Source organism: Ignavibacteriales bacterium (assembly GCA_015709675.1).
Taxonomy (GTDB): domain Bacteria; phylum Bacteroidota; class Ignavibacteria; order Ignavibacteriales; family Ignavibacteriaceae; genus H2-BAC3.
Map to the genome: position 1 here is coordinate 1,441,787 of CP054182.1, position 115,343 is coordinate 1,557,129.

Genomic DNA, 115,343 nt, shown 5'->3' on the forward strand with positions numbered 1-115,343 from the left:
AGAATTTTGAATTCAAGAAATATGACAAGTTTGAATTTAAGCTGAACATGACCCAGCTGAGCGGTCAGAATGGCGATTTTGTTGTTATAGTCGGCGGATTTGTAAAAGTTAATGAGACCGGTTTTGCAGCAGCCGGCAAACTTGCAAAATGGCAGGGTAAATTCTCAGCAGGAATTTTCCTCGCTGCGACAGAAGGTCTGAATATTAAAATCGGGCCGGTTGAAATTACCGGCGTGGGTGGTGGATTCTTCTATAATCCCACGGACGCCGATATTACTTTAGTAAGAAATCTTTGTGACTTTGATGATGAATATACCGCTCCGATACGGTCTAAAGTTGCCGGAGCACCTGTAACACAACCGCCATTATTTGCGGCATTTGTTTACGGCGCTGTGGCGATTGGAGACAAGGGCTTGCTTGCCGGACGCGCGATGCTGACAGTATCAAACACAAAACTGATTGTTGACGCACGGGTTGACGTTCTTGAGCGGAAGGAAGAGATATATGGTCTTCTTAATATAGAAATTGGCTTTACGCAATTTTATGCTGAAGGCACCCTTGCTGTTACCCTTAAAATGGCGGAAGGTTATTTGCTTGCAGCAAACGGCCAGACCAGTTTCTTCTTCTATTCAACATCGAACTGGGGAATGATCGGTTCGTTTGAGTTTCAGGTTCTTAAAGGAGTACTCAGAGGTACCGGCGAATTCTACGCGGGCAATAAAGGATTTTATGCAGGAGTTGCATTCAGCGGCGGATTCGATGTATGGGTCGTAAGTGTAAGCGGCGGAATGCAGCTTAAGGCATGGTATAAGCCTAATATATCATGGGGCGGATATTTCTCTATATATCTGAGGGCATCAGTACTCGGAGGTATAGCAAGCGCATCAGGCGAGGTAAAAGGAGTAATGCTTGGTAAACCGGAGTTTGCTCTTGCCGGCGGTGTATCTCTCAGAATACGCCTGCTCTTTATTTCCTGGAGCGGTGATGTATGGATACGTCTTAAGAGAGACGGCATAAGAGCCGGTTTTGGTAAAGATGATGCAGTGCAGCGCCTTATAGCAGAAGCAGAACGAACCAGCAATGATATGCTTGCCGCAGTTCAGGCAGCAAAAGCTGATATGGTAAATAATAAGCCGATTCCTACGCTTGGTGTTACTCCTGAAGTAATCAATCAGGCATCTGCTCAATTGCTCAAACTGCTGCAAAAATCACGCAGTATTCCCGAGAATAACCGTATGACGGCTGCAGAAAAAGACAGCCTGCGCCAGTGGCGGCTTTCAGAGTCAATTGAAAGCAACGGAGTGGTTACAAACTATATATCCAGACTTGAAGCAGCGATGCTGGATGAAGGGCGTGACGCAAGAAGAACCGAACTTGTAAACCTCATAAACGAAGTGAACACTGCAATCAATGAATATAAAACGGCAGTGTCAAATATGTCCACCGCCCTAAGCCAGTATACACTCACGGTTGAGGTTCCGGCTGCGGGAGCACCTGAGGGTGTTGAAGATCCGGTATCAGGCACTTCATTTGTATATCCGACCGTACGCTCGGTTGAGCCGCAGCCGAATGCACCTACATTTAATCTGAATGAAGCCACCTTTATTCAGAATAATACTTTGGTAAATGGTTACATGGCTTCAGCCGAAAATTTCCATGATATTCTTAAACGGAACATGGAAAAAATTGAAACTGCTATTACCAAATTTGATGAAATCTTCAAGCAGCAGAACAATACCTATCTGGCAATAGGAGATAAGTTTGTTGCGGTTGAACAGAAGGTGCAGAATTATTTCCGCAGATTAGCAGAGTATTATTTTGAGGATGTTAAGGGCTCACAGGATATACGGACGATGATATCGGACTCAACCAGTTTCCTGAATGCAATTGATCAGACATATCCTCCTAATAACAATCTGACAGAACTGAAGAAGAAGGTTTACCGGAGATGGGGAAGAATCCGCACGCTGAGCGGAAGTTTCTCAACACCGTGGGATCACAGCATGTTTGACAATGCATGGAACTCATGGGGAAATGACAGAAGAAGACAGGAAAGCAAGTCACAGGCAGGCAATCTTTACGTGAGCATTCCCGCTAACGCTTTCACGCAGTTTAAGCAAAACCGGCTTGATCTGCTGAGGGGCGTGCATACAGAGTTCAGGAATAAGGTTGCCAATATCAATGAGATGGCAGCGGCATATACACGCCTGCTTGACGAGCTTTTTGCAAAACGCAGAAAGATGTCTGAAAATCTTTTTGAAGTGACAGAACGCTTTATATACTGGAAGAACGGCGCCACAACCAATAATTATGACAGATCGGTTGATTACAGAACCATGGCGCCTACAATTACTACTCTTAATCAGAAGCGGACGGCACTGATTGCAAGCAACACAGCGCCTCAGCTCAGTATTTCCGGCGTGACAGTTGAAAACAAACGCTCACATGGCGTCTATACCGTAAACTGGTCTGGCAGCCATCCTGACGGAATTGCTGAGTACTCAGTAGAGTATAGTAAGCCGAGTGTTAATAATCCGGACTATGGCATGTATGCTCCGTTCCGTTCTATCAATAAAAGAACAACGATAAGCGGTTTTGAAGTGCCTCAGTATGGCGGAGAATACAACGACGGAAGAATTACCTTAAAAATCCGTGCACGCGCCGGCTCCGGCTTTACATTAGTCAAGCCGGTAAATGTGAGTGTACCCCTAGGCTTTACCGATACAAATATGGGCTCACTACCCGGGCCGCAAAATAACACGATTCCTGTAGATAATACAGGGCCTTATGTTATAGCTGTTACGGCACATAATATCTATGATACTCAAAGATCCAGAATGCTCTTCAGGAGACAACCTTATAATGAAAACTATATAAGGCACTACGTATCAAGCGAAACAGATAAAATAAAGATTTCTTTCTCCGCCTCTGACAATGAATCAGGCATTAACAGCTATGAATACCGGATCGTAAAAAGAAACAATCTCGATTCACTTGAAACAATAAGAGACTGGACGAATATCGGTGCAGTGAATGAGTACCTGATTCAGGGTCTCAATCTTAAGCATCTGCAAAATGTTATGAGCGCCTCGACTATCCAGTCGAGAGTTACAAGCCAAAATTATGATATGGAGAGGTATGTAATCTCCATCCGTGCAAAAAATGGTGCCGGTCTATACAGCTATAAAGAAAACGGCGTTGCGATTATCATTGATACAACCAAGGCTCCGCCAATAACCTTTATTAATCAGACTGTCAGTCATACTCTGTCTATAAGGCAATCCTGGCAGCTGGTCCTCGGCCGTCAGGTTACGGTACCGCTTGAAGCGCCGTCAACATTTAATTTGGGAGACTTCAAAATATGGTTCCCGATGAATTTTCCGACGAATGTTGGAGAATATATTTATAAAGTGTATGCAATGCCTGGTGATATACCGGTGTATGATGACTGGGTACGGGATACAAGGACATACTATGAACGGAGAAACAATATCTGGTATCAGATGAAAGAAGTGCTCATACCTTACAGGTTTATTAACTTCAAGAAATTCCGTCTGGAGATTGCCTATAAGACCATTACCGGGGCATATTCGGATCTGGCAGTAAGCGAAAATCATCTGGCACTTCCGTTTACCAATAGTGGCAATGATATATATGATGCGGGTCCAAGACGATTTAATGTTGACTGGTTTACCGGAATTCCTCCGGGACATACCGGATCTCTGCCAAACGGAAATATTAATCTCTATTTCAAAATTCTTTCCTGGCATGAAACCGGTATAGAGAGGTATGAATACACTATTAACTTCCCCGCAGCAAACGGTCTTCCTGCTGTTTGGACGACTAGCTGGCGTGATATAGGCCCGATTCCTGATGACAGAATAGTGCGTATGGGGCCGGATTTCTTTAGCGGTATTCCGGAAAGCGCACTGGTGCCAGGAAGAAGTTTTGAAGTGAGGATGAGAGCGGTCAGCCGTAATTTGAGAAGCTGGGAAATGGCTGAGTGCCAGAACATGATTCTGCCGCCGAAGCCGCCTATTGTACCGAACTTCAGCATTTCTCCGGTCAAAAAAGTAAATGGCCCATATGTATGGTTTGAGGCACGGGTTTCATTTAATATGAATGCAATTGTACCCCAGGGGCAGCAAATGAAGTATTACATGAAAGCTGAGGTATTCAGAAACGGCAGATGGGAGACTGATCCGGGCGGAGTTGAAAAGCTGGTCTGGACCCAGGTTCCGGGACAAACAGGCAATCTGCTTATATATGATACCTGGACCGGATATTTCACCAAACAAATGATACCGTTCCGGAACGCAAATTCCTCAGGTAATGCCCCTGTGAGCGGAGCTGAACTCTGGCGGGTATCAATAAAAATGGTAAATCAAGATGGTCTTGAGAGTCCTGTTGCAACCAAGGAGTTTGTATGGTAAGAATAATCCTGTTCGTTTTTGTAGCAAATCTTTTTTCAATCACTCTGTTTGCCCAGGAGGGGGAGCGTGATCTCCTTTACCTGTTTGACGGAAAAAAGGCGGGGCTTTACCTGACCTCGGCCCCGGAATACGATGAGCAGATATATATACTCCGCAAAAGATCAGGAAGTGCCAGCTATGACACGCTTAACCTGAATAACCCGCTGCAGCGGCTGAAGACAGATGCTGAAGTGCAGGAAGCTCTTGGCGGTGATAAAGAAATGCTGATGAATTATCTTGACGCTGATGATGAGAGTTCACTGGCCCGCGGCATCATGGGAAACAGCATACGGGCATCATTTGCTACTCTGATCTTTCCGAGTGCCGCGATTGCAGCTGGCCGGCTGTTTTATGACAGCACGGTTACAGCAGGTGCAGGTTATGACTATCAAATCATTTATATGAATGAGAGTGGTGACGTTACCGGTGAGTTCAGCAAATCCGTTACGGCAGTAAGCTCTCAGCCGGCTTCACCCTCCGGCCTCACGGGAAAGGTTAAAGGAACTTTGGTAAACCTCCAGTGGCAGTATCCGAAGTGGGAATCAGACCGCACCAATTTTGCCGTCAGATTCTTTGTCTATAAGAAAGTGCAGGGGCAGTTCCAGCGTCTGGAGCATCCTCTTATTGCGCGCAATGATGAAGCCCCGGGGTCTTTTCAGGAAGCGATAACCGGAAATGATGCCGAGGCAGAATATTATGTAACAGCGGCTGACCCCCTCGGCATTGAAAGCAGACCTTCACCGGCAGTTAAAGTGAAGCTGCTTTCTGATGAGCTTCCTTCTCCGCCAACCGGACTGACAGCAACGGTGCAGATCACAACTATTCAGTTAGTCTGGAATATCTCCGCTGAACCAAATGTGCAGGGATATAATGTATACCGCAGAGACTCTCCCCGTTCGGAGGCAGTGAAGATAAACAGACAGCTTCTTGGTATTGAATCACCGTTCTTTACGGATTCAACAATGCAGGCGGGTATTTCGTATAACTATTTTGTTACAGCAGTATCAAAAGCGAATAAAGAAAGCAAGTACAGCGGAATGGCAACAGCCGAACTGGTTGACCTTACACCCCCTGAACCGCCCACGGCACTCAAGACTTCCTTCAGCGGGGACTTTGTCCGTATTGATTGGAAAGCTTCCCGTTCGGGTGATACAAAAGTGTATAATATATACAGAAGCGAAGACCGCCAGGCATTCGCAAAAGTAGGAAGCAGCACGGGCACTTCGTTTATTGACAGCGGATACGGCGGAAAGCCCCTTACTCCTGGATTTTATTATCATTACACCATAACCGCAACCGATAAATTTGAGCTTGAAGGAAAAGGAAGCGATACGGTACTGGTGCGTTATGTTGACCGTGTTCCGCCTCCGGCACCAAGCCCTATGAAAGCGCTGCTGCTTGAAAACAAGAAGATTGAGGTGCGCGTCGGAATGACTCCGGTGAAAGATCTTGCAAAAGTTACCATTTTCCGCAGAACTGTAAACGGAAAGGATGAAGTAGTTGCAACAAACAATACGCTTCCTTTTACCTTCATTGATGAAAAAGGTAAACTGCTTGAAACCTATATCTATACAGCTCAGTCGGCTGACTCTTCCGGAAATGTAAGCCCGAAAAGCGAAACAGAACCGGTAACACTGCGCGATATGTATGCCCCCGGTGCGGTACCTTTCGTTTCTGCTGTAGTGCTTAAGACCGGCGGAACTGAACTCGCCTGGGTTGCAGTGGTTGAAGCTGACCTGGCGGGATATAATATATACCGCTCAGACCTCCCCAGCGGCACCTATGAAAAGATTAATGCATCTCCGGTTAAAACTGCCGGTTACAAGGATGCATCAGGCAACGCAAATCATTTTTATAAAATTAAAGCCGTAGATACATCCGGCAATGAGAGTGAATTCAGCCCCTATGCAGCAGCAGAGGTTCCGCCCGAGAAGGCACCAGAGCCAAAATCGCCGGATGAACCATTTCAGGACGGAGGCAATGAATGAGAACTTCATTGCTTGTACTCTTCTTTCTGGTTTTAGCTTCAGGAGTTTTGGTCGCCCAGAATAATGAAAACCCTGATACCAATACACAGACAGCCGATACTTCGCTGAGTGATAAGATTATTGATAATGTTCAGGAGAATATTAAATTCAGCGGTGAGATGGGGGCTTTCGGAGAATTATACAGTATCTCCGGCAGGGAAAGCAGAAGACCCGGCAGCTCAGGCCGTCTTTTCTTCCGTCCTTCAATGAGTATATATGACCGCATTACGTTAAGTCTGGATCTGTTCGTTTCCTCCGAAGGAAGTGCCGCACGGCAGGAAATTAACACGGTCGGCTTCAGCCCTGAGTGGAGCTGGGGTAAGCTTTACTACGGTGACTTCAATATGGAAGTTTCAAAGTTTACCATGGCGGATGTGAAGGTTAACGGATATGGAATTGATTTGTTCCCTGGTATATTCAAAGTGATGGCTTTCAGCGGAACAAGCCAGAAAGCGCTTGTTCTTGAAAGTTCGACATCCATGTTTCAGCGGACGATTTACGGAGGAAAGATAGGACTTGGAGAGCTTGAAGGTTCACATTTTCATATTAACTTCGTAAGAAGCTACGATGATAAAAAGTCACTCTCGCGCAGTATTTTCCTGCAGGTTGATACGGTGATAACCGGACAAGGTCCAAGGATTGACAGCTCCTATACAGGAGTTAAACCGCAGGAGAATATGATACTTGGTACTAATCTGGGGCTGCATATGTTTGACGATGCGTTTAAAATCAGAACAGAAGCAGCGCTGAGTTTGTTTACCGGTGATACCTATGCCGATGGCATTAACAATAAAGATGTTCCCGAAGAATTGGCAAAATATTTTTCCCCGAACATTACTACCAGTGCTGATGCAGCGGTTGCTACAGAGATGTCCATTACCACAAAAGTAATTTCTCTTAAGAGCGGATATACACTTGTAGGTCCTGGCTACACATCACATGGCTTAGGGTCATTGATTAACGACCGCCAGATAATAACCGGCGGAGTAGGAATGAATCTTTTTTCCGGAGGATTATCCATTCAGACTAACTTCCAGCAGCATACTGATAATACCGCAAATCAGAAGAAGTTTACTTCAGCGCGGAATACACTCGGCGTGGTGGTTGCAATGCGGCCATGGAAATCACTTACACTTACGGTACTCTCCAATACCAACACAATGGGTAACAGCGCTACCAACGATACGCTTAAAATTGATAACACAAACTCCACCTTCGGCGTTAACAGCAGCTATAATTTTTCAGCGTTTGACCTGAGACATATTTTAACGGTAAGTTATATGGGGGTAAACAATGTTTCCAAGAGCAAACTTCGCGGCGATAATGAAATTATCTCTACAAATATCAATGCCGGTTTAAGCACCATATTCAGTAAAGAGATTTCAGCAACCATCAGCGGCGCGGTGAGTGAGGTTGATCTTGGTCCTATTGGATCCAACAGCACAACCACCTTTAACGGAAAAGTAAATCATAAGGCGTTTGACGGAAAACTTACGAACAGTCTGACCCTTTCTGCTGTCTCATCTAACTCACACGCAACAAATGTGCTGGGTTTCCAGTCTTCCTATCAGCTGTTTCAGCAGAGCTCTGTTGCGCTGCTTTTCAGAGGAACATTCTTTGAAGGGAAAGGAACCAATAAGCAGAAGTTCAATGAGTTTACCACGACACTCAACTGGAGCTACCGCATTTAGTATTGTTTATTGCTGCATAATACGGGAGGCATCACTATGCCTCCCTGCAGCATGAAGCGCCTCGATTAAAAACTCCCGCAGCATCGAATTTTCCTTGTCAGTCTGATAGACATTCATCCAGTAATCACACACCGCGTTCATCTTATCTGCCTTGTAGGCTAAATCAATAACTTTCCTGAAAAGCAAGGGATTCTTGCGATTGATAGACCAGGCATTCAGATATGCTGTATAGGCTTTTGCTGAGCTGCCAGAAGCTTCATAAAACAGACCTGCCTCATACTGCATTTCCTCAGAATTCGGAGAAAGTGAAAGAGCCGTAGTGAAATCCTGTTCGGCCTGAGTAGTATTACCGAGCTGATGATAGATTTTCCCTCTTTGAAGATAGAGTATTGCTGCATTTGGTGTCTCGAGTATGAGAGCCGATATATCTCTGACTAATGCCTCTTGACCCATCAGCTCTTTCAGATAAACAAAACTTTGTTTCAGTACTGAGGAGACCGTATCAAGCGCGCTTGAAGTTTCCTTCAGCATATCCAATGAATCGGGATTCATGATATTGCTTCCGGAGGACTGTGAGGCAAGCTGCGACTGAAGCAGCTGTGAACTCTGAATGGCATATTTAACCGCGCGGATGAAATTAAACACTGCCCGTGAGGTATCCTGCTTTTGGATATATGCACGCCCGGAAAGAAAGGGAATTTCAGGATATGATTTCATTTCCTCTCTGACCGGATCCAGCAGTGCAATGGCATCATCAGCCCTGCTCTGTCCTATATATAAATCCGCCAGAAGAATGCGGAACTGCACCTTGTTATCGCTCCGCTCAATGGCAAGGGTGAGCAGGTCAGAGGCCTCCTTGATTTCATTCCTGCTGAGCCGGAGGCGGTAGAGTTCAAGGAATCCGTCACTGTTTTTCCCCCCTGAAGATATATAGCGGTTCAGCAGTTCAAACGCAATTTCCGGGTTTCCTTCCGCGAGCCAGGTTTTTGCGGTTAATACTGGTGCATCCCGGTACAGATCCTTTGCTTCAAGCCCGGCATACACCGTGCGGGCTGAGTCATAGAGCTTTTTGCGTTCGTACTGCTTCGCGAGACGCAGCATAAAGTCGGTATCGTCAGGATTATTCGCAAGGAACTCCCTATAGCGGCGGATGATGGTATCACCCGCTCCGGCAAGCTGCAGATAACTGATTTCGGCGGTATATACCTCCTTTGCTGCGGGATATTTGGAGCGGAGCTGAGCATACACTTTTAGGGCTTCATCTGCTCTCCTGCTGTACCGGTACAGAAGCGCAAGGTTAAGCTGTGTCTGCAGGTTATCAGGATCCTCTTTCGCCATTACCTGAATGACCTTGAGTGCATCCTCATACCGTTCAGCATAAATGAGAGTTTCAAGGTATATCTGCCGGAACTCTTTGTCTTTAGCGTGAAATTTATAGCCGGTCTCGGCAGTTTCGGCTGCTTTGTCAGGCTTGCCGAGAACCAGATACGCTGAGATGAGATTGCGCCGGATATCCTTATTGCGTGAATTGTATTTGAGCGAGGATATATATGCCGTTACCGCATCACTGAAACGGGACTCCTGATAGTGCTTGTTTCCAATAAGTCCAAAAACATCCGAGAGAAGTAAAGCCGGTTCGGAGGAATCAGGATATGACGAGGTAAGTTTCTGGAGAACGGATGCAGATTTGCTCAGATTCTCCGTCTGGGCGTAAAGCTGCCCCAGGGTAAGCTGATAACCGTAATTAGGACCAAATCTCTGCATCGTTTTTTCGATCAGAGAAATGGCCTTAGTAAAGCTGCTGGTCTTAAGGGCGCAGTCAACCGCACCTTCATACACTTCCTGTCCTGCATTTCCTTTCTGTATGAGCTGTTCAAAAATTGCTCCTGCCTCAGCGAATTTACCCTGCTGATAAAGCTGTACACCCCGCTGAAACTCACTCTGCTGGGCAAGCAACAGAGGTGAAGTAAAAATGAAAAGAAACAGCCAAAAAAGGAGATTTTTCAACCAAAATCCTGGATTTTTAAGGAAAAATGAAGCTATTTCGCAAGATACGGAAAGAGAAAAACCCTGCCGAAGGGAAAATTTGGCCCGGTCCGGTTTTTGATTTTTAGCCCCCAAAATGGTATATTTAAAATCTGTTTTGTAAAAATTGCTGGGATAGCTCAGTTGGTACCCCGACGTGTCGGGGCCGACAGGTCGGGATAATCAGCAGGCGGGAAAAAAGTTTTTATAAGCTGGGATAGCTCAGTTGGTAGAGCAGCTGACTTGTAATCAGCAGGTCGAGAGTTCAAGTCTCTTTCCCAGCTCCATAAAGGCCCGTCAGAAATGGCGGGCTTTTTCGTTTTAAATCTGACAGTTGACTTGTAATCAGTCCCGACGGGTCGTGATAATCAGCAGGCGGGAAAAAGTTTTTATAAGCTGGGATAGCTCAGTTGGTGAGCAGTCCCGACGAGTCGGGATAATCAGCAGGTCGAGAGTTCAAGTCTCTTTCCCAGCTCCAATAAACCCCTAATTTTCAATAAGTTAGGGGTTTTTTTATTTTCTGCATTGAACCTAAAAATGCGAGGGGACAAAAAGGGGACAAAAATCCCTTAAAACTACTCCCAAAAAGTGAAAAGGAACCGCGAAAACACGCACATTTTAAGCCCTTTAATCAGATTTGTAATCAGTCCCGACGAGTCGGGAAGAGTTTCCCGCAGGCGGGATCTCGCAAGCTCAACAATCTCTTTCCCAACTCAATAATGCCCGTCAAAAAAGGCGGGCTTTTTCGTTTTAAAGCAAGAGGTTCTTTAGCTATTTTACTGCAAATCAAATAAGGGATTTTCATGAAAATCAATTTTATCCGTTCGATTCTTTATACTATAGCCAGAATTCTGGGTGATGTTAATGCCGCCCAAAAAGGAAAACTGCCCCAGCGCATCCTCCGCAGAGCAGCAGGTAAAGCCGCAGGCAGGATTCTTAATAAACTGCCAAAGTAAAGGACGGGATTTTAGAAGAATCCCGGAACCTCACCCTAAATCCCTCTCCTTAAAAAGTAGAGGGACTTTAAGAGAATTGAAACCAATGTAGGGACAGGTCGCGACCTGTCCTGATGTGTGCTGTGTTTGGTAATCCATGTACACGATAGGACAACTCTCGAGTTGTCCCTACGGTTGATCGCTCCTGAAAAACGCGCTCAAAAAGAATTGAAACCAACGTAGGGACAGGTCGCGACCTGTCCTAATATGTGCTGTGTTGGGGAATCCATGTACGCGATATGACAACTCGCGAGTTGTTTCTACGATTGTTTACTGATGTTATTTAAAGCAACAAAGCCCTGAATTTCTTCAGGGCTTTGCTGTTTATAAGAAAAAGAGAAATGAATTACTTGAGAAGATTCATCTTCTTTGTGAGAGTAACATTTCCTGCAGTCATTCTGTAGATATATACGCCGCTTGAAAGCTTTGAAGCATCAAATACCGCGTTATAACTTCCTGCATCGCGGACTTCGTTCACCAGAAGCTCAACCAGTTCACCGGTAACTGCATAGATAGCAAGGCGCACGTGCGACTGTACCGGCAGTGTGAAGTTAATGGTTGTTGAAGGGTTGAAAGGATTCGGGTAGTTCTGGCTCAGGGTGAACTCAGCCGGAACGGTTACATCAGCTTCAACTTCGCCTGAATAACTGAACGTTCCGTCGTAATCAATCTGTTTCAGACGATAGGTATATACGCCTGCGTTCAGATTGCGGTCAGTATAGCTGTATGATTCAGGAGAGGTGGTTGTTCCTTTACCCTGGATGAATGCAACTGCACTCCAGCTGCCGTCAGCCGATTTTCTTTCAACGGAGAATCCGCTGTTATTGGTTTCGGTAGCGGTGGTCCATCCAAGCTGAACACTGTTGCCGCTCACATTTCCCGTGAAGGAAGTGAGTTCAACAGGAACAAGGTAGTCCCAGGTGGTGGAAACCCTGATACCGTCAATGGTGCCGGTAGGAGTGTTTGTACCCTGTCTGATTGCAATTGAGCCGATGCTGTTAAGGCCGTCAGCAACGCCTGCGCCAACTGGTCCGACGGTAAGCAGCGGAGTTCCCGGTTCAGTGCCGGGGGTAGCGGTATCATAGACGTACATGGTAACCAGGTCATCATTGGCTGCATCAAGATTAAGGTTATACTTCACGATAATCAGATACGTCTGGTTGAAGTTCAGTACGGTCGGGTCTTCAACAATCGGTGAACCGGTTTTGCTGAGGCCCATAACGAACCCTGCTCCGCTGCTCTTTGCATATACTCTTGCGCGGAATGTAGTTCCGAGAGTCTTAGGTCCGATATGGAAGAAGTAGTCTGCAGTGGCTCTTGCTGAAGTAAGATTTACCAGGAAGCTGGTATATACATTACCTGCTGTAGCAACGGAATCAAACGCGCGGTTTATATCACCATCGTTAACTGCTGATCCGCCATTGGTGAACGCAACAGAACCGCCGACACCTGAAGAAGGATAGCCAGGGAATGAAAGACTGGAAGCACTGTAAGCAGGTCCCATTGATCCGCTGTGGCGGACCCAGTTGGTTGTTATGGTAACAAGACTGGTATCGTTATTCGGACCATACTCAAAGTTTTCGGTAAAAGGAACGCCAAAGCTCTGAGTGAAGAGAGGAATTGAAGCTTCATCAGCGCCTTTGTAGGTCATAACTTCATTGCGGTCATCACCGTCAATATCAACAGTTATGTCTCCTACAGGAGGTGCACCAAGATCAGCATCACCGTTTGATGAGCCGGTTAAATGTAAATCTGTTCCTGAAACAAAGTTAACTGCTTTTGAAACTGAATTCACATCCTTGCCGGTTGCCTGCCACAGAGGCAGTGTTGCATAGGTGGTTCCCTGGAAGTTAACCAGATTCTGATTTGCCTGAAGAACATTATAATCAGAGGTCAGGACTGAGGTTGCCGGAACAAGTCCAAGTGCGGAAGACACAGTGCTGCCTGAGTGATTATTAATAACGATATTGTTTTTCAGGTCAATATTTACCGGACCGGTACCGTTGGTGTGGTTGCCGATAGCATGGCTCTGAAGGGTTGATGCATTATTATTAACGATCACGGTGTTGTGATATATCTTCATGTTGCCCATGTTGCCTGCTGAACGGAGACCGATTCCATAGGTGAATCTGGTTTCGTTTGCGGCACCGACATTAATGAAGTTGTTAACGATGCGTATAACATCCGTGCTGTCAAACGAATTGCCCGCGAATGCAAGTCCGATAAGATATGAGCTTGCGTTAACGGTCTTTTCGAGACAGTTAATGGTATTGCCTTCGATGTTAAGAGAACCGGTGTTTCCGGTAATATATATGCCGTGGTTATAGGCATCAGTTGCAGCAGCGGTGGTCGGAAGAATGTTTATTTCATTGCCGATGATTTCGCTGTTAAGCAGATAAATGGTTGCAACACCTCTTGTGCCAGCATACATTACATTGTTCACAAAGCTGAACTGGTTGCCGCCTGAAGCAGCAGCGCCCCATGGGGCAAGTGCATCACGGCGCACCGGACGTTCAGGCGTTCCGATCTGGCAGTTTTCAACTCTGAAATTGGTAACACCGCCCAGATCATTAATAACCGCGCCATAGCGGAAATTTGTCTGACCGGTTATAATGTTTTTAATCTCCAGATTCTTCAACGTAACATTATCTGCATCTGCATGATTAAGGGTGAAGGGGAGGTCAACAACAGGAGCAATCTGCTCGGTGGTTACAATCAGGTTTCTGCTGTCTGTGCCATTATTACTGCCGTCAAAGGTTACATTTCCTCTGCGGAAGCCGATCATATAAGGACCATTTCCGACAGAAGCAGCAGAACTCACCATAAGTACAGTGTTTCTTCCGGCTGCCGGTTTTACGGTAACCTTGCTGCTGTTATAAAACGGATTGTCAAAAATCATGCTTGCGGCACGCACGGTATCAGCATCAAGGATGAAATTTACATCAGCCGCGGCTCCGTTTGAATTGAGTGCTGCTACTGCATCATTCAGTGTGGCAAAACCCTGAGGATTTACACCCTGAGGGATATAATAATCACCTGCAAGCTGCTGAGCGTATATCATACCGGCCCAGAGGTCAATCTGCAGCGTCCAGCTTGATGGTGTGCCGTACTGAACAAAAGTTCCGTCGCTCCACTTTTCCCAAACGCGGGAAGGGTTTGCGCCGTTTGGAGACTGATTGGAAAGGAGGCCGAATTTATCATCTACGGTTGTGCCCCATTCAAATCCGATAAAGAAAGAGGAATCCGTATCCATATTGCCTTTTGCAAAGCTGATGACGGTCGGGGCTCCGGATGTGTCCAGGTCGGTGGTCAGTTTTGGGAAAGAAGCAACCAGATCACCGGGAGCTCCTGTTGCACTGACTCTTCTGATGACGAAATGAATGGTATCAGGTGTGCCGATTACTTCTTTTGCTCCGAAGTAGAAAAACATCCCATGCCCCATGACGTTGCTATAAGGGAAATCAAGGCGCTGGTATTTGCCAAGGTCGCCATAGCCGTTGGTGCCGTTTACATAGCCGCCCGGATTTCCGCCGATGGTGGCTGTGTAAAGCACTGATGGGGGTACAATATAGTGCAGAGTGTCAAATGCCTCTGTCTGCTGTACCGGTGTATATTTGTGTGTTCCGATGGCTGAAGCCTGCCAGCTGCGCTGCTGCGCATTGGTAAAATTCAGACACAGGAACAGACTGAGAAAAATGAAAAATAATTTTTTCATGTCAGCTCCGTTTAGTTATAGATATATATATGAGGAAATCTCTTGAGAGGGGATGTATTTTGAATAGTTCGCTTACGCCGTTTTTCTTCGGCATGAGTGACTCCGTAAATTGTGAATGATTATCCGCCTAAAAAAAGCGAATCAATACCTTAAATTCCAAAAGTTTTGCCAAATAATCAAACAAAACCGGAATAAAAAGGGCACTGCAATTTACCCGGCAGGCGATAAATGTGCTGAAACCAGACATTATTTCATTAAATTGAGCCAAAATGACAGGTACGACGCTTTTTTTTTGACGGATAGTTGTTGTGAGAAAGGACGCGGCAGTATTCTGCCGGAAAGAAGGAGGAGCATAGTCCGTAGTTCTGAGCATAGCAGATAACAGCCCGGGCAGCGTTATCGGGGGCAGCGCGGGTTAACAGTACTGTGTGATCTGCCTTCTCATTATATATACAATCTACTCCCTATAGGGAATGATTTCCACCTGTTCGCGTGTGATAAGCCCGTGGGAGCCGGCCTGCTTCATCATCTCTTTTACATTAGGGATGAAACGGTCAATTTTATCTTCCGTGTCTGCTATTTCAATCAGAATGGGAAGGTCTTCGCTGAGGCGCAGGATCTTTGCCGTGTGGATGATGCTTGCGTGACCATATCCCATGAATCCCTTGAAAACGGTGGCGCCGGCAAGTCTGGTTTCCCGCGCTTTGAGCAGCAGTGTCTCATACAGGGGTTTGCCGTGCATCATGTCGCTTTCACCGATATATATACGCAGGAGTGAATGTTTCATGGTTTATTTATACCGTTAACTTGGATATATATAAAGCCGCGATGATGGCTAAGAGACTAAGCACCACATTTCCGGTGATATTCAGCAGCGCGTAGAGGTATTCTGAACTTCGCAGCAGATTGATGGTCTCAAGGGAGAATGTTGAAAATGTGGTGAACCCTCCGCAGAATCCGGTGGTCAGGAGATTTTTAATGTGGGGCGGTGAGGCAGTCTTTTCAAATCCGATGAAGATAATCAGCCCGAGCAAAAAGCTTCCGATGACATTTACCAGAAGCGTGCCCCACGGAAACACCTCCGGCAGAAAGCGGAAGGAAACCCCTGACACATAGTACCTCAGCCCTCCGCCTATCCCCGCCCCGATGACCACAAAGAGGAGGTTCATCATTATATATTGCGGATAAACTCCAGCCTGATGGCGCGGTCAGCAGCACCCGGATACCACTTCTTGTTGCTGAGCAGATCGCGAAGGTCAAAGCCGAGCGTAAAGCCCTCGCTTACAGACCAGCGCACGCCCAGATTCATATATCCGGAACCGGAACCGAAATTCACAGACTGGTTATCATTAAAGGCAAAATCATATTCAGCCACGAGAGAAACCTTTGGACCAATCGTCTTTTCAGCACCGACCTGAAGATTTACAAAGTTATCACCGTCATAACGCTCAAGCGAATAGTTCAGGGTTGCGTGAAAAGAGAGAAAGCCGAGAAATGCAAAATTCTTCATTGAGGCAAGAAAGAGCCCTGGTGACTTGATAGCGTAGCGGTCATCATCATTAAAATACTCACCTTTGCCCTGTGTATCAAAGCCGAGCGTAAATGCCGGGAAGGTGACGCTCTCCCCAATGATCCGGTAGCGGATGGATGCAGCGGGGAGCTTATACCACTTGGGGCTTCCTGTTCCGATGAGGTTGCTGCCGCCATAGGAGATGCCGAAAGAGAGATCTTCGAACACGCCGACCTCAAGCCTTGCGATAAGCACTCCAAGCGGCTGAACATCGGAAGAAACCGAGAAGAATCCTTTCTTCAGGACTCCGGCTGTTGGCATATCTATCAGACTGCGGTACTCATAGCTGGCTGCGTCACCGGCAGTCCCCTGCGCAAATGACGGAGCAGTAAAGAGGCATAACAGAAAAAAAATCACAGACTTTTTCATATCCGGTACAGTTTTTATGGAAAAATGACTTCGGCAACTCTGTCTCAGAATTTACTTCAGGTTACCTGCGCTAAATTACCAATTTTAAGGGAGAAAGAAAAATTTACAATTATGAAGTATGAATTATGAAGTATGAACCGGGGAACTAAAGAATGTATTTATTAATGAAGAATGAACAATGAAAAATGAAAAATGCGTGAGGGGACTAAACTTTTAGGGGTGATCAATTCCGGGATGGGTTTTTTCGGTATACTTTAGATTGACAAAGGTACCAACTTCGCTTTTTCCGAATTTTTGGCAGAATTCAGGTTCCGAACCAGAATCCAGGATGATTTTGCTAAGTTGTTGTAAAATAAGGAGTTATGAAGGGAAATTAGTTGAGAATATCGATAAGCATAAAGTGCAGAAAAGCCCTAAATCTCTTTGGAAAGACAGGTTAATTATAACCCCCACGGCATAAATAAACTCTGTATTTTGTATATTTCTATATGGAAGATCAATAGTTAGACGTTACCAAACTCATTGAATTCTGGACAGATTCAGCGGGGAGTTATTTTCTCACGATGATAAATCTGTTTAATTCAAAAGATTATCACTGGTCTCTTTTTATGGGGCATCTGGTTATAGAAAAATTGCTTAAGGCGCTTTATGTAAAGGTCAAACGGGCACATGCTCCTTTGACACACGATCTTAAGCGAATTGCACAGATTATCCCCTTAGAATTGACCGATGAGTATTCTGACTGGTTGGATATTATTTCATCGTTTAATATAAACGCCAGGTATGATTCGATTAAAAGAGACTTTTACAAGAGATGCACACCTGAGTATTCGGCTGAGTGGATCGAAAGAATAAAACTGCTGAAAGAATGGATAAAGAAAGAGCTTTAGCTGTTGTTAAAGATTACTTACATGTAGTCATGACGAAGTACCCTGTAAAAAGGGCTTTGTTGTTTGGTTCGTACGCAGCCGGTAACCCGCATCCGGATAGTGATATAGATTTAGCAATCATACTTGATGATGCAGAAAATCTTTTTGATACTCAGGGGCAAATGATGATCCTCCGGAAAAATGAGGCGGTATATATTGAACCGCATCCGTTCCGTGAATCTGATTTTGTAATGGATGATCCGTTTGCGGCAGAAATAATTTGTACCGGAGTTGAACTCGAAGTGCCTGAGCGGTAGTTGAAAATGATGAAAGAAATCCTATCTGTACTTACCATTTTACAGAAACAATTTCCGAACCACGTGAACTGGTTGTTTTGCTAACTTATTATTAATCAATAACTTAAACGGCGGGTATGGTTAGGAAAGTTCGGAAATGTGGATTTTCGTAAAAAACGCCTCCGCATTTCCATTGAAAATCAATTCACTTAAAGACCAATCCAGAAAAAACATTTCCCCCTCTCCCAATAAAGAATCATTCAGCCGGATTATCGGGAGGGATATTCATTTCTGGATAAAATCACTTCAATAAAATCATCGTCTTTGTTTCAGAAAAAGCTCCTGCTCTCAGGCGGTAAACATACACTCCAGCGCTTAGGGAGGCGTTATTTGCGGTAAAATCAACCTCATACGTACCCGATGGTTTCTCTTCATTTACGAGTACTGCAATTTCATTTCCAAGGATATCATATACGGTCAGGGTAACCAACTGTGGCTTATTACCGTTTTGCTGCGGTATGGAGAATTTTATCCTGGTTGTTGGATTAAAGGGGTTAGGAAAGTTCTGTTCGAGTATATACTCTTGTATGTTTCCGGTGAATTCTGAAGTGACCACATCGCTGTATTTATACGATCCGTCAAGATCAGTCTGCTTTAGTCGGTAGTGATAGGTGCCGGGTTTATCAGGGGAATCGGTATATATATACTCCTGCGGCTCCTGAGTTGAGCCCGCTCCTTTTACAAAACCGATGCTGTAAAACGGGTTGTTGTCAGTGCTCCGTTCAATTTCAAACCCATGGTTATTGGTCTCTGTTGCGGTGCTCCATTTGAGCTGCAACGTGCTGCCGGTTTGTGATGCGGTGAATGATGTGATTTCAACCGGAAGCTGCAGGTTGTGGTTATAAAGCACCAGTCCGTTGCTTACACCCATACCGCCCACAAGCCCATCCTGATAGGTATAGAGATCAGCATCATCAAGAAAAATCACACTGCTATCAGAGAAGTATTTATCAGTCATCCAGCCGTAAACATCGGGTGTATTTTTTATAATCAGTGGTTTAAAGCCGGTGGCGGTTAGTGTGTCAGCAAGGATTATAGACATTGCAGACCAGGGGTAGAAATAATATTTTATCCGGTTAATAACTTTGCCTGCGCCGTTAAAGTTTACGGGTACCCACCTAATGGAATCAGGACTATTATAGTTATTACGATATATAACCGCGTTCGGAATATTCGGGTTCCTGTCCTGTCCGCCTGCTATTACATATCCAAACTCGGTAGAAGCCACGGTTGAAAAGGTCGAGATCTCTGCAAAGTAATACGTTTTCCAGATACCATTTTCATCTCTGTTGAGCACCACCCCGGTTGATGAGGATGAATCAGAAATATGCCCGGCCGCAAAGACGATTCCCCATCCGGTCATGGTAACATCATTTAGAATTAATCCGGGAATAAAAGGACTGCTTATCTGCCAGGTTCTGCCGGTATCTGCTGAGGAAATGATACGGTCTCCGCCGTTCATAGAGGCACATACATAGATTATGTTGTTGCTAATGTCAGTTCCTGTCACCATTTTTTTGAGGTAGATAACGGAGTCCGGCAACTCCCCGAAAAAATTCCAAGTTGCGCCGAAATCGGTACTTTTAAAAATCGCACCTTCGTATTGTTCATTTTCCCGAGGAAATTTGCCGATTTTAAGCTCCTGCATTGCGTGATAATCACCTCTGCTCTGAGCTTCTTTTAACTCGTGGAAAACATCAATTGCGGGGTTCTTAGAAGTAGTAAGGTTACGTGCCCCGGAAGCAATTAACCCGCCCCAGGGATAAATTCTTCCGATATCAACAATAACACGGGAAGAGTCAGGAAGTACGGAAACATTCCAGAGCGCACCGCCATTTGCAGTATAATATCCCCTTGCTGAAATATCGCTGAATGGGCCAAACCCCCAGCCACCCACTGCAGCTAAATTATAATTAAGCATACTCACCCCCAGAATCACTTTGCCTTGAGTCGGCAATTGCTGGGTAACCCATTGCCCAAACAAAACCTGAACAAGAACCAAAACCAAAAGTAGCTGTTTCATACTCTAACCCGCTGGAAACAATTGTTGAAGGAATGGGGAAAAATACGAAAAGTACCTTTATCATGATTACGGATGCATTTGCCTTTCGGTGATAAATTGTTTAATTTTAATCAAATAAAATTATTGGGGTGAACTTACGCCCGCCGGTAAAACAGTCCCCAGGAAAGAAAATCATCATGCGTTTACATTTTTCTGCTAATTCAAATTCCATAACTCCCGAAGGATGGACAAGAGCTATTTCTTTGGACCATGCTGCTGAATTATTAAACTCACCTTTAACAGAATTACGGGTAAAACTAACCTGCAACAATGAATCTGAATTTCTGGCATGCAGGGGATTGCTGAATCTGATAAAAACAAAAGTAAAAGAGGGGGGATTCGTATATCCTGAAATCGAAATTGATACTGCTGATAATGAACTTCGGGAAAACTTTGCAAAACCAGTCAAGCGCATTAAATTCTTTTTCAATAACCCTGCTCTGCTCGCCTCTGACAACCCTCTGAAAGTATATCTTGATGATGAGCGGCTTCCCGATGATGAAACCTGGTATCTGACCGAAACCCCGGAAGAAACCATTGAGCTCCTTAAAACGGGAAGGGTAAACGAACTTTCATTAGATAATGATTTGGGACTGCCCAATGATGAGGGTAAAGCAGAACGAGATGGCTACTCTGTATGCGTTTGGCTGGAGGAGCAGGTGTTTGTAAATAGGTTTACTCCACCTCAAGAAATGAAAGTGCACTCCGCGAATGCCGTGGCGAGTGAGAGGATGCGGGTGGTGATAATGAATCTTAAAAAAATATTATAAAATAACAATAAAGAATCATTCAGCCGGATTATCAGGAGGGGAGGTTTCCTCCATAATAAAATCACTTCAGCAGTATCATCGTCTTTGTATGAGAAAAAGCTCCGGCTCGCAGCTGGTAAACATAAACTCCCGCACTGAGGGATGTGTTATCAGCAGTGAAATCAACCTCATAGCTGCCGGGTGCTTTCTCTTCATTGACGAGTACTGCAATTTCATTGCCAAGGATATCATATACGGTCAGGGTAACCAACTGCGGCGCATTATCGTTCTGCTGCGGTATGGAGAATTTTATCCTGGTTGAAGGATTAAAGGGATTTGGATAGTTCTGCTCAAGTATATACTCTTGAATGTTTTCAGAGAATGCTGCGGTAATCACATCGCTGTATTTATACGTTCCGTTAAAGTCAGTCTGCTTTAAGCGATAGTAATAAGTGCCAGGTTCATCAGGGGAATCGGTGTATATATACTCCTGCGGCTCCTGAGTTGAGCCCGCTCCTTTTGCAAAACCAATGCTGTAAAACTGCTGGTTATCAGTGCTTCGTTCAATTTCAAATCCGTGGTTATTGGTTTCTGTTGCGGTGCTCCACCTGAGCTGCAGCGTGCTGCCTGATTGTGATGGGGTGAATGATGTGAGTTCAACCGGAAGCTGAAAATTGTTGTTGTAAAATATGATACCGCCTTCTGTTGAAGAGCCACTTACGAAAATTTTTTGGAGATGTAATAATTCGGCTTCATAGAGCCGGAGCGTATTTCCTTCTAAAAAGTAGTGAGATGTTACCCAATTGCCAAAGTAGGGAGTGTTTTTCATAACAAGAGGTATAAAGCCGGAGGAGGTCAGGGTATCAGCAAGGATAATTGACATTGCTGTGTAGGGCTCAAAGAAACATTTAATACGGTTAATAACAAGTCCGTTGCCATTGAAATCCGCTTTCTTCCATTGTGCCCCCCAACCCGGTGAATAATATACAACAGAGTTTGGGACATCAGTGGAAGATGTTAATCCGCCCGCAACAGCCAGTCCATCAAAATTACAATCAACAGTAGTGAAAGTGGTTGTCCCCTCAATTTGAGAAACCCTCCAGTCGGGATTTAGAAATGGTTTAACAAGCAATACACCTATTGGGCCTGAGGTGTCACTACTGATTTGCCCCGCTGCAAAAACATTACGACCCGCATCAACTGCCACATCATTCAGAGTCAAGCCAGGAATAAAAGGTGTGCTGAATTGCCAGGTTTTTCCGGTATCTAATGAAACAATCAACCTGTCACCACCTGGCATTGAAGCACAAATGTAGAAAGAAACAAAAGCAAAATGAGCAGCCATCCTTTTAAGATAAGTAATAGAGTCAGGTATTGTGCCAAAGTAGTTCCAGGTGGCGCCATAATCGGTACTCTTGAAAAAGGCACCCCTGAATTGCTCCGTGCTTAAGGAGGATTTTCCTAATCTCAGATCATGAAGTTTCTGAAAATCCCTGTCTGATTCTGCATTCTTAATTTCCTCCTGCAGATCGAAAAAAGAATTCTGTTTTACCGTAAGATTTCTGGCTCCTGATGCGAAAAGAATATCTTCATCCAGTGTCTTTTGAAGATCAATGATGCTGCGGGCAGAGTCAGGCAGGGATGCAGAGTTCCAGATGGTGCCAAAATTAGTGGAATAGAATGCCCTTGCTGAAACACTGCCTGATGGACCAAAGCCCCACCCCGAGGCAGCGGCGTCACCATTATAAAACAGACTTAGACCAAGAATTACTTCACTTTGAGCTGGAAGCTGCTGGTTAACCCATTGCGCAAAAGAGACCTGAACAAGAACCAAAAACAAAAGAAGCTGTTTCATACTCTAACCCATAGAAACAATTGTTGAATGAATGAGGAAAAATACGAAGAAATTCCTTTACCGTGGCTCCTGATGTATTTGCGTTTCGGTGGAAAACTGTTTAATTTTTACCATATAAAATTATTGGGGTGAACTTACGCCCGCCGGTAAAACACTTCCCCAAAATGATAAATCTGCTGCGGGATATTGGTGTGAAATATCTTTGCATAAAAAGAATTTTATTTGAATTTATATTAAATGGAGATTTTAAATGTTATTTGAAGAACTGCTAAGTCAAGCGATAATAAATGGAGAAGTGTTAGAGATAGTTTATTTGGGTGGAAGTCTTTCTGGTAAACCAAGAGAGATTATTCCTTTAAAAATTGAGAAGGATAAACTACATGCAAAATGCTTGCTTTCAGATGAAGTAAAAACTTTTTTTAAAAACAAAATAGTCTCTGCACGACTTGGTGAAGAAACCACAATTAATAATCAACTGGTAGAAAATGAGATAATATACGATTATGATAATATCAAGACATTTGTTGATAAGAATAAAGAGATTATCGAATCATACGGTTGGTTTATAGGCGAAATAGATGATGCTTGCATTTCTCTACATTCCTTTTTCAAGAATGGGAAACCAAAGAGGACAAAGGATATAGTGCTGTCATATTCAGAGTTTACTTATACTAGTGTATATGACCCCGAAAAAGGTGAATTTGAACGGGTTGAAGAAAAAATGCAAAAACCCTGGTGCCTTTATGCAAAGTCGCAGCCAACAATCAATTTTAAGTACTTAAAAAGTGCATTGGAGAAATTTATGTTTTTCGCTGAAAAATATTCGCCGAAGAAAGAATTATAATTACGGTTAAACATAGGTCCGCGATAACAAAAATTATCAGTGTAATTAAAAGTCAACTCTGAATGTGCCCATCTACTTGGAATAGATGTCTACCCCACCCCTCCCAAAAACTTATCTGATGAAATAATGCGGATGCCGTCCCGCAAGATATCAACGCCGCTCTTTCTGATGACCTGGTAGGTATAGGGGGTTTGCAGCCGTTCTTTAAAATAGCGCAGTTGTGGCGAGGGAGCAGTTTCGGTGAGTTTTGCTTCGACGGCGAACCAGGGCTTGCCGTCGTGGGTTATTAGGAAATTAACTTCTTTGCCGTCTGTGCCGCGCAGATAGAAGAGCTCGGTTTTATATCCTTCACTTTCTCTCAGGAAATCTATGGTCTTAAGCAGGTGTGAGGCGATAAGGTTTTCAAAACGGGCTCCTTCATCCTCAATCTCAGACCAGTCAACCAGATAGAGCTTGGGAGCTTTTTTTATTGAGCGCACCTTTGAGCCGGCAAAAGGATAAATGCGAAAATGATAATAAAACTGTTCAAGGATATTCAGCCAGTTGGTTACAGCTTTATGGCTCACCTCAAGATCTTCACGTATGGCATTCACTGAAAGAGGCGCACCTGCTTTCTGAGGAAGCATATCACCAAGCAGTTTCAGGTTTGAAAAATCGCGTATATCCTCAGTCTCCCGTATATCCTCCCTGAAGAGCCGTTCCAGTTTTTCAGCGTGCCATCTGCGGAGCGTGCGTCTGCTTTGGCTGAGGAATGGCTCTGGGAATCCGCCGAATTGCAGCAGGGAGTTGAGTGTATCGGCGGAATTGTTTCCGGTGAATTGTAGTTCCTGCCCTGGTTCAATAACCGGAGTGTGATTCATCAGTTCGCTGAATGAAAAAGGGTGGAGAGTGTAATAGTGATACCTGCCCTGGAGTGAGTCCCCGCCTCTTCTGAATATATTCAGCCGGGCACTGCCGGTCACCAGAAAACGGTAACGGTCTTTTTGTGTATCATAGATACCTTTCAGGAACCGCTTCCAGCCGCGGAGTTTATGAATTTCATCAAGGATAAGAAGCGAAGGTTCACCGGGGAATTCAAGTTTTTTTAATCTATTCCGGTCAGGGGCAAAATCCCAGTTGTAGTATTCCGAATTGCCGAAGAGGGGAGCAATAATTTCCTTTGCCAGGGTTGTTTTACCCACCTGGCGTGCACCTCCAATAAAAACCATCTTGGTCTTCAGGTTAGAGTCAATTACTTTTGAGAGGTATCTGTTTTTGTTCATAAATCAGGATAAATTGACAGAGCAATCTTACGTAAAATTTTGCCTATAAGCAAAATTTTACGTGTAATTTTTCGACTATAGGCAAAATTTTACAAGCCCGGTTTGGTCAGTAATTTTCAAATTCCTGCTGAAATTTGACCCTGTTAAACAATGGGATTATCAAAAATATTCTGAACATTGATAATTGTATAGAGATAGGTGGGGGAGAAATACGTGCACAAAGGAACAAATTATACCCGGCAATTAAAATGATTTACTATTTTAAGCCATTTAGACAATTGATCCTAATTAAACCCTCCGATTTAACTTGACAAATAAAGGAAAATACACTAAATTTGTGCCGAATCTGAAATGGTGCTAGTCGCTAAAGTAGGATTCCTCCGGGACTGGCAACAGTCCCTTTTTACTTTAAAGCTCAACGATACCAAATGGATTATAGCGGGAAGCATATTTGCACAAAACCGGTTCCAACCTGTAAAAGAAATTCTTTGCTCCTTTCTTTTTTATGTAGCTATTCGGATCGTAAAGTTGCTTTAAAAAATATGATGTGATATCAACCATTTGAGAGAAAAGAGAGTCTGCGGAGTCCTTGAAAAGTGGATCTTCAACAATGCATTTTAGTGTCAGATTTCTTGTTCCACCCGAATAGAGGGATTGTGTGTTTGGAATGGGGTTGTATCTTCTCATTTTGCGAATAATTTGCCGCAATTTCTTGTCATCTGTTCGATCAGGTAATAGCAGTCCTTTGTCATCAGCATTTTGAGGACCAGGAAAATTTCTGCTACGTATAGTATTCTCAAATCTTTGAGTTAACGCTGTCCATGCAATCTCAAATATATCTGTAGTTTTGCCTTGTTTGTCCACTATAATGCTTATTAAATTACAGTCTCTTTGCAGGGCAATCCAATCTAGGCATTTCTTAAGAATATCTAATCTGATATTACGAGGAATTCTAATTAAGTCCCCGGGAGAATTAATCATTTCAGCGGCATGTATTTCTTCACGCAATTTCAATCCAGTACTATTCCTTAACTGTCTCCTGAAAACAATCAATTCATCAAGTAGTGCTTGCCAGCGAAGTTCGTGGATTATAAGGCCAGTTAATACAAAATAACGTGTTGGACTATTTGAGATGCCAGTATCGCCACTTTCATCGACGTACATCAGGTACATAACTTTATCTTAAACCTTTTTTAATTCTTATTCTGTTTGTCTGTCTAATAACCTATGAGTAAAAAGTTCTAATCGTGAAAATGCAAATTAAATACTATATGTTTTTTAATAATATTAAGTCTTGAATATATAAAAATCATTCAAATTAAAGATTTTGATAAGTTCGTTTAATTGAACAAAATTTCCCCCCCCCTATGCCGCATTTGGATAAATAAATATCACCACTTCAGAAGGGAGGATTGCCATCCCGGGAATCACCCGGATGACCACTCGCCCGGTGGCGGATTTTGAGCGGAGGCGGAGGATTCCTTTTTCGTTATCCTGTGAGATGACTTCGATCAGTTCTGCACCCTCTTTTATTTCAAATTGTGCATTCAATGAACGGAACGGGGTCCGGCTGCCGAATGAGTTGAGGGGAATGACTTCTATGACCGCTTCAGACTGTCCGTCGGCAAAAAGACTCCGCCTGCTTACCGATATATCCGCTTCATATATATTAAGCAGGTAGCCAAAAAGAAAAAACAGCACAAGGGCTGCAACTACTATTCCTATAAACCACACTTCAGGCCTCCGCTTCATGATTGGTTCCGGTTAAGTTTCTTTTGTTTGATGATATAATCCCGCATCAGCCGGATGATGGTCTGGGCGGTGTTGTCCGGTATGCCGTCATAGTGTCCTGAACGGAACCGCATATCGCACTGGTCGTTGATGTAGTCAATGGCGAGGAATTTCTGCTGGTCACTGAGTACGATTTCCGTTGAGAAAAAATCAAGCCCGGTCAGGTTTGCGATCTTTTTTGTTATGGTAAGCAGCGGGCGCAGTTTATACAGGTCAAACTGATAGGGGAAAAGTTCTTCATACAGATGGGTCTGGTCATCCCACCAGGTTATAACCGGCTGGCTGAATGCCCAGAAACACCGGAACCAGGCACGGCGTCCGTCCAGGTAAAGAGGAGTAATTTTTTCCTGGATGAGGTATTTATCCTCACTCTGGTTCATCCGCTCTGTAAGAATATCGCTGAGTGACTCCGCCCCGGTCACCACCCCGATGCCTCCGCCGGTATTATTGCACGGTTTGATGATAAAGGGACGGCCAAGCAATGCAAGATCCTTGAGGGAGATATAAAGCTCCTCCTTCTCATCAAACGGCGGGATTATGATGGAATAGGGGACGTGAATGCCCGATGTGATAAACTCAAGGTGCATGGTAGCCTTGTCAATGGCGTGGGTAACGTTTTTGTACGGATTAAAAATACGGGTCCTGCGCCGGTGCAGCATATTGCCCAGCTCGGTAAAACGGTCATCCACATCCCATGCCCGGTCAAGATAGAACCTGAAACCAAGCTCACGGTTTGCTACTGCTTCTTTGACCTCGCCTATATTATGCTCACTGATAATATAGGTGGTCAGACCTGCTGACTGAAGCATGGCCTCGGCGGCGCGGAGAAAATCTCTGTCGTATTCCCACACGTAGGCCAGTCCAAGGTCAAATTTTTCCATATTTTTTCCTTATTTTTACAAAAATATATTTTGATCTGAACTCTACCAAGTTTTACCGGAATTAATGAAAATCTTTCCAATTATTGTCCTGATTTCCGCCGGACTTTTCCTCGCTGGATGCTCCGGAGGGGGGACGATGGAACAACATACGTCCAAACCTGCTGATACCAAAAAGCGTGACCAGAAGAAAGCGCTCAGTTATTTCCTTAAGGGGGTTGCCCTTGAGCAGAGGGGGGATCTGGCTGCCGCAATCCTGGAATATCAGGAGGCGCTGGAAGCCGATGAGCAGGCGGGCATTTATTACTCAATAGCCAAAAACTATTACCTGCTCAGCAAGTTAAGTTTTGCCAAACAGAATGCCATGAAAGCGCTGGAGATTGACTCCGCGGTGGCGGACTATTACTTTCTGCTGAGTGATATATACAGCTCGTCACGGAAGCATGATTCTTCGGCCATAGTTCTGGAAAACTTGCTCCGGCGGGACTCCTTGCAGCTTAATGCTTATTATAAACTTGCCCGGCAGTATGAGCAGAGCCGCCCCAAAAAAGCAGCGGAAATTTATGAAGCGCTTTTAAGGAAGACCGGAAAAGAGTGGACGGTGCTGCTGCGGCTGGCCGAGCTCTATGAGAAAACCGGAGACGCGGAAAAAACCATCTCCTCAATGGAGGCATTGCTGAGCATTGACCGCGATAACACGCAGATTGTGAAGCTGCTGGCGGATTATTATATACGGTTTAACCGGAGCGATGACGCTCTGAGGCTGGCTGAGGAATATCTGCTCAGCTATCCCGATGATATCGGGTTTCAGGAAATACGGGGGAGGGTATATATAGCACAGAAGGATTACCGCTCCGCAATTGCGGCCTACGCGGAGATTATCGGTAATAACACGCTCCCTTTTGGCACGCGGATTACAATCGCGAATGATTTTTATGTTGCTGCTTTGCGGGATTCCTCGCTTCTTGAACCGGTAAAAAAACTGTTTTATCAGCTTGACCGTGATACAACTGCCTGGGAGGTTAAGATGTATCTGGGGGCAATTGCCATCGAACAGCGTGATGACAGTTCGGCCATTAAGTATTTTGGTCAGGTAACCAAACTTGATCCTTCCAATAAAGAGGCATGGATTCGCCTTGGAGGTCTGCTCTTTGATAACAGAAAGTATAAGGAAGCAGCAGAACTGCTTCAGAGCGGCATAGCATCTTTTCCTGAAGATTTTACCATCAATCTTATACTGGGGCTTTCTTACGCCCAAAGTGATAAGGACAGCACCGGGCTCCCTTATCTGGAAAAAGCGGTAAAACTGAACCCGATGGATGTGACTGCTTTGTCGGCTTACGGATATTCACTCAGCAAGCTGAAACGTAATGAAGAAGCGGCAGAGTTTATTAAAGCTGCACTGAATAATGATCCTGATAATCTGAATCTGCTTGGCACGCTCGGGCTTATTTATGATGCACTGGGGAATTTTACCGCATCAGACTCAGCATATGGCGCTGTGCTTAAAAAAGATCCGGATAACGCGCTGGTTAATAATAACTTTGCATATGCCCTTTCCAAGCGGAATGAACGGCTCTCCGAAGCACTTGAAATGGTGACCAAAGCTCTTGAAACTGAACCGGCCAACTCAGCGTATCTGGATACCAAAGGGTGGATATTATATAAAATGGGGGACTATAAAGCAGCAAAAGGATATATTGAAAAAGCCATTGAAATAGGAGGTGCGCGTCCGGTTATAATAGACCACCTCGGCGATGTACTTTACCGGCTGGGTGAAAAGGATGCCGCGGTTTCTGAGTGGAAAAAAGCATTTGAAATTGACCCCACACTTCAGGGTTTAAGAGAAAAAATAGAAAGAGAATCACTTGATTAAGAAACATATATATACAGGAGCGCTGCTCCTGATGCTGCTTGGGCTTCAGCCGGGCTGCGTTCCCTCAAAACCTGTGGATGAGGTTGAAATCCTTGCTGCCGACCGTCTCGTGGTAAAACTGGAAGCAAACCGGAGAAAGATTAAATCATTCGAAGGAAACGGAACAATTTCGGTGGAGTCCCCTCAGTTCAGCAATAGTGCATCATTCCGTGTGATTGTCGCAAAGCCGGACTCTGTCTTCCTGGCGATAAATGGTCCTTTTGGCATTGAACTGGCCACAGCATTAATTACTAAAAAGAATTTTCAGTTTTATAACGCCATGGGTAACACGCTTTACCGCGGTGAGACAAATAATGATATACTCAGAGAGATTTTTCGTGTCAATATCAGTTTTACTGATCTGATGGATGCGCTTGTCGGCTCGGTCAATCTTACAGAGCGGTTATACAAAACTCCTGATGATTACCACTATAATCAGAATCAGTATGAAATTTCCTATAATGATGCTGAAAGTGAAAGCCGGATTTCATATGTAGTAGATATGAGAGATCTTGGAATACGCGAATTTGTTATCAATAGCAGAGACGGCAATGAACTCCTGAAAGGGATTTACAGCAGTTTTAAACTTTTCGAGCAGGTTCCTGTTCCTGAAAAGATCAGGGTGATAAATAAAAAAGACCGGCAGGAAATTACCATCGAATATGATGAGATGAAGGTTAACCAGCCCGGCGCGGGAATACAGTTCAGCTATCCGGAAGATGCTGATATAGTTGATCTGTGATAAGAATGGTATTCTTCTTTCTCATTCTTCTGCTGGCGGGGGGAAGTACTTCTGCTCAGTCAGTTGATGCCAAAAAGCAGGAACTTGACTCTCTCCGGTCACTTATCAAAGTAACTGAGACGGAGCTCCGTCAGAAGCAGAAGCAGGAAAAAGAGACGCTCAGTACCATTGAACTCTATACAAAGCAAGGTTATTTGCTGAATAAACTGGTTGCTGAGCTCGGCGGGGAAATAAAGAATAAAACCCAGGCGATTGAACTCCTTTCGCAGCAAAGTGTAAGAATAGCTGCCCGGATTGACTCCCTCAGAGACCGTTACCGCAGCTATGTGGTCACAGTTTATAAAGGTATTCCGGATAACAAGTGGGTGTATATATTTTCATCCTCTTCCCTTACGGAGGCCGCATACCGTTACCATGTTCTTAGGCGGGTTACACGTTCAGGAAAACTGCTGCTCGCCGGGCTTGAGCAGGAGCAGAAAAATCTGAGTTCAATTTCCTCCCGTCTGGCTGATGAAGTGAAGCTGAAAGAGACTTTTCTCACTGACAGGAGCAATGAAGAGAAGGAGCTGAAAGAAAAAATAAAAGAACGGAAAACACTTCTCGCGAAGATAAAAAAGGATAATGCCGCCCTTAAGAAAGATCTTGAGACCAGGAAGCAGAATGAAAAACTGATTGCGCAGCTTATTGACAAACTGATCGCCGCGGAAGCAAAACGGAAAAGGGAGCGTGAAGAGGAACTTGCACGGAAAAAGAAGGAAGAAGAGTTAGCGGCTAAAAAGAATACTGAGAAAAAACCGGATACCAAACCAAAGGAAACCATTACCCAAAAGCCGGTTCCGGAAGAAAAACCTGACTATTACAATCTGCCGGGGAACACGGAATTCACAAAACTCAAAGGGAAGATGATGTGGCCGGTGAAGCAGGGGACAATTATCAGAAAGTTTGGCGAGAACAGAAACGAAAAGCTGAAAACCGTTACGCTTAATTATGGTATTGATATACAAAGCAGAGCCGCTGCCGATGTGATGTCAGTGCATGACGGAGTGGTTTCCGTGATTGACTGGCTTCCGGGTTACGGAAGCGTGGTTATCATCTCCCACTCGCAGGACTACCGCACGGTTTACGGGCATATGAATAATATAAGCGTAAAAGAAGGAGAGAAAGTAAAAAAGGGTACAGTTCTGGGCAACGTGGGAGAAAGCGCGGAGGGTTATATACTTCACTTTCAGGTGTGGAATGACCGCAGCAACCAGAATCCCGAGCTCTGGCTGGCAAAAAGGTAATTTTTCTCCATGGCCCGCATGAACAAAGCTTTTTCTGATTCATTTTATGTACTGCTTTCGAATATCATTGAGAAGATAGTATTCTTCCTCCTGTTCGCTGTTATGGCCCGGGGTTTTGAAAAAGAAGTATATGGTTTTGTGGTCTCTGCTTTTGCTCTGGGGAATATAGCCAGTTCATTCTTTGACTTCGGATTTGTATTTTATTTTCAGCGTGAGGCGGCGGCCGGCAGCAGGGAGTTTTACAGCCGTCTTTACAGTGCAGTTGTGTTCCGTCTTCTTGCCTGGATGCCCTTTACCCTTATTGTAACAGGATACGGCTATTCATTAAACGGCAGCATGATATCACTTCTGCTGATAACCTCATCAGTTTTTCTCTTTGGAGTTAATAATGATCTGAGCGCGGTGCTTTACGGACGGAAGGAATATAAAAAATCAGTAATCTTTCTTGCCAAAGCCAGGGCTCTCCTGCTGATATTTTTTACCGGAGCATATCTCTTTTCTGCAGATCCTGATCTGCTTGTAAGCAGTTTTTTTGTTTCCGGTGCGGCACATTTTCTTCTCCTGGCATCGTATGTAAGAGCGATAAGAGAGACGCCGGCTAAATTTTCTTTTGGTGACGCCAAAACAATAATACTTCTTGCACTGCCGATGAGTCTGGGCTTTATTGCAAACTGGGTGTATGATAAAATTGACGTCCTGGTCATAGGAAAACTCCTTGATCTTGAAAGTGTGGCTGTATATGCCACGGCCTATTCGGTTTATAAGTTACCGCAGTCGCTCGGCAACAGTATCGTAAACCCGCTCTACTCCGCTTTTTCGTCCGATTTTGCTCTTCATGGAAGGATTAACTTCAGGAAGTATAAATGGCAGATTTATCTTTTGCTGATTTTCTCGGCGGTGATGGCGGGAGCATTTTTCTTTCTGAGTGAACTGATTATAACCTTAATATACTCTGTTAAATATATTTCCGCGGGCGGGATACTGAGTATACTGGCATTGGGAGTCCCTTTCTTGCTGCTGAACAATGTAACAGGAATAGCACTCAATGCTATGAGAAAGGATTTACATGTTACATCCGTGGTTATGCTTGCGGGGCTGCTTAATATCGGGTTGAATCTGTATTTTCTGCCTCAATGGGGTATTATGGCAGCGGTATATGCAACTATCTTTACTGAGGGGATGATTCTGCTATTACAGGCAGTGATTATCTTTACCGTACTCAGGAAACATCCATGAGAGTTGTCTTAACCGGAATATATAATGCATCTGATATCCGCACAGGACCTGAAGAGGTTGCTGTCTCCGTATTCCGCGAGATGCAGAAGATGGCAGAAACTTTCTTTTTAACAAAGTTTTCAATGCTCAAGCCCCATTCATTCTGGCAGAAATTGTTTGGACTTAAACAGGAGGGGAACCTTTATTACTGCGGATTTTTGCGGATGCCCTTTCTGGTGAAAAAGTTAAATCCGGATATCATTCATGGAATAAATTACCATCCGTTTGTGGGGTTGTTTTTCCTATTGTTTTCCGGAAGTAAAACCAGATTATGTTATACCGTTCATGGTGTGGTTGCCTATGAAAACAGCCGTAAGAAATATTTGACGGCATATTTCAGATTTTCACGGAGAGTTACTGAATACCTTGTTTTCAGATATGCCAAAACGGTATATCTGCTTACAGAATATACCAAGAAGCAAATTCTGGACTACTATCGGAAATCGGAAGCAGAGTATATTTATACCATTAACGGAATAGATCCTGAAACCAGGAACGCGGGTACCCCGATGAGATTCCAGGAAAAAAAAATGCGTATAGCTGCTGTGGCCGGACTAATGGACAGAATTTACGGAATTGAAATTTTGTTTGACGCCCTGATTGGGACAGGGATCGAATTTGAACTGAAAATCTTCGGAGAGACCGAGCACCTGATCGTTCCAGCACCGTTAAGGGGTAAAGTAAAAATAATTGCAAAAGTATCTCATAAGGATTTTATTGAAGAACTCAGATCAACAGATTTATATGTCTGCTTATCTTTGTTTGAAACGTTTTCGATTTCGACCGCGGAGGCAATGGCCTGCGGATGTGCTGTACTGGTATCAGACAAGGCGGGTATAAGTAATTACATAACGCATAATGAAAATGGTTTGATTGCTTCTCCGGAGAATCCTTCTGAAATTAGAAAACTGATACTGCATTATTACGAAAACCAGGAAGAACTCATGAAGATAGGAGCAGCTGCAAGGTCTCTGTCTGAAATGTTCACCTGGGGTAAAGTGGTTCGGGATTATATATCCGGATATAAAATGGTTTAAGATATGCCGGATAAAAAATTATTCATTCTGGTGAACAGGTTAAATATAACCTGCGGGGTATCATCACATCTCTTTTATTTCCTTCAGGCAATGGGTGATTTTGCCAAAGATAATATCATCCTAATCACGGGGGGCGGGAATGCTGTGATGAAATATGAAGTTCTTGTCCGGCAGGTAATTGTATTGCCGGAACTACAGCATGAAACCAGAAGTGGTGCAGGGTTTTTAAAAGGAATTGTCAGACTACGAAAGTTCATCAAAACATATAAACCTGCAATTATTCACTCGCATCATTTTTATTCGGCAAATATGGCTGCGTATGCATCAGTTGGATTGGGTATTTATCGTATTCAGACGGTGCACGCTCTGATACCTCCGGAAGGATGGCTGAAGCATTATAATGCGGATACTTATATCGCCGTAAACGAGCATATCCTTGGGGGAATGATGAATTCACAAATTAATCCTTCTTCAGTAGAGTTAATAAGATGCGGTTATCATTTTAAGAGGGTAACCCGCAGAACTTCTGCGGAGGGACTTAAAGTAATAACTGCCTCACGCCTTATCCGGGATAAAGGAATTGATGTATTGATAGCTGCTGTGAGACTGCTTGGCAAAGACGCGGACCTGTTTTCGTTTACTGTTGCTGGTTCCGGCAGGGATGAAAAAGAATTCAGGAAACAGGCTGAGGGTTTGCCTGTTACGTTTATTGGTGAAGTATCAGATTTGCCCGGTAGACTGGAGGAGTATGATATTCTGGTAAATCCAACCCGTTCTAAGATGGAAGGCTTTCCCACAATAATCATTCAGGCAGCAGCGCAAATGCTGGCTGTTATTTCTACAAGATTTTTTGGTTACCAGAGCCGGCTGAATGACGACAATTCTCTGCTTACAGATATTGATGATGCTGCCGGGGTAGCTTCAGCTCTCATGATACTGCACGAAGACAGGGAATATCTTCAGCAGAAACAGCATCGGATCTTTGAAGAATTTCAAAAAGATTTTGAATTATCAGGTACTTTAGAACAGACGAAGAAGCTTTACATTAAATGCGGAGGCATTACATGGTAACTGTTCTGTTGCCAACATATAATGCTGAAAAGTATATCGCGCAGTGTATAAAAAGCATACTTAATCAAACGTACCGGGATTTTGAATTACTCATTATTGACTCTGCCTCGGATGATAATACCGTAAAGATTATAAAATCCTTTGAAGATCCCCGGATTAATCTGCATCAGATTGAGCGCTGCCCGCTTGGAAGGTCGCTAAACTACGGACTTAAAAATGCAAAGTTCGACCTTATAGCAAGAATGGATGCAGATGACCTGATGGTACCAGAACGGCTTGAAGTACAGTTAGCCTATCTGAAAGTGCATCCTGAAGTTGATGTGCTGTCGTGCAACTCAGCATATTTTTATAATAGTCGGATTCTCCATTTAATAAAATTGCCACTAAAAGATAAAGAAATTAAGGAACTAATGCTACTCCACAATCCGATGTGTCACCCGGGAATTATTTTTAAGAGAGACTTTATTCGGCAACATGGTGGCTTTTCGACAGATTATCAGATTTGTCAGGACTATGAATTATGGATGCGATTGAAGAATTTTGCTAAATTCTCTAATGTGGAGAGAATTTTAGTTTTTTTAAGATTCAACAAATTGTCTCTTTCAAGAAAATCCAGGGAAATCACAAAATCTGAGGTCTATAAGTTGCATAATGATTATTCCTCACATAAGAACGTGGAAGAATTAAGCAATTCAATCAAGATTAATCTTCAAGGCTGGAGAGAATTGTTTTATGGTGACAGAATTCAAGCAAGAAAACACTTTGTCACCAACTTAAATTCAGCTAAAGTATGTATCGCTTTCCTTCTAACATTTCTCTCTCAGAGTAAGATTGATTTGCTGTTGGAGCGGAATTTATTTGCGCGCTTAAAGTATGTTATACATTATTTTGATCCCGAGATGGTAGGGATCCGTCACACTTTAAAGCAGCTTCTGAAATGACTTCAGGTAAAGTAACCAAGGTTTTGCATTTGCAGACATCCTTGAATTTAACTTGCGGAATTACGCGTTATCTCCAAAGTTTGCACAATAATCACGTGGATGAATTTCATATGACTGTTCTCTGTTATGATGGTGATGCAGTTGAGAATCTGCGTGAAAACGGAGTTGATGTTAAGTTATTCAATTCCTCTTTAACCTGGTACTATCTTTTATCGAATCTTCTTCAAATTATTAGAATTGTTAAAAATTCGAACATTTCTATTATCCATAGTCATCATAGATGGCTTGATGTTCTTGGTTCAATTTCTGCGAAACTATGCGGTATTAGTTCTATTATGACCTGCCACAGTATAGTTTCAGGCAAGAAATTTCTGAGTTATAGGTCGGATAGAATTATTGCCGTAAGCTCTGCGGTTTATACCAACCTTACAGAATACTTTGGAGTTAATTCTTCACGAATTATATTGCTTCGGAATGGTATTGATCCCTCAGTTTATAAAAAGGATAATCTTTCTTATACGGGAATAAAGAATAACGCTATAGGATTTGTTGGACGATTAACCAGAGATAAAGGATTCGACATTTTTCTTTCTATCGGTGAAAGAATCTTAGAAATTAACTCCGAAATTAAATTAATTATTGCTGGTGATGGTGAACTCAAAGAAGCTATATCCAGTTTGTCAAGAAGGTATCCTTCGCAAGTTATTTACAAAGGGGTGGTTAAGAATATTGAGTCAGTATACAGTGAGATAAGTTTTTTGATCATGCCTTCTGAACTTGACTCATTTCCTTATGTAGTTTTGGAGGCTGGACTTTTCTCGCTGGTTGTGATCGCATCTTCGACAGGGGGGATACCTGAAATAATTGAAGATGGTATTGATGGCCGGTTAATAGGTACCCGAACTCCGGATGACTTCTTTAAGGAAGTGTTGTATGTGTTAAATAATCGTGCGGTTGCTGAAAGATGGTCTGTTAATCTATTTAAGAAAGTTTCGCAGAATTTTTCTTTCTCGTCCCATGCAAGAAAATTAGAATCTATTTATAAGAAGCTAAATGTTTTTAAATGACGTTTTAGGATTTTCCGTATACGGGGTTGACAATAGAATATTGATGAAAACAATTTGTAATGCAATTGATACTTATGAGAAGACCTGTATTACATACGTAACCGCTGCCAACTGCATCATCTACAAAAGAGATTTAAGCTACAGTGTTGCCCTCAGGAAATTTTCGATAATCCACCCAGATGGAATAGGCATTTATCTGGCGCAGAGGTTTTTGTATCCTGATGAGAGATGGAACCGAATGACCGGTTCGGATTTTTACCCGATTTTGGCTGAAAAAGCCATTGAAAAGCAATGGTCTCTATTTATTTTTGGAGATAAAAAAGAGACATTAGAGAGTATTCCCAAAAGATATCCAAAATTAAAGATTGCCGGAATGCACTCCGGTTTCGGTTTTCCCGATAATCTTTCGGAGGATATTTCCGCCTCAAAACCGGATTTGGTACTGGTCGGACTGGGGGTGCCAATGCAGGAAAAGTGGATCTCAGATAATTGGGAGAGACTCCCCTCAGCTGTTTACTTAGCCGTAGGCGATGGACTCAAGGTACTTTCGGGTACGAAAAGAAGGGGAGGAAAATTTATCCAAAAAGCCGGTCTTGAATGGGTGGTTCGGCTTTTGTCAGAACCTTTCCGGCTCTGGAAGCGTTACCTGATATGGATGCCCGTTTTTATTATTTTGGTGGTATTGCAAAAATTTCAGAGGAAAAAGTGAATAAATTCTATAACATACTTTTAGTTTTTCTAATTTGTCCGTTGATGTATGCAGCGGAGAATGATCCGGTTAAGATTTCTTTGCATGAAGGTGGTTTTGCGCTTACCTTTAGTAAAATGTCTTATGCAGTAACAGTTTCCGCAGAAGGGAAATATTCTATACGGGAATACACTGAGACAAACGATTATTCAAAACCGGGCAGTCCGTGCCTTCCCAAATTATCATACACTATAGCTTTGCCATCGGATAAAAAACCGCTTGTCAGTTTTTTGCCGGGAACTTCTTCTGAATATACAAATACCATCCCTGCTTTTTATCCAAATCTTAAAGCTTTGGGCGACACGGCATATACCTCAGAAAAAATTTTTATGCCGGAATCAGCTTCTTTTTCTATTGAACCCAGAGTAATTATTTCGAATGTATACCGTTTCCGCGATTATTATTGTGCAGATATAACAGTTTTTCCTGTTGAATACTTCCCTCACGAAAACAGGATAGTTGAGCACCATGATTTTCAGATTAACATAGCAGTTGAGGGACTACTTAATCATCCGATACAGCGCATTGAATCTGTCTCCGGGTTCGATGAGTTTGCCTCTTCAGTAATAGCCAACAGTGAATTTGCCGGCGGATTCCGGATTACTTCGCCCCGGGTCTTGACTGATACAACCGGCAGCTGGATAAATTTTGGCGGCACATACCTTAAGTTTAAGGTTGGTAAGGATGGCGTCTATCGCATTACACCGGCCGATTTATCATCCCTTGGGGTAAGCACTTCAGGCATCAATCCAAATACTTTTCAGCTTTATACATCAGGGAGGGAGTATCCCGTATATGTAAAAGGAGAAGCGGATAATTCGTTTGATGCAGCTGATTATATAGAATTTACCGCGACACGAAATTATAACAAGGATTATCGTAAACCCAATACTCAGAATGATATGTATGTTGATTATCTGAACAAATATTCAGACTCAACAGTATTCTTCCTTACCTGGGGAGGGAGCAACGGCAAAAGAATAATCGAGAAATCAACCGAACCGGGATTATCTGATACGGTTTTGCACTATACGTATTTTGAGCATCGTGAAACAAACTCATTTTTTCAGCAGCTTGGTGTAAATGTAGTTGATAATCAGAATCCTGAGTTTATGCCTTTTAAGTCTTTTGTGTGGGGATGGATATTTCCAGGTACGCTGCAGCAAACATTTACCACAGCCGATTTGATTCCCGGAAAACTTGCCTCGGTTTTTTTTAAGGCAGTATCTGTTGGATCTCCGGTGACTACCAATTCTCATAATATAGCTGTTAAAATCAACGGTATTAGTATAGACACACAGGTGGTCAACAGGAACGATGTTGTGGTGGCAGGGGGATATTTTAACTCATCATTGCTGAGCAGCGGAACGAATAATTTCGGTTTCACTAATTATGCCAACGGTCTGAACCCGAATTTTTTCTCTTATGACTGGACAGAATTCGAGTATCCGCGTGCGTTAAAAGCAATAAATGATTCACTTACTTTCAGAATCCGCGATACATTTGCTCTTCAGTCACGCCTGCTGAAAATTGAAAATGTTACTTCATCAGATATTGTTCTTTACAGACACGGGACATCCCCAAAGAGATTTTCGGGATTTCAGTATACGGGGGGAGCAATCCTTATATCCGACACCGTATCATATTCAGATGAATACTACCTTGTAAGGAGTGACAACACGCTGAAGCCAAAATTTGAGTATGTGAAGCAATTCAGAAATCTCAGGTCAGATTTGGTTAATTACCAGTATATTGCAGTCACTCATCCGTCCCTGCTCTCATCCGCAACGGAATACACCTCATTTATCAGAGAGGAATACAATACGGAAGCCGGGTTATTCCTGACAACAGATATTTTTGATGAATTCAGTTACGGTTATCCTGATCCAGAAGGTTTAAAGAGTTTTCTTAACCATCACGCGCGTAAGTCAGTTCCACAGGCACTTGATTACGTAACCCTTATCGGTTCGGCAAGTTACGATTTCAACCGGTATGTATATAATATCAGAGGTATAGAAGTAAACGCAAATCTGGTTCCGTCTTATGGTGAACCTGTCAGTGATACGTGGTACGCAATGCTGGATTCAGGGTCCTATATGCAGCATTTTTATATCGGAAGACTGCCCGCCAAATCAAATGATGATGTTGTTAATTATCTGAACAAACACAGGAACTATATTAACCAGAGGTATGATCAGTGGAACAAACGGGCATTGTTCTTCTCATCCGGAGACGGGAATAACGAACCGGAACTCCTTGAAATAAGGCGTTCTAATCAGTTTATCATAGATAATTATACAAATATCAATCCGTTCAATCTGGCGTATGATCATTTTTACAAGACAGTAACACCCCCTACGGATTTCGGACCTTATCCTCCGTCCTATATCAGAAGTTCAATAGCCGAGGGCGGGTTATTTATTTCCTATCTCGGACATTCGGGAACCAGAACATGGGATAATTCAATTTCTGACCCGGACCATTTGCGGAATAAGTATAGCAAAAGCCCGCTTGTTACTGACTTTGGATGTTCCACAAATAAATTTGCTGAACCTGATGTTGAGGCCTTTGGTGCGCTCTTTATTAATGAGGGGCAGTCAATTGGGTATATAGGCAATTCGTCCCTTGGTTTTTCATCAACAACGCTGAACGTGTCTAAATATTTTTACGAATCAATATTAAAAGACAGTATAACCAATCTGGGAAGAATGCACGCTGAGTCAAAACGGAAAATGTTTAACCGGCTTGGCTCCACAGGAGTATATAAGGTATTCGCGCTTACCAATCTTCTTTCAGGTGACCCGATTGTAAAGCTGGCTTTGCCGACAAAACCCAATCTGTTTCAGAGCAGCAGTCAGATGTATCAGATTACACAGTTTCCCGATGAGCAGGGTGATTCAGTTTCTTTTCTCCTTGTCTATAATAATCTGGGAACCGTTCCGGCAGATACTTTTTCGGTTCGTATCTCGTACTTTTATAACGATACACTTGCAGGGCAATTTTTGTATAAGAAGAGTGTTCCTGTACTCAATGATTCTATAACTTTTGCGGTTGTATCCAAAAACCGGCCAGGAGAGCACAGGATCGAATCTGTACTTGATATCTATGGCAGTGTGGATGAAATTTATGAAGATGATAATGTGCTTACGTTTAATTATTTTGTGGCATCCCGGTCAGTAAAACCGCTAAGTTCAGGTGAGTTTTTAGGATTCACGAGTCCCGCTGTCCGGACACTAAATACTACTTTTTCATCAGGGGCTTCCTCAATGCTCTTGCAGTATGATACTGTTCCGGCTTTTACCTCTTCCAGTTTCTGTCAGTCACCATTGGATACTTTTTTCACATCATTCAATCTTGCAGAACTTTTATCCGGAAAACGGTATTGGCACCGCAGCGGTATTGTGACAGATGATACCCTCTGGAGTTCGGCAGCATCATTTTATATCGGAGATAAGAATGCAGATTTTCTCCTGGAAGACGCTTATAGTTATAGCCAGCAGTCTCTCTCGGGGCTGAATTTTAGCAGCGGACTCAGGCTTAATATTGATACGCTGAAGTATGAAATAATTTCAGGAGGTGGGAATTTCAGTAAATTCGGAAGTATTACTTTAAATGGAGTGAACCTGCTGAGCAATACTTTTGGATGGGGAATGGGGTTTGCGGTAATTGATTCAATTACGCTAGCGGTTGATACTGCTAAAACTTTTAATTATGGATTTGATGTCAATGAAGCAAATGCAATGGCTCAGTTGATTGAGAATCTCCCTAATGGAAAATATGTTGCATTATGTGTCATTGATGACGGAAGCAGTAATCTTGTTTCTCGTTTGAGAACTGCCATAAGAACGCTTGGTTCAGTAAAGATAAACAATCTGGCATTCCGCACACCTTTTGTTTTATTCGGACGCAAGGGAGCGGAACCGGGAACGGTTTTTGAGCGAATTGAATCTGCCAACTTTACGAATTTGCTGTCATTTGACACTACTTTCTACAAGGGGCAGGAAAGCGGATCAATTACAACACAGAAGATTTCATCAGGCAGAAAGTGGATTAATGTAGTCAACAATTCAAGTTTAGCCCCCGGTTCCTCACTCATGTTTACCGGATATGGGATTAAAGTTGACGGCACTAAGGATTCTCTGTTTAGTTTTACGGGAGCGGTTACGGATTTTCCGTTGAGCGGTATTAATCCGGATGTATATCCGCAACTGCAGATAAGGGCTGACTTCACCGCCGCACCGGATGGTTCTTCTCCTGTTCTTGAGTATCTCGGTGTGAACTGGGATGATCTGCCCGAAGTTGGTTTGAATTATCAGACCGTCTCTCTGGCCAAAGATACACTGCGCATCGGAGAACCGGCACCAATCAATATAACTGTTGCCAATGCCGGCGGGGCTGTGAGTGATACTTTTTATGTGGCTGTTGTTATCCGCTTTCAGGATAATTCAACCGATACGGTTTCTCATTTCCCGGTTTATGGTATCGGGGATGGAGAAAGAAAAAAGTTCGTTATCAATTATTCCGGTTCAATAGGTCCACAAAACAGAGTGCTTCAGGTAACGGTTGATTCAAAGAATTCTCTTAAAGAAGTTTATGAGGATAACAACGTCTTCAGTATCCCGTTTTATATAGAGCCGGATACCACTCAGCCGTATATAACAATCAGGCAGGACGGCAGGGATTTCTTCGAAGGGGAACTGCTCCCGGCAAATCCTGAGTTCGAAATCGGACTTTATGATGCGTCCCTGCTGCCGGTAACTGACCCGGCATCTATTAAGCTTTATCTTAATGATGAACCAGTCGCTTATGAAGCAGGGGTGCTCGAAGCGGTTTACAGTACTGCAAATCCGAAGATGAAACTCGTGTATACGCCATCCCTTTCCTCCGGAGCGTATTCGCTGAAGATTGAGGCAAAAGATGCTATCGGAAATCCGGTTGTTCAGGGCTCTGAGACGAGATCTTTTGTCATTTCTGATGAACTGCGGATTGCCGATCTTTATGCATATCCAAATCCCTCATCCGGCGATTTGCATTTTACCTTTATGCTCGGACGTATTCCCGAAGAAGCCGAAATTCAGGTATTTACTGTTGCCGGAAGACTGGTAAGAACGATAAAACTGACGGCAGTAGATTTAAAGTACGATTTTAACCGGATTTATTTTGACGGACGCGATCAGGATGGCGACCCGCTGGCAAGCGGCACGTATCTTTACACCATGAAAATAAAATCTGGCGGTAAGACGGAGCGCACAACCAAAAAACTGGCCATCGTCAGATAGCCGCTTCTATCACTATAAATGTTAAGTTTGCAGTAGCAAATTCTTTATTGTCTGTTTAAGGAGAATTATATGAAATCCAAAATAGTTATTCTGGCGCTGCTTTTCTCAGCCGGCGTCTTTGCTCAGAAAACCAGCAGCGGTAATTTTACCGGCGGCGTGGGACTTAATTTTATAGACGGAAATGCATTTTACTCATTCCGTCTGGCACCGGATCTATCAATAGGAAAGTTCGGTGTCGGGCTTGATCTCCGGCTGGATCTTGATTCCACAGGAAGCATCAGGAAGGAAAACTTTAACGAAACCTCGGACTTTCTTTCAATCATCCGGTATATACGCTACGGACAGAAAAAAGATCCTGTTTACGTAAGCGCCGGAACGCTGGATAACTATTCACTGGGTCACGGTACTATTGTAAATCAGTACAATAACAGCCCTTCTCTTGATAAAAGAAGTCTGGGTCTTGCACTGGATCTTGATTTTGAAAAGTTCGGATTTGAATCCATGTACAGCGATTTCAGCCAGGGGGGCGTACTTGGTGTTCGCGGATACGTCCGCCCGCTTCAGTATACTACGCTGGCTAAGGTCCCGCTGATCGGAAAACTTGAAGTCGGTGCATCATTTGCGTCAGACTTTAATAAATATGCCGGCGTGCTTTCGGGATATGTTGACCCGGTTACCAATGAATTCGTTGCGTTAAATGACCAGAAAGCCACACAGATTTACGGTATAGATCTCGGGCTGCCTGTAGTAAGAACATCAATTTTTAATATTGATCTTTATGCAGATTACGCAAAGATCATGGATTTTGGCGATGGCGCATCAACCGGCGCACTTTTTACGTTCAACGGACTTGGAATGCTTTCTGCTAATGTCCGTCTTGAAAGAAGGTGGATGAATGATAAGTACCTGCCGGCATACTTTAACTCACTTTATGAGATTGAACGCTTTAAGGTTGTAGGCGGTGGCGTGGTAAGCAAGATCAAACAGCTTTCTGCTGTAACCTCAACAGACCGTGGTATATATGGCTCGCTTGCCGTGGCTGCGGCAAATCTTCTTTCTGTCTCAGGCAGTTACCAGAGAACTGATTTTGATCCGAAAAGCGGACAACTTCATATACGCGCAGAAGTAACCAATGAGCAGCTTCCTTTTACCGTCCGTGCCGGATATGACAAGGTAAACATTGAAAATGAAGGCGCGCTCTTTACACTTGATGACCGTTCATATATGTATAGCGAAGTAGGTTACAAACCATATCCGTATCTGCTGGTCTCAATGGTATATCACTGGACTTTTGAGCCGGTGCGTGACGGAAGCGATAACATCCTTTCTTATAAGAGCCAGAAAAGAATTGAGCCCCGGGTTTCATTTTTGATGCCTCTGAATTTCTAAATATGAAACGGATTCTGGTTGTTGATGACGAGCCGCATATGCGGCTCGGTCTTAAAGACAATCTTGAACTTGACGGATATACTGTCGAAACAGCCTCAGACGGCGAAGAAGGGCTGGCTAAGTCGCTGGAGGGGGATTATCATCTCATTCTGCTTGATGTGATGATGCCAAAAATGTCAGGGCTTGATGTCTGCAAAAAGCTTCGTGCTGCTTCGGTTCAGACTCCGGTAATTTTCCTGACTGCCCGCGGTGAAGAGATTGACAAGGTGCTGGGACTCGAGATCGGCGCTGATGACTATATTACCAAGCCATTCGGACTCCGCGAACTTCTTGCCAGGGTAAAAGCGGCGCTAAGGCGAAGCAGCGGCACGGCTAGTGATGAAGAAGAAATCTGTCAGATCGGCCACCTGCGCATTGATTTTTCCGCCTACCGCGCATCAGATAAAAAAGGAAAAGAGGTGTCTCTTTCTCATAAGGAGTTCGAGATATTGAAGTTTTTATGGGAGCAGCGCAATAAAACTGTTTCGCGTGATGATCTGTTAAATAAGGTGTGGGGATATGAAGAAACCCCGTCAACCCGCACGGTGGATAATTTTATCGTCAGGCTGCGGCAGAAAACGGAAAAAGACCCCAATCATCCGCAGATTATCCTGACGGTGCATGGTATAGGATATAAACTCATTGCAAAGTAACCGGACGCGGAGCAGTATATATTATGAATTATAAGAAGGAGTTTGAACCGTTTTTCCGTCTGCTCGCTGAGGAAAGCGGTGCCATCATCAGGAAATATTTCAGGACAGGGGTACAGACAGAAACAAAACTGGATGATTCTCCGGTAACCATTGCAGACCGTTCAGCCGAAGAAAAAATCCGTGAACTGATTATGAAAGAATTTCCGGAACATGGAATTCTCGGGGAGGAGTTCGGAATTCATAATGACGGGGCTGAGTGGCAGTGGATTCTGGATCCTATTGACGGCACTAAAAGTTTTATCTGCGGTACCGTTACATTCGGAACCCTGATTGCTTTAACCCGCAGCGGAAAACCTGTGCTGGGGCTTATCAATCAGCCCGTGCTTAATGAGTTTCTGATCGGCGACAATAACTCGGCTGAGTTAAACGGGATTCCCGTAAAAGTCAGGAACACCGGGAATCTGAATCAGGCAGTTCTGCTGACGACCGACCACCTGAATATTGCAAAGTACAGAGACATTACCGCCTTCGAAAATCTGATGAAAAGCGTTAAAATCTACCGGAACTGGGGAGATTGCTACGGCTACTATCTGCTGGCAACCGGATACGCTGATATTATGATTGACCCCATTATGCATCTGTGGGATACGATGGCCGTGATTCCGGTGGTAAGAGGTGCTGGCGGAGTGATAACCGATTATTATGGAGGAGATGCTGAAACCGGGGATAGTGTTCTGGCTTCTTCGCCGGCGCTTCATCCTGAAGTTCTGTCATACCTTCGTGCCGGTATATAAAACCGGAAGATTTTTCGTTCGGCAGCCAGATTAAATCTTTTACATGTTTCACCGGTAATCTGTAAAAATTATAGAATATCGCCACTCTTACCTAAATAATTACGATATAAATCCCCAGTACTTAAAATACTAAGGAAGAAGAAGTTTCCCGCCGGTTCTGCAGGTGCTTTTACCTTGCCGAAATTCATGGTTTGTGATGGAAATTTTACTTAAGTTTCTTAAGTATAAAAGATTTTTCAAGAGGAGTGCTTTGATCAGAAAAAGAAGAAGGAAACCTGTTCCTTTACCTTGCTCTGGCCTGAATTCAGGCGCATCCAACTCTTATGCCCTCTCTTTAAAAGACACATCAAAACCAATCCAAAATTCACAGAAAACATAGTTTTAGAGGTATAATCATGTCCGAATATATTCATAAACTTATCGCTGATGTAAAAGCCAAAAACCCGGCAGAACCGGAATTCCATCAGGCGGTAACTGAAGTAGTAGAATCACTGGAAATCGTGCTGAAGAAGCATCCGGAATACCGTTCCGCAAAAATTCTTGAAAGAATGGTTGAACCGGAGCGCGTAATCATGTTCCGCGTTCCCTGGGTTGATGATCAGGGTGAAGTTCACGTAAACCGCGGTTTCAGAGTACAGATGAACAGCGCAATCGGGCCTTATAAAGGAGGTCTCCGTTTCCATCCGTCAGTAAATCTCGGCATTCTTAAATTTTTAGCTTTTGAGCAGGTCTTTAAAAACTCCCTGACCACCCTTCCAATGGGAGGCGGTAAAGGGGGATCAGACTTTGATCCTAAAGGAAAAAGCGATAACGAAGTAATGAGATTCTGCCAGAGTTTTATGAGTGAACTCTATCGCCATATTGGTGCAGATACGGATGTTCCTGCAGGTGATATCGGTGTTGGCGGCAGAGAAATAGGATATCTTTTCGGCCAGTATAAGAGATTAGCCGGAGAATATACCGGAGTTCTCACCGGAAAAGGCATCAACTGGGGCGGCTCATTAGTAAGACCGGAAGCAACCGGATTTGGCGCTGTTTATTTCGCAAAAGAAATGCTGAAGACCAAGGGACACGATATTGAAGGAAAAACATTCGCAGTCAGCGGATTTGGCAACGTTGCCTGGGGTGCAGTTATCAAAATCAATGATCTTGGCGGTAAAGTAGTTACCCTTTCAGGCCCTGACGGATTTATTTATGATAAAGACGGTGTAAAGGGAGAGAAGATTGATTTTATGCTCAAGATGAGAGCAAGCGCAAAAGACAGCGTTAAGGATTATGCAGATAAATTCGGAGTTGAGTTCCATGCCGGCAAACGTCCATGGAGCGTAAAGGTTGATGTTGCAATGCCATGCGCAACTCAGAATGAAATATTTGTTGATGATGCAAAAGAACTGCTGAAAAATGGCTGTATGTGCATCACCGAAGGTGCAAATATGCCCACCACTCTGGAAGCTTACAAGGTGATTGAAGAAGCCAAAATTCTCTTCTCTCCCGGAAAAGCATCAAATGCCGGCGGCGTGGCAACCTCAGGACTGGAAATGTCGCAGAACAGTATGCGCCTCCCATGGTCACGCGAAGAAGTTGACCGCCGTCTGCAGGAAATCATGAAGAATATCCATGATACCTGTGTGCGCACATCAGAGAAATATGGCATGCCTGGCAACTATGTTGCCGGTGCAAATATTGCCGGTTTCCTTAAAGTGGCTGATGCCATGATGGATCAGGGTGTTGTCTGACCATCTGTTGGTTTAAAGAAGAGGATGCAGAGATGCATCCTCTTTTTTTTTATATTCGATAATGGATTTTTTGCTGATTAACAGGATACGGATGCATGGATAAATTTGACAGCCACCAGCTTGAAGATATATACCAGAACAGGATAAAGAGGTTTCAGAAACTAATGCGCTTTAAAGTGCGCGAAATTCTTCTGATTTCTTCTCTTTATGACAGCTATCTTTTTGAGGAGGACGGCCGGCTGTACGAACTGATCCGCGAAGAGTATCAGGTGCTTAACCTTTCTCAGGCGCCGGAAATCACCCATGTGACCACAGGGGCTGAAGCGCTTGAGGTTGTCGGGGCTGAAAAGGAATTTGACCTGATTATTATAACCCTCCACATTGAAGATATGCACCCTGTGCGGTTTGCCGAGACCATGAAAAAATCGGGCTCAGATACTCCGATTGTGCTGCTCGCTTACGATAACAAAGAGCGCAAGGAACTTACCAGCAATTATGACACCTCAGTATTCGAAAACATTTTTATCTGGAACGGTGACTACCGCCTGCTCATAGCAATCATTAAAAGTGTTGAGGATAAGCGCAACGTAGAGAATGACGCAAAAAATGTGGGGGTGCAGGTTATTATTCTTGTTGAAGATAACATCAAGTTTTACAGTGTGTACCTCCCGCAGATTTATCAGGAAATTTTCAGACAGTCCCAGCGGCTTATTCAGGAGGGGATCAATCTCACTCATAAGTATCTGCGTATGAGAGCTCGCCCCAAGATTCTGCTCTGCACTACCTATGAAGAGGCGTGGGGGTATTACGAAAAATACAGTGAATATATACTCGGCATTATTACCGACAATAATTTTAAGAAAGGGGGAGTGCGCGACCCTCAGGCAGGAATTAAATTCGCGCGGGCTGTTAAGGAACGCCACCCGGATATATCCATTCTGGTGCAGTCCAGTACCAATGACTATGAGCAGACAGCGTATCAGATTGGAGCTGCGTTTCTCTTAAAAGGTTCTCAGCGGCTGCTTCATGACTTAAGCGACTTTATGCTGAATAATTTCGGATTCGGTGACTTCGTCTTCAGAACTAATGACGGCAAGGAGGTGGGACGTGCCTCCAATTTGCAGCAGATGGAGGATGTACTCCGGACCGTGCCGGATGAAGCGGTTAAATATCACGCTGACAGAAATCACTTTTCGAACTGGCTTAAAGCGCGCACTGAGTTCTGGCTCGCAAGCCAGCTCCGTCCGAAAAAACTTTCCGATTTTGCTTCGGTTAATGATCTCCGTCTGAAACTGATAGAGACGATGGAGATATACCGTGAGCTGCGTCAGCGAGGCGTTATTACCGATTTCAGCAGAGATTCTTTTAACCCGAAAAACAGTTTTGCGAGAATCGGTTCCGGTTCACTTGGGGGTAAAGCCCGCGGACTCGGGTTCATTAATAATCTTATTAATAATCACCATATACGAAACAAGTTTGAAGGCGTTGAGCTGATTGTTCCATCGGCGGTTGTGGTTGCCACCGGTGTATTTGATTCATTTCTTGAAATGAATAATCTTGAGCAGTTTGGTCTGAATGAGCCTGATGATAAGGTGATACTTGACCGCTTTTTGAATGCACCCCACTTTCCTCAGGAGACTGTTGAGAAATTGCGGGAATTTCTTTCGATGATGAAGATGCCGCTGGCAGTACGTTCATCAAGTCTGCTTGAAGATTCACAGTTTCAGCCCTTTGCGGGAGTATATGAAACCTGCATGATACCGAACAACAATCCCGATCCGGATATACGGCTTGATGAACTGCTTAAAGCAATAAAATTCGTATATGCATCCACCTTCTTTAAGTCATCTAAGGATTATATGAAAGCCACTTCATACCGACTTGAGGAGGAGAAGATGGCTGTAGTGGTGCAGCGACTTGTCGGGGCTAAATTTGAAAACCGTTTTTATCCTCATTTTGCCGGAGTAGCAAAATCATATAATTTTTATCCGGTAGGTCCGCAGAAGGCATCGGACGGCATTGCATACGCTGCGCTGGGGTTAGGAAAATGGGTTGTTGAAGGGGGCAATACCATCAGGTTTTGTCCTAAATATCCAAAGCATCTGCTGCAGTTTACTTCGCCAAAAGAGACTATGAAAAACTCACAGCAGGCGTTTTTTGCTCTTGATCTCAACTCGATCGCGCGGCTTAGTCCGCAGACTGAAGCTGAAGTATATGTTACAAGCCATGATCTTGAACAGGCGGAGCTTGACGGAACACTTGCGCATGTAGGATCAACCTACTCACCGGAAAATGAAGCGGTATATGACGGTCTTTCACGCGGTGGTGTAAGAGTGGTTACCTTTGCTCCGATTTTAAAGCATAAGCTTTTTCCCCTTTCAGAGATACTCAATCTTCTTCTTTCCATGGGTGCATGGGGAATGGGTGCGCAGGTTGAAATAGAATTTGCGGTTAATCTGGAACCTGATGGAAATCAGCCGGCCGAGTTTGCCATGCTGCAGATGCGCCCGCTTGTTATCAACAGCGAAGCTGAAGAGCTGAAAATTGGTCATGTGAAGAAAAGTGAAATGATTGCCTACAGTGAGCAGGTGCTTGGGAACGGACTGATAACCGGTATTCATGATGTGGTGCTGGTGGATCTTGAAACTTTTGACCGGGGGAAAAGCCGTGATGTGGCGATGGAAGTAAGTAAATTCAATTCAAAACTGCTTGCTGAAAAGAAACCGTATATACTTATCGGAGTAGGGCGCTGGGGCAGCAAGGATGAATGGCTTGGGATTCCTGTTACCTGGGATCAGATTTCCGGGGCGGCGGTTATTGTTGAATCTGATTTTAAGGATTTTACCGTCACGCCCTCGCAGGGATCACATTTCTTCCAGAATATAACCTCTTTCAGAGTCGGTTATTTTACCGTCCACCCAGATCAGAAAAGCGGATTTATAGACTGGAACTGGCTGCGTTCAAAAGTACCTGATGAAACAATGGTATATACCAGGCACATCCGGTTCACAAACCCGATTGAAGTAAAAATAAACGGACATAAAGGAAAAGGAGTAATCCTTAAACCGGAAGAAGCTTAGTCCGCGAGAGGAATAAAAAATCCGATTACTGCTGCCTGATAACCGGGAAAGGTATTCTGCAGCGTGAATGCGGAAGACAGGCCGGCTGTAATGCGGAAACTGCCGCGGCTGAGTCCGGCCTGTTTAAGATCAATACCGGCAACAGCTCCGAAGCTGAGTCCCGCTGACCAGGAACCAATATCCGGCGAGCTTTTGTCAAGCAGATACGCAATGCCGCCGGAGCCCTGTATATATAATGACCGGGTGATAAACTGCCTGATCTGAAGTTCCGCGAGTATTCCGGAAACCGATCCGTAATATTTTCCGGTGCGGTCTTCCGGAATAAGAATGCCGGTATTTCTGATGCTGATATAGGATGCTGAAATAAGATAACCGGGTGAGCCCCTGAACCCCGCTTCAACAGAGGGCATAAGCAGAAAGCCGGTCTGACCGGTACTCAGTCCGGAAAAATTTCCAAGCCCTGCTGATGCTCCCGCGGATGATAGGTATATCTGGCAAGGTAAAGAAAAATTCAACAGCAGAAAAACTGCAAGAATTCCGGAAATCAGCATAACAGTATTTTATTAAAACATCTGTAAGAAAACATGAACAAATATATTATAATTTTTCTATTCCTTCTCTCGTCTTTGTTTGGGCAGGAAAGCGGAAAACCCTATGTGCTCCTTATTTCCTTTGACGGTTTCAGGTGGGATTACCCGCAGAGAGGTATTACTCCGGCCCTGGATAAAATGGCCGCTGAAGGTGTATCGGCTCTATCATTAAGACCGATTTTCCCGTCAAAGACTTTTCCGAACCATTACACAATTGTTACCGGCATGACCGCTGAAAAACATGGATTGCTTGCAAACTCCTTTGAGAATCCTTTTACCGGTGAACGATACCGGCTGGGTGATACCAATGCAGTACGTTCCGGTAAATGGTATTGGGGCGAGGCAATATGGGAGACGCTTGAAAAAAATAATATTGCAACGGCGAGCTATTTCTGGCCGGGTTCTGAAGTCCGCGAAGAAGGGAGACATCCATCCCGTTTTATGAAGTATGAGCATGAGAAACCATATATAGACCGGATCAATGGTGTGTTTGAATGGTTTAATCTGCCTTATGAAAAACGTCCAAAATTTGTAACCCTGTACTTTGACCGCTCTGATACGAAGGGACATGAATACGGACCTAACTCTCCCGAGGTGAATCTGGCGATCAGGGAACTTGATTCACTGCTGGGAATAGTTCTTGCTAAAAGGGATGTTTCACCGCTGAGGGACAGTCTCAATATCATCGTTGTCTCAGATCACGGCATGGCGGAAACCGCACCGGAGCGGGTATATAATGTTGAATCACTGCTGCCGGAGATCAAATGCAAGTTTCTGGATTCCGGTCCGGTTATGCTTATTGCCGCTGAGCAGAAGGATATTCCCGCGATAATGGAGATATTATCCGCTCCCGGATTGCCGTTCAGAGCATATAAGAAAGAGGACATTCCTGAATATCTTGGAATAAAGAATCATCCGTATCTGCGTGATATCCTCATTGTGGCTGATATGGGATGGTCGCTGGTTTCAGAGGCAACTAAGAACTATAGTTATGTTACCCGGAAGGGAGGCAATCATGGTTATGATCATCAGCATACTGATATGCATGGCATCTTTTTTGCTCAGGGGCCTGTCTTTAAAAAGGAACTGAAGACCGGCACTCTCTCGAATCTGGATGTTTATCCTCTGCTCTGCCGCATCTATGGAGTGGAGCCCTCACCCAAAACTGAAGGTAATCTGAAAAATATTGAGTATATACTGAAATGAAAAAACTTAATGCCGGATCCGGCGGAGCCCGGTTACGTCACAGCGCGGTATTCATCCTGCTGCTCATTTGTATTGTAATATCACCAGCATCAGCCCAGAATGTGCAGCGGTTTGCTGATATTGGAAATCTGGTACTGGAATCAGGAGACACGGTTTATAACTGCAGAATTGGTTACCGCACGGCCGGAGCGCTTAATGCGGATTCTTCAAATGTGATTGTGTATCTCACCTGGTTCGGGGGGATGAGTGAAAATCTGTACTCACTGATGGGGAGCGGCAGGATTCTTGACACCACGGGACGGTTTGTTATCATGATTGACGCGCTGGGCAACGGAGTTTCGACATCAGCTTCTCATCCTAATGAGAAAAATGCAAAGGCATTTGCAGCACTCAGCATAAGCGATATGGCTGCTTCTCAATATATTCTTCTTGCAGAGCATCTTGGCTTTAGAAAAATTCATGCTGTTATGGGGGGCTCAATGGGCAGCATGCAGGCGCTCCAGTGGATGGTGCAGTATCCGGGATATGCTGAAAAGTGTATTGCTTACGTGCCAACTCCCAAACCATCGGTGTATGATCAGCTTTACTGGAATCTGATGCTGAATGTGATGCAGTCGGGTATTGATTACGGTGTCCCTTCAAAGGTATATATGAAATCAGTGAATCTGTTTAATCATCTGACCGGCAGGACTCCGGATTATTTTGTTGAGCATACAACACAGGAGCAGTTTGATACAATTCTGGCAAGGTCTTACCGTGAGCCCTCCGCGGTGTTTACGCCGCAGAATCAGATTTCCCAGCTAAAAGCAATGCTGCGGCATGATATATACAGATACACGGGAGGGAAACCAATCACGGATTTTATCGGCGGCAACACCCTGCTGATTGTTTCGGAACAGGATCACATTCTGCATCCCTCAACATCCGTGAAACTGGCTGAGGAGACGGGGTGCCGTCTGCATTTATTTGACAGTGACTGCGGGCATCTTGCAGTAAATTGTCTGATGGAGGAAACAAGAATGCTGATAGAAGATTTTCTTGGTCAGAATCGTAAATGAGAATAGACACAAAATAAAAAAGGGCTGCCCAATGAGGGGCAGCCCTTTTCATTTTAAATGCTGCTGATTATCTGACCAGTTGCCTGAGGCGCTTGATTCTTTCTTCCATCGGGGGATGGGTAGAAAAGAGTTTTGCAATCCCGCCGCCCATTAGGGGACTGACAATAAACATGTGAGCTGATGCCGGTTTTGCATCATGCATTGGCTGAATCTCGTTTGCGCGTGAAAGTTTATCAAGCGCGGAGGCAAGTGCCAGCGGATCACGGCAGATAGCTGCACCGTCAGCATCTGCTGCATACTCTCTTGAACGGGAAATTGCCAATTGTAAAAGCGTGGCCGCAATAGGAGCAAGAATAATCATAAAGAGACCTCCGATGCCTCCGCCATCTTCCCGGTCATCACCGCGTGAAAACATTGCTGCCCATCCTGCCATCTGAGCCAGGAAGGTAATCGCAGAAACAAATGCGGCAACAATGCTGCCGGTCAGAATGTCACGGTTTCTGATATGCGCAAGTTCGTGCGCAATCACGCCGGCTAATTCCCTCTGATCAAGAACCCGGAGGATTCCTGTTGTCACAGCAACAGCTGCATTTTCCGGATTTCTTCCGGTCGCAAAAGCGTTTGGGGTTGCGCTATCCATAACATACACTTTTGGCATGGGGAGTCTTGCATTCTGCGCCAGTTCCTCAATCATCCGGTAAAGCTGCGGTACTTCCTGCGCGCCTACCTGACGTGCACCGTACATTTTTAGTACGATTTTATCTGAAAACCAGTAGGAACCGAAATTCATGACCATAGCCATGATAAAGGCGAAAATCATTCCGGTCTGGCCGCCAAGCATCCCGCCCACCACAATGAACATCACCATCAGGGCGGTCATTAAAAAAACTGTTTTAAGGGTATTCATATGATTCTTTTCTCAATTTATCCGTGTTAATAAGACGATAACAAATTAATAAGGTTTCAGGGTTCCTGACCGCTGCTTACTACCTTCAGTCCGATAATTCCGACACAGATCAGCCCCAGGAAAAACAGCCGGGGAAGGTCTTTGGGATCATTAAACAGGATGATTCCCAGAACTGCCGTCCCGACAGCTCCGATGCCGGTCCAGATGCCATAGGCAGTCCCGACCGGAAGGAATTTCATTGCATACGAAAGGAGCGCAAAACTGATAATCATGCTCACAATGGTGAACACAGCCGGCCCGGGTTTGGAGAAAGAGTCGGAATATTTCATCCCGAGAGCCCAGGCAATTTCAAAGAGTCCGGCAATAAAAAGGATAATCCAGTGCATAGTTTGTCAGTCAGAAAGAAATTAGGTTAAACCCGATATTCGGGGGAAATTATCAGACAAATTTACAAAATTGATAAAGACTGCCGCACCCCAAATGCAGGTATCCGCTGAACGAAAGAGTGAACGCATGGAGGCTGTTGACTCAGGTCATGGATATGATTTTCAATGCAGAGAAAATCTCGGAAATGGAGCGGCGGGCACATATATTTGATAATTAAATTTTTACAAATGATTGCAGAGCCGCAAAAATGAAAGTACCACTCCTCGACCTTAAAGCACAGTATCAGACTATTAAAAAAGAAATTGACGAAACCCTCATCCGCGTGGCAGAGTCCCAATATTTTATTATGGGGCCGGAACTGGAAAAAATGGAAAAAGCCATGGCTGATTATCTTGAGTGCAAATATGCCATCGGTGTTTCATCGGGCACGGATGCTCTGCTTCTTGCCCTGATGGCGCTGGATATACAGCCCGGCGACGAGGTGATACTGCCGACCTATTCATTTTTTGCAACGGCAGGAGTTGTGGCCCGACTGAATGCAGTACCGGTTTTTGCCGATAGTGATTCTGTTACCTTTAATATTGATCCGGCAGATATTGAAAAGAAAATCACTCCAAAAACAAAAGCAATCATTCCGGTGCACCTTTATGGCCAAAGCGCGGACATGGATGCTATTATGGCAATAGCAAAAAAGCATAACCTGTTTGTAATTGAAGACGGCGCTCAGGCAATTGGTGTGCAATATAAGGATGGCAGGAAGGTTGGAAACTTTGGAGATATCGGCTGCTTCTCATTCTTCCCTTCAAAAAATCTGGGCTGCTTTGGGGACGGCGGACTTGTAACTACCAACAATGAAGACCTTGCAAAGAAACTCACCATCAAACGAGTGCATGGCGGGCAGCCGAAGTATTATCACAAGGTGATCGGCGGAAACTTCCGGCTTGATGCCCTGCAGGCTGCAGTTCTGAGCGTGAAACTCCCTCATCTTGACGGCTGGAGCGCGAAGCGGCGGGAAAATGCAGCACTCTATACAAAACTTTTTACCGGTGCAGGACTTGCTGTGCGTGAGGGAGTAACGGTATTTGATGATAAAAACAAAGTACTTCTGCCCGCGGCTGTATATAAATCGGACTCGGTAAAAAATTATCATATTTACAATCAGTATATTATCAGGGTTGAAAAGCGGAATGCATTGCGTGATTTCCTGACGCAAAAAGGTGTGGGAGTTGAGATATATTATCCGGTACCATTCCACCGTCAGGAGTGTTTTGCCTACCTGAATTATGATGTGAATGCTTATCAGGTCGCTGACTGCTGCGCGAATGATTCACTTGCTTTGCCAATTTATCCGGAACTTAGCACTGAGCAGATTACCTATGTGGTGGATATGATAGCTGAATTTATGCGTACCTCAGATCATCTGCCGCTTGAATGTAAACACTGTGATTGCATGAAGAAATAAATTTCAATGTACAATGTACAATTTACAATGTATAATGAGGAACAGGTCTGATTTCCTTGTGTTTCGTAAAGAGAGTATATTCTTCGCCAATTGGACGCGGATTTTACGGATGCTTCGCAGCACGGATTTAAGCGGATCGGAAATAAATTTTCGTACAGACAGAAGACAATCTGTCTTTTGCAATGAATAATGAACAATGAAAGAATGAAGAATACCTCTGAATTCTTTTTTCCGTACAGACAGATGACAATCTGTCTCTCAGCCGAGGGGTATATACTCCGCTGATGGGACGCGGATTTTACGGATGCCTCGCAGCACGGATTAAAGCGGATCAAAGAAATCCTGTTGATCATGTTCCTCCTTTAATCGTGTTCTGAATTGTACATTGTTCATTGTAAATTGTACATTGATCACAGGTAGTTCCTTTCTCCCACGCTGTACCACTCCGCGAACTTTTGCTGATACTGTATATATGATTGATACACCTTTTTGCTGAAAGGATCAGACGAGGTAATCTCTGCGATAACCTCAGCGGTTTTTTCTTTAAGAAAAGAAAGCACTTCTCCGGGAAAGGGGAGGATATTCACTTTTTCTTCATCACGGAGCTTTACGTAGTGCTCCTGGTTCCGGATAAATGCTTCAGAGATGCTGTCTGACAGCAATGACTGGGAGGCATATCTGATTATCGCCTGATATTCTGCGGGGAGCTGTTCATAGGCCTGTTTGTTCACGATCAGTTCTATTACTCCTGTGGGTTCCTGCCAGCCGGGGTAGTAATAGTATTTGGCGATTTTGTGAAAGCCCATCAGGTAGTCATGGTATGGGCCCACCCATTCAAGTGCATCAATAACACCGCGTTCAAGATTGGTATAAAGCTCGGCTCCGGGAGAAAGCACTGTGGTTGCACCGGCTTTTGTGATGATACGTCCGCCAAGTCCGGGGATGCGCATTTTTAATCCTTTTAAATCTTGCACCGATTCAATTTTCCGGTTAAACCAGCCCCCTGTCTGTCCGCCGGTATTGGCAATCAGGAAGGGGATCAGATTAAATGAGCCATAGACTTCCCGCATCAACTCAAGACCTCCGCCATACATGAGCCAGGAGTTCGCCTGTGTGGTATTCATTCCGAACGGAACCGCGGAGAAAAAGGAAACTGAAGGTATTTTACCTGCCCAATAGTAGGGGGCACTGTGGCCCAGTTCGGCAATTCCCTGGCTGACCGCATCAAATGACTCAAAAGCCGGGACAAGCTCCCCCGCGCCATAAACATGAATCGTAAAGCGGCCGCCCGAAAGCTCGCTTACTGCCCTGGCGAATTTTTCAGCCGATTCCCCAAGCAGAGGGAACTTTGGAGGCCAGGCGGTCACCATTTTCCACTCAATCTTTTCCCCGGTGTGGACTGCCGCGGAATGCCCCTTACGGTCTCCGCAGCCATATATCAGCGTACCGGCTCCTGCCACAGTAGCAGTTTTAAGGAAATTTCTTCTATTCTTGCTCATGCCTCCTCCTTAAGATTTTTGAGGTGATTCAGGTCTCATTAAGAAATGATGAATATTTTTCTTTTTACGGCTAATTGCCGAAATTAAACATTATATTTTTATAAATTACATCAAATTTGAATAATCTCCTGTAAGGATATGCCGGAAAAAAGCAGCACAACTCTGAAAAAACTCCTGCCTGAACGAGGTGCTGTTGAGGAGTTCTTTATATCCATAGGAGGATTGTTTGAATTCACCATAAAATTTTTCAAGTCTGTCTTTTTACCGCCGTACGAGTTCGCTGAAGTTAAAAAGCATATGGATGAGCTTGGGGTTAAAACGCTCCCTATTGTAAGCATTACCGGTCTGATTATCGGTTTGGTGCTGGCATTGCAGAGCAATCCGGTTCTGGCGCGGTTCGGGGCGGAATCATTCCTCCCTGCAATGGTTACTCTTTCGGTAGTGCGTGAACTTGGCCCTGTGATGACGGCTCTGCTTTTTGCCGGCAGAGTAAGCAGCGGAATAGGCGCTGAACTTGGTTCGATGCGTGTAACAGAACAGATTGACGCGATGGAAGTTACCGCTATCAATCCATTCAAATTCCTGGTGGTAACCCGGGTGGTTGCCTGCACGCTCATTCTGCCGATGCTTTCGGTGTATGTGATTATCCTCGCGGTTTTTGGCGCATATATAGCAGTCGTAATTGTTCAGGATACCACCTTCCCGTTGTATATCAACGCGGTGATTGATTCGGTGCGTTTTTCGGATATTATCCCCAGCATAGGCAAAACCTTTGTTTTCGGATTTATTGTGGGTATTGTCGGCTCCTTTAAGGGATACAACGCAACACGAGGCACTGAAGGTGTGGGCAAAGCATCAACCACCGCCGTGGTGATGTCATCACTGCTCATCGTGATTTTTGATATGGTTTTAGTAAGGATTACCCTCTGGTTATGGCCGATGTAATTGTTGATATACGTGATGTATATAAGAGTTTCGGCCCGGCTGATATTCTTAAAGGTGTTTCCCTTACGGTCACCGAGGGTGAGAATCTGGTAATATTCGGCAAAAGCGGCACAGGAAAAAGCGTATTGCTGAAATGCCTTGTCGGGCTTCTGACGCCGGACGCAGGTGATATACTGGTCTGGGAGAAGCATGTGACACAGCTCCCGGCAAAAGAACTGAATGCACTCCGGCTGCACATGGGATTTTTATTTCAGAGCGCGGCATTGTATGACTCCATGACCGTGAGGGAAAATCTGGAGTTTCCCCTCAGAAAAAATTATAAATTTACCGATGGTGAAATCACCGCAAAGGTTGAGCGTGCGCTTGATATGGTCTCTCTGAGTGACGCGATTGATAAAATGCCTTCTGAACTTTCCGGCGGAATGAGAAAACGGATCGGTCTTGCAAGGTCCATCATCACGGAACCAAAACTGATGATGTATGATGAACCGACCACCGGCCTTGACCCGATTACCACAAAGGAGATCAGCAAACTTATCCGTGATCTTCAGACGGAGCTGAAAATGACTTCAATTGTGGTAACGCATGATATCATCTGCGCGACCATTATTGCGGACCGGACGATTGTATTAAAAGACGGCGTAATCTTTTTTGAAGGTAATATGACGGAACTGGTGAACAGCCGTGATCCGTTTCTGGTTAATTTTTTTAGTCCTGATTTGATCGAGGAAGAAACAGGTATATAATATGGCCCAGGGTGCAAATAAACTCCGTTTAGGTGTATTCGTTGTTATCGGATCAGCCCTCACGATTTTAATCGTATTTCTGGTCGGAAGCAAGGAATCCCTTTTTTCCGAAACTTATACGGTCTCAGCATATTTTTCCAACATAGGCGGGCTTCGTAATGGTGCTCCGGTGCGTCTGAGCGGTATATCAGTCGGCTCTGTTTCCGAAGTTAAGTTTACCGGCGAATCGTCAGGCCGGGTTGAAGTAAAGATGAAAATTTCGGAAGATGCAATGAAATATCTGAGTACTTCAACCCGCGCTACAATAGAGTCTGAAGGTCTGGTCGGCAATCAGGTCATTGTTCTGCAGATTACCTCTGACAATGCAGCTAAGGTGGAAAACGGAGGAGTGATTATCGGGGTTGATCCGGTCGGATACGGGGCGATTATAGATGAAACACGAAGCACGCTTGAAAACACCAAAGAACTGACCCGCTCTTTCGCGGAAATTGTCGAAAAAGTTAATCAGGGAGAGGGAACCGTAGGAAAACTGCTTAATGATGATCAGCTTTACCGCAGTACCGTGGCGCTGATGACCACAGCGGAGAGAAGTCTTAACTCCATCTCAAATAAACTTGACTCAACCACAGTGGTTGTTACCTCCATGATTACCGGTATTGAATCGGTAATCAGAAACGTTGATAATATTGTGGTGAAGGTGGATGATATCGTTCAGGAAGTGAATGACGGAAAGGGACTGCTCGGAAATTTACTTAAGGACTCAAGCCGTGTGGCAAACCAGCTTGATGCGGTACTTTCAAATGTTATCTCCATCACCGAAGACACCCGCCTCGGAACCGCGCGCTTTGCTGAAAACATGGAAGCACTTAAAAGGAACTGGCTCTTTAAGAGTTATTTTGAACAGCGCGGATTTTATGACAAGCCGGGTTATGAAAAAGAACTTGATGAGCTGCTGAAGCAGATCAATAACAGGATAAAAGTACTGGATGAAAAGATTGAAGTGCTGAAAAAAATGGAGAAATAATTTTCAATGTACAGTTTACAATGAACAATGTACAATTGAGTTCTGAAAACTCTGCGTGACTTTGCTTAAGCTTCTTTTACTTTGCGTTTAATCTTTCGTTAACTTTGAAAAATTCTTGCGGAATTCGCAATCTGTCACCAATTCATACTTCATAATTCATCCTTCATAATTCATCCTTCATAATTCAGTATATCGGGTCCATCCCGTAGCGGCCGCAGGCATACATCATCAGCAGGGAGGTAATATCTATCAGGACTTTAGCCTCATCCTTTTCGTATATACGCAGGTCGTAGACATCAGCAACAAATTCCATATTATCTAAGATTTTCCTTAGTTCGCTGTGCTTCGGGTCACCGTGCCAGTGAGCAACTCTTTTAATGAGCAGTTTTTCATAGCGGCGGAGGAACTCGGTAAAAGAATAGGAAAATTTTGAATTGCCTGAGAGGGGGCGGCAGATATCAATCAGGTCATTAAAATAGATATCCCACTTTTCAGCAACTTCCTTGTTTTTTTCGTGCATGACTTTGCGCGCCACCTCCAGAGAGAACTTTCCTTTTGTGGCGGTGCGGAATTTCGGGATGATGGCGTAACCGTCATAACTGATATGATGAGTTTCTTCATCGGTATATTTCCATCGTTTAAGAAGGGCTGCGGGGGAATATATCTTTATTACTTTCGGCAGTTTACTGTCCACCACCACATAGCGCCCAGACTGATGATTAATAACGGTAAACCAGTGCTCCCAGTTATCAACCGAAAGGATGCAGGGGTGCGACTGCTTAAGATGGGCATTAAGGGAGCGGAGGGCAATTTTGGGATCACGTCTGCGGAAGTATTTCATCTCACAGTCACTTGCCTTAGCTGCCTTGGCCAGACCTATCTCGTCGGTGCCGTTCCACCAGTTGCTGCCGGCGATACGCCCCAGTTCTTTTTCACTCCGGAACTGACCGAGGGTCACCAGAGCATATTTCAGGGCAAACGGGCCGCACTCATAGCTTGACGGCTGGGGATAAAAGCTCATGCTGAACGGTTTTAATTGGCTGTTTTACTTTGTAAATTTATTTTCAGGAATCGAAAAAATAAACAATCAGCCAATAAATCAAACAGAATAAATGGCAAGGAAGAAAAATAAAATTAAGGTGGGGGTTATTTATAATGAATCAGCGCCCGAAATGTACGGTTCGCAAACCAAAGCGGATAACGGCGAGCTGAAGTTTATCCCCTATTTTGAGATTGAACATCAAAGTCCGATTGATGAATTTGAAGATATAGCCGGACATCTCCGGAAACAGGGCTTTGATGCATACGCTTTTAATATCCACGACAGTCTGGATAAACTTCTTGATCATCTGACTCAGGAAAAGCCGGATGTGGTCTTTAACTTTATTGAGGTTTTTGGTGTCAGTTCGCGCTATGAAATGAATATTGCGGGGATATATGAAATGCTGGGTATTCACTACACAGGAGCACCCGTCCTGACTCTTGCAAACTGCCAGGATAAAATTCTGACAAAAAAACTGCTTCGTGCCTCAGGAATTCAGGTTCCCGATTTTGAAATGGTGAGCGAACCATTGCTGCATCTCCCGAAGCATCTTAAATTTCCCGTGATTATTAAGCCTGCTTATGAGGATGCATCCGTGGGGATTGAGCATGACGCTGTAGTGAGAGATGAAAAACGGATGCGCGATCGCATTGACTATATTCTTGAACACTTTAAACAGCCTGCTATTCTTGATCAATATATTGACGGCAGGGAGATGAATGTTTCGGTCGTGGGGGATGAAAACCTGGAAGCCCTGCCGATAAGTGAAATTGATTTTTCAGAAATGCCGGGTCATCTGGACCGAATTGTGAGCTATCAGGCCAAATGGGATCCTCATCATGAGGCGTATCACCGTACCATCCCGATATGTCCGGCTCCTCTGACGGCCAATATGACAAAAAAGATTCAGAAGATTGCGGTTAATGCATTCCGGACCATGAACTGCAGGGATTATGCCCGGATTGATTGCAGATTGAACAAAAACGGGGATGTATTCGTCTTAGAGGTAAATCCAAATCCCGACCTGACAGAAGGGGCGGGGTTTATGCGCTCGGCTGAGGCCGCTGGTTATAAGTATGGTAAAATGCTCGCAAGGATTGTTGATTCAGCAGTACAAAGAAAACTAAGGAGTAAGATATGAAATGTCCCGTTTGCAGTGTTGATCTGGTGATTTCAGATCGTGTAGGAATCGAAATTGACTATTGCCCTAAATGCCGCGGTGTGTGGCTTGACCGCGGAGAGCTCGATAAAATTATTGAGCGCAGCGCCGCCTACGAAGCGGCGGCTGTTTCATCGCCTCCTCCTCCCCGCGATGACAGGAGGGATTATGACCGGAAAAAGGATGAATACTACAAGAAAGATGATGATTACCGGAAAGATGGCTACTATAAGAAGGATGATTATTATTACAAGAAGAAAAAAGGGGGATTCCTCGGAGAGATTTTTGACTTTGACTAAGAGTCAGGGATTCACGAATAATAAAAAGGCGGTCTTGTGACCGCCTTTTTTTATTTAATGATAAGAAAGCTTATGCCTGCTGAGGAACTGCCTTCAGGACTGTCCTGGTAACCAGTTCATAGCTACCGAAAAGCACAGCGGTGAAAAGCAAATCTCCGGCCAGGGTATTGCCGAAGAAAGGAACTGCCATAACATAGCAGGTGCCGAGTCCTTCAAGGGTTTTCGGATACATGGTTCCGGTTACCCATACTGAAAAATTGGTGATGATGAAAAACAGGACTGAACCGGTTACTGATGCAGCCGCGGTTGTCATAATTCCCGGCTTTCTGCTGACGAGCATTCCGAGTGCGACAATCAGAACAAAAGAGAAATACACCGCAAAAAGATCAGCGTGAAGGCCGATTATCAGGTCGGTTATGAAGAGCGCGGAAAGGGGTACCAGAAAAGCCAGATTACGGTTTTTCAGATATGCACCGCTGAAAAGCGCAACGCCGCCGATTGCGGCAAAGTTTACGGGAAGCTCTGCAAGCCGCGAAAGGACCGCAACCAGAATGAGAGAGACTGCCAGCCAGGTTTTCATATTATTCAATATTTTAATCATTACATTAACTCCTGTAAGAACACCATTTTTCAATGGTCAAATTTACTATATTTTTTGGCAATCCGGACTGAAAAAATTTTGGATTTTTCTTCCGGTTTGCCCGTGAATTAACTAAAAATCGAGCCGGAATCCGCCGTAGAATGACCTTTCAGGATGTCCGTAACCCAATACTTCCTGATAGACAGCATTCAGCAGATTTTCAGCTCTTGCAAAAAGGGTGATATGATTGTATACTTCATAGGAAACAGCCGCATTAAGAAGTGTATAGGCTCTCAGCTCCCTGCGTGCGGCAGGCCAGGTGCTGAAATCTTTATCCTCACGGCTGCCGGTAAAGACGGTCTGCAGATTGACCAGCACTCTTTCGTTTGCCTGCCAGGTTGCGTTAATACCCAGTTTATGCTCCGGCCTTCTGAGAAGCGGCTTATTTTCATCATCTGAACCGGGGCTTTTGTCTGCTGTCTTCATCCAGGTGTAGTTTGCCTTGATGCTCAGACCCGGGGTTATATCTCCTCTGAAATAGAGTTCTGCACCGTAAGCCTCTGCTGAATTCACATTCACTGCCCGGAAGGAGGCATCAAACCCGAAAAGCTCTTTATAATCAGTACGGAAATAAGTCAGCCCGATGTGTGATGAAGGGGAGCTGAGATAATGCTCAAGACCGGCTTCCCACCCGCTGCTTTTTTCCGGTTTCAGATCTGCATTGCCGTAAGCCGGATCATACAGATAAAACAGTGACGGTGCTTTGTAAGCATTGCCGTAGGTGAATTTCAGTTTGGTACTGATAGCTTCAATCAGATACCCCTGAGCTATGCGGAAAGTAACCGCATTGCCGAATCTCTCCTGATTATCCAGCCGGATGCCGTAGCTTCCGCTCAGATTTTTATACAGCTCCGCCTGAGCCTGCAGAAAACCTGAAGCTGTCAGAACAGATTTCTTCGGAAAGGTGCTGCTGTATATACCAAAGGGGCCGTTATAAAAATAGTCGGATATTGCTTCCTCTTTTTCCGTCTCCGCACCGGCGGTCAGACGAATCGCATCGGTCAGAGTGAAATCTCCCAGCACTTCAGTGCGGAATTTGTTTCCGTCATAGCTGCTGTAAGAGCTTGCCGGGTTATAAAGGGTGCTGTCAAATTTATATTTTCTGAAATTCCGTATATATGAAGCGGAGGCAGTGACGCGGCTTCCTTCATTCAGTTCGTACAGAAGACCGGTCTTTAATCCCATTTCCTCAAGATTAAAGAGATAGCTGGGGTCATCACCAAACTTGCCGCCGGTCTGGTCAAGATCAGTATCAGCGTCAGTATATTTGCCGGTAAAGCTGAGTTTTAAAGCCGGCGTGACATGATAATTTAGCGTTGAGAGTAAATTGAAATTCTTTGTGCCGTCTTTTTCCGAGTTACCGTCAGACTCAGCGGCGGATGAAAATCCTTCTGTTATATAGCGTGAAGTCTGCAGTGAATACGTGAGATTGTTATACGCTCCGTTAAGTCCGGCTGAGGCGCGGTAAGAGGAGTATGAACCTCCTTCGGCAGCGGCATAGTAACTGTTCCCGTCTTTGTTTCCGCTTTTGCTGAAAAGATTTATGATGCCGCCGAATGCTTCAGAACCATACAGGGTGCTCTGCGGGCCGCGGACGATTTCAATCCGTTCGATGTTATCAAGCATGATATTGGCAAGATCAACGGTATTGGTCGGGTCGTTCACCATGTTCAGTTCGATGCCGTCAAGAGTAATAAGGGTCTGAGAGGCCGCGGCTCCGCGTGTGTATATATAAGAAAGCTGGCCGGGTCCCCCGTAGCGGGCAAGTGTCAGGCCAAACTCATCCTTAATCACATCATAGAGAGTGAACGCTGATTTAGCCCGGATTTCGGTCTGCTCAACAGATGAAATGGTAGATGATACCTGAAGCGGTGAAATAGCCGTTTTGGTGGCCGAGATATAGACCGGAGGCAGCGCGTAGGAACGGACGGAATCCTGCTGTGCTGCAAGAAACGGCAGAAAAAAAAGCAGTGAGAGAAAAGTTTTAAATAACATTGAAGTTACTCCTTATATATAGTGATAAAGTAAGTGTAACTTCGTGGGGAAGACGGTTGAAGATAGATTTGATGATCAGCCGCATTACCTCACCCGCGAAGGTAAACGAGTTCATTCACGGCAGGTCTCCTGGCTTAAGATTCGTCTTTGGGGCGGTCTTCCCGGTGAAAAACTCATCAGTGACCTGATTGCCCGACTTACCTGTTTTGTCTGACAAAACAGGAACATCTAACACAGTTGCGCGACAGCACCGGAATTGAACCGGTTTCCCTATTCTCGGAGGTTGTTGTTTCCTCCGCACCGCGAAATTTAAAAGAACGTTGCTTAAAAGTTAGGTCAGAGAGAGGAAACTTTCAAGAGGTATTTTGTCACTTCATCAGCGGGACTCTTTTTTTCGCAGAATTCCCGGATTATGATGGAATTCTTCTCATTAATCAGAGTAAATTTTTCATTTACGATTATTCGCGGAAAAATTTATTCTTTTGTGGTGGATGTTTCCTTCTCCAATTCTTCTTCCGGTTCAATATGAACCAGGACATCGGTAATACCAGGAACAGATTGCAGTATCCGGTCTTTCACTTTATGACCGATTTCGTGGCTTTTTCTTACGCTCAGGTCGCCTGAGACGATGACATGCAGATCAACAAAATGGTCAAAACCCATTTTTCTGATAAAGCATTTATCGAGCCCAAGCACCCCTTCCACACCTAGTGCCGCATCCTTCACATCTTTCATCAGATATGGAGGCGGGGCGGCATCCATCACCTCATTAATTGCTGGCTTGAAGAGATGGTAAGCGTTATATATAATAAATGCCGAAGCAAAAAGTGCTGCCCAGTCGTCTGCCTCTTCCCACCCCTCGCCTCCTGCAAGTGCGATAACGATTCCAACAAATGCTGCCATGGAGGTGATAGCGTCACTCCGGTGATGCCAGGCATCAGTTTTTACTGCTGTACTTTTTACCTCTTCACCAACACTGAAAACATACCGGTATAACAGCTCCTTGGTAACAACCACAAGCAGCAGCACAATGAGGGTGTAGGGTTCCGGTGCATGATGTGGTGTGATAATTTCCCTTACACTCTGAACAGCGATCATGATAGCTGCTCCGAAAAGGGCTGCTGAAACCAAAACAGCCGCAAGGGGCTCTGCTTTTCCATGACCATAGGGGTGGTTCTCATCCCTTGGTTTAACGGCTATTTTCAGTCCGGCGAAAACCACCATAGAACTCAGCACATCGGAGGCGGATTCAATGCCGTCGGCTATCAGGGCGTATGAATTGCCGAAAAAACCGGTGGTTATTTTAACAACTGCAAGAAGAGCATTAACCGCTATACCGGCAGCGGCTGATCTCATCCCTTTGCCAGCTTTTTTATCAAGGTTATTACTCAAGAGCTCACCGGAATCGGGATTCAGGGGCAGGATTCTGACCGCACAACGGTAATAATGAAAAATTTTTCATGCACAAAATTAGGAAGAAATCAGGTCTGCTCACCGCGCGGTAAAGTTGATTTTTCAGAGATTTACTCTTACCCGGGGATTAGATAGCAATCCTCAGGAAATGAATTTCACCCCTGCTGACAGGGCATTAATTCGTAATTTTGCCAGATATTTATTAAAAATTCAGGATACCATGAAAACAAAAAGTGTTGCACAGACAAGAAAATACCGCCTGGAAATGAATGACCGGATTCTGAACGCCGGACACAAGGAATTTAACCGCTTTTTTGCGCTCGACAGCCGTGCCTATGAAGAAGGCGCCATACCTGTTAAAATGAAAGAACTGATGGGGCTGGTCGGCTCAATGGTGCTGCGGTGCAATGACTGCATTTTTTATCATATTGACCGCTCTATTCAGGAGGGGGCTTCAAAGGAAGAACTGCAGGAAGCTTTCAATATCGCGCTGATTGTTGGCGGGTCTATTGTTATCCCGCATCTCCGTTATGCGTTCGGGGTGATGGATGAAATTTTTGCTGATATTGAACAGGAAAAAGAGAAAGCATGACCGAGGTTCTTCATCCGGGGGTAATTGTTACCTGCAACAGCAGTTTTGATATTCTGACCGGACACGCTGTGGTTGTTGAAGGAACATATATAAAAGAAATCATTCCTTCCGGAAGGGCAGAAGCTGTATATGCTGAAGCGCGGCATATATATAAGCCGGATATGGTAATGACTCCCGGATTCATCCAGACGCATATCCATCTCTGCCAGACGCTGTTCCGCGGGCTTGCCGATGATCTTGAACTGCTTGACTGGCTTCAGCTCAGGATTTTTCCCTATGAAAATGCGCATTCGGCATCATCGCTCCGTGCATCGGTCCGGCTTGGTATTGATGAACTGCTGCGCGGCGGCACCACAACATTGCTTGATATGGGAACGCTCCGCCACACTGAAGTGATATTTGATGAGCTTGCTGCTTCCGGTATCCGCGCGTTTGCGGGGAAGTGCATGATTGATGAGAATGACCTGTTCCCCGGCTTTAAGGGAAATACCGGAGATGAACTGCGTGAATCATACGACCTTGCTAAAGCATTTCATAATACATCCGGCGGTCGGGTTAACTATGGCTTTGCTCCCCGTTTTGTACTCTCCTGCAGCGACCGGCTGCTCAGGGAAACAGCAGAGATGGTTAAGGATATCCCCGGTGCATTGATACATACCCACTCGTCAGAAAACAAAAAAGAAGTGGAAGAGGTGCGGAAGAAAACGGGAAAAGAAAATATAGACTATTTCAATTCCATCGGAATGCTTGAGCAGAAAACGGTTCTTGCCCACTGCATCCATGTTCATGATGGAGAAGTGAAAACCATGGCAGAAAAGGGGACATCGGTTGCGCACTGTCCGTCATCCAACCTGAAACTTGCTTCGGGTATTGCAAATATTCCTCATCTGTTAAAAAGCGGAGTAAATGTATCTCTTGGCGCAGACGGAGCTCCGTGCAATAACCGGCTTTCAGTATTCCGCGAAATGAACATGGCGGCACTGATTCAGAAACCGATACACGGCCCCACCTCCATGAACGCAAAAGAGGTCATGAAACTTGCAACAATTAACGGGGCAAAAGCACTCGGCATTGAACATCTGACCGGAAGCATTGAGCCGGGCAAAAAAGCGGATCTGGTACTCCTGAATCTGAATAAAAACGGCTTTGCGGCAAAGGATGATCCGGAACTGGTGTGTTCCAAGATTGTTTATTCAGCCGGTCAGGAGGATGTGGATACGGTCATTGCCGACGGGAGGATTCTGGTTGAAGGGGGAGTCTCCAGAGTGTATGATGCCGGGGAAGTGTTCAGCCATGGCAAACGGGAACTGAAAGCACTGCTGGGGAGGTTGTAATTTTAGTCAGTCAGACTTTGCCCGGGCAGGGTATCCCGGCAGGAACCAAAAGCAATAACCATGAAAATAGTCATAGCAACCAATAATAAAAAGAAACTGGCGGAAATTCAGGCAATCATGCAGGATGAGCGGATTGAACTGATCTCTCTTGACCGTTTTCCCGGTATTAAGGATATCCCCGAGACCGGAACAACATTCCGCGAGAATGCAGTTATTAAGGCGAAGGCAGTATATAGTAAAACCGGATTCCCGGCGATTGCGGATGACTCAGGCATCGCGCTTGACCAGCTTGACGGGAGACCCGGTGTGTATTCAGCCCGCTACGCCGGAAAGGATGCTGATGACCGGAAGAATAACGCAAAACTTCAGGAGGAGCTTTCTGCGTTCCCGGAACCCCATACAGGACGGTATATATGCGCCGCGGTTTTTTATGACGGTGCCAGACTGATTGCCTCTGAGGGAAAACTGGAAGGCCGGATCTTAACCGCACCACGCGGTAATAACGGATTCGGTTATGACCCATATTTTCTTCCGGACGGCTATACAATTACCACAGCGGAAATGGATCCGGCTGAAAAAAACAGGATAAGCCACCGTTACCATGCATTTCAGAGTTTAAAGGAAAAAATCGTTAATGAAATTCTTACGAAGTAAATTTTTATATATAGCACTGCTTTCAGCGGTAATCGCGTCCGGCTGTAAGGAAGAAACTGTCGCCCCGCCCCTGGCCGCTGAAACATATGATTATCCTCTTCAATCAGGCAGTAAATTTTATTACCGGATTGATACACTGTCAGCAGACGGGTCGGCGGGACAAACCGGTACCCGCATTATCACAACTGGCGGCAGTTCAGTTTTTTATAATACCCCGTATGTGAACAGAAGGGATTCTGTGAATCTTGACGGTCTGCTTACGGTGTCTGACCTGTATCTGCGTAAAACCGGTGCGGGTGTATATATTTATGTTGATACATCGGCGCTTGCATCATTCATCCCCGATTCACTCCGTCCGCTGATTGATATTGATAATGAGATAACATTTATATCATATCCGCTGGACAGGCCCCGGTTCTGGCCGGCATATAAAGTCCTGGTTGACCTGGTAGTGCAGACAATCTCCTTTGTGGATTTTAACGGAAGCTATCTTTTTGCAGAACCACTCGCGCTCAATCTGAACGGACGTGATACCACCATCACGGCAAAAAAGATACAGTATGATCTGACGTTAAGCGTCCCTGATACTGAAGGGGAAATAACGAAAACCAGTTACCGTGCATTCGGCTGGTTCGCGAACGGGCTTGGCATGGTTCGTATGCAGGGGAGCAATACAATATTATCACTCTTCTCCGGCGGCACTGTCACCGGCCTGAGCACCGATGGAGAGTCACGGGAAACCATGACGGGGTATAGGTTTTAGTGAGGATATGAGAGGTGAGCCGCGTTATGGTGACCTATCAATGGCAATGCGGCGAAAACAGATTATTGGATCGAGCCGTGGTTTGGTATGATTAGTGAACATATTCACTCGTGTTTTATAAATTCACTTTGTGCTTCGTGAACAGTACTCACCCCCAACCCCCTCTCTCTCCGACAAATGAGGATTTTGTGTTTGTTAAAATTCATTGAAATATAAAGCCGCTGCATTAAGTTGTATTCTGTACGGAGAAAGAGGGGGCTCCGGGAAATATGATTTTTTGGTTATATCGATTATACGGTTTACATAAACCGCGTTAGCGGTGACCTGTTAGTAGAAAGCATAATCAGTTTCCTCCCTGAACCCGCAGAGCGGGTGACCCATGAATTGAAAAGATAAAGCAAACATCATTAATAAGAAAAAGAAAAATTCATGCAAGCCGCGAAAAAATTCCCTGATATTACTTAGACCCAACCTTTCTTTTTAATTTATTCAACAAGGATTCTTCATTGGGTGTGAAATCACCAGCCATTTGTTTTTGCAGCTTTCCAATCCTCCGGTAAAGCCAGAGTATCCAGAGCATAAACCAGATAAGAATTATCGGAAACAGCAGATAGAAAAGGAAGATATTTACTTCAAAATAGTCCATCCCAAGCAACAGCACGAACCAGACCAGCAGTCCAACCCGGATGTAAAAACTCTTATAAACATATGTATTCACCTTCCGGTTAAGCATGGCATAACCGGGAACTTTGAGGAGCAGTTCGGGAGATGCCTTGTCTGAGTACTGAAGAACAATATCGCCATTTTTCTCCGTAACACTCTTCAGGTTGAGCGTACCGTGAATGCCAATGATGATGCAGATGGTAAAAAGGATAAGCACGATAATAAGACTAGTCTTCACTGATAATTCTCCACATTTGCAATTCAATCTCTTAAAGATAACCTGTCAGTGTTACATAGAAATGAAATTTCAGTTAATGAAAGTTGTTAGCGGCAGGAAAGTTATAGATACACGCCGCGGCGTGTATCTGCGAGAATGGATTAAAGCTGGTTATTTTCAGATGAAAGTAATATTCGCTATCTCACCCCAATCACCACTTGTACCAGACCAAAGGTAAGATTATGACGGACAGCGGTCTTAAATCCGGCTTCTTTAAGCAGTTTTACCAGATCTACATTCTTGTCAAAATCTTCTACAGATTCAGGTAGATAGGTGTATGCGGATTTATCCTTGGACACCATTCTGCCGATAAGCGGAAGTATGTACTTGAAATAGGCATTATATAAAATCCGTATCAGTGGATTTGTAGGCATCCGGAACTCAAGGATGGTTACCTTGCCTTCCTGTTTAATTACTCTTGCGAATTCTTTGAATGCCATCGGTATATCATAAAAATTGCGCACACCGAATGCAACTGTAATATTGGTAAAATATGCATCCGTAAAGGGGAGATGTTCGGCAGCGAGCTGAACATTTTTTCCGATGATCCAGTCGCTTTTTTTATTGAAGTGGCGGAGCATATTCCCGGAGAAATCGGCGCCGTATATATGTTTAACTCCCTGCTTGCGTGCTTCGATGGCAAAGTCACCGGTGCCGCAGGCGACATCGAGCAGGATGGCATCTTTCCCCATAGCGGTGAGTTTAAGCGCTTTTCTTCGCCAGTAGAAATCCACTCCGGCAGAAAGCAGGTGATTGAGAAAATCATAGCTTCCGGCTATGGAGTCGAATATGCGCTTTACTTCAGTTTTTTTGTCCGAATGAGCGGGTATAGTCTGCATTGGTATAAGAATTCCAGTATTTGAAAATATAATGACCGGTTATCAGGGAAAAGACCATAAAGCCAAGTCCGGCGATCACATCAATAACATAGTGATACCTCAGATAAACCGTTGAAAAGATGAGCAGGGTTCCGCAGACCAGCAGGAAATTTCTGCTTTTGGCGCGGTACACTACTGATAGATACATGACGATTGCTGTCATCATAGTATGCCCTGATGGAAACACATCCCGCTGAACCACTTCAGCCGGATTCAGTGTGCCGGCAGGGACTGATTCGCCGGTGTTGATGATTTCCCGTAAAAAGTTCGTAAGAAACAGCCCCGGCAGTTCGCTGTTGGTTGTCTCAAACACATGAAGCGTAAACCGTGGTCCTATTGCCGGGACGAGAAAATATCCAATATACGAAATAAAGAATCCGTACACGGTAGCAAAGATTACATACTGCCCTTCGGTATATCTCTCGCGCCGGATCAGTTCCGCTGCAAGAATCATCGGCAGGAAGTAAAATGTTGCATACACAATCTGCAGAAACTCAGTCAGCAGGGGAGTTGCAATTGCATAAAGAGCATGGGTCGGGTCGGTGCCAAACATCCAGCGGTCGATCTGAATCAGGATATCATCATAGTCAATGCCTCTAATCGGCTTGATCATCAGATAGAGTTCCTTAAAGGTCAGCAGGATCATCGGCGCGGGATACCAGTACCGGATATGTCTGATTATCAGGGAGTTATTTGCCGAATGTATATGCGCAAGCCATATAACAGCAGCGATCACGGCAAAGTTAACAAGGATGAGGATCAGCCACTCATCTACTCTGCTGTGATAAATAAGGTTTAATGCTGAAAGAAAAAGATAAAACCAGACGACTGATATATCCGTCGGGGTAAGCGGCCTGAATAATTCTTTAATCTTTTCGCTCATAGTTATAATTGTTTTTTCATTCTGAAAAAATGATAGAGATTTAAAAAGTCCTGTATGGTTAATTGTTCCGGCCTGTCAGACATTTTTACCGGTGCATCTGAAAAATCACTGAGTTCAAATTCTGTTCCTTTGAAAGAATTATGAAGCTGTTTTCTTCTTTTTGAAAACGCTGCTTTTACCATCCGGCGGTAGAAATCAAAATCTATATCACTGTTCCTTCCGTCAAAGGTAAGCTGAATAATGGCAGAGGTTACTTCCGGTTTCGGATAAAAGCAATCACGCGAAACTTCAAAGCAGAACGCTGCATCGCAGAACGTCTGTGTTATAATCCCGAAAATACCGGAGTTCCGGGTGCCGGGCTTTGCGGTGATTCTCTGCGCCACCTCAAGCTGCACCATGAGAGTTGCCTGCAGAATAATATCCTTCTCCTCAAGCAGCCTGAAGACGATAGGAGAAGTAATGTTGTAGGGAATATTTCCCGCAACTCTCAGCTTTTGACTTCCTGACTGCTCAAAGAGTTCTCTCAGATTAATTTTCACGAAATCACCCTCAATCAGATGCAAATCAGGGTAGGCAGTTCTGAGTTCCTCGATAACTCTCCGGTCAAGTTCAACGGCAATATACTTCTTTACTGAACCATAGAGGGCAGAGGTTAGTGCCCCTGTTCCCGGACCAATTTCAAGCAACAGGTCATCCGGCGCGGGACTGATGGTCTCGGCAATTCTTTTGAGCACACCGGTATCGCGGAGGTAATTTTGCCCCAGTTTTTTTAGTGGGACAACTTTTATATTTTTAGCTATTATATTTCTCCTTTTAGAAACCTGATACCGGAGGTACCGTGAGCGACTATATTGTTACAATTGATATGGGAGGCACCAAAATTCTTGGTGCTTTAGTAAACTCCAAAGAAGGAATCGCCGCCACAACCAAAAAAAGCACAAAAGTTACCAAGGGCAAACCGGGTTATCCTCTCGCTCTTCATGAGACCGTGCAGAAGCTGATAGCTGAAAACGGCATAAAGGAATCTCAGATCAAGGCGATATGCCTTGGGGTTCCTGGCTTTGTTGATCCTCCGTCAGGAGTTATCGGAATGGCGCCGAATCTCGGACTAAAGAATTACCATATCAAAAAAGAACTACAAAAATACACAAAACTTCCCGTAATCATCGAAAATGACGTCAATCTGGCGGCTCTGGGGGTGCTCCATTTTGACAAAGCAAAAGGGAAGAAAAATGTGCTGGTGGTTTATGTGGGTACAGGAATAGGCGGCGGACTGATCTTTAACGGCTCGGTTTATCGCGGAGCCCATAATTTTGCCGGGGAGATTGGTCATATTACGTATGATGTCACAGGACCGGTCTGCGGCTGCGGCAAAAAGGGATGTTTTGAAGCATTCGCGAGCCGCACTGCCATGGTACGCGATATTGTAAACGATATCAAAAAGAACAAAAAACGAAGCCTGCTCAGCAAACAGGTAAAAGACGGAATTCAGATCAAAAGCAAAATCCTCTCTCAGGCGCTTGAGGCAGAGGATAAAGTGGCGGTGAAACATGTTTCCAATGCATGCTATATTATAGGCAAAGTTCTTGCCGATCTGAACAATCTTCTGAATCTTGAAATGATCGTTCTTGGCGGCGGAGCCATAGAAGCAGGACACAAATTTATGATGCCTCTGATCCGTGAATCGTTTAAGCAATACTCGCTGCCATTTCTCGGGAGCCATGTTAAAGTGGTAAACTCTGCGCTGGGTGATGACGCGGCATTGCTTGGAGGCATTCCGCTTGCTCATGAGTTTCTGGGGATAAAGGTTTAACCGTTGCCGGCCGGCTCCTGATTAAGGGCGCAAGGGGTGCAGAAATCAAGGCAGTATTGCCGCAGGTTTGTTTTTCTTTGACATTAGGCGGAAAATAGCGTAAGTTTCCTCCGTAATCCGTTCAAAACATTTTTTGTAAGGGTTCAGCAGGTGTCAGCAGAGAATTTGCGGGGAAGAACATGAGTGTTCTCCTCCGGTTGATGGCAGTAATCCTGCCCAATGTGCATGTTCTGATAATATGCCTCACCAGAGAGGGGGATGAATGTCTGTGCCTCCCTGATACTCATATATACTGCTCTTTTTGTCTCTTTAGCCCCTCTCCTTTACTGTTCCTGATATCTTTTCATTTTCTTCTCTCCCCGAAATTGCTGTCAGATCACATCACATTGCCCACCATTTTAAAGGAACCAGCGTCATGAACAAACTGCTGTTTTTTTGTATCCTTATTGTTTTACTCCCCGCGTATATACACAGCCAGACCGAACCGGTTGATACCGACAGTGACGGCAAAAAAGAAGTATCCACATTAAGCCACCTTCTCTGGATAAGCACTAATTCAAGCGGGTGGAGTTATTCCTATGAACAGACGGCGAATATAGATGCATCTGTAACATCAGGCTGGAATGGGGGAGAAGGATTTTTACCGATTGGAAACAGTTATCCATATTTCACCGGCATATATGACGGTCAGGGATTCACTATATCGAATCTTACCATTAACAGAAGCAGCAGCTATAACATAGGAATGTTCGGGATAGTCAGCGGAGGTACTATCAAAAATCTTGGATTGGAAAGTATTTACTCTTATGGAAAGGGAACAACCGGAGCGCTCGTTGGATATGGCAGTGATATGACGGTGCAGAATTGTTTCTCAACAGGTCTGGTCAGATGTGAATATGATAAGGCCGGAGGTTTGATCGGGGAAAACTACTATGGAAGTTGTTCGGTCACAAATTCATACAGCAGTGCAACCGTTCAGGGTGCGTATGCCGGAAGTAACAGTTCATATGCCGGAGGGTTTATAGGGAACAATAATAGCGGCAGCATCAGTCAGTGTTATTCCACAGGACCCGTTTCCGGCAAAGTATATACAGGCGGATTTGCAGGAGCCAACCTTGCTGGATCTATAACAAATTGTTATAGCCGCGGCAGTGTGAATGGTCTTGATGCATCCGGATTCGTTGATGCAAACAGGACGACGCTTTCCAATTGCTATAGCACCGGGGCTGTTTCCGGCACAACACCTGCCGGTTTTGTGAGAGACAATACAAGCACGGTATCCAATTGTTTTTGGGACAAAACCACATCAGGACAGACTTCCAGTGCTGCCGGAACCGGACTGCTGACCGCAGATATGAAAACGCAGTCAACATTTTTGAATGCGGACTGGAGCCCGGAAATCTGGAACATGGATTCAAGAAACGACGGTTACCCCTATCTTGACTGGGAGAATCCGGGCGGATCACCGCTCCCTGTTGAGCTGGTTTCTTTTTCAGCCCGGGCAAACGGAGATGATATCATACTTTCCTGGATGACCGCAACAGAGGTTGATAATTATGGCTTTGAGATAGAAAGAATCTTTTCAGAATCCGGTGAGTTTGATAATCCGACAGAAATCTGGGAATCCGCCGGATTTGTCGGCGGAAACGGGAACTGCAATTCACCACGCAGTTATTCATTTGCAGATAAAAATATGAAAACCGGATTCTATCAGTACCGTCTGAAGCAAATTGACACTGACGGCAGTTATGAATATTCCTCTGCAGTTTTGGTCAGGTTTAATAATATACCGGTGAGGTATTCACTTGATCAGAATTATCCCAATCCCTTTAACCCCGAAACAGTCATAGGATTTGCGCTGCCTGAACGATCGTTCATTTCGCTGGAGATATTCTCTGTGAGCGGAGAAAAAATTGCAGTAATTGCTTCAGGTGAATATGACGCAGGAAGACATAAGATAAAAGCAGATGCATCAGGCCTGCCAAGCGGAATATATATGTATGTTCTCAGATACGGGGGGAATACATTGCTTAGCCGTAAAATGGCGGTAGTAAGATAGAAATTCGAATTATCATCTGAAAGCCGGGCTGCTCTGGCCCGGCTTTTTTTATGTATTAGCCTGCAGCAAGAGAGGAGCCGCGCTCCTCAAACTCCCTGTCAATTTCGTCCAGTTTAATGCTGACGGTTTCCCAGTCACCATATACTTTTGCCAGTTTCTCTTTTATTTCTTTATACTCAGCATTAGCGGCTTTCAGTTCATCCGGTCTCTGATAAAGTGTGGGGTCAGCAAGCCGGTCTTCAATTGATTTCTGTTTTCCTTCAAGCAGAGCGATTTCAGATTCGGATTTCTCAAGTTTCTTTCTCAGGTCTTTGGTCCGGTTATACTTTTCCTGCCGGAGTTCTGCTTCAAGGCGCTTGATGTCTTTGCGGGTTGTGTCCGCTGCTGATTTTTTTGCCTGTGCGGCAGTCTGCTGCACTGCTGCAGATTCCTGATTGCGTTTCAACAGATAATAATCAATTCCATCCTCATACTGGCGGAAGAGTCCCCGTTCAATGCGCACTACTTTATTGACAATAGGACGAAGAAAATCCACATCATGAGAAACCAGAACCAGCGAGCCTTCAAAATCAGAAAGTGCTTTCTGCAAAATCTTCTTTGAGGATATATCAAGATGGTTAGTCGGCTCATCAAGAATAATAAAATTAAACTTCGCTGAGAGTATTTTCGCCAGGCAGACTCTGCTTTTTTCTCCTCCTGAAAGCACTCCCACTTTTTTAAACACATCATCACCCGTAAACAGAAATGAGCCAAGCAGACCGCGAAGATAGGGAACAGTTGTATTCTCTGAAACCTGCGCAATGGTTTCAAGGATATCAATATCGGGATCGAGACTTGCTGTAACATCCTGAGCGTAGTACGCGGTCATTACGTTGTGTCCGGTTATTACCTGCCCGTGTGATATATCAGTTACTCCGGCCAGAATTTTAGCCAACGTGGTTTTACCTGCGCCGTTTGGCCCGACAAAAGCAATTTTATCCCCTTTCATGATCTCGAAATCAAGATCCCTGAATATCTGTTTTTCTCCGTAGTATTTATGCACCTTGCTGAGCGTCATAACAGTCCTTCCTGATGGCGGAGCCGGAGGAAAGCGGAGATTAATTTCTGATGTATATTCGGGAAGTTCGATCAGCTCAACTTTTTCGAGCTGTTTAACGCGGCTCTGCACCTGGCGTGCTTTGGATGCCTTGTATCTGAACCGTTCAATAAAGCGTTCAGTCTCTTTTATCTTTTTCTGCTGGGTTTCGTAGAGCGCTTCGGTCTGGCGGTCGCGCTCTTCCTTAAATTTCAGATAGTCATCATATTTGCCGTTAAATATGTTGAACTTGCCAAGATATATCTCAAGAGTTTTATCGGTTACATTATCAATAAAGGTTTTATCGTGTGAAACAATAAGGAGTGAACCCTTGTAGCCCTGTAAAAACGAGGTCAGCCACTCAAGCGAATCAATATCAAGATGGTTGGTAGGCTCATCAAGCATGATCAGATCGCTTTCGGCTATGAGAATCTTTGCAAGCGCCAGACGCATCTGCCAGCCGCCTGAAAACTCATCCGTCATGCGGACCAGGTCTTCTTCCTCAAATCCAAGTCCCCGGAGGACTTTACTTACCCGTGCTTCAAGGGAGTAGGAGTCATATTCCTGCAGTTTCTGGTGAACATCACCGAGAGCATAAATCAGTTCATCACGCTGAGCTTCATCAGTAACGGTTTCAAGCAGGCGGGTAATTTCCGTTTCCTTTTCCCTCTGCGCAAGAATGCCGGGGAATGCTGATGATGCTTCTTCAAGAACGGTCTTGCCGCTGTGTGTTACATTTTCCTGAGGAAGATAGCCGATGCTCAGCCTGCGCTGCTTGTATATATTTCCCTTTTCCGGCTGAAGACTTCCGTTCAGCATCCTCAGCAGAGAGGTTTTGCCGGTGCCGTTCGCGCCGACCAGAGAGAGTTTATCTCCGGAATTGATTTTAAGATTTACATCGCGAAAAAGATACCTGCCTCCAAACTGCAGGGAAACATCAATCAGATCAACCATTTATTTTCGGACGACTGCTGCTTTTACTGAACCCACCGTGTTGCCCTCCTGATCCGATGCGGTGATGATATATACACCGGAGTTTACGAGTGCGCCGCTCTTATCCCTGCCGTCCCACTGGGCTATTCTGCCCCCAGGGGAGGAGAATTCACGGATGACATTGCCGCTGATATCTATTATTTTAATTTCAGCATCCTGCACCAGTCCGTCAATGGTAAGTGTTTTGCCCGGTGTTCCCAGCAGAAACGGGCTCGGATATACCGTCAGACCGCTCAGATCACGCTCCGGTTTTGCTGCCAGGGTTGCAACGGAGGTGAGCCCGGCATCAGTGCCTATATATGCGGTTCCGGTCCGTTCATCAAATGCAATGCTTTGAACAGCATCTGAAAGCAGCGGACTGTTACGGCTGTCAAACGCGGCAATGAGTGTTGATCCGTCAGGGGAGAAAACCAGAACGCCCTGGTTGTTTGTGCCGATCCATTTTCTGTTGATCGGGTCAACCGCAATGGCGGTAACCGTATACTGTCTCAGAGAGAAGAGTGATGTTACACGTACTGTGGAATTAGTGTTAAGTACCGTTGATGGATTTGCAATCACAAAGGTTCCGAGATTAGTTCCGAGCCATATTTCACCGCGGCGGTCTATTGCCATTGCGTTAATGGTTTTACCCTGCAGTTCAGAAGCGGATGAAGCATAGCCGTATTTATCATCGGATTTTACTCCGAACGTTTTGTTCTCGTTAAAGAAAAAGAGCCCGCTTTTCTGTGCATCCGCGGATATATACCACTTGGTATCGTTCCGGTCAATGACCATGCTCATATACTGTGAAATAGAAGAGTCGGCAGGGTTTGCGTACTGATGCCAGGTACTGTCAGGAGTAAGAGCAGAAAGAATTTTCCGGTCAGCCGCATCATGGTTTAAAACCCAGAGATTTCCCCGTGAGTCCTGCTTTACAGCGGGAATTACGATAAAGTCTACATCGTTTGCGATGCCTCTGATTGGGGTAGTCTGTGCATTAAACAAGGTCCGTGTTCCGTCCGGTTTTATCCTGAGAAAACCTTTGCCCCAGTTGCCTGCGTAGAGAGTGTTGTCTGAACCGGTGGTGACGGAGAAATAGGAATTACTGCCAATTGAAGGATCGGCGGAAAGATCGAGGATGCTCCAACTGAATCCGTCAAACCGGTATAAACCTTTGCCGGTAATATCGCGTCCGGTTGCAGCCCAAAGAGTACCGTTGTTGTCAACCGCAAGATCCAGAAACTGATTTGAGCCGGGTCCCGGCGGATATATTCCTGTAACCGTCCGGGTGGCGGTAATAAGTATAACACCTCTGTCGCTGGTGAGCACTATATCACCTGAAACCGATAAGGTTAACGAACTGAGTGTGCCAGGGGATGGTGAATAGATTTCAGTACTTGTACTGCCGTTATAGAGCCAGAGGGAGTTTGCCGCTATATAAAAGAGGGAATCGCCCCTGACTGCAAAATCAGTAACCGGAGTGGTGTTCAGAGAAGGGATAAGGGAGCTCCACGCGGCACCGTTTCTTACGGAGAATCCGCGGGATGTTGAGACGATAAGCCTGCCCTGATAAGAACCGGCTTTATAAACATTATTGGACTGCAGCCCGTCCGCGGTTGTATATACACTCCAGGAAGATGGCGCGGCCAGATTGGTGCTGCCGGGCTTTTGTCCGATCAGACCAAAATCTGAACCGGCGTAGATAAGACTATCCCGGTAGGAACTGTATATCCTGCTATTCGCGTTCAGTGAGGCGAACTTGAAGAAGGTATCAAAAAACACGTAATTCCGGGCATCAATAAGTGAAAGGCCGAATTCCGTGCTTACGAAAACCGTATCACCTCTTACGGTAATCGAGTTAATCCGTTTGTTGGGAAAATTAGAATTGGCAATATCGGAAATCCGCTTGGTGGTTTTTGTGGCGGGATTGTATATCTCCAGGATTCCTGTGAGTGAGCCCATCCAGACTTTTCCATCTGCATCTATTGCCAGGGAATTCAGATTTGAACCGCTCAGTCCGTCTGCCTTATCAAGGGTAAAAAACGAGGTAGTAACCGTATTGTAATAAAAAAGGCCTCCTGAGGTGGCCGCCCAGATCAGATCACCCGATACCCCCGCACTACGGACCACTTTTTTATCGGAATAGTTTTTCCAGTTATAAAACTCCTGCCCCGTCAGAGGTGCCGCGGTCAGAATGGTAAATGTAAGACAAATTTTTGCAATGAGCAGTGAGATTCCTGCTTTTTCTTTCATGAGCCGGTTTTTTTTATTATTTATCCTGCTAAATTATTAAAGTTATGTGTAATCTCTACCCATTGTAAGGGCAAAATTCATTGCATAAGATTCCTGTAAAGCATCTTATATTTCTGGCAGCGCTGGTACTCCTGAACTGGGGGGCTGGACTGAAAACGGGGTTTCTGAATGATGACTTTCAGATTATCGGGAGGAGCATTCCGGAGAGTATTGGTGAGATATTCTCCCCCCTTGTAACCGGTCACGTTTGGGGTGTTTACTGGAGGCCTCTGATCAGAATACTCTATAATATAGTACTATTCTTTTTCGGGCATAATCCGTTCGCTTTTCATGCGGCCGGATTGGTTCTGTTTCTTGGCGTCCTCCTGGTTGTCTATCTGACGGCTTTCCGGCTGAGTAAATCTCCTGCGGCGGCTCTGATTACTTCCTCGTTATTTGCGGTTCTTCCGTCAAGGGAGCTGCCCGCGCTGTGGATTGCGGATCAGGTAGAACTGCTTGTTTTCTTTTTTACCGGATTAGTTTATCTGACATCGGACAGCTATGCAAAGACCGGGAACAGGAAATATCTGATATTGTCTTCATTGATGATGACCGGAGCGCTGTTATCAAAAGAGCTTGCGTTCTCTGTCTTGCTTCTCCCCGCGCTGATGTGGCTGGGATCAGGAGCAGAAAAATCTTCGGTCAGCCGCTACCTTGCTCTCACCGGGGTATTTGCAGTTCTGACCGGTGCCCTGCTGAGTTACCGTGCGTTTGTCATTGGAAGCAACCTTTTTGCGGCGGAGCATCTTTCCAACACCGGTGTGCTTCATTTGCTCCGTAATTTTATCTTATATATCCCGACGGTCTTTGCCGGTCCTGATCAGTTTTCATTTATCATGGAGTGGGGCTATGCCGGGTATGTGCCTGCGGTGCTGATGATGATGTTTCTGGCCGGTATCATGTATTACGGAATCAGGAAAACGGGAAGCGATCAGCGGGCAAGACTTATATATCTGACCGGAGCAGGGTGGTTTATCCTGTTCCTGATCCCGGTGCTGCCGGTATATATGCGGTGGTATGTATTCACAGCATCATTCGGTGTGATACTTATTCTTTCGTGGATACTGACCAGAATCTACGAAGGACTGAAACAGCCGGGGAAGGTGCTGCCCCCCGCGGTTATCATTCTGCTGGTTCTTGCCTCGCATAATATTTTTATCTCACACAAATGGAATGAAGCGGCAGAACTGATGGAGCAGATCGGAGTAAACATCTCGGCCAACAGCCGGTTTGTAAAAGAGAAACCTTTGGTTCTGTGGGGTGTGCCTGATAAGTTAAACAGAATTCCCGTAATGAAACTGGGGCAGAAAGAGGTATTTGAATATTACAGCGGCGCGGGCTCTGCGGAAATTTATTCTCCGCTCAGAGCTGAACTGACCGGAAGCAGCCCTGAGATTCAGCTTCTTTCTGCTGATTCCTCAGGCTTTAGTCTTATTCTTTACGGAGGCAGGTTCCTGCAGGAAGGAGCCGGGTCTAAACTTCTTCCCGGCAATGAGGACTTCATCTTTAATTATAACGGGTATTCCGTGAAGGTTGAAACGAAGATAACCAACGCGTATCCCGTTTCAATTGCATATATCAGCGGAGATATCAGTCAGTCAGAAAAACTGCATCTCTGGTTTAACGGTAAAGAGTTTAATAAATTAAGAATGATTAATGAAGAATGAAAAATGAAGAATGAAAAATGGAGAACCGGGTATATAATTCAGGAGGATGAGGTGAATAGTGATTGTGTTTCACTTTTCACCTCTCACTTCTTAACTGTTTTTACAGTTGTTTAAACAGGTTTGCCATTTCAATTGCGGAGAGAGCTGCATCCCATCCTTTGTTGCCGGATTTGGTACCCGCGCGTTCAATTGCCTGCTCGATGGTATCGGTAGTCAGCACGCCGAATATAACAGGGAGCTTATGATTCATCGAAACAGCAGCCACTCCTTTTGATACTTCTGCCGCAACATAATCAAAGTGTGGTGTTGCTCCGCGGATTACCGCACCGAGGCAGATCACAGCATCATATTTTTTCGATGCGGCTAATTTTTCAGCCACAAGGGGAATTTCATAAGAACCGGGCACCCATACTTTAGTAATATCCTCATCATCGCAGCCATGTCTTATAAGGCAGTCATACGCGCCTGATGAGAGGCGTGACGTGATGAATTCATTAAAACGGCTTGCTACAATGGCAATCCTGAGTCCTTCTGCTGATAATTTACCTTCTATGAGATTCATATATACTTCTTTCTGCTGTCTGGTTATGCAACAATATTAGTTAACCGGCTTTTCATGGCGCGCACTTCATCGTACCGCATATAAAACCGTCCGAAATTTTCATCATCCTTCTTTTTTCCGCCGTGGAAATCGGAACCGCCGGAACGGAGAAGAAAATAGTTGTTCGTTAATTCATGTAAAAATTTAATCTGCGAGTTATTCAGCGAGGGATGCATCACCTCAACGCCGTCACAGCCGGCGTCAATCAGCCCCTTAAGCACCTCTTCCGGCATATTACCGGGATGAGCTATAAAGGAAAGTCCGGAAGCAGCGGCTATTAGTCTGAAAGCGCTTTCGGGGGATATATACACCTTTTTCTCATAAGCGGGTGAATTATTCCCGAGATACTGATAGAATGCTTCTCCGAACGTTTTTACATATTCCTTTCTTATCATCAGATCGGCAATATGCGGCCTTCCGATGGGGAGTCCCGGGTAGAGGTCAGCTATTTCATTAATGCTGAGGTCAAAGCCCATTCCGTTTAGTTTTTTTATAATCCTCTCGGCACGGTAGTACCGCTCCTTGGTAAAAAAATCCAGTGCTGCCTGAAACTCAGCGTTTTCCGGGTCAATAAAATAAGCGAGGATATGAACTTCTTTCCCCTGATACTCGGAACTGAGCTCAACACCCGGAATAAGTTCAATGTTCATTTTTTTCGCGAAAGGGAGGGCTGCCTTGTAACCCTCAAGTGTATCATGGTCGGTAATACTGATTGCCTGAAAACCGGCGCGGGCGGCTTTTTCTATAATCTCTTGCGGGGAGTAAAAACCGTCTGATGCTGTGGTATGTAAGTGAAAATCAACCCTGCCGGACATTCTTACTGGAACATTTCTTTGAACTTCTCATAGTCACTGATAATCAGTTTGCTCCCTTCAAGTTTGATGAGTCCGCGTTTGGCAAAAGAGTGCAGTGAGCGTGAAATGGTTTCGCGCGAAGTGCCTGCCATATTTGCCAGGTCATGCTGATAGGGGAGTTTTTCTATTTCAACAACGCCCTTATGGATTTTACCTATGTCATCAGCAAGCTGAATAATTACCGTGGCAACTTTTCCTTCCGCGTCTTTAAGCGAGAGGGATTTTATCTTCATATCCGCGGAGCGGAGCCGTTTGGTAAGTTCCTGAAGCAGGGAAATGCAGACTTCCGGATGTGCATAGAGAAGGTCTAAAAAATCCTTGCGCTGAATGATAAAAATCTCTGACCGTTCAAGAGCGGTCACGTTGGCAGAACGGTTGAGTCCGTCCAGAATGGCCATTTCCCCGAAGAAATCGGTTTCTGACATGATGGAAAGGATAACCTCCCTTCCGTCCTCACTGACCCGGAAGACTTTTACCTTGCCCGAAATGATAACAAAAAGAGCAGTCCCGGACTCATTCTCCATGAGAATAGCTTCATCTTTTTCGAAGGTACGGGTTTTGCCCAGTTTGGAAATCATTTCCAGGGCTTCATCCGCCAGTTCAGCGAAGATGGGAACGTACTGTAAAAAGTTTTCATTCTGATTCATCGGAAATCCGGATTTTTATGAATCCTCAATATACGTGTGACGGCTGTCAAAGTCAAAAAAATAAGTATCCTGCCCGGCGGAAGGCCTGAGTTTTACGCGGGGTGTATGCAGACACCGTGCGGTCAATCAGCCAATGCCCGGCTCCGTGACGTAAAACCAGGCTGACAGCCGGGCCATTTTCCAGGTCTTTTTGAATAAAGCAGGTATTTCTTATATTGATTTTCAAAAAAATCAGAGGGACTATGAAACTTGTTCCGGTGCTGGTTTTGGCGCTGCTGTTCCATGCCGCGTTTTATGCGCAGCAGGCCTGGGAGTGGGTAAATCCGGCCCCAAACGGTAAATCGGTTAACGATGCTATATATACCGATTCGGTTATGTTTGCCGCTGGCAGTCAGGGTCTTTTTATGCTCAGTTCAGACAGGGGGGTTACCTGGGCTCTCCGCGATCTGAATCATACCTTCAATTTTAACTCATTGTACTTTTTTGACCGGATGAACGGATGGCTTGCCGGTGACGGAGGAGTTCTGTTCAAAACCACGGACGGCGGGGTTTCATTCATCGCTGTGCCTTCCGGTGTGACGGACAATATATACTGCCTGCGTTTCCGCGATATGCAAAACGGCGCAGCAACGGGGACTGACGGTCTGCTGCTGCTGACCTCAGACGGTGGTTTAACCTGGAATGTTTCCAGAATAAACGGCAGTCCGTCCCTGAGAACCATTACTTACCTGCCGGATGGAACACTCATTGCCGCGGGTGAGAACGGCACTATAGTAAAATCTACTGACTTGGGGCTGCAGTGGCAAACGGTACACACCTCAGCCGGTTCGCTTATTACCGGTATCCGTTCTAATGGAAACTTTATATATGCCTCCGGATTTCCGGGAAGGGTGTACCGCTCGGCAGATAAAGGAGAAACCTGGACAACGTATCAGACCCCGGCATCCGTTCTGCTGAAATATATACTTCCGGCATCTGAGGATGTGCTTTACAGCGGAGGAGTGAATGGTCTGGTGGTGGTATCTAAAAACGGCGGTCAGAGCTGGGAAGAAAAAAACATAAGCAGCCGCAGCTCTGTGCAGTCCGCGGTTCTTCTTGAAAATAATGAAGTATTCTTCTTCGGAGAAAACGGATTGATATTTTCTTCAGCCGATACCTGCGCGACTTTTACATTACGTTCATCTACCATAACAGAGAATCTGCATTCTGTCAGGTTCACCAGCCGTGATACCGGCTGGATTGTGGGTGCCCGCGGTTTGATCATGCGCACAACGGATGGGGGAGATACATGGGTCAGGCAGAACTCAGGTACCACACAAAGTATCAATGAAATATACTCTCTGGATGGAATAAGAGCGTGGGTAGTGGGTAATTACGGAACGTATAAATATACAATGAACGGCGGAGAAACCTGGATTACCGGTCACCTTGAAACGTATACTTCGAATGACCTTTACGCAATTGATATTGAAAAGTTCTTCAGCAGAGTCGGCGGACAGGGGGGAATGGTTTTTGAATCACTTAATAACTTTGGATATAATCCATGGTATAGTATATCATTACGCACGGTTGAAACTCTGCGTACCTTTGGTTACTCCTGGCGGCTTTCAATTTTTCTGGCAGGTGACGGCGGAAAACTTTACAGGGTGTACCGTTCGAATAAATCAACCAGTTTTGAAAATATATCACTCCCGGAAGTGTTTGATTTGCGCGCAATGAACTTTACTGATCCGAAATATGGCTGGATTGTCGGTAAATATGGAGTTGTGTTCAGGACGATAGACGGAGGGCACTTTTCACAAATTGCGCTGCTGAATATCCCCTTTCTTAATTCGGTGCAGTTTATTGACCGCAATCTTGGATATACGGCCGGCAGTAACGGCAAGGTATTCAAAACGTATGACGGGGGACTGACCTGGAAGGAACTGCCAACCAATATCAACAACACATTCACGCGGGTCTATTTTAGTGATGCTCAAAACGGATGGGTGCTGGGCTCCTATGGTGCTATTCTTAAAACAAAGACCGGAGGTGAAACCCCTGTACAAAATGAAGAAGTATATACCGCGCAGCCGCCGGAGATTTTCACGCTCAATGTTAGCTTCCCCAACCCCTTTAATTCTCAAACGATGATTACGTTTACTATGCAAAAGCGGGGATTTACGGAACTTATTATATTTGATCAGCTCGGCAGGAAAATAGCAGAGCTTCTTGATGAAGAACTGGAACCGGGCAGCCATTCAATCCTGTTTGATGCAGAAAAGTATGGTCTTGCTTCAGGAATATATTTCTATTCACTTACCTCTTCAGGAAAAACGGCAGTGCGAAAAATGATATACCTGAAATAAGAATTATGAATTATGAAGTATGAAGTATGAATTGTGAATTGTGAATTGTGAATGGTGAATGGTGAATGGTGAATTGTGAATTTTGATATAGTTTAAAGTAGATTGTGTAAATGAGTATCCCCCCCTCCCGGCCTTTTAAGGACCAGCCGTCAGATGCAATTAACTGACCAGCACCAGGATGAGACAAAGTAATTCCGGAATTACTGTGACTGCTTTGGGGATGAGCAGACTCAATTTTAAGTTACACAGAAAGCGTTGGGAAACCACCTTTTCCGGTACTGCGTAACCTGTGTTCTGAACTGCCTTATAGACCGCTATTTTCATCCGGTATCTTCCGCATAAAATAAGAAGGGCGCATTCATTTTAGGGCAAATTTGATTATTTTCCGGTTATGATTCATAATAGTTCAAACCAAACCGGCAGCCACCCCGGCATTGTTTCAGGTAATTTTTTTCTCTGGCCAACATTCGTGAGAATTTTTCGATTTTTATTGTTTTTCGCACTTTTTTCCATACTGCAAGGGAGTGCTCTAGCCCAGTTCCGCGGATCCATGCAGCTGGCGGCAGCGATTCCGGCAGGGTATTTTGAGGATGTTGCCGAAGTAGGCGGCGGCTCAACCCTTAACCTGGTTTATTACCCCCTGAATGTTGATCTTGAGTTTTCTCTGACCACAGGTTATTACACCCTTGGTTTTAAGGATAACCTGCCCGGATATACGTTCAGATATACGGGTATTCCGGTTCTTGCCGGCGTTAAATTTAACTTTTCCTCTTTTGATTTTATCCCTTATGCCGGGCTTGAAGCAGGGGTTTATTTTGACCGCTACTTAGTGACCATTGATTACGGCCTGCTGGGCAAATTCACTACAGAGACTACTGATATCAACCCGGGAATTTCCCCCTATGCAGGTTTCAGGATGAATCTTTCCCCTTCGCTTGATCTGGATGTGAATGCACGTTATAACAGAATTAACACGAAATACTATGCACGGGCATATATAGTCATACAGACCGGTCTTGCGTACAGGTTCGGAGAATAAGAAAACATGAAAATGATGAGATTATCAGCTGTTCAGTTGTTAGTAATTCTGCTGCAGTGCGGCATAACGGCACAGCCGGCCTGGGAGTGGGTGAATCCCGCACCAAACGGAAAATCCGTGAACGATGCCGTATATACGGATAGCGTAATGCTTGCGGCAGGAACCGAGGGTCTTTTTATGCTGAGCTCAGACCGGGGCGCAACCTGGCTGCTTCGTGATATTGAGAATATATATAACCTTAACTCCCTTCATTTTTTTGACCGCGGCAACGGCTGGGTTGCCGGAGACGGCGGGGCGCTCTTCAAAACCACAGATGGCGGACAATCCTTCAGTGCGGTTTTATCAGGCACGCAGGATGATATTTATTGCATCAGATTCAGAGATACGCAGAATGGCGCGGCAGTCGGTGCCGATGGCCTGCTTCTTCTTACCAATGACGGGGGAGCAAACTGGTCACTCAGCCGTGTGACCGGCAGCCCTTCGTTAAGAAGTCTGACTTTTCTTTCGAACGGAGATCTGCTTGCCGCGGGGGAAAACGGCCTGATACTGAAATCAACCAACCTGGGGCAGCAATGGAAAACCGTGAACAGCAGTCCCGGCTCTGTAATTTCAGATATACGCACCTCCGGCAGCAGTATATATGCAGCCGGATTTCAGGGAAAGGTGTACCGCTCTGATGACGCCGGTGAAACATGGCAGAATCTGCAGACTCCATCAGCCACAATGCTAAAATATATAAGGCCGGTTTCAGCTTCCGTTATATATGCAGGAGGGCTTAACGGTCTTGTGATGGTTTCCAGGGATGCCGGGCTGAACTGGACTGAGACTTCTGTAAACAGCCGCAGTGCGGTTCAGTCTGCTGTGGCGCTTGAAAATGAAGAGGTTTTCTTTTTTGGCGAACGCGGTCTTGTTTTTTCAACTACGGATACAGCAGCTACGTTTACCATGCGATCATCAACTATTACAGAAAATCTGAACTCCGTAAAATTCACCAGTCCTGATACCGGCTGGATTGTTGGTGACCGCGGGCTTATCCTCAGAACTACTGACGGCGGTCTAAACTGGAGCAGGCAGGATGCAGGCACCGTGCAGAATATCAATGAGATTTTTTCATTAGACGGCATTAATGCATGGATTATCGGAAATTACGGTCTCTATAAATACACAAAGGATGGCGGAGCTACCTGGACAACCGGGCATCTTTCCACGCTTACCACCAATAATCTGTATGCAATTCATATAGAAAAGTTTTTCAGCAGAATCGGCGGTCAGGGGGGAGTAATGTTTGAGTCACTGAACAATTACGGATATAACCCGTGGGTGAATATTTCATTTGGTGTGGTGCAAACGCTTCGCACGTTTGGTTTTTCTACCTCGCAGACCGGTTTTCTTGCCGGTGACGGAGGCAAACTTTTCAGAGTGTACCGCTACTGGCAAAGAACGATATTTGAGGATATATCACTGCCGGCGGTATTTGACTTACGCAGTATTTATTTTTCTGACCTTAAATACGGATGGATAGTCGGCAAATTCGGCGTGGTATTCAAGACTGTGGATGGCGGGCATTTTTCGCAGGTTGCTTTGCTGAATATACCCTACCTTAATTCAGTTCAGTTTATTGACAGAAATGTGGGATACACAGCCGGAAGCAACGGAAAAGTATTTAAGACATTTGACGGAGGCACTACCTGGAAAACTCTGCCGACCAACGTGAATAACTCTTTTACCCGTGTATATTTCAGAGATGCCAATGATGGCTGGGTGCTGGGCTCCTATGGCGCCATCCTCAGAACAAGAACCGGAGGAGAACCTTCAACAGGAATTGAGCAGGAAGAAATTACAACTGACCCGGAATCGTTTGTACTGAACAGCAATTATCCCAATCCTTTTAATTCTTCTACTATGCTGAGTTTCTCACTTCCGACGAGCGGTCATGCGCAGCTTGTTGTGTATAATCAGCTTGGCCGGCAGGTTGCGGAGCTTGCTTCCGGAGAATTTGAAGCAGGGCATCACTCGGTGCTGTTTGATGCAGGTATATATAATCTCACCTCGGGAATTTATTTTTACTCCCTCAGATTTAACGGAAGAACTTCAACCAGGAAGATGATATACCTGAAATAATTATGAAGTATGAAGTATGAAGTGTGAATTTTTACTTTTAACTTTCAACTCTTAACTTTTAACTAAAAAAGCCCTGGTTTGCAGCCGGGGCTTTTTGTTTTAAAACATAGGTGTCCTTTTGCCAACAATCCCGGCGGGATTGCAAGTTGGTAGAATTTCTATAAGACGCACCGCACCTCCCGACCCCGGCGGGTCGCATATATCCGGTCTCTGTAAATTCACAAACAAGAAATACTCTGATGTGTATTACTCTTGAACAAATCTGTTGGCAGCCAATTTATTTCTTCGTAAGTTTAATCAGGCAGTAAGGAAAATCCTTGCCGGTTTCATTTTTCTGGGTAAATGAAATACCTTTTGGGAAGTGATGGGTGGGGATGCTGGGAACAGGTTAAATCCTTTTTTCTTTTTAAGCCAGGAGTTTTAAGAATATTGCAAAAACTTTTTTTTTAGCGGTTTTTGTTGTATTCAGGAAGCTCAAACTATCTGTTTTAGCGCAAAGAGATTAAACAACTATAAGAAGAGCAGTCAATGCCGGTTAGAGTTCCACATATCAATCTGCACTTTTGTGCGGCACTCCCTCTAATTGCCCTCATTTCATTCTCATGCTCTGAACCCGCAAGCCGGTATGGGAAGCGGGAATCTGCCTTGGTTGCCCGGCCTACTCCAATCGAATATTTGCAAAACTTTTGCTCCTAACAGAATGTTACGCCAAATGTTACCAATAAGTAATTTCCGGTTTTATTTAGCAGCCGTTTTATTTCTTACTTTTTCCGGCTGCCAGAAGCCAACCGAGCCGGTTATAACAGATCCTCCTCACATTACTGCTAATACCATGAAATTAGAATATTTATGGGCTGATTTTGAGCGGATTGCCCTTGGTCTTAAGAAAAGCCGGCTTGACAGCAGCAATACCTTTACCTACGAACTGCACCGGAAAGATGAAAACGGCGCAAACCAGATTATTTATAAAGGAAGGTTACTGAACGATACCACCATTACCGACAGCGGCGGGCTCAGCCAGGAAAAAAGCTACCGCTACCGGTTTCTGGGCTATACCGACAGCACCAAAATTTTGGACACCGCCGTTACCTTAACAGCAAAAGTATTAAGCCCCACAGGTCACAGTTTTATTTGGGAGGTTGACACTATTGGGACGGAAGGTTGGATAAATGATCTTTGGGGATTTAATGAAAATAATGTTTGGGGTGTTGGAGCAGTTCAATTACCCGGCGGAGCATCCAATGTAATATATTGGAATGGGAGTGGATGGGAGATAGTTCCCAGCAACCTGCAATTTTATTTATACGGTATTTATGGATTTTCCGCTAATCAAATATGGGTTGTTGGGAATGGCAATTATAACTGGGGAGGTGTTGCTTTCTGGAACGGTACAAGTTTCACGGAATACAAATTTGATGCAGATAAACCGGAGTATGCCGATACGATTTATGCCCTAAACGCTGTCTGGGGCAGTGCCCCCGATGATGTGTGGGCAGTGGGACAAAGAGGGACAATCATACATTGGGATGGAAACAAATGGAAAAAGGTGCCTGGAATAGCCAAAAATTTTACTTTTTTTGAGGTAACTGGAAGGAGTAAGGATGAAGCATATACTGCCGGAAAGGACCCAGATAGCGGCGAGTGGGTACTGTATATGTATGATGGGATCAAATGGAAAACACGCGCATTAGGTTATAGTCATCTAACAAGGGCGGGAGTATGGCAGGCAAAGTCCGGAGAGCTTTTTTTATTGGGAAGTTCGAACATAATGATTAAAAACGGAGTAATGCAAACCTTTGTTCTTGGAAACACCTATATACAGAATTCCGTACGAGGAACAGCGGTCAATAATATATTTACCGTAGGGCATGGTGGGGAGATTTTTCATTTTGATGGAGTCAGTTGGAAAAAACAGATCCCCCTGCCTGTCAGAGTTGGCGTTACTATATTAACAAAACCATTTGTAACGGGGAATCATATTTTTGTCGGATCAATAACGGATTTTAAACCTCTGATCATCAGGGGAACTAGAAAAACAAACTAAAACTAAATAAGGTGAAATCATGAAAAATGTGATTCTTATCATAATTTGTGGGATGATAATAATTCAGGCGCAAATAGTTGATCTTCAGTTAAGTAATGCACAGCACGAAACAGCTGTTGAAAGTTCTATAGGTATTAATCAATACAACGGGGATATTGCCTGCGCATATAAAGTCCATAACAGTAGTAACGGTGCAGTTGATGTGAATGTAGATATTATCCGGAATAATCAGGTTATATTTAATCATAGAATACTTAATGCAACCGACCCAGTGATTGATTATGATGGTAACGGTAACGTAATTCTTTGTTATTTGCATCGAGGTACATACGACATATATATCATGCAATCAACAAACAACGGTGAAACCTTTCTTACGCCGGTGCTGGCGTTTGATGCTCAAAACGGCTGGGAAGCCGATAAACAAATGATGTATATAGATAAAAACCCAAATAGCAGTTATTACAACACAATATATATTGCCTTTACATTCCTAAAAGCTGATCAACCTTCTGAAATAAATATTGTGCGCAGTACAAATGGAGGGGAAAGTTTTACAGGGGCATTGCGAGTATCTCAGCAATCTCCACTCGGCTATTTTGTATCTGGGGTGTCACTTGCCAGTGATCTGGATGGCAGTGTCTATCTTTTTTGGTACAGGGAACTTCCAATTTCCGAAAATGATCACACACCATCCAAGGAGTTTAATTTATATTTTACCAAGAGTACAAATGGGGGCAGTTCGTTCAGTGCCGAAACGGTTATAGAGGATGAGTTTATCCGACCTGGGGTCGAGGTGAATAATTATTATCTTATTAAGGAATTTCATAATCAAAGCGGATTCAGGAACGCACCGTTTCCATATGCAGTTTTTGACCCATATGATGAAAGTATTTATGTGGTGATGAATGCCTGGGGTGAAAATGTACCACAATTCCAAAGTAATAACTATGAAGGAACGGAAAATGCAAACAACATCGTGATATTGAGAAGTACGGACGGAGGCGGGACATGGAGTGAAAAGGACCACAACTTTGCTTGTGATGTTTATATGCCTGCCATTATGATTGACGGCGAAGGAAATATTTATTTGACAAGCTATGACAGTAATATCCTTTCATACGATAATTACGAGAACATGACCGCGTTACTCAGATCAACTGACCATGGAAATACCTTTACAAAATTTAATTACGGATCGAATTTTGTTTTTAATGCTTTTGTAGTTTATATAGGAGATTATTTTGGTAGTTGTTACTACAATGGAAAGATATACAGTGCATATACAAGACAATTGAACGGAAAACCCCTTTGCCGAAAGTTCCTGCCAGAATTAGCCCCTCTTCCGCAAGCAGTGACATAAAGGTTGCGACAGGCAGACCGTTCGTAAGGTTGTGCCAGCTTACACCTGCGTCAGTGCTTCTGATGAGCCCGAGATTAGATTGTCTTCCGGCAAAAAAATATTCATCCCAGCCCGCCACGGTAAAAGTATAACCTTCAGAGCCCGGATAAAAAAGCCAGTTACGGGCTGTATCAGCCGAATAGGATACACCGCCTGCGTGCCCTGCTGCAATGGAATTGCTCTCTGAGTGATAATATAATTTGTGTACTCTGTTGGCAACATTAAGGGTATTACTTTTAGATCAGGTAAATCCTCTGTCGGTGCTGCGCCAGATATGTTCTTCATGCGAGGCGGCTATGAGAATGCCACCGGGAATCATTAAAAGCTGGTTAATGGCATATTGATTTTGAAGACCGGAAAGGTGCCAGCTCATTCCATAATCAGATGATCTGAGAACTCCGTAGTTTGAATACGATGAGGCAAGAAGTTCAGCATCATTAAGTATGATCAGTGACGTAATATCAAGACTATCCAGTGCAAATTTCTTAAATGTTACTCCCTGGTCGGCAGATATATATATACCTTTGGTTGAGGCTGCAAAAACCGTGTCGGAACCTTTTGCGGTAAAATTCTGAAACTCAATGGTTGTCTGGGCAAACGGCAGTGTCTGAAGCAAAAACAGGAGAAGTATATATTGTCCGGTAAAAGTTATATATGCAGATTTTATATTCATAGTTATAGTTCCCTTTCAGTTTTCAGGATTCCAGACTGAAAACAGGCTGTTTGGTGAACCGTGATTTTTTTTTTAGTATAGTGATGTTGCCGTTGTTACCCCAAAGCACTCTGTAATCAAAATCATTTTTTGAACTGCAATTCCAGTCCCATGAATTATCGCTAAGATAATTTTGGCTCATAACTCCTACTTTTTTATGGCTATTATACAAAATAGAAGACGATTTAAGGGGGGGGTAAAATTATTACCCCGTTTCCAATGAATTTGCTGCGCATGGTTCGATTTATTCAGATAAAACCAACGAAAGTTTAATAATGAAAATGTATTACTGAAGTTGGGTATTGTGGGGGTAAGGTTTGCTCCGGCTGAATTCCACTGTTTTCACTCCATGCCCAGACCTGGCGATAAAGTAAACTGAAAAGTGCAAACCCCAAAAAGGACAGTACAGCCAGCTCAATTCGCCACCAAAAAAAAATTTTCAGGGGCTTGACTTTAATTTTGGGAATTATTACTTTGTCCGTCAAATATAAAATTAGAGGAGGTTTCGATGTTTTTGCGCTTTTTCATTCTTCTGTGCTTGTTTTGTTCGTCCCTCATTTTTTCCCAAAGCGAGGAAAATGGTCCTGATTTCACTACTGCCGAACTTGCCCTGTATGTGGTAAATGCCGGTTCTAATGACCAGACCAGATTTACCCTCTCAAGTTTAGATGCCCCTATTTATTGCAATAATTCCTCCGGTTGTATGATTTCAGTTGCCTCGCAATCACATTTTATTTTACTAAGAAACTAATGTTGGTGAAGTAGGATGAAACACTTAATAATTTTTATGCTATTGATTCAGGCGGCAGTTTTCACTCAGGAATTGCACATCACCAAAATAATTCCGCCTGACAGAAAAATGAACACTAATTTTGGCGAAGCAATCGGATACGAGAATGGTTTATTAGTGGTCGGTTGTCCGTATGATAATAAATATGGGACACAATCCGGCTCTGTATATTTGTATGAAATAGATAACATTTCGGTTAACTATAAAAGAAAATTTTTTACATGGAATATTCAACAAAAAGATATGCTTGGCCGGTTTATTAATTTTGAAAAAGGGAAACTTTTTTTTCGGGTTGCCGGCGATCCATTTGCCTGGTTTCCTTCCGGCGATGTTCATTATTTTGATGTATTAGATAATCAGTTAGATTATCAACATATAATCAGATGTCCTTTTCCTTTTAACAATGAGTGGTTTGGCAAAACAATTCATAATTTAAAGGACAGGTATATTGTAAGTGCGGAAGGCAGCAGAGATACTTCATCATCTTATTATTCAGTTACGGGCTCCTTTTACATTTATTCATTTAATCAGGACTCATTGCAATTACCGCAAAGATATATGGGTGAAGCAAGAGGTGAATTGCAGACAGGATTAGGTTCAGGGTTTGTCTCAAATGATAGTTTACTGTTTGTAGCTGCCAGCGGTGAAAGTGATGAACAATATCGCTTTCGGGGTTGTGTATATGTTTACAACATACTTCATGACACACTGATTTTCAGAGAAAAAGTATGTTCGCCAATGGAGCAGAGCGGGCAGCGGTTTGGCCGGAGTATGGCACTCTCAGGAAACCGGTTGTTTATTGCAGCACCGCAGGGTGATTTTGCTTATGACCAGGGGCGGGTTTACGTTTATGATATTAGCGGTGACAGTCTTAAATTAACCCATACTATAACAGCGCCAAACAGCAGCAACATAAATTTCTTCGGGCTTCATTTGGCAGCACTTGGCGATACTCTTCTTGTGGGAGCTCCCCAGGATAGTTCCTTTGGCTGGAACCGAGGCGGAATCTATCTTTTTCAGTTTGACGAAAGCAATAACTACCGGCTTGAACGCAGAATTTCTTTACCGGACAGTGCGGATGTACTGCAGTTCCCTTCGTCGGTAATTCTTACCAAGGATTTCATACTTGCGGGGGCCTCATACGATGATCAGATGCGCGGGGCAGTATATATGTTCAGTATGGATAAACCGGTTGGCGTTGAAGAGACTTCCCCCCAAAAAATGAACTGGGAACTGGGTGATAATTACCCAAATCCGTTTAACAACCAGACCAAAATCCGGTATCAAACCGTCCTTCCGGGGAGGGTCAGACTGCTTATCTATGACATACTCGGGAGAGAACTGAAAGTACTGAAAGATGAATACCATCAAGCTGGCATATATGAAATGGAATTCACCGGTGATGATATGCCATCGGGTATATACTTTTATACCCTTGAAACCTCTGGTACAAGGATTGTAAAAAAGATGGTTCTCATGAAATAATTTTGAAGTGTGATTTGAGAATAATTCTTAATTTTAAATTAAAAAGCCCTGGTCAAAAGCTGGGGCTTTTTGTTTTTTTTATGCTCTTCAGCTTCCATTTTTTTAACGCAAAGGTTAGCAAAGTTTAACGCGGAGTAACGCAGAGTTTAAATCCGTTACTTGCAGAGACGATGCAATCATATGAAATCAGTAGTTATATATATTCCGTTTAGTGATTGCATCGTCTTTACAAAATTTATACAACACTTCACACCTCACCCTTCACAATTCGTTAGTGCATACAAAAACACTGCCGCGGCTGAAGCCACATTAAGTGATTCTGCTTTTCCGTAACCGGGAATAACTACTGTTTCATGTGCCAGGGATTTTACTTCGTCTGAAGGGCCGTTCGCTTCATTACCCAGAAGAAGGAGCACTTTTTCATTCTCAAGATGAAGCCGGTTCAGCGGGGTTCCCTGCATATCAGCACAAATCATTTTTCGTCCGCTGTTTCTCAGGTACGAGCGTATATCATCACCGGTTTCAAGCCGGATAATATCTGACCGGAACACCGAACCCATTGAAGCGCGCACTACTTTAGGATTCAGGTAATCAGCGCAGTTCCCGGTTGTAAATATACATTTCACGCCGAACCAGTCGGCGGTTCTTATGATAGTTCCAAAAGAGTATGTATTTTCGGGGAGCGACTGCGGGTTTTTACGTATTTAAGAGAAATTCTACGTGTTTTCACGTAGTTTTGATGCAATTTTACGTGTTTTTACGTATTGCCATTGATAAAAGAATTGTTTATGTTTACTCAGAAGAAAGTGAGAAAAGAGGGCTGATTTTTCTCGTGGTGAAGGATACTTAATGAATTTGGAAGAAGCATAGAGTATTTAATTCGGACAGGCCTTGTTGGCGGAAAAGGACTGTGGGAGAATGGCGGAGAATAGTTTAGCTAATCTTTATCATTTTCTTATTAAAATTCATTCTGCCAGAATGAACAAAATGAAAGAACTCATTATGAGTAAGTTAACAATTTCTTGCATATGCACACGGTTTCCCATGGCTCTGAGTGTGCTTTTTCTAATAATAGCAGCCGCAACTAATCTTCACGCTCAGCAGAAGTTCCCTTATGGAGTGGTTACGGCAAATCACCCTGACTCTAGCATCTTCCTTATGAATAATTTCGGGAACTTACCGCTCACATAAAAAATCCATATATATAAAGTGAGGAGCTAAGTAAAATGAGAATGTGTATTTTAATTTTGTGGATTGTGATAAGCATTTCGTCGTTATCCGAAATCCGTTATGTGAGCAAAACCGGAACAAGTATGCCTCCATATACCAGTTGGGAAACAGCATGCGACTCAATACAAAAGTGTGTTGATTTTGCTAATCCTGGCGATACAATCTTTGTTGAGAAAGGGGAATATCTTGAATCAGTTGTCAGTTATAAAAGAATCCATTTAATGGGCGCTGGAGCTGACAGCACTATAGTAAAAAAGGATGTTCCCGGAGGTGGTGTCATTGAAATAAGAGGGGGGGGTACAATTGATGGGTTTTTTATCCAGAATACAACTAGTGCACAATACGTTGGCATATGGGTTATTTCCCCATTAACGGACACAGTATTTATACGCAATTGTATAGTTGTTTCAAATTCAGCTAATATTATGCTTCATAAGGGAATTGTCATCGCTGAAGGTAATTATGGGAATGGTGGAAGTTTTTTTAATGGTCAGGCCGTAGGGTCAGGATCAGAATTACACATTCTAAATAATATTAGCAATTCTACAGATGATGCTGCACCTTGGGGAATTAAACTTACGATGCATGGCAATATTATTAATTGTGAAGAGGATGCACTTTATTTAGTAAACGGTGGACCTCACTTGATAACTAATAATATTTTTGTTACTACGACGAACCGTTTTGGCAACGACAATAGCATAGCAGGACATAAAATAATATCCCGAAATAATCTTATGACTGCAATTTATTTCAGAGGGGCAGCCATCTGGTGTAATTATGATAATGACCACCGTAATAATATTGTTCTTAATGCAAAATATGGCATCAGACCCAGCCCGGATGCTCCCTCGGTTCTTAGTTATAATGCATTCTGGAAGGTTGGTCAGATATTTGAAAACCCTCATGTTGACAGCACGAATAAATTTCTCTTCCCGATGTTTGTTGATGAGGAAGCGGGGGATTTCCGACTGCAGAAATACTCTCCTCTGATCGATGCCGGAGACCCTGATATTCTTGATGTTGATGGTACCCGCAGTGATATCGGCCCTCTTGGTGGTCCCTACGGCAGGAGTTATGAGTATCTTGATCTTGCCCCGAGAGCACCGTTTATCGCTCTACCCGTTATGACTGCCGACAGTTTAACGCTGCGCTGGCAAAAAAACTATGAAACCGACCTGACTGGCTACCGCCTGTATCAGGATACGGTTGAGCAGTTCGTACCATTTCCTGATAAGCTTATATATACGGGCAAAGAAAACAATTACACTCTTGCCCGCCCTGATTCAGGCAGAAATTATTATTGCATTGTTACCGCCATTGACAGTATTGTTAACGAGTCAAAACCGAGCCAGGCCATCCAGTTGCTTCTTACATCAGCAGACGAAAACGAATCTGAGTTGACAACACCTGAGAAAACCCAACTGCTTGGCAATTATCCAAACCCCTTTAACCCCAGCACTACCATACGGTATTCACTGCAGGAGCGGAGCTATGTTAAGTTATATATCTATACGCTGCGCGGCGAGCTTCTGGAAGTAAGAGTAAATGAGGAGCAGTCGCCGGGTGAGTATAACTATCAGTTTTCCCCAGAGATAACCGGCACCATAGACGACCTTGCAAGCGGAGTCTATTTTTATATGCTAGAAACCAAAGGCAGGGAAACCGGTAAAATTAGCCGTGAGACGGGCAAGATGTTGTTAATGAAATAACGACAAATGTCGTAATTGTAAATTTTGATATATAAAATATAAATCGGATGTTGTCTTAACGGCTTTTTTATAGCTAAATAAACTTTGTGTCAAAACTGAGTTCCGCAGGATGGAGACAGATTGTAATCTGTCTGTACAATTGATGCAGGGGGCATCCAATTCATACTTCAAATTTTATACGTCAGTCAGATTGTAAATTGTCTGTACGAAGTTTGTGAATTATTTTGTCATTAGTGCATACAAAAACACTGCCGCGGCGGAAGCCACATTAAGGGATTCTGCTTTTCCGTAACCGGGGATGACTGCTGTTTCATGTGCCAGGGATTTTACTTCGTCTGAGGGACCATTCGCTTCATTGCCAAGGAGAAGGAGTACTTTTTCACTCTCAGAATGCAGCCGGTTCAGCGGAGTTCCGTGCATATCAGCACAAATCATTCTCCTCCCGCTGTTTCTCAGGTACGAGCGTATATCATCACTGGTTTCAAGCCGGATAATAACTGACCGGAACACCGAACCCATTGAGGCGCGTACTACTTTTGGATTCAGGTAATCAGCGCAGTTCCCGGTTGTATATATACATTTCACGCCGAACCAGTCGGCGGTTCTTATGATAGTGCCAAAATTACCCGGGTCGGAGACCGAATCAAGCAGAAGTGCAACACGCCCATCTTCTTTGCTTTTCTTCACCGGTGGTACTCTGAAAACCGCTATGATATGCTGGGGGGTAACGGTATCAGAAAGCCGTTTAAGTTCTTTTACGGAAACAGTGTTTATTAAGGACTGCACCGGCCGGTATATATCATCATAGTTCCCGCTGAAGGAAAAGTCATTGCTGTGCAGTATCAGTTCACACTCCCAGCCGGAGGAGAGCGCTTCGGCAATCATTTTTTCCCCCTCGACCAGGATTTTGTTCTCCTGATCGCGGAATTTTTTCTGATGCAGCCGCGCAAGTTCCTTAATTTCCGCTTTGCTTATCATAAGAGTGTATCGTAATTCTGTTTCGCGCCGGTCTCTTCACTTTCCCAGAGCGTCTTTAAGTACTCCCAGGTATAAAGCCCGGTGGTGTGCCCGTCCTTATACGAAATCTGCAATGCGTAACTGCCGACCGGCTGGATACCTGTAATTTTGTACATCTCAGGGGTTTCCGGACCTTTTGCCGCCGGACGGTAGGTGCGGAGAAGTATGGTTTCCCCTTTGCATCCGGCGCAGGGGCACTCATCCCTGAGGTATTTAATTGAAATTGACCGGGAGGGACCTTCAGGAAAATCAAAATTGATTCTCCCCTCTTTTATGTAAATTTTTGTCGGATTCATCAGATTTTTAACTAAATTGGGGAAAAAAGGGCAAAATTCATCAGAATTTTCGTAAAAACCGGTATTTTTTTAATATCGCCCGGTTCTTCGGAATTCTCATGCCCAGTGTTTATTTTTACGATTCTAAATTTAACAATTACGCAACTTATTTAATGCCCGAGAGTGACCTGGTGATCTTGTTCGCCGTGGCAGCTTTAATAACTTTATTTGAAGCCGCGGTTATCACCTTTGACAAAGAACAATATGAAGAGCAGGAGGATTCTCCCGAGCTCAAAATAAAAAAAATTACCCGCCTTCAGGAAAATCCGACAGAACTGTTTGCATTTACAGAGTATTGGCGTCTGCTGCTGCTGCTTTCCGCAACGGTGCTTACTATAGTTGATTTTATCAGAGCGGGCTATTCTGACGGTCCGTTTACCTGGCTGCAGGTGCTTCACGCATTCGGGCTGCTTATTCTCTTTTTAACCGGGTGGCAATTACTGGTACTGATGCTGCCAAAAGGGTTTGGGAAAAGATATTCCGGTCCGGTTAGTCTGGTTCTCATTACCCCGATGTATCTGCTTATCCGCGCAACTAATGCACCGCTCAAAATATTGCTGGATTTTGCCAACCTTCTGCTTAAACCGTTTAAAACCTCAACCACACTTTCACAGGGGAAAGCATCAGAGGAGGAAATACGCTCGCTGCTGAATGAAAGCGTAAAAACCGGCGAGATTGATAAAACCGAGCACGAGATTATTCAGAATGTGTTTGAACTGAATGATGTGAGCGCGAATGAGGTGATGATACCCCGCACTGAAATGATTGCGGTGGAACTGACCGATGATGAGGCGGAGATTTTTAACTTTATTGTTAAGACCGGGCATAGTCTTTTGCCTGTATATAAAGACTCAACCGATAACATCATGGGCATACTGCACATCAAAGACCTGATGCGCAACTTTATTGAGAAGGGGAAATATGAGATACGCTCGCTTATACGCCCGGCGTATTTTGTGCCGGAAACAAAGCGGGTCTCTGAGATACTTAAAGAAATGCAGATGCGCGGAGAGCGTATTGCAATTGTCACCGATGAGTGGGGCGGCACTGAAGGAGTGATAACGCTTGAGGATATATTAAGCGAAATAGTCGGTAAAATTACCGGTGATACACCTCCTCAGCCGGTTGAGTTCTCGCAATTGCCCGACGGCAAGTATAACATCCTCGGCTCAATGCACATTGAAACCTTTAATGAAACATTTAACCATGACCTGCCGGAGTCTGATGAGTATAATACGGTGGCGGGATTTATTTCTTATAAGACCGGCAAAATACTCGGGCTTAACGAGCGATATACATACGAATTGTTGACATTTGAACTGGTAAAAAAGCTGCGGCAGAAGATGGTGCAGTTTAACGTCTGGTCTGCTGAGAATGACCTGCGGGAAAAATTACCGGACGAAGAGAACCAGCAGTAATATAATTGACTGACAGAATGAGGAGTTTAGTTTGATAAGTGAAAAACCACGCGTCCGTTTTGCCCCAAGCCCCACAGGATATCTTCATGTGGGAGGGCTGCGCACCGCACTCTATAATTATCTTTACGCAAAGAAAAACGGCGGAACCTTTGTGCTTCGCATTGAAGACACTGATCGCAACCGCTATGTTGAAGGCGCGGTCGAAAACCTGATTGAAACCCTTAACTGGTGCGGACTGACCTACGATGAGGGTCCGGTAACCGGGGGTGACTGCGGGCCTTATATACAGTCTGAACGCCTGGATATATACAAAAGAGAGGTTGAAAGGCTGATTGAAAGCGGCAAAGCATATCACTGTTTCTGCACGGCGGAGCGTTTAACACAGCTTCGTGAAGAACAGCAGAAACAGAATCAGCAGACCAAATATGACAAACACTGCCTTTCACTGACCAGAGAAGAACGCGAAACAAAGATATCAAAAGGAGAGCAGTTTGTCATCCGCCTGAATGTTGAACCGGGTGCTAAAGTAGCGTTTGATGATATTGTCCGCGGTCATGTTGAGTTTGACCGCGAAACCATTGATGATCAGGTGCTGCTTAAAAGTGACGGCTACCCGACCTATCATCTTGCAAATGTGATTGATGATCATTTTATGAAAATCACCCATGTTATCCGGGGCGAGGAGTGGCTTTCGTCAACTCCCAAGCATGTTCTTCTGTACGATGCATTCGGCTGGGAGCGTCCGGTATTTGCGCATCTGCCGCTGCTGCTGAATCCGGATAAATCAAAACTCAGCAAACGCCAGGGGGATGTAGCGGTTGAAGACTATAAGAAAAAAGGATTCCTTAAAGAAGCATTGGTCAACTTTGTTGCATTGCTTGGCTGGAATGCAGGGGATGACCGGGAGCTTTTCTCCCTGAAAGAAATGGAAGAACTTTTTACTCTTGAGCGGGTGAATAAGTCAGGCGCGGTATTTAATCTCGAAAAGCTCAACTGGATGAACTTTGAGCATCTGCGTATGAAATCTGATGCTGAAATACTCGCCATGATCAGAGAAGAACTGGCAAAGAGTGAATTCAGCAGCGGAGTATATAGTGATGAGTATCTTGTGAATATAATCCATGCCATGAAAGAGCGGGTAAACTTTGCCGCGGAATTTGTGAGCAAATGCCCTTACTTTTACGCTGCACCCAGAGAATATGAACAGCAATCCATTGACAAAAACTGGAAGCCGGAAACACCTGAGCAGTTAAAGGCACTTTCTGAAAATTTTGCAAAACTGGAAAACCCTGATACTCATGCGTTTGAACAGGCGCTGGCAGATACCGCAGCAGCGCTGAATGCCGGCAAAGGAAAATTGATACACCCGCTACGGCTCGCTGTTTCCGGAGTCAGCAGCGGTCCTGGAATGTTTGACCTGTTATATATATTGGGCAGGGATGAAGTTATCCGCCGGATTGATACCGCGGTACAAAAAATAAAAAAATAAAACCGTATGTCTTAGAGACGATGCACTTGTCCCGATGCAATCGGGATGCATCGTCTCTACCCGGTATCGTCTCTGCAATTCACAATTCATACTTCATAATTCATCCTTCATACTTCATAATTCACCCTTCATACTTCATAATTCTCATCCGTGTATTTGATCCCGTTTTCCACCAATGCCGGCAGTACCCGTTCATATATAGCCGGGTGCGTGGGAATTTGTACCCCGATAAGCTGCACTTTATTTTGCAATATCAAATCAGCCGCCACAGCAACCGGCAGTCCGACGGTTCTTGAGATTGCTGTTGCTGAAGCACCGCTGCCGTAATCAATCATCAGGCGGGTGATCTTTTCTTTCCTGTTATTCTCTGCGGGATATTCTGCCTCAACTTCAATCAGCAGAATAACCATATCAGTCATCCCTTCAGGCAGAGTGAATTTCTTCATAATAAGCTGAATCATTGCCTGCGCGGCAGTCACTGCTTTACCGCCAATCTTTTCCCTCGAGAATAAACCGAGCCAGTGCAGTTTGGACATAATGTTGCCGGTGGGACTTATGCCGAGATAGTTGGCAGCTTCCTGTTCCACATTTGCATCGTTTGTTGAAGCAGGCAGAAACATTGCCGTGAATTGCCGGTAAGTCATTTCGGGTAAATCAGGAATCAGAATAAGTTCATTGGTCATACCAAGCTGAATAATCTGCTTCCAGGCTTCGCTCCAGCCGGGGTAGCGGAGCGTTCCTCTTATCACGGTGTGGCTTTCATTGATGCCCAGCAGTGAGCCGTATGAGAGGGAGTCGCGGTTCGGATATGCTTCAAAGTACCCAAGCCCATTGACGGAGACTCCCCATGTCCGGTCAAAGATTCGGTGGAAGGGGAGGATTTTGATTTTGCCGTCTTCTTTATATATAGCGCCGTCTTCCCCCGCGAGCAGAACATTACGCGGGTTCCAGGTGATTGCGTAGTCAAAGGGATTAGTGTCTATCTTTGCTTCGGGGAGGCCGCTGCCGTATGAGCGGAAGCTTTTTATTACTGCACCCTTTGCTTTCAGATCACTCAGCAGAGACATTGCCAGCATGTGGTCAATGCCGGGGTCAAGCCCCATTTCATTGAGGATGATAATGTTTTTCTGTACTGCATCCCGGTGGAGCGTTTTTACCTTCGGATCTTCGTAAGAAGCTGAGATCATGGATATACCGGCATTCAGACAGTCAAGCGCAACCTGAAACTGATAGGGGCGGGTCAGCATATTGATAACAATATCTGACGAGCCGATCAGACTGATTCTGGTGGCGCTGTCATTGATGTCCATACCGATTGCCTGTCCCTGTGAATGATGATTAACCGCATCCTGTGCCATCTTCTCATCTCTGTCGCAGACGGTGATGAAATAGTCCCGCTCCTTTGCAATACCGAGCAGATAACTTATGAGATATACAGAACTTTTTCCGGCTCCGAGAATAAGAATGCGTTTCATTTCTTTAATGCACTTTTAATATGTTTATCAAGGTATTTGAAGTTTTTAACCAGCTTTCCGCTTTGCACGATCAGGGCATTGGTAAACTCCTGAGGCAGAGCGGGCATCCCCCGCTTTGAGCGGAAATCGGCGCGCGCAAGCATAGGCACAAAGGGAAGCAGTGCAGCTCCGAATGAGGTTGATGCTTCATAGGCAAGTTCATTTGGCAGCTTATCCACAGCCAGCACAACCGGACCTTTGCCTTCGACGCCGTAATGAATTTTTCCGTCACGCACATCATAAACATAAACGGGGTTGGTCATGTTGGTTTCTTCAAGATTAATCTCAATCGAACCCTCTATATCGCAGGTGATATCACCGATGACCCGCAGGCGGGGCTGTTTTCTTCCGCTGAAAAGCTTTTTCGTGAACTTCTTTGTTACCAGCTTAGGGAATCGGGGGTCCCAGTATATACCATTTATCAGAACCGTGAGATAAGGCAGATAGCGTTCAAGCCCGGATGTATATTCAGAGGGATGAGCGTTAAAATGTTTCAGATTAAACGGTTCGTTTCCTTTTTTTCTCTTGTATAAATGCTGTTTCTGGAAGAGAACCTCATAGACCACCCGGTTGGAAAATTTTCCTTTCTTAAAGAAAGACTCAAGTTCCTCCGGATTAAGCGTTACGGTTGGAAGTATATCAAAGAGAGAAAGCGCCCCTTTGGTAACATGGCCTGTACCCGTAACTCCCACAACCAGAGGAGTGAGATGCCGGGGGAGTCCTTTCTCCGCAATCTGATAACTGGCTTCAAGAAATGCGTCCCGGGCTTCATAAAGGCGGAGATATTCCGTCGCGTATTTTATATGGGAAAAGGGATTCTTTGTACCTTCATGCAGCAGTCGTTTTCCCAATGCCCACATCGTGTCAATGGTTCCGGCAAGACCGGCATACTCGCCAAAGAAAATCAGCCGCTTTCCCTGATGGTCCTTAACCAGTTCATAATCAAGCAGTGAGATATTCTTGTCCAGAATATCTTTCAGCATCCCCATATTGTATGACTGCCCTTTTATCACATGAGAAAAAAAGCAGTAGGCTGTATCGGGCTGAAGGTATTGCGGGGCTATTTCCTTAACTCCGAAAATGATATTGGCTTCGGAAAGGTCTCGTGTGATGATTGCGCCGGCTTTCTTATATTCCGCATCAGAAAAAATTCTCTGTTCCCAGGGTTCAACCAGAACTTTAATCCGGTGATTGCGGACCAGGCGGCGGACATGCTCAGGAACCAGAGGAGCCCTGCGCTGTGTTTTATCTTTTGTCTCCTTACGGATGGCGATAACATTTTTCATGTTACTCCTTTCTTATCAGGTGGCAGAAAGATTCTCCGCCCTTATTTCAGAATGGCAGAGAAAATGCTTAGTAAAAACTAAAGTACAAAAAAATTCAATCAGAATCAATGGATCCGGCAATGACTCTCTTCTGAGGATCCTGCCGGAAGAGAACAAACTATATACAAACAGAGGACTGTGATGCTCAGAGAAATTACAAATATATATACTGCAAAACCGGCACACATGGAGGGGCTGCTTACCTGGCGGGCGATTCCGGTTGGTGATATATCAGCGGTTGATCCGTTTATTTTCCTTAATCACCACGGCCCGCAGGTGTTTCCTCCTGATAATAACGGGCTTCCGTTTGGGCCGCATCCGCACCGCGGATTTGAGACGGTGACTTTCATCATTGATGGCGATGTCATGCATACCGACTCATCCGGCGGAAAAAGCATCATCACATCAGGCGGAGTGCAGTGGATGACAGCGGGGAGCGGTTTGATTCATGCGGAAGTTTCTTCTGAAGATTTTATGAAGAACGGCGGAAAAGAAGAAGTGCTGCAGCTCTGGGTGAATCTTCCGGCGAAGCACAAAATGGCTCCTCCCGCCTATTACGGTTTTCAGAAGCATGAGATGCCTTCGTATATATCTCCGGACGGAAAAGTGTCCGGGAGTATCATCTCCGGCTCTCTTGGAGGTATCCGGGGAGCAGTGCAGACTTTTCATGATGTGAATCTTTCATTGCTATCGTTTAATGAGAACGGGGAGTTTTCTGCTGCAGTACCGCCTGCTATGAACATTCTTTTATATATTGTCAGCGGAAGGGTGGCGGTAAACGGTGCTGAGGCGGTAACACGGAATCTTGTTTCCTTCGGCAATGAAGGAGATGAAGTGAAAATTACAGCTCTTGAAAAGAGTGAAGTCATTTTTGGTTTTGCTCCTCCGCTTAATGAACCGGTGGTATCTTACGGCCCGTTTGTGATGAACACCGAGGATGAGATTCGTGAGGCAATGCGGGACTATCAGTCCGGTAAAATGGGAGTGTGGGAAGAGTAATTAGTAATGAGGAATTAGCAATTAGTAATCCGGGGGATTAATTTTGTGAGCAGCTTAACCCCTCAATAGCCAGAGGATTTTAATGGATGCTTCGCAGTACAGATTTTTAGGAATCGGAACTTAAGCTGCTAAACTATACTGCGATGATGGGACGCTGATTAAACGGATGCTAAGCAGCGCGGATGAGCATTGATCGGAAATCCATTGTACAATTTACAATGAACAATGTACAGACCGGCCACCGTTAGCTCTAAAGACGGCACGCTGATTAAACGGATGCTTCGCAGCGCGGATCGAAAAGGTTTCCCGCAGATTTCGCAGATTCTCGCGGGTCAGAGAAATTCTTCATTATCCGTTTTCCATTCTCCTCTATCCATTAGAAATTTCCTTTTCAATTCTGAGAAAATCTTCTACAAAAAGCATACCTAAAAATTGAGAGCAGTCGTAAGAGGATAAAATCTTCGATTTTGAGCTGAAATCGGGCTTTTTTCCGGATCTCTTTTGGTATTATAATTGCAGAGCGGGGGTATTAGAAACAGGAACACCATGTACCAAATCGTAAAAGCAGAATTTATTGCACCGGATGTAAAGCGTTTCACCATCCAGGCACCAAAAATTGCAAAGAAACGCAAAGCCGGACAGTTTGTCATTCTCCGGCTGGATGAAACCGGAGAGAGAATACCCATCACCATAGCTGACTCCGACTCTGAAAAGGGTACAATTACCATAATTGTTCAGGGAGTAGGTAAGACTACAAAAAAGCTTAACACCCTCAGCTCAGGGGATGAAATACACGATGTGGTCGGTCCGCTCGGCAAACCCTCCCATATTGAAAATTTCGGAACCGCGGTGAGTATTGGCGGCGGCGTGGGCACTGCAATTGCTTACCCGATTGCAGTTGCGCTTAAGCAGGCGGGCAATCATACCATAGCTATTTCAGGAGCGCGGAATAAAGAACTGGTTCTTCTTGAGAAAGAACTTCAGGAAGTTTCCGATGAAGTATATATCACCACTGATGACGGCAGCTACGGCTATCATGGCTTTGTAACCCAGAAGTTAAAAGAGCTGATTGACTCAGGCAGAAAAATAGATTTTGTTTTAGCCATCGGCCCTATTCCCATGATGCGCGCGGTTGCTGAGACCACAAGACCTTACGGTATTAAAACAGTGGTCAGCTTAAACCCTGTTATGGTTGACGGCACGGGAATGTGCGGAGGATGCCGCGCAACGGTTGATAACAAAACCGTTTTCGTATGCGTTGACGGTCCTGAGTTTGATGCACATCAGGTGGATTTTGAACTGCTGATGAAGAGGAATAAAACCTACGGTGACTGGGAAAAAATTTCACTGCATGATCATCTCTGCAACTATGACCGTATATATGATGAATTTAAGAACACACAGAAAGAGGAGCCGGCAGTAGTATGACAACACCATTAACAAAAAAAGAGAGAATGAAAATTCCCAGACAGCCGATGCCTGAACAGAATCCTCTGGAAAGAAGCGGCAACTTCAAAGAAGTAAATCTTGGTTTTACTGAAGAATTAGCAAGAATGGAAGCAGAACGCTGCCTTCAGTGCCCGAAGCCGGTCTGCGTTGAGGGATGTCCTGTTGGTGTAAAGATTAAAGATTTTATCGGTCTGGTTGCTGTTGGTGATTTCGCCGGAGCGGCCGCAAAACTTAAAGAAGATAATGCTTTGCCTGCTGTATGCGGAAGAGTCTGCCCGCAGGAAGAACAGTGTGAAGCAAAATGTGTAACCGGAGTAAAAGGTGAGCCGGTTGCTATTGGTCGTCTTGAGCGGTTTGTTGCTGATTATGAGAGGGAAAAACTCGGTATCCGTCCCGCCGTGGTTCAGCCGAAAAAAGGAAAAAGAGTTGCGGTAATAGGAAGCGGTCCGGCTGGTTTAAGCTGCGCTGGTGATCTGGTGCAGCGGGGATATGATGTAACCGTGTTTGAAGCGCTGCATGAAATCGGCGGAGTGCTTATATACGGCATACCTGAGTTCCGTTTACCAAAAGAAATTGTAAAAGCTGAAGTAAACGGATTGAAAGAACTTGGTGTTGAGTTCAGAACCAATGCGGTAATCGGTTTTACTGATACCATAGATGAACTCTTTGAAGAAGGATATGATGCAGTTTTTGTTGGTGTGGGCGCAGGACTTCCTTACTTTATGAATATTCCCGGTGAAAACTATAACGGTGTATATTCGGCAAATGAATTCCTTACCAGAGTTAATCTGATGAAGGCATACCGGTTCCCAGAGTATGATACTCCGGTGTTCGACTGCAAGGATAAAACCGTTGCGGTCTTCGGCGGAGGCAATACAGCTATGGATGCAGTGCGCACGTCAAAACGTCTCGGTGCTAAGAGAGCAATGATTATCTACCGCCGTTCTGAAAAAGAAATGCCTGCAAGAATTGAAGAAGTTCATCACGCTAAGGAGGAGGGGATTGAGTTCCTTATGCTGACCAATCCGCTTGAATTTACCGGAGATGAAGCCGGCTGGCTCCGTGGTGTAAAACTCCAGAAGATGGAACTCGGCGAGCCGGATGCATCCGGAAGAAGAAAGCCGATACCGGTAGAAGGTTCTGAATATATACTGCCGATAGATATGGCAGTTGTGGCAATCGGAAATGGCTCAAATCCGATCATTAAAAACACTACGCCTGATCTTGAACATAACAGACGGGGCAATATTGTGGTTGATCCGGAGACGATGAAGACAACTAAGGAGGGTGTTTTTGCAGGAGGTGATATCGTGACCGGCGGAGCAACAGTAATCCTCGCAATGGGAGCCGGAAGAAAAGCCGCCGCTGCCATAGATGAATATCTGATGGGTAATGAATTAAATAAAAATTAATAAAGAAGAATTAAGTAAAGCCGCTGCAATCGCAATGTAAATTTTTATTTTCAGAATAAAAGTGCAATTGCAGCGTTTTGTGGGATTGGCTGGCGGCGGGGTGTGCAATTCGTTTTCTACCAATATATGATCCCTCCGGGATCAGGCGGGGGCTTCTTTGGATATCTATTCTTCCAATATATGATCCCTCCGGGATCAGGCGGGGTGGCGCTTTGTATATGTATTCTGGCGGCGGGGTATGCAATTCGTTTTCTTCCAATATATGATCCCACCGGGATCAGGGGACGTGATTCTTTGTATGTGTATTCTACCAACATATGATCCCTCCGGGATCAGGCGGGGCTTCTTTGTATGTTTATTCTACAAATATGTGATCCCTCCGGGATCAGGCGGGGTAGCGTTTTGTATATGTATTCTGGCGTTGGGGTATGCAATTCGTTTACAATCAATATGTGATCCTTCCGGGTTCAGGCATAGGGGCTCGTTAATTTATATATATTATTTCATGTTATCGAAACATCAGTATAATGCCAGGAAATAAGATTATTCCGGAAGCAAGAATCAGGGCTACAGTTTGGCCGGCGTTATCCAAAGGGTTTTCAGGCCCGTTAAAAAGCACTTGTACAGCCATTATCCGGGTATTATATTTGATCATTGTCTGAAATCTAATGTCCGGCCCTCCGTTCACCCTGCAGGGGAAACTGTGCAAAAGGATTTTGCATATTTTCCTGCACCCTTTTAGTAATTACCGGAAACCCTGGTTTTTATTCTCCCGATCGCAGTTCTGTTGTAAAACAGTTGCTTTATTCAGCAGGCTGGCTGATTACTCAATGATTCAGGCAATATGAAACTCACCGTCAGGTGATAGTTATCCGGCAGACGAAGAGTTTCACAACATATATTTTATACTGCAAAACTGAGTCGCAGGGATCTACCCTGTCTGACTAAGGAGAATATGATGAACTGGAAAGTAATATCCGGCGGAATGGGTGTCGGAGTTTCAAGCCCAAGACTGGCTAATGTTGTTTCAAAGATGGGCGGGCTCGGCACTCTTTCCGGAGTTGCGGCAGACCGCTGGCTTGCCCGTATGCTTCAGCATGGTGATCCGGATGGTAAAATACGGGCTGCCCTCAGCCACTTCCCTTTTAAGGAAACAGCAAAGCGCATTATTGATACCTTTTTTGTTGAAGGCGGTATTTCACCGAACCAGTCATTTAAAACCGTTCCCGTGTTTACCTTTAAAACACCAAAAAGTCTCATTGACCTGACTGTCTGCGCAAATTTTGTTCTGGTGATGCTCGCTAAAGAAGCTTGCGCCTCACCGGTCAATATCAATTATCTTGAAAAAATTCAAACACCCCATGTTTACAGCTTTGCCGGAGCTATGCTTGCGGGAGTTGACTTTATTACCATGGGTGCCGGTATCCCATTACAGGTGCCGGGAGTTCTCGACTCCCTGGCTGAGGGTAAACCTGCATGTTACCGCATAAATGTTGAGGGACGATCTGAGCCTGCTGTGCAGAAGTTTGACCTTGCAGAGCATTTTAAAGAAGAGATTCCGAAATTAAAGCGGCCGGGTTTTTTTCCGATAATCTCCTCCAATCTTCTGGCAGATCTATTTATGACAAAGTCATCCGGCAGCATTGAGGGTTTTATTGTTGAACTCCCTACTGCGGGGGGACATAATGCAGCTCCAAGAGGCAAGTTTCCGCTTAATGAAAAAGGGGAGCCGGTTTATGGGGTAAAGGACGCAATTGATTTTAATAAAATTGTTAAGCATAACAAACCATTCTGGATTGGCGGCTCTTATGCTTCTCCTGATCTGATAAAGTATGCTCAAGGGCTTGGGGCAAAAGGTGTACAGGTGGGTACTATCTTTGCACTTTCAGAGGAGTCAGGTATGAATAAAGAATACAAGGATAAAATTAGAAAGCTGGCATTTAATAATCAGCTTGTTGTTAAAACAGATCTTCTTGCTTCACCTACTGGTTTTCCTTTTAAAGTAATTCAGTTACCGGGCACGCTTTCAGATGCTAATGTATATGAAGCGCGTTCAAGGATATGCAATCAGGGTTATCTGACCACACCGTTTGCACGCCCTGACGGCATAATCGGGTTCAGATGCGCCTCTGAACGTCTTGACCAATACATACGCAAAGGGGGTAAAATTGAAGATAGCGAAGAGCGCCGCTGTTTGTGCAACGGACTTATTGCTGCGTCTGAACTTACCAATCCGGGTGAGCCACCCATCTTTACCCTTGGTGATGATACCAGCTTCCTGAAGCACCTGATGAAACATGAGGATGACACCTACACTGCTGCCGATGCGATGAATTATCTGCTAAGTGAGGAAGTTTAATGGTATATATTAAAATGTCATGCCCCCGGCGTTTTATTTTACCGCTTGTTGCAAATTAATTTGTACCGCCAGATGACAATCTGGTGTTAGCCAACGAAATACCACACCTTCGGCGTTGGGGGCAAATTAATCTTGTTGTTTTCTACAATAATGCCACGCCTTCGGCGTTTATTTTTTCGCTTGTGTGAATAAATTTCGTACCGCCAGATGACAATCCGGCGTTAACCAACGAAATACCACACCTTCGGCGTTTTACGATTGGGTTTGACGGGTTTAAACAATAATGCCACGCCTTCGGCGTTGGGGGCAAATTAATCTTGTTGTTTTCTACAATAATGCCACGCCTTCGGCGTTTATTTTTCGCTTGCGTGATTAAATTTCGTAACGCCAGATGACAATCTGGCGCATACCAACAATATGTCGCGTCTCTGGTGTATTATGAATCGTTTGTAATGTATTTCCACAATAATACCACACCTTCGGCGTTGGGGGCAAATTAATCTTGTTGTTTTCTACAATAATGCCACGCCTTCGGCGTTTTTTTTTCGCTCGTGTGAATAAATTTCGTACCGCCAGATGACAATCTGGCGCATACCACCAATATGTCGCGTCTCCGGTGTATTATGAATCGTTTGTAATGTGTTTCCGCAAAAATACCATGCCTCCGGCGTTGTGAATATATAGAGGTAAATCCCGAAGGGATGAAATTCTTGTAGAAGTACCATGAAAAAAACACCAGAATCCCGAAGGGATGATATTAATCAGACCCGTATGATATATATTCCCTGTATTGAAACACAACCCTGAATCTACATAACCAATTCAAACTTCTTCTGTAAATACTTCTTTCCGTTTATTTGAATTTCAACTATGTGTTCGCCGGGATAATATTTTCTGGTTGAAATTTCCCTGATGGGGTGGTTCTTTTGCAGGAGTATTTCTCCGTGTGCGGGTATTTTCTTTTTGGCGAGCTTAAATACTTTTGGCATTGTCCCGCCGTTTGCTTTGCGGTGATGGATGATGTAGTCTATCATCAGATTTACGGCTGACTTAGAATTGTTTTTAACTGAAAAGCTAAAGGTAAGCGTTTCTCCAAAATGAACGGCGGGTTTGTTCAGTTTTAACTTATCAACTGAAATTTCAACATCGTTATCAAAACCAAGCGCGCTTAATATATCTGTGTGCCCTGCTTTAACCAGCGTTCTTGATGCATGCTGCACGATCCATTTTGTCCCTGCATTTTTTGATTTGTTCCACTTTATTAACAAAGCCGCCGCCCTGTCCGGGTGATCTTTTGCTATATCGTTAACATTATTTGCCACTGACCTTCTTACATAAAGTTCGGGATCTTCTTTGAGTTTTTCAAGCAGGCGGATTACCGGCGCGGGGTCTTTTACGAACTGCTGAAGACGAACAGCCCATGGGAGGCGGGGACGCGAGCCCTCTGAAACAAGCCGGCGAATGTGAGGATTTGAATCGCTTGCCCATTTCTCCAGCACTTTTAAGGTTTTCTCAGGATAACGGATGAGAAAATAGCGGATGGCGGACTCAGCCGAGAACCTCTTGGTCATCTCATATAATGCATTCATTGATATATCAAAATACTCAAGACCGTAACGGCTGATATAGATAGTCATTGGCCAGACAATAAATCCGCCGAATCCTTTCAGATCGTTTTGCGGGATTGCCGGACCAAGTGAATCAAGAAGAATAGCAGCAGAACGGGGGAAATCATCGGGAAGATATTTCCTGAGCATCTCAGTAATATGATCAGAGCGCTGTATAAAACTCAGTTCGGGGAATTTTCCGGCGGTTTCTTTTACAAATTTATTAGACTTAAACTCAGGGTAACTCTTTTTAATTGCGGAAGCCATACGTTTAATGCCCGCTTCGTTAAATACATCACGAACTAAAAATTTTTCTTTTTCCGACATAATTATTCAATGTACAATTAGTTTTGTTAAAAGGATTTACCAAAATTGCTTAACGCAGGTAATCGAAGTTAAACCCAAAGAAACGCAAAGTTTCAAATCCGATTATACCTGGCATCATTTAGCACAAAGCCACATAAATGCAATTACAACCTTAGTAAATGTAAACAAACCAGACGATGCAATCACATAAAACCCGGATTAATAAAAACTCTGCTATGTGATTTTAGTGATTTT

The 115,343-nt window shown here is 44.4% G+C and carries 87 protein-coding genes, 2 tRNA genes and 1 riboswitch (1 of these 90 cut by a window edge); of the genes, 54 read left to right on the forward strand and 35 right to left on the reverse strand.

From position 1 onward, the window contains the following. The 3 genes in view from HRU80_05315 to HRU80_05325 are tightly spaced (each overlapping or abutting the next) and all read left to right on the forward strand, a layout consistent with a single transcriptional unit that may run on beyond the window. Positions 1 to 4,433, forward strand: partial view of a hypothetical protein gene (locus HRU80_05315; protein QOJ28327.1) — the 3' end only. The gene continues 7,705 nt to the left of window position 1, outside the view; only the last 4,433 of its 12,138 coding nucleotides appear in the window; the start codon falls outside the window, past its left edge; it ends in the stop codon at positions 4,431 to 4,433. After that, entirely contained in the window at positions 4,427 to 6,460 is a 2,034-nt protein-coding gene (locus HRU80_05320) for a hypothetical protein (GenBank protein ID QOJ28328.1), read from the forward strand. The genes HRU80_05315 and HRU80_05320 overlap by 7 nt, the downstream gene beginning before the upstream one ends. Next, entirely contained in the window at positions 6,457 to 8,190 is a 1,734-nt protein-coding gene (locus HRU80_05325) for a hypothetical protein (protein ID QOJ28329.1), read from the forward strand. The genes HRU80_05320 and HRU80_05325 overlap by 4 nt, the downstream gene beginning before the upstream one ends. A gap of 6 nt (positions 8,191 to 8,196) precedes the next feature. Here HRU80_05325 and HRU80_05330 read toward each other — a convergent pair whose 3' ends face one another. Then, positions 8,197 to 10,197 carry a tetratricopeptide repeat protein gene (locus tag HRU80_05330; GenBank protein QOJ28330.1) on the reverse strand — a complete coding sequence of 667 codons (2,001 nt, stop codon included), beginning with the start codon at positions 10,195 to 10,197 and terminating at the stop codon, positions 8,197 to 8,199. A 229-nt stretch (positions 10,198 to 10,426) separates the two neighbouring features. On the opposite strand from HRU80_05330, the gene HRU80_05335 reads away from it, so the two are divergent. The 3 genes from HRU80_05335 to HRU80_05345 all read left to right on the forward strand — a co-directional run bounded on the left by HRU80_05335 (position 10,427) and on the right by HRU80_05345 (position 11,171). Then, positions 10,427 to 10,502 (forward strand) — tRNA-Thr (locus HRU80_05335). Positions 10,503 to 10,610: 108 nt separating this feature from the next. Further along, a tRNA-Arg gene (locus tag HRU80_05340) sits at positions 10,611 to 10,693 on the forward strand. A 325-nt stretch (positions 10,694 to 11,018) separates the two neighbouring features. Further along, a complete protein-coding gene (locus HRU80_05345; GenBank protein ID QOJ28331.1) occupies positions 11,019 to 11,171 on the forward strand; it encodes a hypothetical protein in 153 nt (50 codons plus the stop codon). Between the two features lie 385 nt (positions 11,172 to 11,556). Here the strand turns inward: HRU80_05345 and HRU80_05350 are convergent, their stop codons facing one another. The 4 genes from HRU80_05350 to HRU80_05365 all read right to left on the reverse strand — a co-directional run bounded on the left by HRU80_05350 (position 11,557) and on the right by HRU80_05365 (position 16,864). After that, on the reverse strand, positions 11,557 to 14,925 hold the full coding sequence (locus HRU80_05350; protein ID QOJ28332.1) for a T9SS type A sorting domain-containing protein: 3,369 nt from the start codon (positions 14,923 to 14,925) through the stop codon (positions 11,557 to 11,559). A gap of 457 nt (positions 14,926 to 15,382) precedes the next feature. Next, complete coding sequence (locus HRU80_05355; GenBank protein QOJ28333.1) at positions 15,383 to 15,712, reverse strand: DUF190 domain-containing protein; 330 nt, start codon at positions 15,710 to 15,712, stop codon at positions 15,383 to 15,385. 7 nt (positions 15,713 to 15,719) lie between these two features. After that, positions 15,720 to 16,097, reverse strand: coding sequence for a fluoride efflux transporter CrcB (crcB, locus tag HRU80_05360; protein QOJ28334.1), 378 nt, complete (start codon positions 16,095 to 16,097; stop codon positions 15,720 to 15,722). Then, positions 16,097 to 16,864, reverse strand: coding sequence for a hypothetical protein (locus HRU80_05365; GenBank protein QOJ28335.1), 768 nt, complete (start codon positions 16,862 to 16,864; stop codon positions 16,097 to 16,099). The genes crcB and HRU80_05365 overlap by 1 nt, the downstream gene beginning before the upstream one ends. A gap of 563 nt (positions 16,865 to 17,427) precedes the next feature. Here HRU80_05365 and HRU80_05370 point away from each other — a divergent pair. After that, positions 17,428 to 17,754, forward strand: a complete 327-nt coding sequence (locus HRU80_05370) for a HEPN domain-containing protein (protein ID QOJ28336.1) — start codon at positions 17,428 to 17,430, stop codon at positions 17,752 to 17,754. Continuing rightward, positions 17,733 to 18,050, forward strand: coding sequence for a nucleotidyltransferase domain-containing protein (locus tag HRU80_05375; protein ID QOJ28337.1), 318 nt, complete (start codon positions 17,733 to 17,735; stop codon positions 18,048 to 18,050). The genes HRU80_05370 and HRU80_05375 overlap by 22 nt, the downstream gene beginning before the upstream one ends. Before the next feature lie 280 nt (positions 18,051 to 18,330). Here the strand turns inward: HRU80_05375 and HRU80_05380 are convergent, their stop codons facing one another. Then, positions 18,331 to 18,960 carry a T9SS type A sorting domain-containing protein gene (locus HRU80_05380; GenBank protein QOJ30460.1) on the reverse strand — a complete coding sequence of 210 codons (630 nt, stop codon included), beginning with the start codon at positions 18,958 to 18,960 and terminating at the stop codon, positions 18,331 to 18,333. A 1,652-nt stretch (positions 18,961 to 20,612) separates the two neighbouring features. On the opposite strand from HRU80_05380, the gene HRU80_05385 reads away from it, so the two are divergent. Further along, a complete protein-coding gene (locus tag HRU80_05385; GenBank protein ID QOJ30461.1) occupies positions 20,613 to 20,921 on the forward strand; it encodes a hypothetical protein in 309 nt (102 codons plus the stop codon). A gap of 61 nt (positions 20,922 to 20,982) precedes the next feature. Here HRU80_05385 and HRU80_05390 read toward each other — a convergent pair whose 3' ends face one another. Beyond that, the gene (locus HRU80_05390; GenBank protein ID QOJ28338.1) at positions 20,983 to 22,755 is read right to left on the reverse strand and encodes a T9SS type A sorting domain-containing protein; all 1,773 of its coding nucleotides are present in this window, start codon (positions 22,753 to 22,755) and stop codon (positions 20,983 to 20,985) included. 250 nt (positions 22,756 to 23,005) lie between these two features. Here HRU80_05390 and HRU80_05395 point away from each other — a divergent pair, with 250 nt between their 5' ends. After that, complete coding sequence (locus tag HRU80_05395; GenBank protein ID QOJ28339.1) at positions 23,006 to 23,599, forward strand: hypothetical protein; 594 nt, start codon at positions 23,006 to 23,008, stop codon at positions 23,597 to 23,599. 89 nt (positions 23,600 to 23,688) lie between these two features. Here HRU80_05395 and HRU80_05400 read toward each other — a convergent pair whose 3' ends face one another. The 4 genes from HRU80_05400 to HRU80_05415 form a co-directional block, all read right to left on the reverse strand. After that, complete coding sequence (locus HRU80_05400) at positions 23,689 to 24,861, reverse strand: ATP-binding protein (protein QOJ28340.1); 1,173 nt, start codon at positions 24,859 to 24,861, stop codon at positions 23,689 to 23,691. A 408-nt stretch (positions 24,862 to 25,269) separates the two neighbouring features. Continuing rightward, on the reverse strand, positions 25,270 to 26,025 hold the full coding sequence (locus tag HRU80_05405) for a DUF3800 domain-containing protein (protein ID QOJ28341.1): 756 nt from the start codon (positions 26,023 to 26,025) through the stop codon (positions 25,270 to 25,272). Between the two features lie 201 nt (positions 26,026 to 26,226). After that, positions 26,227 to 26,613, reverse strand: a complete 387-nt coding sequence (locus HRU80_05410; protein ID QOJ28342.1) for a hypothetical protein — start codon at positions 26,611 to 26,613, stop codon at positions 26,227 to 26,229. Continuing rightward, positions 26,610 to 27,533, reverse strand: coding sequence for a hypothetical protein (locus HRU80_05415; GenBank protein ID QOJ28343.1), 924 nt, complete (start codon positions 27,531 to 27,533; stop codon positions 26,610 to 26,612). The genes HRU80_05410 and HRU80_05415 overlap by 4 nt, the downstream gene beginning before the upstream one ends. Before the next feature lie 64 nt (positions 27,534 to 27,597). On the opposite strand from HRU80_05415, the gene HRU80_05420 reads away from it, so the two are divergent. The 15 genes from HRU80_05420 (at position 27,598) to HRU80_05490 (ending at position 50,579) form a co-directional block, all read left to right on the forward strand. Further along, a complete protein-coding gene (locus tag HRU80_05420; GenBank protein ID QOJ28344.1) occupies positions 27,598 to 29,406 on the forward strand; it encodes a tetratricopeptide repeat protein in 1,809 nt (602 codons plus the stop codon). Further along, positions 29,399 to 30,187: a DUF4292 domain-containing protein gene (locus tag HRU80_05425; GenBank protein QOJ28345.1), complete on the forward strand. Its 789-nt coding sequence runs from the start codon at positions 29,399 to 29,401 to the stop codon at positions 30,185 to 30,187. Before HRU80_05420 ends, HRU80_05425 begins: the two co-directional genes overlap by 8 nt. Before the next feature lie 5 nt (positions 30,188 to 30,192). Next, positions 30,193 to 31,470 (forward strand): peptidoglycan DD-metalloendopeptidase family protein, encoded by a 1,278-nt coding sequence (locus HRU80_05430; GenBank protein ID QOJ28346.1) that lies wholly within the window; start codon positions 30,193 to 30,195, stop codon positions 31,468 to 31,470. Positions 31,471 to 31,488: 18 nt separating this feature from the next. Then, complete coding sequence (locus HRU80_05435; GenBank protein QOJ28347.1) at positions 31,489 to 32,706, forward strand: oligosaccharide flippase family protein; 1,218 nt, start codon at positions 31,489 to 31,491, stop codon at positions 32,704 to 32,706. Next, the gene (locus tag HRU80_05440) at positions 32,703 to 33,782 is read left to right on the forward strand and encodes a glycosyltransferase family 4 protein (protein QOJ28348.1); all 1,080 of its coding nucleotides are present in this window, start codon (positions 32,703 to 32,705) and stop codon (positions 33,780 to 33,782) included. The genes HRU80_05435 and HRU80_05440 overlap by 4 nt, the downstream gene beginning before the upstream one ends. Before the next feature lie 3 nt (positions 33,783 to 33,785). After that, complete coding sequence (locus HRU80_05445; GenBank protein QOJ28349.1) at positions 33,786 to 34,853, forward strand: glycosyltransferase; 1,068 nt, start codon at positions 33,786 to 33,788, stop codon at positions 34,851 to 34,853. Beyond that, positions 34,847 to 35,794: a glycosyltransferase gene (locus tag HRU80_05450; protein ID QOJ28350.1), complete on the forward strand. Its 948-nt coding sequence runs from the start codon at positions 34,847 to 34,849 to the stop codon at positions 35,792 to 35,794. The genes HRU80_05445 and HRU80_05450 overlap by 7 nt, the downstream gene beginning before the upstream one ends. Continuing rightward, complete coding sequence (locus tag HRU80_05455; protein ID QOJ28351.1) at positions 35,791 to 36,861, forward strand: glycosyltransferase family 4 protein; 1,071 nt, start codon at positions 35,791 to 35,793, stop codon at positions 36,859 to 36,861. Before HRU80_05450 ends, HRU80_05455 begins: the two co-directional genes overlap by 4 nt. After that, the gene (locus HRU80_05460) at positions 36,848 to 37,570 is read left to right on the forward strand and encodes a WecB/TagA/CpsF family glycosyltransferase (protein ID QOJ28352.1); all 723 of its coding nucleotides are present in this window, start codon (positions 36,848 to 36,850) and stop codon (positions 37,568 to 37,570) included. The genes HRU80_05455 and HRU80_05460 overlap by 14 nt, the downstream gene beginning before the upstream one ends. Beyond that, positions 37,459 to 42,888: a hypothetical protein gene (locus tag HRU80_05465; protein ID QOJ28353.1), complete on the forward strand. Its 5,430-nt coding sequence runs from the start codon at positions 37,459 to 37,461 to the stop codon at positions 42,886 to 42,888. The genes HRU80_05460 and HRU80_05465 overlap by 112 nt, the downstream gene beginning before the upstream one ends. A 69-nt stretch (positions 42,889 to 42,957) precedes the next feature. Next, positions 42,958 to 44,277 carry a hypothetical protein gene (locus tag HRU80_05470; GenBank protein QOJ28354.1) on the forward strand — a complete coding sequence of 440 codons (1,320 nt, stop codon included), beginning with the start codon at positions 42,958 to 42,960 and terminating at the stop codon, positions 44,275 to 44,277. A 2-nt stretch (positions 44,278 to 44,279) separates the two neighbouring features. Next, on the forward strand, positions 44,280 to 44,969 hold the full coding sequence (locus HRU80_05475; protein QOJ28355.1) for a response regulator transcription factor: 690 nt from the start codon (positions 44,280 to 44,282) through the stop codon (positions 44,967 to 44,969). A 23-nt stretch (positions 44,970 to 44,992) separates the two neighbouring features. Beyond that, positions 44,993 to 45,763 carry a histidinol-phosphatase gene (gene hisN / locus HRU80_05480; GenBank protein QOJ28356.1) on the forward strand — a complete coding sequence of 257 codons (771 nt, stop codon included), beginning with the start codon at positions 44,993 to 44,995 and terminating at the stop codon, positions 45,761 to 45,763. Positions 45,764 to 46,158: 395 nt separating this feature from the next. Further along, positions 46,159 to 47,499 carry an NADP-specific glutamate dehydrogenase gene (gene gdhA, locus HRU80_05485; protein ID QOJ28357.1) on the forward strand — a complete coding sequence of 447 codons (1,341 nt, stop codon included), beginning with the start codon at positions 46,159 to 46,161 and terminating at the stop codon, positions 47,497 to 47,499. Positions 47,500 to 47,663: 164 nt separating this feature from the next. Beyond that, positions 47,664 to 50,579, forward strand: a complete 2,916-nt coding sequence (locus HRU80_05490; GenBank protein QOJ30462.1) for a histidine kinase — start codon at positions 47,664 to 47,666, stop codon at positions 50,577 to 50,579. On the opposite strand, the gene HRU80_05495 is transcribed toward HRU80_05490, so the two are convergent. Further along, on the reverse strand, positions 50,576 to 51,130 hold the full coding sequence (locus tag HRU80_05495; protein QOJ28358.1) for a hypothetical protein: 555 nt from the start codon (positions 51,128 to 51,130) through the stop codon (positions 50,576 to 50,578). The genes HRU80_05490 and HRU80_05495 overlap by 4 nt on opposite strands. A gap of 33 nt (positions 51,131 to 51,163) precedes the next feature. Between HRU80_05495 and HRU80_05500 the strand changes: the two genes are divergently transcribed. Together HRU80_05500 and HRU80_05505 are read left to right on the forward strand one after the other, a co-directional pair. Then, complete coding sequence (locus HRU80_05500) at positions 51,164 to 52,375, forward strand: alkaline phosphatase family protein (protein ID QOJ28359.1); 1,212 nt, start codon at positions 51,164 to 51,166, stop codon at positions 52,373 to 52,375. Continuing rightward, positions 52,372 to 53,433, forward strand: coding sequence for an alpha/beta fold hydrolase (locus HRU80_05505; GenBank protein ID QOJ28360.1), 1,062 nt, complete (start codon positions 52,372 to 52,374; stop codon positions 53,431 to 53,433). Before HRU80_05500 ends, HRU80_05505 begins: the two co-directional genes overlap by 4 nt. Before the next feature lie 67 nt (positions 53,434 to 53,500). Here HRU80_05505 and htpX read toward each other — a convergent pair whose 3' ends face one another. Further along, the gene (gene htpX, locus HRU80_05510; GenBank protein QOJ28361.1) at positions 53,501 to 54,340 is read right to left on the reverse strand and encodes a zinc metalloprotease HtpX; all 840 of its coding nucleotides are present in this window, start codon (positions 54,338 to 54,340) and stop codon (positions 53,501 to 53,503) included. Positions 54,341 to 54,396: 56 nt separating this feature from the next. Beyond that, complete coding sequence (gene sugE, locus HRU80_05515) at positions 54,397 to 54,726, reverse strand: quaternary ammonium compound efflux SMR transporter SugE (protein ID QOJ28362.1); 330 nt, start codon at positions 54,724 to 54,726, stop codon at positions 54,397 to 54,399. A 248-nt stretch (positions 54,727 to 54,974) separates the two neighbouring features. Between sugE and HRU80_05520 the strand changes: the two genes are divergently transcribed. Next, the gene (locus HRU80_05520) at positions 54,975 to 56,189 is read left to right on the forward strand and encodes a DegT/DnrJ/EryC1/StrS family aminotransferase (protein QOJ28363.1); all 1,215 of its coding nucleotides are present in this window, start codon (positions 54,975 to 54,977) and stop codon (positions 56,187 to 56,189) included. A 410-nt stretch (positions 56,190 to 56,599) separates the two neighbouring features. Here HRU80_05520 and HRU80_05525 read toward each other — a convergent pair whose 3' ends face one another. Beyond that, complete coding sequence (locus tag HRU80_05525; protein ID QOJ28364.1) at positions 56,600 to 57,688, reverse strand: twin-arginine translocation signal domain-containing protein; 1,089 nt, start codon at positions 57,686 to 57,688, stop codon at positions 56,600 to 56,602. A gap of 138 nt (positions 57,689 to 57,826) precedes the next feature. Here HRU80_05525 and HRU80_05530 point away from each other — a divergent pair, with 138 nt between their 5' ends. Genes HRU80_05530 through HRU80_05540 form a run of 3 tightly spaced genes read left to right on the forward strand, consistent with a single transcriptional unit; the run spans position 57,827 to position 60,403 of the window. Beyond that, a complete protein-coding gene (locus HRU80_05530; protein QOJ28365.1) occupies positions 57,827 to 58,633 on the forward strand; it encodes an ABC transporter permease in 807 nt (268 codons plus the stop codon). After that, on the forward strand, positions 58,621 to 59,379 hold the full coding sequence (locus HRU80_05535; GenBank protein QOJ28366.1) for an ATP-binding cassette domain-containing protein: 759 nt from the start codon (positions 58,621 to 58,623) through the stop codon (positions 59,377 to 59,379). The genes HRU80_05530 and HRU80_05535 overlap by 13 nt, the downstream gene beginning before the upstream one ends. A 1-nt stretch (position 59,380) precedes the next feature. Continuing rightward, positions 59,381 to 60,403 (forward strand): MCE family protein, encoded by a 1,023-nt coding sequence (locus tag HRU80_05540; protein QOJ28367.1) that lies wholly within the window; start codon positions 59,381 to 59,383, stop codon positions 60,401 to 60,403. A 184-nt stretch (positions 60,404 to 60,587) separates the two neighbouring features. Here the strand turns inward: HRU80_05540 and HRU80_05545 are convergent, their stop codons facing one another. Then, on the reverse strand, positions 60,588 to 61,424 hold the full coding sequence (locus HRU80_05545) for a hypothetical protein (protein ID QOJ28368.1): 837 nt from the start codon (positions 61,422 to 61,424) through the stop codon (positions 60,588 to 60,590). A gap of 112 nt (positions 61,425 to 61,536) precedes the next feature. On the opposite strand from HRU80_05545, the gene HRU80_05550 reads away from it, so the two are divergent. Further along, complete coding sequence (locus tag HRU80_05550; protein ID QOJ30463.1) at positions 61,537 to 62,586, forward strand: ATP-grasp domain-containing protein; 1,050 nt, start codon at positions 61,537 to 61,539, stop codon at positions 62,584 to 62,586. Beyond that, entirely contained in the window at positions 62,583 to 62,903 is a 321-nt protein-coding gene (locus tag HRU80_05555) for a zf-TFIIB domain-containing protein (GenBank protein QOJ28369.1), read from the forward strand. Before HRU80_05550 ends, HRU80_05555 begins: the two co-directional genes overlap by 4 nt. Positions 62,904 to 62,973: 70 nt before the next feature. Here HRU80_05555 and HRU80_05560 read toward each other — a convergent pair whose 3' ends face one another. The 3 genes from HRU80_05560 to HRU80_05570 form a co-directional block, all read right to left on the reverse strand. Further along, the gene (locus HRU80_05560; GenBank protein ID QOJ28370.1) at positions 62,974 to 63,504 is read right to left on the reverse strand and encodes a hypothetical protein; all 531 of its coding nucleotides are present in this window, start codon (positions 63,502 to 63,504) and stop codon (positions 62,974 to 62,976) included. Between the two features lie 111 nt (positions 63,505 to 63,615). After that, positions 63,616 to 65,538, reverse strand: coding sequence for a TonB-dependent receptor (locus HRU80_05565; protein QOJ28371.1), 1,923 nt, complete (start codon positions 65,536 to 65,538; stop codon positions 63,616 to 63,618). Positions 65,539 to 65,639: 101 nt separating this feature from the next. Continuing rightward, positions 65,640 to 65,858: riboswitch (cobalamin riboswitch) on the reverse strand. 154 nt (positions 65,859 to 66,012) lie between these two features. Continuing rightward, a complete protein-coding gene (locus HRU80_05570; GenBank protein ID QOJ30464.1) occupies positions 66,013 to 66,894 on the reverse strand; it encodes a cation transporter in 882 nt (293 codons plus the stop codon). A 277-nt stretch (positions 66,895 to 67,171) separates the two neighbouring features. Here HRU80_05570 and HRU80_05575 point away from each other — a divergent pair, with 277 nt between their 5' ends. The 4 genes from HRU80_05575 to HRU80_05590 are packed head-to-tail and all read left to right on the forward strand — an operon-like array spanning position 67,172 to position 70,294. Next, positions 67,172 to 67,543, forward strand: coding sequence for a carboxymuconolactone decarboxylase family protein (locus HRU80_05575; protein QOJ28372.1), 372 nt, complete (start codon positions 67,172 to 67,174; stop codon positions 67,541 to 67,543). Beyond that, positions 67,540 to 68,877, forward strand: coding sequence for an amidohydrolase family protein (locus HRU80_05580; protein ID QOJ28373.1), 1,338 nt, complete (start codon positions 67,540 to 67,542; stop codon positions 68,875 to 68,877). The genes HRU80_05575 and HRU80_05580 overlap by 4 nt, the downstream gene beginning before the upstream one ends. A 60-nt stretch (positions 68,878 to 68,937) precedes the next feature. Further along, complete coding sequence (gene rdgB, locus HRU80_05585) at positions 68,938 to 69,531, forward strand: RdgB/HAM1 family non-canonical purine NTP pyrophosphatase (protein QOJ28374.1); 594 nt, start codon at positions 68,938 to 68,940, stop codon at positions 69,529 to 69,531. Then, positions 69,512 to 70,294 (forward strand): hypothetical protein, encoded by a 783-nt coding sequence (locus HRU80_05590; protein ID QOJ28375.1) that lies wholly within the window; start codon positions 69,512 to 69,514, stop codon positions 70,292 to 70,294. The genes rdgB and HRU80_05590 overlap by 20 nt, the downstream gene beginning before the upstream one ends. A 457-nt stretch (positions 70,295 to 70,751) precedes the next feature. On the opposite strand, the gene HRU80_05595 is transcribed toward HRU80_05590, so the two are convergent. The 4 genes from HRU80_05595 to rsmA form a co-directional block, all read right to left on the reverse strand. Next, positions 70,752 to 71,195 carry a hypothetical protein gene (locus tag HRU80_05595; GenBank protein QOJ28376.1) on the reverse strand — a complete coding sequence of 148 codons (444 nt, stop codon included), beginning with the start codon at positions 71,193 to 71,195 and terminating at the stop codon, positions 70,752 to 70,754. Positions 71,196 to 71,371: 176 nt separating this feature from the next. After that, entirely contained in the window at positions 71,372 to 72,073 is a 702-nt protein-coding gene (gene ubiE, locus HRU80_05600) for a bifunctional demethylmenaquinone methyltransferase/2-methoxy-6-polyprenyl-1,4-benzoquinol methylase UbiE (GenBank protein QOJ28377.1), read from the reverse strand. Further along, positions 72,036 to 72,995, reverse strand: coding sequence for a phosphatase PAP2 family protein (locus HRU80_05605; GenBank protein ID QOJ28378.1), 960 nt, complete (start codon positions 72,993 to 72,995; stop codon positions 72,036 to 72,038). Before HRU80_05605 ends, ubiE begins: the two co-directional genes overlap by 38 nt. A gap of 2 nt (positions 72,996 to 72,997) precedes the next feature. Then, a complete protein-coding gene (gene rsmA, locus HRU80_05610; protein QOJ30465.1) occupies positions 72,998 to 73,798 on the reverse strand; it encodes a ribosomal RNA small subunit methyltransferase A in 801 nt (266 codons plus the stop codon). Positions 73,799 to 73,833: 35 nt separating this feature from the next. Between rsmA and HRU80_05615 the strand changes: the two genes are divergently transcribed. Together HRU80_05615 and HRU80_05620 are read left to right on the forward strand one after the other, a co-directional pair. After that, positions 73,834 to 74,808, forward strand: coding sequence for an ROK family protein (locus tag HRU80_05615; protein ID QOJ28379.1), 975 nt, complete (start codon positions 73,834 to 73,836; stop codon positions 74,806 to 74,808). A gap of 415 nt (positions 74,809 to 75,223) precedes the next feature. Next, positions 75,224 to 76,867: a T9SS type A sorting domain-containing protein gene (locus tag HRU80_05620; GenBank protein QOJ28380.1), complete on the forward strand. Its 1,644-nt coding sequence runs from the start codon at positions 75,224 to 75,226 to the stop codon at positions 76,865 to 76,867. 55 nt (positions 76,868 to 76,922) lie between these two features. On the opposite strand, the gene HRU80_05625 is transcribed toward HRU80_05620, so the two are convergent. Both HRU80_05625 and HRU80_05630 read right to left on the reverse strand, forming a co-directional pair. After that, positions 76,923 to 78,896 (reverse strand): ABC-F family ATP-binding cassette domain-containing protein, encoded by a 1,974-nt coding sequence (locus HRU80_05625; GenBank protein QOJ28381.1) that lies wholly within the window; start codon positions 78,894 to 78,896, stop codon positions 76,923 to 76,925. Further along, the gene (locus HRU80_05630) at positions 78,897 to 81,167 is read right to left on the reverse strand and encodes a hypothetical protein (protein ID QOJ28382.1); all 2,271 of its coding nucleotides are present in this window, start codon (positions 81,165 to 81,167) and stop codon (positions 78,897 to 78,899) included. 80 nt (positions 81,168 to 81,247) lie between these two features. Here HRU80_05630 and HRU80_05635 point away from each other — a divergent pair, with 80 nt between their 5' ends. Then, a complete protein-coding gene (locus tag HRU80_05635) occupies positions 81,248 to 82,873 on the forward strand; it encodes a hypothetical protein (GenBank protein ID QOJ28383.1) in 1,626 nt (541 codons plus the stop codon). Between the two features lie 100 nt (positions 82,874 to 82,973). Here HRU80_05635 and HRU80_05640 read toward each other — a convergent pair whose 3' ends face one another. Genes HRU80_05640 through HRU80_05650 form a run of 3 tightly spaced genes read right to left on the reverse strand, consistent with a single transcriptional unit; the run spans position 82,974 to position 84,975 of the window. Further along, complete coding sequence (locus HRU80_05640; protein ID QOJ28384.1) at positions 82,974 to 83,435, reverse strand: 6,7-dimethyl-8-ribityllumazine synthase; 462 nt, start codon at positions 83,433 to 83,435, stop codon at positions 82,974 to 82,976. A 23-nt stretch (positions 83,436 to 83,458) separates the two neighbouring features. Continuing rightward, the gene (locus HRU80_05645) at positions 83,459 to 84,289 is read right to left on the reverse strand and encodes a PHP domain-containing protein (protein QOJ28385.1); all 831 of its coding nucleotides are present in this window, start codon (positions 84,287 to 84,289) and stop codon (positions 83,459 to 83,461) included. Positions 84,290 to 84,291: 2 nt separating this feature from the next. Continuing rightward, positions 84,292 to 84,975, reverse strand: a complete 684-nt coding sequence (locus HRU80_05650) for a Crp/Fnr family transcriptional regulator (GenBank protein QOJ28386.1) — start codon at positions 84,973 to 84,975, stop codon at positions 84,292 to 84,294. 242 nt (positions 84,976 to 85,217) lie between these two features. On the opposite strand from HRU80_05650, the gene HRU80_05655 reads away from it, so the two are divergent. The 5 genes from HRU80_05655 (at position 85,218) to HRU80_05675 (ending at position 93,890) form a co-directional block, all read left to right on the forward strand. After that, positions 85,218 to 87,323, forward strand: coding sequence for a T9SS type A sorting domain-containing protein (locus tag HRU80_05655; GenBank protein QOJ28387.1), 2,106 nt, complete (start codon positions 85,218 to 85,220; stop codon positions 87,321 to 87,323). Positions 87,324 to 87,873: 550 nt separating this feature from the next. After that, complete coding sequence (locus HRU80_05660; GenBank protein QOJ28388.1) at positions 87,874 to 88,362, forward strand: hypothetical protein; 489 nt, start codon at positions 87,874 to 87,876, stop codon at positions 88,360 to 88,362. A gap of 12 nt (positions 88,363 to 88,374) precedes the next feature. Beyond that, positions 88,375 to 90,483: a T9SS type A sorting domain-containing protein gene (locus HRU80_05665; protein QOJ28389.1), complete on the forward strand. Its 2,109-nt coding sequence runs from the start codon at positions 88,375 to 88,377 to the stop codon at positions 90,481 to 90,483. A gap of 832 nt (positions 90,484 to 91,315) precedes the next feature. Then, complete coding sequence (locus tag HRU80_05670; protein QOJ28390.1) at positions 91,316 to 92,527, forward strand: hypothetical protein; 1,212 nt, start codon at positions 91,316 to 91,318, stop codon at positions 92,525 to 92,527. Between the two features lie 19 nt (positions 92,528 to 92,546). After that, positions 92,547 to 93,890 carry an exo-alpha-sialidase gene (locus HRU80_05675; protein QOJ28391.1) on the forward strand — a complete coding sequence of 448 codons (1,344 nt, stop codon included), beginning with the start codon at positions 92,547 to 92,549 and terminating at the stop codon, positions 93,888 to 93,890. A gap of 280 nt (positions 93,891 to 94,170) precedes the next feature. Here the strand turns inward: HRU80_05675 and HRU80_05680 are convergent, their stop codons facing one another. After that, on the reverse strand, positions 94,171 to 94,602 hold the full coding sequence (locus tag HRU80_05680; protein QOJ28392.1) for a hypothetical protein: 432 nt from the start codon (positions 94,600 to 94,602) through the stop codon (positions 94,171 to 94,173). 805 nt (positions 94,603 to 95,407) lie between these two features. Here HRU80_05680 and HRU80_05685 point away from each other — a divergent pair. Then, entirely contained in the window at positions 95,408 to 96,916 is a 1,509-nt protein-coding gene (locus tag HRU80_05685; protein QOJ28393.1) for a T9SS type A sorting domain-containing protein, read from the forward strand. A gap of 254 nt (positions 96,917 to 97,170) precedes the next feature. Here the strand turns inward: HRU80_05685 and HRU80_05690 are convergent, their stop codons facing one another. Next, positions 97,171 to 97,620, reverse strand: a complete 450-nt coding sequence (locus HRU80_05690) for an RNA methyltransferase (GenBank protein QOJ30466.1) — start codon at positions 97,618 to 97,620, stop codon at positions 97,171 to 97,173. Between the two features lie 609 nt (positions 97,621 to 98,229). On the opposite strand from HRU80_05690, the gene HRU80_05695 reads away from it, so the two are divergent. After that, a complete protein-coding gene (locus HRU80_05695; GenBank protein ID QOJ28394.1) occupies positions 98,230 to 99,858 on the forward strand; it encodes a hypothetical protein in 1,629 nt (542 codons plus the stop codon). 219 nt (positions 99,859 to 100,077) lie between these two features. Here the strand turns inward: HRU80_05695 and HRU80_05700 are convergent, their stop codons facing one another. Then, the gene (locus HRU80_05700; GenBank protein QOJ28395.1) at positions 100,078 to 100,836 is read right to left on the reverse strand and encodes an RNA methyltransferase; all 759 of its coding nucleotides are present in this window, start codon (positions 100,834 to 100,836) and stop codon (positions 100,078 to 100,080) included. Next, complete coding sequence (locus HRU80_05705) at positions 100,833 to 101,171, reverse strand: DUF971 domain-containing protein (protein ID QOJ28396.1); 339 nt, start codon at positions 101,169 to 101,171, stop codon at positions 100,833 to 100,835. Before HRU80_05705 ends, HRU80_05700 begins: the two co-directional genes overlap by 4 nt. 152 nt (positions 101,172 to 101,323) lie before the next feature. On the opposite strand from HRU80_05705, the gene HRU80_05710 reads away from it, so the two are divergent. From HRU80_05710 to HRU80_05720, 3 genes are read left to right on the forward strand one after another with little or no spacing between them, the layout of a single operon-like run. After that, the gene (locus HRU80_05710; GenBank protein ID QOJ28397.1) at positions 101,324 to 102,628 is read left to right on the forward strand and encodes an HlyC/CorC family transporter; all 1,305 of its coding nucleotides are present in this window, start codon (positions 101,324 to 101,326) and stop codon (positions 102,626 to 102,628) included. 31 nt (positions 102,629 to 102,659) lie between these two features. Continuing rightward, positions 102,660 to 104,117: a glutamate--tRNA ligase gene (locus tag HRU80_05715; GenBank protein ID QOJ28398.1), complete on the forward strand. Its 1,458-nt coding sequence runs from the start codon at positions 102,660 to 102,662 to the stop codon at positions 104,115 to 104,117. Between the two features lie 34 nt (positions 104,118 to 104,151). Next, a complete protein-coding gene (locus HRU80_05720; GenBank protein QOJ28399.1) occupies positions 104,152 to 104,277 on the forward strand; it encodes a hypothetical protein in 126 nt (41 codons plus the stop codon). Here the strand turns inward: HRU80_05720 and HRU80_05725 are convergent. Both HRU80_05725 and HRU80_05730 read right to left on the reverse strand, forming a co-directional pair. Further along, positions 104,246 to 105,592: a saccharopine dehydrogenase NADP-binding domain-containing protein gene (locus HRU80_05725; protein ID QOJ28400.1), complete on the reverse strand. Its 1,347-nt coding sequence runs from the start codon at positions 105,590 to 105,592 to the stop codon at positions 104,246 to 104,248. The two genes, HRU80_05720 and HRU80_05725, sit on opposite strands and share 32 nt — an antisense overlap. Further along, positions 105,589 to 106,917, reverse strand: a complete 1,329-nt coding sequence (locus HRU80_05730; GenBank protein QOJ28401.1) for a hypothetical protein — start codon at positions 106,915 to 106,917, stop codon at positions 105,589 to 105,591. The genes HRU80_05725 and HRU80_05730 overlap by 4 nt, the downstream gene beginning before the upstream one ends. 225 nt (positions 106,918 to 107,142) lie before the next feature. On the opposite strand from HRU80_05730, the gene HRU80_05735 reads away from it, so the two are divergent. The 4 genes from HRU80_05735 (at position 107,143) to HRU80_05750 (ending at position 113,175) form a co-directional block, all read left to right on the forward strand. Then, complete coding sequence (locus tag HRU80_05735) at positions 107,143 to 107,955, forward strand: pirin family protein (GenBank protein QOJ30467.1); 813 nt, start codon at positions 107,143 to 107,145, stop codon at positions 107,953 to 107,955. Between the two features lie 546 nt (positions 107,956 to 108,501). Then, a complete protein-coding gene (locus HRU80_05740) occupies positions 108,502 to 109,383 on the forward strand; it encodes a sulfide/dihydroorotate dehydrogenase-like FAD/NAD-binding protein (protein ID QOJ28402.1) in 882 nt (293 codons plus the stop codon). Between the two features lie 26 nt (positions 109,384 to 109,409). Then, on the forward strand, positions 109,410 to 110,816 hold the full coding sequence (gltA, locus tag HRU80_05745) for an NADPH-dependent glutamate synthase (protein ID QOJ30468.1): 1,407 nt from the start codon (positions 109,410 to 109,412) through the stop codon (positions 110,814 to 110,816). A gap of 955 nt (positions 110,817 to 111,771) precedes the next feature. After that, a complete protein-coding gene (locus tag HRU80_05750; protein QOJ28403.1) occupies positions 111,772 to 113,175 on the forward strand; it encodes a nitronate monooxygenase in 1,404 nt (467 codons plus the stop codon). 809 nt (positions 113,176 to 113,984) lie between these two features. Here the strand turns inward: HRU80_05750 and HRU80_05755 are convergent. Then, the gene (locus HRU80_05755) at positions 113,985 to 115,109 is read right to left on the reverse strand and encodes a DNA alkylation repair protein (GenBank protein ID QOJ28404.1); all 1,125 of its coding nucleotides are present in this window, start codon (positions 115,107 to 115,109) and stop codon (positions 113,985 to 113,987) included. Between the last annotated feature and the right edge of the window lie 234 nt (positions 115,110 to 115,343).

Excerpts from the sequence above, each read along its gene's own strand:
- HRU80_05320 (QOJ28328.1), top strand. The coding sequence starts at position 4,427 with ATGGTAAGAATAATCCTGTTCGTTTTTGTAGCAAATCTTTTTTCAATC.
- HRU80_05325 (QOJ28329.1), top strand. The coding sequence starts at position 6,457 with ATGAGAACTTCATTGCTTGTACTCTTCTTTCTGGTTTTAGCTTCAGGA.
- HRU80_05345 (QOJ28331.1), top strand. The coding sequence starts at position 11,019 with ATGAAAATCAATTTTATCCGTTCGATTCTTTATACTATAGCCAGAATT.
- HRU80_05350 (QOJ28332.1), bottom strand. The coding sequence starts at position 14,925 with ATGAAAAAATTATTTTTCATTTTTCTCAGTCTGTTCCTGTGTCTGAAT.
- HRU80_05355 (QOJ28333.1), bottom strand. The coding sequence starts at position 15,712 with ATGAAACATTCACTCCTGCGTATATATATCGGTGAAAGCGACATGATG.
- crcB (QOJ28334.1), bottom strand. The coding sequence starts at position 16,097 with ATGATGAACCTCCTCTTTGTGGTCATCGGGGCGGGGATAGGCGGAGGG.
- HRU80_05365 (QOJ28335.1), bottom strand. The coding sequence starts at position 16,864 with ATGAAAAAGTCTGTGATTTTTTTTCTGTTATGCCTCTTTACTGCTCCG.
- HRU80_05370 (QOJ28336.1), top strand. The coding sequence starts at position 17,428 with ATGATAAATCTGTTTAATTCAAAAGATTATCACTGGTCTCTTTTTATG.
- HRU80_05375 (QOJ28337.1), top strand. The coding sequence starts at position 17,733 with ATGGATAAAGAAAGAGCTTTAGCTGTTGTTAAAGATTACTTACATGTA.
- HRU80_05380 (QOJ30460.1), bottom strand. The coding sequence starts at position 18,960 with ATGGGTGTAAGCAACGGACTGGTGCTTTATAACCACAACCTGCAGCTT.
- HRU80_05390 (QOJ28338.1), bottom strand. The coding sequence starts at position 22,755 with ATGAAACAGCTTCTTTTGTTTTTGGTTCTTGTTCAGGTCTCTTTTGCG.
- HRU80_05395 (QOJ28339.1), top strand. The coding sequence starts at position 23,006 with ATGTTATTTGAAGAACTGCTAAGTCAAGCGATAATAAATGGAGAAGTG.
- HRU80_05400 (QOJ28340.1), bottom strand. The coding sequence starts at position 24,861 with ATGAACAAAAACAGATACCTCTCAAAAGTAATTGACTCTAACCTGAAG.
- HRU80_05405 (QOJ28341.1), bottom strand. The coding sequence starts at position 26,025 with ATGTACGTCGATGAAAGTGGCGATACTGGCATCTCAAATAGTCCAACA.
- HRU80_05410 (QOJ28342.1), bottom strand. The coding sequence starts at position 26,613 with ATGAAGCGGAGGCCTGAAGTGTGGTTTATAGGAATAGTAGTTGCAGCC.
- HRU80_05415 (QOJ28343.1), bottom strand. The coding sequence starts at position 27,533 with ATGGAAAAATTTGACCTTGGACTGGCCTACGTGTGGGAATACGACAGA.
- HRU80_05420 (QOJ28344.1), top strand. The coding sequence starts at position 27,598 with ATGAAAATCTTTCCAATTATTGTCCTGATTTCCGCCGGACTTTTCCTC.
- HRU80_05430 (QOJ28346.1), top strand. The coding sequence starts at position 30,193 with ATGGTATTCTTCTTTCTCATTCTTCTGCTGGCGGGGGGAAGTACTTCT.
- HRU80_05435 (QOJ28347.1), top strand. The coding sequence starts at position 31,489 with ATGAACAAAGCTTTTTCTGATTCATTTTATGTACTGCTTTCGAATATC.
- HRU80_05440 (QOJ28348.1), top strand. The coding sequence starts at position 32,703 with ATGAGAGTTGTCTTAACCGGAATATATAATGCATCTGATATCCGCACA.
- HRU80_05445 (QOJ28349.1), top strand. The coding sequence starts at position 33,786 with ATGCCGGATAAAAAATTATTCATTCTGGTGAACAGGTTAAATATAACC.
- HRU80_05450 (QOJ28350.1), top strand. The coding sequence starts at position 34,847 with ATGGTAACTGTTCTGTTGCCAACATATAATGCTGAAAAGTATATCGCG.
- HRU80_05455 (QOJ28351.1), top strand. The coding sequence starts at position 35,791 with ATGACTTCAGGTAAAGTAACCAAGGTTTTGCATTTGCAGACATCCTTG.
- HRU80_05460 (QOJ28352.1), top strand. The coding sequence starts at position 36,848 with ATGTTTTTAAATGACGTTTTAGGATTTTCCGTATACGGGGTTGACAAT.
- HRU80_05465 (QOJ28353.1), top strand. The coding sequence starts at position 37,459 with ATGGGTGGTTCGGCTTTTGTCAGAACCTTTCCGGCTCTGGAAGCGTTA.
- HRU80_05470 (QOJ28354.1), top strand. The coding sequence starts at position 42,958 with ATGAAATCCAAAATAGTTATTCTGGCGCTGCTTTTCTCAGCCGGCGTC.
- HRU80_05475 (QOJ28355.1), top strand. The coding sequence starts at position 44,280 with ATGAAACGGATTCTGGTTGTTGATGACGAGCCGCATATGCGGCTCGGT.
- hisN (QOJ28356.1), top strand. The coding sequence starts at position 44,993 with ATGAATTATAAGAAGGAGTTTGAACCGTTTTTCCGTCTGCTCGCTGAG.
- gdhA (QOJ28357.1), top strand. The coding sequence starts at position 46,159 with ATGTCCGAATATATTCATAAACTTATCGCTGATGTAAAAGCCAAAAAC.
- HRU80_05490 (QOJ30462.1), top strand. The coding sequence starts at position 47,664 with ATGCGCTTTAAAGTGCGCGAAATTCTTCTGATTTCTTCTCTTTATGAC.
- HRU80_05495 (QOJ28358.1), bottom strand. The coding sequence starts at position 51,130 with ATGCTGATTTCCGGAATTCTTGCAGTTTTTCTGCTGTTGAATTTTTCT.
- HRU80_05500 (QOJ28359.1), top strand. The coding sequence starts at position 51,164 with ATGAACAAATATATTATAATTTTTCTATTCCTTCTCTCGTCTTTGTTT.
- HRU80_05505 (QOJ28360.1), top strand. The coding sequence starts at position 52,372 with ATGAAAAAACTTAATGCCGGATCCGGCGGAGCCCGGTTACGTCACAGC.
- htpX (QOJ28361.1), bottom strand. The coding sequence starts at position 54,340 with ATGAATACCCTTAAAACAGTTTTTTTAATGACCGCCCTGATGGTGATG.
- sugE (QOJ28362.1), bottom strand. The coding sequence starts at position 54,726 with ATGCACTGGATTATCCTTTTTATTGCCGGACTCTTTGAAATTGCCTGG.
- HRU80_05520 (QOJ28363.1), top strand. The coding sequence starts at position 54,975 with ATGAAAGTACCACTCCTCGACCTTAAAGCACAGTATCAGACTATTAAA.
- HRU80_05525 (QOJ28364.1), bottom strand. The coding sequence starts at position 57,688 with ATGAGCAAGAATAGAAGAAATTTCCTTAAAACTGCTACTGTGGCAGGA.
- HRU80_05530 (QOJ28365.1), top strand. The coding sequence starts at position 57,827 with ATGCCGGAAAAAAGCAGCACAACTCTGAAAAAACTCCTGCCTGAACGA.
- HRU80_05535 (QOJ28366.1), top strand. The coding sequence starts at position 58,621 with ATGGCCGATGTAATTGTTGATATACGTGATGTATATAAGAGTTTCGGC.
- HRU80_05540 (QOJ28367.1), top strand. The coding sequence starts at position 59,381 with ATGGCCCAGGGTGCAAATAAACTCCGTTTAGGTGTATTCGTTGTTATC.
- HRU80_05545 (QOJ28368.1), bottom strand. The coding sequence starts at position 61,424 with ATGAGCTTTTATCCCCAGCCGTCAAGCTATGAGTGCGGCCCGTTTGCC.
- HRU80_05555 (QOJ28369.1), top strand. The coding sequence starts at position 62,583 with ATGAAATGTCCCGTTTGCAGTGTTGATCTGGTGATTTCAGATCGTGTA.
- HRU80_05560 (QOJ28370.1), bottom strand. The coding sequence starts at position 63,504 with ATGATTAAAATATTGAATAATATGAAAACCTGGCTGGCAGTCTCTCTC.
- HRU80_05565 (QOJ28371.1), bottom strand. The coding sequence starts at position 65,538 with ATGTTATTTAAAACTTTTCTCTCACTGCTTTTTTTTCTGCCGTTTCTT.
- HRU80_05570 (QOJ30464.1), bottom strand. The coding sequence starts at position 66,894 with ATGAGATCAGCCGCTGCCGGTATAGCGGTTAATGCTCTTCTTGCAGTT.
- HRU80_05575 (QOJ28372.1), top strand. The coding sequence starts at position 67,172 with ATGAAAACAAAAAGTGTTGCACAGACAAGAAAATACCGCCTGGAAATG.
- HRU80_05580 (QOJ28373.1), top strand. The coding sequence starts at position 67,540 with ATGACCGAGGTTCTTCATCCGGGGGTAATTGTTACCTGCAACAGCAGT.
- rdgB (QOJ28374.1), top strand. The coding sequence starts at position 68,938 with ATGAAAATAGTCATAGCAACCAATAATAAAAAGAAACTGGCGGAAATT.
- HRU80_05590 (QOJ28375.1), top strand. The coding sequence starts at position 69,512 with ATGAAATTCTTACGAAGTAAATTTTTATATATAGCACTGCTTTCAGCG.
- ubiE (QOJ28377.1), bottom strand. The coding sequence starts at position 72,073 with ATGCAGACTATACCCGCTCATTCGGACAAAAAAACTGAAGTAAAGCGC.
- HRU80_05605 (QOJ28378.1), bottom strand. The coding sequence starts at position 72,995 with ATGAGCGAAAAGATTAAAGAATTATTCAGGCCGCTTACCCCGACGGAT.
- HRU80_05620 (QOJ28380.1), top strand. The coding sequence starts at position 75,224 with ATGAACAAACTGCTGTTTTTTTGTATCCTTATTGTTTTACTCCCCGCG.
- HRU80_05625 (QOJ28381.1), bottom strand. The coding sequence starts at position 78,896 with ATGGTTGATCTGATTGATGTTTCCCTGCAGTTTGGAGGCAGGTATCTT.
- HRU80_05630 (QOJ28382.1), bottom strand. The coding sequence starts at position 81,167 with ATGAAAGAAAAAGCAGGAATCTCACTGCTCATTGCAAAAATTTGTCTT.
- HRU80_05640 (QOJ28384.1), bottom strand. The coding sequence starts at position 83,435 with ATGAATCTCATAGAAGGTAAATTATCAGCAGAAGGACTCAGGATTGCC.
- HRU80_05645 (QOJ28385.1), bottom strand. The coding sequence starts at position 84,289 with ATGTCCGGCAGGGTTGATTTTCACTTACATACCACAGCATCAGACGGT.
- HRU80_05650 (QOJ28386.1), bottom strand. The coding sequence starts at position 84,975 with ATGAATCAGAATGAAAACTTTTTACAGTACGTTCCCATCTTCGCTGAA.
- HRU80_05655 (QOJ28387.1), top strand. The coding sequence starts at position 85,218 with ATGAAACTTGTTCCGGTGCTGGTTTTGGCGCTGCTGTTCCATGCCGCG.
- HRU80_05660 (QOJ28388.1), top strand. The coding sequence starts at position 87,874 with ATGCAGCTGGCGGCAGCGATTCCGGCAGGGTATTTTGAGGATGTTGCC.
- HRU80_05665 (QOJ28389.1), top strand. The coding sequence starts at position 88,375 with ATGATGAGATTATCAGCTGTTCAGTTGTTAGTAATTCTGCTGCAGTGC.
- HRU80_05670 (QOJ28390.1), top strand. The coding sequence starts at position 91,316 with ATGAAATTAGAATATTTATGGGCTGATTTTGAGCGGATTGCCCTTGGT.
- HRU80_05675 (QOJ28391.1), top strand. The coding sequence starts at position 92,547 with ATGAAAAATGTGATTCTTATCATAATTTGTGGGATGATAATAATTCAG.
- HRU80_05680 (QOJ28392.1), bottom strand. The coding sequence starts at position 94,602 with ATGAATATAAAATCTGCATATATAACTTTTACCGGACAATATATACTT.
- HRU80_05685 (QOJ28393.1), top strand. The coding sequence starts at position 95,408 with ATGAAACACTTAATAATTTTTATGCTATTGATTCAGGCGGCAGTTTTC.
- HRU80_05695 (QOJ28394.1), top strand. The coding sequence starts at position 98,230 with ATGCCTCCATATACCAGTTGGGAAACAGCATGCGACTCAATACAAAAG.
- HRU80_05700 (QOJ28395.1), bottom strand. The coding sequence starts at position 100,836 with ATGATAAGCAAAGCGGAAATTAAGGAACTTGCGCGGCTGCATCAGAAA.
- HRU80_05705 (QOJ28396.1), bottom strand. The coding sequence starts at position 101,171 with ATGAATCCGACAAAAATTTACATAAAAGAGGGGAGAATCAATTTTGAT.
- HRU80_05710 (QOJ28397.1), top strand. The coding sequence starts at position 101,324 with ATGCCCGAGAGTGACCTGGTGATCTTGTTCGCCGTGGCAGCTTTAATA.
- HRU80_05720 (QOJ28399.1), top strand. The coding sequence starts at position 104,152 with ATGCAATCGGGATGCATCGTCTCTACCCGGTATCGTCTCTGCAATTCA.
- HRU80_05725 (QOJ28400.1), bottom strand. The coding sequence starts at position 105,592 with ATGAAACGCATTCTTATTCTCGGAGCCGGAAAAAGTTCTGTATATCTC.
- HRU80_05730 (QOJ28401.1), bottom strand. The coding sequence starts at position 106,917 with ATGAAAAATGTTATCGCCATCCGTAAGGAGACAAAAGATAAAACACAG.
- HRU80_05735 (QOJ30467.1), top strand. The coding sequence starts at position 107,143 with ATGGAGGGGCTGCTTACCTGGCGGGCGATTCCGGTTGGTGATATATCA.
- HRU80_05740 (QOJ28402.1), top strand. The coding sequence starts at position 108,502 with ATGTACCAAATCGTAAAAGCAGAATTTATTGCACCGGATGTAAAGCGT.
- gltA (QOJ30468.1), top strand. The coding sequence starts at position 109,410 with ATGAAAATTCCCAGACAGCCGATGCCTGAACAGAATCCTCTGGAAAGA.
- HRU80_05750 (QOJ28403.1), top strand. The coding sequence starts at position 111,772 with ATGATGAACTGGAAAGTAATATCCGGCGGAATGGGTGTCGGAGTTTCA.
- HRU80_05755 (QOJ28404.1), bottom strand. The coding sequence starts at position 115,109 with ATGTCGGAAAAAGAAAAATTTTTAGTTCGTGATGTATTTAACGAAGCG.